The 112,494-nt window shown below is 61.9% G+C and carries 116 protein-coding genes, 3 tRNA genes and 1 riboswitch (2 of these 120 cut by a window edge); of the genes, 37 read left to right on the top strand and 82 right to left on the bottom strand.

The features are described 5' to 3' along the window. From urtC to J2W49_RS15555, 5 genes are all read right to left on the bottom strand, one after another. Window positions 1–508 carry the 5' end (the start) of an urea ABC transporter permease subunit UrtC gene (gene urtC, locus J2W49_RS15575; RefSeq protein WP_310317983.1) on the bottom strand. It extends 746 nt beyond the left edge of the window, so 508 of the gene's 1,254 nt are visible here — the first part of the coding sequence; it begins with the start codon at window positions 506–508; its stop codon lies off the left edge, out of view. After that, window positions 505–2,097 carry an urea ABC transporter permease subunit UrtB gene (urtB, locus tag J2W49_RS15570; protein ID WP_310317979.1) on the bottom strand — a complete coding sequence of 531 codons (1,593 nt, stop codon included), beginning with the start codon at window positions 2,095–2,097 and terminating at the stop codon, window positions 505–507. Before urtB ends, urtC begins: the two co-directional genes overlap by 4 nt. Window positions 2,098–2,329: 232 nt before the next feature. Beyond that, window positions 2,330–3,622 (bottom strand): urea ABC transporter substrate-binding protein, encoded by a 1,293-nt coding sequence (urtA, locus tag J2W49_RS15565; RefSeq protein ID WP_310317976.1) that lies wholly within the window; start codon window positions 3,620–3,622, stop codon window positions 2,330–2,332. A gap of 155 nt (window positions 3,623–3,777) precedes the next feature. After that, the gene (locus J2W49_RS15560; protein ID WP_310317971.1) at window positions 3,778–4,797 is read right to left on the bottom strand and encodes a response regulator; all 1,020 of its coding nucleotides are present in this window, start codon (window positions 4,795–4,797) and stop codon (window positions 3,778–3,780) included. Window positions 4,798–4,808: 11 nt separating this feature from the next. Next, a complete protein-coding gene (locus J2W49_RS15555) occupies window positions 4,809–8,414 on the bottom strand; it encodes a hybrid sensor histidine kinase/response regulator (protein WP_310317967.1) in 3,606 nt (1,201 codons plus the stop codon). A 108-nt stretch (window positions 8,415–8,522) separates the two neighbouring features. On the opposite strand from J2W49_RS15555, the gene ureA reads away from it, so the two are divergent. The 3 genes from ureA to J2W49_RS15540 all read left to right on the top strand — a co-directional run bounded on the left by ureA (window position 8,523) and on the right by J2W49_RS15540 (window position 9,855). Continuing rightward, complete coding sequence (gene ureA / locus J2W49_RS15550) at window positions 8,523–8,825, top strand: urease subunit gamma (RefSeq protein WP_310317964.1); 303 nt, start codon at window positions 8,523–8,525, stop codon at window positions 8,823–8,825. Between the two features lie 120 nt (window positions 8,826–8,945). Next, the gene (locus J2W49_RS15545; RefSeq protein ID WP_310317962.1) at window positions 8,946–9,533 is read left to right on the top strand and encodes a HupE/UreJ family protein; all 588 of its coding nucleotides are present in this window, start codon (window positions 8,946–8,948) and stop codon (window positions 9,531–9,533) included. 13 nt (window positions 9,534–9,546) lie between these two features. Further along, window positions 9,547–9,855 carry an urease subunit beta gene (locus tag J2W49_RS15540; protein WP_310317960.1) on the top strand — a complete coding sequence of 103 codons (309 nt, stop codon included), beginning with the start codon at window positions 9,547–9,549 and terminating at the stop codon, window positions 9,853–9,855. 460 nt (window positions 9,856–10,315) lie between these two features. Here J2W49_RS15540 and J2W49_RS15535 read toward each other — a convergent pair whose 3' ends face one another. Then, a complete protein-coding gene (locus tag J2W49_RS15535; protein WP_310317958.1) occupies window positions 10,316–11,425 on the bottom strand; it encodes a hypothetical protein in 1,110 nt (369 codons plus the stop codon). Window positions 11,426–11,643: 218 nt separating this feature from the next. On the opposite strand from J2W49_RS15535, the gene ureC reads away from it, so the two are divergent. The 6 genes from ureC (at window position 11,644) to J2W49_RS15505 (ending at window position 16,272) form a co-directional block, all read left to right on the top strand. After that, window positions 11,644–13,362, top strand: a complete 1,719-nt coding sequence (gene ureC, locus J2W49_RS15530) for an urease subunit alpha (RefSeq protein ID WP_310317955.1) — start codon at window positions 11,644–11,646, stop codon at window positions 13,360–13,362. Window positions 13,363–13,383: 21 nt separating this feature from the next. Then, window positions 13,384–13,869 carry a GNAT family N-acetyltransferase gene (locus J2W49_RS15525; RefSeq protein ID WP_310317952.1) on the top strand — a complete coding sequence of 162 codons (486 nt, stop codon included), beginning with the start codon at window positions 13,384–13,386 and terminating at the stop codon, window positions 13,867–13,869. A 79-nt stretch (window positions 13,870–13,948) separates the two neighbouring features. After that, window positions 13,949–14,593, top strand: a complete 645-nt coding sequence (locus J2W49_RS15520) for an urease accessory protein UreE (protein WP_310317950.1) — start codon at window positions 13,949–13,951, stop codon at window positions 14,591–14,593. Continuing rightward, window positions 14,580–15,311 (top strand): urease accessory protein UreF, encoded by a 732-nt coding sequence (locus J2W49_RS15515; RefSeq protein ID WP_310318355.1) that lies wholly within the window; start codon window positions 14,580–14,582, stop codon window positions 15,309–15,311. Before J2W49_RS15520 ends, J2W49_RS15515 begins: the two co-directional genes overlap by 14 nt. Window positions 15,312–15,464: 153 nt before the next feature. Further along, window positions 15,465–16,154 (top strand): urease accessory protein UreG, encoded by a 690-nt coding sequence (gene ureG / locus J2W49_RS15510; RefSeq protein WP_310317947.1) that lies wholly within the window; start codon window positions 15,465–15,467, stop codon window positions 16,152–16,154. A gap of 30 nt (window positions 16,155–16,184) precedes the next feature. Then, a tRNA-Ser gene (locus tag J2W49_RS15505) sits at window positions 16,185–16,272 on the top strand. A gap of 123 nt (window positions 16,273–16,395) precedes the next feature. Here J2W49_RS15505 and J2W49_RS15500 read toward each other — a convergent pair. Both J2W49_RS15500 and J2W49_RS15495 read right to left on the bottom strand, forming a co-directional pair. Continuing rightward, window positions 16,396–17,484 (bottom strand): hypothetical protein, encoded by a 1,089-nt coding sequence (locus J2W49_RS15500; protein ID WP_310317944.1) that lies wholly within the window; start codon window positions 17,482–17,484, stop codon window positions 16,396–16,398. 192 nt (window positions 17,485–17,676) lie between these two features. Further along, window positions 17,677–18,564 (bottom strand): LysR substrate-binding domain-containing protein, encoded by an 888-nt coding sequence (locus J2W49_RS15495; RefSeq protein ID WP_310317941.1) that lies wholly within the window; start codon window positions 18,562–18,564, stop codon window positions 17,677–17,679. Between the two features lie 189 nt (window positions 18,565–18,753). Between J2W49_RS15495 and phnC the strand changes: the two genes are divergently transcribed. From phnC to J2W49_RS15470, 5 genes are all read left to right on the top strand, one after another. After that, window positions 18,754–19,602 (top strand): phosphonate ABC transporter ATP-binding protein, encoded by an 849-nt coding sequence (gene phnC, locus J2W49_RS15490; RefSeq protein ID WP_310317938.1) that lies wholly within the window; start codon window positions 18,754–18,756, stop codon window positions 19,600–19,602. After that, window positions 19,596–20,471 (top strand): phosphate/phosphite/phosphonate ABC transporter substrate-binding protein, encoded by an 876-nt coding sequence (gene phnD / locus J2W49_RS15485; protein WP_310317935.1) that lies wholly within the window; start codon window positions 19,596–19,598, stop codon window positions 20,469–20,471. Before phnC ends, phnD begins: the two co-directional genes overlap by 7 nt. Next, window positions 20,468–21,268: a phosphonate ABC transporter, permease protein PhnE gene (gene phnE, locus J2W49_RS15480; protein WP_310317931.1), complete on the top strand. Its 801-nt coding sequence runs from the start codon at window positions 20,468–20,470 to the stop codon at window positions 21,266–21,268. The genes phnD and phnE overlap by 4 nt, the downstream gene beginning before the upstream one ends. A 242-nt stretch (window positions 21,269–21,510) precedes the next feature. After that, window positions 21,511–22,524: a phosphonate dehydrogenase gene (locus J2W49_RS15475; protein WP_310317928.1), complete on the top strand. Its 1,014-nt coding sequence runs from the start codon at window positions 21,511–21,513 to the stop codon at window positions 22,522–22,524. Window positions 22,525–22,653: 129 nt separating this feature from the next. Then, entirely contained in the window at window positions 22,654–23,169 is a 516-nt protein-coding gene (locus J2W49_RS15470; protein WP_310317925.1) for a GFA family protein, read from the top strand. Window positions 23,170–23,177: 8 nt separating this feature from the next. Here the strand turns inward: J2W49_RS15470 and J2W49_RS15465 are convergent, their stop codons facing one another. The 23 genes from J2W49_RS15465 to J2W49_RS15355 all read right to left on the bottom strand — a co-directional run bounded on the left by J2W49_RS15465 (window position 23,178) and on the right by J2W49_RS15355 (window position 46,008). Next, window positions 23,178–23,819 carry a helix-turn-helix domain-containing protein gene (locus J2W49_RS15465; RefSeq protein WP_310317920.1) on the bottom strand — a complete coding sequence of 214 codons (642 nt, stop codon included), beginning with the start codon at window positions 23,817–23,819 and terminating at the stop codon, window positions 23,178–23,180. Window positions 23,820–24,241: 422 nt separating this feature from the next. Continuing rightward, the gene (locus J2W49_RS15460) at window positions 24,242–24,751 is read right to left on the bottom strand and encodes a 6,7-dimethyl-8-ribityllumazine synthase (protein WP_310317917.1); all 510 of its coding nucleotides are present in this window, start codon (window positions 24,749–24,751) and stop codon (window positions 24,242–24,244) included. Window positions 24,752–24,840: 89 nt separating this feature from the next. After that, a riboswitch (FMN riboswitch) is annotated at window positions 24,841–25,007 on the bottom strand. 134 nt (window positions 25,008–25,141) lie between these two features. Further along, complete coding sequence (locus tag J2W49_RS15455) at window positions 25,142–25,576, bottom strand: GNAT family N-acetyltransferase (RefSeq protein WP_310317915.1); 435 nt, start codon at window positions 25,574–25,576, stop codon at window positions 25,142–25,144. A gap of 93 nt (window positions 25,577–25,669) precedes the next feature. Further along, on the bottom strand, window positions 25,670–26,662 hold the full coding sequence (locus J2W49_RS15450) for an alpha/beta hydrolase family protein (RefSeq protein ID WP_310317912.1): 993 nt from the start codon (window positions 26,660–26,662) through the stop codon (window positions 25,670–25,672). 263 nt (window positions 26,663–26,925) lie between these two features. Continuing rightward, entirely contained in the window at window positions 26,926–27,783 is an 858-nt protein-coding gene (locus tag J2W49_RS15445) for a DUF429 domain-containing protein (protein WP_310317909.1), read from the bottom strand. A 4-nt stretch (window positions 27,784–27,787) separates the two neighbouring features. Further along, window positions 27,788–28,669 carry an EamA family transporter gene (locus J2W49_RS15440; RefSeq protein ID WP_310317905.1) on the bottom strand — a complete coding sequence of 294 codons (882 nt, stop codon included), beginning with the start codon at window positions 28,667–28,669 and terminating at the stop codon, window positions 27,788–27,790. Between the two features lie 246 nt (window positions 28,670–28,915). Then, window positions 28,916–29,341, bottom strand: coding sequence for a BLUF domain-containing protein (locus tag J2W49_RS15435; protein WP_310317902.1), 426 nt, complete (start codon window positions 29,339–29,341; stop codon window positions 28,916–28,918). Between the two features lie 29 nt (window positions 29,342–29,370). Next, entirely contained in the window at window positions 29,371–30,099 is a 729-nt protein-coding gene (folE, locus tag J2W49_RS15430; protein ID WP_310317900.1) for a GTP cyclohydrolase I, read from the bottom strand. Between the two features lie 114 nt (window positions 30,100–30,213). Next, window positions 30,214–31,569, bottom strand: coding sequence for a cardiolipin synthase ClsB (gene clsB, locus J2W49_RS15425; RefSeq protein ID WP_310317897.1), 1,356 nt, complete (start codon window positions 31,567–31,569; stop codon window positions 30,214–30,216). An 11-nt stretch (window positions 31,570–31,580) separates the two neighbouring features. Beyond that, entirely contained in the window at window positions 31,581–32,309 is a 729-nt protein-coding gene (locus J2W49_RS15420) for an endonuclease/exonuclease/phosphatase family protein (RefSeq protein ID WP_310317893.1), read from the bottom strand. A gap of 36 nt (window positions 32,310–32,345) precedes the next feature. Continuing rightward, window positions 32,346–32,837 carry a dihydroneopterin triphosphate diphosphatase gene (gene nudB / locus J2W49_RS15415; protein WP_310317891.1) on the bottom strand — a complete coding sequence of 164 codons (492 nt, stop codon included), beginning with the start codon at window positions 32,835–32,837 and terminating at the stop codon, window positions 32,346–32,348. 12 nt (window positions 32,838–32,849) lie between these two features. Beyond that, complete coding sequence (locus J2W49_RS15410; protein ID WP_310317888.1) at window positions 32,850–33,152, bottom strand: YqjK family protein; 303 nt, start codon at window positions 33,150–33,152, stop codon at window positions 32,850–32,852. Window positions 33,153–33,162: 10 nt separating this feature from the next. Beyond that, complete coding sequence (locus J2W49_RS15405) at window positions 33,163–33,537, bottom strand: phage holin family protein (protein ID WP_310317886.1); 375 nt, start codon at window positions 33,535–33,537, stop codon at window positions 33,163–33,165. Between the two features lie 27 nt (window positions 33,538–33,564). Beyond that, on the bottom strand, window positions 33,565–33,885 hold the full coding sequence (locus J2W49_RS15400; protein ID WP_310317883.1) for an ElaB/YgaM/YqjD family protein: 321 nt from the start codon (window positions 33,883–33,885) through the stop codon (window positions 33,565–33,567). A gap of 208 nt (window positions 33,886–34,093) precedes the next feature. Continuing rightward, on the bottom strand, window positions 34,094–35,896 hold the full coding sequence (gene aspS, locus J2W49_RS15395) for an aspartate--tRNA ligase (protein WP_310317880.1): 1,803 nt from the start codon (window positions 35,894–35,896) through the stop codon (window positions 34,094–34,096). 48 nt (window positions 35,897–35,944) lie between these two features. Further along, entirely contained in the window at window positions 35,945–36,625 is a 681-nt protein-coding gene (locus tag J2W49_RS15390) for a DUF502 domain-containing protein (RefSeq protein WP_310317879.1), read from the bottom strand. 8 nt (window positions 36,626–36,633) lie between these two features. Beyond that, window positions 36,634–36,996, bottom strand: a complete 363-nt coding sequence (locus J2W49_RS15385) for an FmdB family zinc ribbon protein (RefSeq protein ID WP_310317876.1) — start codon at window positions 36,994–36,996, stop codon at window positions 36,634–36,636. Window positions 36,997–37,168: 172 nt separating this feature from the next. Beyond that, window positions 37,169–38,734, bottom strand: coding sequence for a ubiquinone biosynthesis regulatory protein kinase UbiB (gene ubiB, locus J2W49_RS15380; RefSeq protein WP_310317873.1), 1,566 nt, complete (start codon window positions 38,732–38,734; stop codon window positions 37,169–37,171). Next, window positions 38,731–39,399 (bottom strand): ubiquinone biosynthesis accessory factor UbiJ, encoded by a 669-nt coding sequence (locus tag J2W49_RS15375; protein ID WP_310317869.1) that lies wholly within the window; start codon window positions 39,397–39,399, stop codon window positions 38,731–38,733. Before J2W49_RS15375 ends, ubiB begins: the two co-directional genes overlap by 4 nt. A gap of 191 nt (window positions 39,400–39,590) precedes the next feature. Continuing rightward, window positions 39,591–40,586 carry a Tim44 domain-containing protein gene (locus tag J2W49_RS15370; RefSeq protein WP_310317866.1) on the bottom strand — a complete coding sequence of 332 codons (996 nt, stop codon included), beginning with the start codon at window positions 40,584–40,586 and terminating at the stop codon, window positions 39,591–39,593. A gap of 66 nt (window positions 40,587–40,652) precedes the next feature. Then, complete coding sequence (gene ubiE, locus J2W49_RS15365; protein WP_310317864.1) at window positions 40,653–41,384, bottom strand: bifunctional demethylmenaquinone methyltransferase/2-methoxy-6-polyprenyl-1,4-benzoquinol methylase UbiE; 732 nt, start codon at window positions 41,382–41,384, stop codon at window positions 40,653–40,655. Between the two features lie 80 nt (window positions 41,385–41,464). After that, on the bottom strand, window positions 41,465–41,878 hold the full coding sequence (locus J2W49_RS15360; protein WP_310317860.1) for a gamma-butyrobetaine hydroxylase family protein: 414 nt from the start codon (window positions 41,876–41,878) through the stop codon (window positions 41,465–41,467). 236 nt (window positions 41,879–42,114) lie between these two features. Next, window positions 42,115–46,008 carry a DUF3683 domain-containing protein gene (locus J2W49_RS15355; RefSeq protein ID WP_310317856.1) on the bottom strand — a complete coding sequence of 1,298 codons (3,894 nt, stop codon included), beginning with the start codon at window positions 46,006–46,008 and terminating at the stop codon, window positions 42,115–42,117. A 174-nt stretch (window positions 46,009–46,182) separates the two neighbouring features. Here J2W49_RS15355 and ugpB point away from each other — a divergent pair, with 174 nt between their 5' ends. The 5 genes from ugpB to ugpQ all read left to right on the top strand — a co-directional run bounded on the left by ugpB (window position 46,183) and on the right by ugpQ (window position 51,258). Then, on the top strand, window positions 46,183–47,493 hold the full coding sequence (gene ugpB, locus J2W49_RS15350; protein WP_310317853.1) for a sn-glycerol-3-phosphate ABC transporter substrate-binding protein UgpB: 1,311 nt from the start codon (window positions 46,183–46,185) through the stop codon (window positions 47,491–47,493). Window positions 47,494–47,582: 89 nt separating this feature from the next. Next, window positions 47,583–48,470: a sn-glycerol-3-phosphate ABC transporter permease UgpA gene (gene ugpA, locus J2W49_RS15345; protein WP_310317851.1), complete on the top strand. Its 888-nt coding sequence runs from the start codon at window positions 47,583–47,585 to the stop codon at window positions 48,468–48,470. A gap of 58 nt (window positions 48,471–48,528) precedes the next feature. After that, window positions 48,529–49,380: a sn-glycerol-3-phosphate ABC transporter permease UgpE gene (ugpE, locus tag J2W49_RS15340; protein ID WP_310317848.1), complete on the top strand. Its 852-nt coding sequence runs from the start codon at window positions 48,529–48,531 to the stop codon at window positions 49,378–49,380. A 76-nt stretch (window positions 49,381–49,456) separates the two neighbouring features. After that, window positions 49,457–50,461, top strand: a complete 1,005-nt coding sequence (locus J2W49_RS15335; protein WP_310317845.1) for a sn-glycerol-3-phosphate import ATP-binding protein UgpC — start codon at window positions 49,457–49,459, stop codon at window positions 50,459–50,461. After that, window positions 50,458–51,258, top strand: coding sequence for a glycerophosphodiester phosphodiesterase (gene ugpQ / locus J2W49_RS15330; RefSeq protein ID WP_310317842.1), 801 nt, complete (start codon window positions 50,458–50,460; stop codon window positions 51,256–51,258). Before J2W49_RS15335 ends, ugpQ begins: the two co-directional genes overlap by 4 nt. Window positions 51,259–51,276: 18 nt before the next feature. On the opposite strand, the gene J2W49_RS15325 is transcribed toward ugpQ, so the two are convergent. Beyond that, window positions 51,277–51,534: a hypothetical protein gene (locus J2W49_RS15325; protein WP_310317839.1), complete on the bottom strand. Its 258-nt coding sequence runs from the start codon at window positions 51,532–51,534 to the stop codon at window positions 51,277–51,279. A 48-nt stretch (window positions 51,535–51,582) separates the two neighbouring features. Here J2W49_RS15325 and hemA point away from each other — a divergent pair, with 48 nt between their 5' ends. From hemA to J2W49_RS15300, 5 genes are all read left to right on the top strand, one after another. Continuing rightward, window positions 51,583–52,881 carry a glutamyl-tRNA reductase gene (hemA, locus tag J2W49_RS15320; RefSeq protein ID WP_310317836.1) on the top strand — a complete coding sequence of 433 codons (1,299 nt, stop codon included), beginning with the start codon at window positions 51,583–51,585 and terminating at the stop codon, window positions 52,879–52,881. Between the two features lie 75 nt (window positions 52,882–52,956). Next, window positions 52,957–54,039 carry a peptide chain release factor 1 gene (gene prfA, locus J2W49_RS15315; protein ID WP_310317833.1) on the top strand — a complete coding sequence of 361 codons (1,083 nt, stop codon included), beginning with the start codon at window positions 52,957–52,959 and terminating at the stop codon, window positions 54,037–54,039. A gap of 171 nt (window positions 54,040–54,210) precedes the next feature. Continuing rightward, entirely contained in the window at window positions 54,211–55,053 is an 843-nt protein-coding gene (prmC, locus tag J2W49_RS15310) for a peptide chain release factor N(5)-glutamine methyltransferase (protein ID WP_310317829.1), read from the top strand. A gap of 55 nt (window positions 55,054–55,108) precedes the next feature. Further along, window positions 55,109–55,432 carry a Grx4 family monothiol glutaredoxin gene (gene grxD / locus J2W49_RS15305; protein ID WP_310317827.1) on the top strand — a complete coding sequence of 108 codons (324 nt, stop codon included), beginning with the start codon at window positions 55,109–55,111 and terminating at the stop codon, window positions 55,430–55,432. A 189-nt stretch (window positions 55,433–55,621) separates the two neighbouring features. After that, window positions 55,622–56,626: an AAA family ATPase gene (locus J2W49_RS15300; RefSeq protein ID WP_310317824.1), complete on the top strand. Its 1,005-nt coding sequence runs from the start codon at window positions 55,622–55,624 to the stop codon at window positions 56,624–56,626. A gap of 53 nt (window positions 56,627–56,679) precedes the next feature. On the opposite strand, the gene J2W49_RS15295 is transcribed toward J2W49_RS15300, so the two are convergent. Both J2W49_RS15295 and J2W49_RS15290 read right to left on the bottom strand, forming a co-directional pair. Continuing rightward, the gene (locus J2W49_RS15295; protein ID WP_310317822.1) at window positions 56,680–57,360 is read right to left on the bottom strand and encodes a lytic transglycosylase domain-containing protein; all 681 of its coding nucleotides are present in this window, start codon (window positions 57,358–57,360) and stop codon (window positions 56,680–56,682) included. After that, window positions 57,357–59,102, bottom strand: a complete 1,746-nt coding sequence (locus tag J2W49_RS15290; protein WP_310317820.1) for a proline--tRNA ligase — start codon at window positions 59,100–59,102, stop codon at window positions 57,357–57,359. Before J2W49_RS15290 ends, J2W49_RS15295 begins: the two co-directional genes overlap by 4 nt. A 192-nt stretch (window positions 59,103–59,294) precedes the next feature. Here J2W49_RS15290 and J2W49_RS15285 point away from each other — a divergent pair, with 192 nt between their 5' ends. After that, on the top strand, window positions 59,295–59,933 hold the full coding sequence (locus tag J2W49_RS15285; RefSeq protein WP_310317818.1) for an RNA pyrophosphohydrolase: 639 nt from the start codon (window positions 59,295–59,297) through the stop codon (window positions 59,931–59,933). 64 nt (window positions 59,934–59,997) lie between these two features. Here J2W49_RS15285 and proB read toward each other — a convergent pair whose 3' ends face one another. The 4 genes from proB to rplU form a co-directional block, all read right to left on the bottom strand. After that, entirely contained in the window at window positions 59,998–61,143 is a 1,146-nt protein-coding gene (proB, locus tag J2W49_RS15280) for a glutamate 5-kinase (RefSeq protein WP_310317815.1), read from the bottom strand. 50 nt (window positions 61,144–61,193) lie between these two features. Then, window positions 61,194–62,267 (bottom strand): Obg family GTPase CgtA, encoded by a 1,074-nt coding sequence (gene cgtA, locus J2W49_RS15275; RefSeq protein ID WP_310317812.1) that lies wholly within the window; start codon window positions 62,265–62,267, stop codon window positions 61,194–61,196. 124 nt (window positions 62,268–62,391) lie between these two features. After that, on the bottom strand, window positions 62,392–62,652 hold the full coding sequence (rpmA, locus tag J2W49_RS15270; protein ID WP_310317810.1) for a 50S ribosomal protein L27: 261 nt from the start codon (window positions 62,650–62,652) through the stop codon (window positions 62,392–62,394). A gap of 11 nt (window positions 62,653–62,663) precedes the next feature. Next, a complete protein-coding gene (rplU, locus tag J2W49_RS15265) occupies window positions 62,664–62,975 on the bottom strand; it encodes a 50S ribosomal protein L21 (RefSeq protein ID WP_310318353.1) in 312 nt (103 codons plus the stop codon). Window positions 62,976–63,244: 269 nt separating this feature from the next. Between rplU and J2W49_RS15260 the strand changes: the two genes are divergently transcribed. The 8 genes from J2W49_RS15260 to J2W49_RS15225 all read left to right on the top strand — a co-directional run bounded on the left by J2W49_RS15260 (window position 63,245) and on the right by J2W49_RS15225 (window position 69,958). Further along, window positions 63,245–64,174: a polyprenyl synthetase family protein gene (locus J2W49_RS15260; RefSeq protein ID WP_310318350.1), complete on the top strand. Its 930-nt coding sequence runs from the start codon at window positions 63,245–63,247 to the stop codon at window positions 64,172–64,174. Between the two features lie 50 nt (window positions 64,175–64,224). After that, window positions 64,225–64,301, top strand: a tRNA-Pro gene (locus J2W49_RS15255). A 162-nt stretch (window positions 64,302–64,463) separates the two neighbouring features. Then, window positions 64,464–66,197 (top strand): type IV-A pilus assembly ATPase PilB, encoded by a 1,734-nt coding sequence (pilB, locus tag J2W49_RS15250; protein ID WP_310317806.1) that lies wholly within the window; start codon window positions 64,464–64,466, stop codon window positions 66,195–66,197. Window positions 66,198–66,229: 32 nt separating this feature from the next. Next, window positions 66,230–67,447: a type II secretion system F family protein gene (locus J2W49_RS15245; RefSeq protein ID WP_310317803.1), complete on the top strand. Its 1,218-nt coding sequence runs from the start codon at window positions 66,230–66,232 to the stop codon at window positions 67,445–67,447. Further along, entirely contained in the window at window positions 67,447–68,304 is an 858-nt protein-coding gene (locus tag J2W49_RS15240; protein WP_310317798.1) for a prepilin peptidase, read from the top strand. The genes J2W49_RS15245 and J2W49_RS15240 overlap by 1 nt, the downstream gene beginning before the upstream one ends. A gap of 16 nt (window positions 68,305–68,320) precedes the next feature. Next, a complete protein-coding gene (gene coaE, locus J2W49_RS15235; protein ID WP_310317795.1) occupies window positions 68,321–68,920 on the top strand; it encodes a dephospho-CoA kinase in 600 nt (199 codons plus the stop codon). Window positions 68,921–68,973: 53 nt separating this feature from the next. Beyond that, entirely contained in the window at window positions 68,974–69,729 is a 756-nt protein-coding gene (gene zapD, locus J2W49_RS15230; RefSeq protein WP_310317792.1) for a cell division protein ZapD, read from the top strand. A gap of 7 nt (window positions 69,730–69,736) precedes the next feature. Next, on the top strand, window positions 69,737–69,958 hold the full coding sequence (locus J2W49_RS15225) for a DNA gyrase inhibitor YacG (protein WP_310317789.1): 222 nt from the start codon (window positions 69,737–69,739) through the stop codon (window positions 69,956–69,958). 112 nt (window positions 69,959–70,070) lie between these two features. On the opposite strand, the gene J2W49_RS15220 is transcribed toward J2W49_RS15225, so the two are convergent. From J2W49_RS15220 to J2W49_RS15200, 5 genes are all read right to left on the bottom strand, one after another. Next, window positions 70,071–70,550: an NUDIX domain-containing protein gene (locus J2W49_RS15220; protein ID WP_310317787.1), complete on the bottom strand. Its 480-nt coding sequence runs from the start codon at window positions 70,548–70,550 to the stop codon at window positions 70,071–70,073. A gap of 15 nt (window positions 70,551–70,565) precedes the next feature. Continuing rightward, a complete protein-coding gene (locus J2W49_RS15215; RefSeq protein WP_310317784.1) occupies window positions 70,566–71,447 on the bottom strand; it encodes an ATP-binding protein in 882 nt (293 codons plus the stop codon). Window positions 71,448–71,528: 81 nt separating this feature from the next. Next, window positions 71,529–72,776, bottom strand: coding sequence for a bifunctional glutamate N-acetyltransferase/amino-acid acetyltransferase ArgJ (argJ, locus tag J2W49_RS15210; RefSeq protein ID WP_310317781.1), 1,248 nt, complete (start codon window positions 72,774–72,776; stop codon window positions 71,529–71,531). 70 nt (window positions 72,777–72,846) lie between these two features. After that, window positions 72,847–75,591, bottom strand: coding sequence for a preprotein translocase subunit SecA (secA, locus tag J2W49_RS15205; protein WP_310317780.1), 2,745 nt, complete (start codon window positions 75,589–75,591; stop codon window positions 72,847–72,849). A gap of 171 nt (window positions 75,592–75,762) precedes the next feature. After that, window positions 75,763–76,710 carry a M23 family metallopeptidase gene (locus tag J2W49_RS15200; RefSeq protein ID WP_310317777.1) on the bottom strand — a complete coding sequence of 316 codons (948 nt, stop codon included), beginning with the start codon at window positions 76,708–76,710 and terminating at the stop codon, window positions 75,763–75,765. Between J2W49_RS15200 and J2W49_RS25755 the strand changes: the two genes are divergently transcribed. Beyond that, complete coding sequence (locus J2W49_RS25755) at window positions 76,660–77,073, top strand: DciA family protein (protein WP_405001034.1); 414 nt, start codon at window positions 76,660–76,662, stop codon at window positions 77,071–77,073. The two genes, J2W49_RS15200 and J2W49_RS25755, sit on opposite strands and share 51 nt — an antisense overlap. Window positions 77,074–77,115: 42 nt before the next feature. Here J2W49_RS25755 and J2W49_RS15195 read toward each other — a convergent pair. The 6 genes from J2W49_RS15195 to petA form a co-directional block, all read right to left on the bottom strand. Next, a tRNA-Thr gene (locus J2W49_RS15195) sits at window positions 77,116–77,191 on the bottom strand. A 19-nt stretch (window positions 77,192–77,210) separates the two neighbouring features. Then, complete coding sequence (locus tag J2W49_RS15190; RefSeq protein ID WP_310317776.1) at window positions 77,211–77,744, bottom strand: ClpXP protease specificity-enhancing factor; 534 nt, start codon at window positions 77,742–77,744, stop codon at window positions 77,211–77,213. Window positions 77,745–77,767: 23 nt separating this feature from the next. Further along, window positions 77,768–78,379 carry a glutathione S-transferase N-terminal domain-containing protein gene (locus J2W49_RS15185; protein WP_310317773.1) on the bottom strand — a complete coding sequence of 204 codons (612 nt, stop codon included), beginning with the start codon at window positions 78,377–78,379 and terminating at the stop codon, window positions 77,768–77,770. A gap of 114 nt (window positions 78,380–78,493) precedes the next feature. After that, window positions 78,494–79,249, bottom strand: a complete 756-nt coding sequence (locus J2W49_RS15180) for a cytochrome c1 (protein ID WP_310317769.1) — start codon at window positions 79,247–79,249, stop codon at window positions 78,494–78,496. Window positions 79,250–79,280: 31 nt separating this feature from the next. After that, window positions 79,281–80,702: a cytochrome b gene (locus J2W49_RS15175; protein ID WP_310317766.1), complete on the bottom strand. Its 1,422-nt coding sequence runs from the start codon at window positions 80,700–80,702 to the stop codon at window positions 79,281–79,283. 49 nt (window positions 80,703–80,751) lie between these two features. Continuing rightward, window positions 80,752–81,360, bottom strand: a complete 609-nt coding sequence (gene petA, locus J2W49_RS15170; RefSeq protein ID WP_310317763.1) for a ubiquinol-cytochrome c reductase iron-sulfur subunit — start codon at window positions 81,358–81,360, stop codon at window positions 80,752–80,754. Between the two features lie 261 nt (window positions 81,361–81,621). On the opposite strand from petA, the gene mscL reads away from it, so the two are divergent. After that, window positions 81,622–82,044, top strand: coding sequence for a large conductance mechanosensitive channel protein MscL (gene mscL / locus J2W49_RS15165; protein ID WP_310317759.1), 423 nt, complete (start codon window positions 81,622–81,624; stop codon window positions 82,042–82,044). A gap of 34 nt (window positions 82,045–82,078) precedes the next feature. Here the strand turns inward: mscL and pdxA are convergent, their stop codons facing one another. The 3 genes from pdxA to J2W49_RS15150 form a co-directional block, all read right to left on the bottom strand. Next, the gene (gene pdxA / locus J2W49_RS15160) at window positions 82,079–83,134 is read right to left on the bottom strand and encodes a 4-hydroxythreonine-4-phosphate dehydrogenase PdxA (RefSeq protein WP_310317756.1); all 1,056 of its coding nucleotides are present in this window, start codon (window positions 83,132–83,134) and stop codon (window positions 82,079–82,081) included. A gap of 14 nt (window positions 83,135–83,148) precedes the next feature. Further along, window positions 83,149–83,925, bottom strand: a complete 777-nt coding sequence (locus tag J2W49_RS15155) for a Nif3-like dinuclear metal center hexameric protein (RefSeq protein WP_310317753.1) — start codon at window positions 83,923–83,925, stop codon at window positions 83,149–83,151. Between the two features lie 129 nt (window positions 83,926–84,054). Continuing rightward, the gene (locus tag J2W49_RS15150; protein WP_310317750.1) at window positions 84,055–84,204 is read right to left on the bottom strand and encodes a DUF3149 domain-containing protein; all 150 of its coding nucleotides are present in this window, start codon (window positions 84,202–84,204) and stop codon (window positions 84,055–84,057) included. Between the two features lie 181 nt (window positions 84,205–84,385). Here J2W49_RS15150 and J2W49_RS15145 point away from each other — a divergent pair, with 181 nt between their 5' ends. Continuing rightward, window positions 84,386–85,540, top strand: coding sequence for a S1C family serine protease (locus J2W49_RS15145; protein ID WP_310317747.1), 1,155 nt, complete (start codon window positions 84,386–84,388; stop codon window positions 85,538–85,540). A gap of 51 nt (window positions 85,541–85,591) precedes the next feature. Here the strand turns inward: J2W49_RS15145 and tatC are convergent, their stop codons facing one another. From tatC to hisI, 7 genes are all read right to left on the bottom strand, one after another. Beyond that, window positions 85,592–86,395, bottom strand: coding sequence for a twin-arginine translocase subunit TatC (tatC, locus tag J2W49_RS15140; protein WP_310317745.1), 804 nt, complete (start codon window positions 86,393–86,395; stop codon window positions 85,592–85,594). Next, entirely contained in the window at window positions 86,395–86,904 is a 510-nt protein-coding gene (gene tatB, locus J2W49_RS15135) for a Sec-independent protein translocase protein TatB (protein WP_310317742.1), read from the bottom strand. Before tatB ends, tatC begins: the two co-directional genes overlap by 1 nt. Before the next feature lie 90 nt (window positions 86,905–86,994). Then, a complete protein-coding gene (gene tatA, locus J2W49_RS15130) occupies window positions 86,995–87,237 on the bottom strand; it encodes a Sec-independent protein translocase subunit TatA (protein ID WP_310317739.1) in 243 nt (80 codons plus the stop codon). 129 nt (window positions 87,238–87,366) lie between these two features. After that, window positions 87,367–87,723 (bottom strand): histidine triad nucleotide-binding protein, encoded by a 357-nt coding sequence (locus J2W49_RS15125; RefSeq protein ID WP_310317736.1) that lies wholly within the window; start codon window positions 87,721–87,723, stop codon window positions 87,367–87,369. 46 nt (window positions 87,724–87,769) lie between these two features. Then, window positions 87,770–88,168 carry a DUF4870 family protein gene (locus J2W49_RS15120; protein WP_310317733.1) on the bottom strand — a complete coding sequence of 133 codons (399 nt, stop codon included), beginning with the start codon at window positions 88,166–88,168 and terminating at the stop codon, window positions 87,770–87,772. A 38-nt stretch (window positions 88,169–88,206) separates the two neighbouring features. After that, window positions 88,207–88,572: a phosphoribosyl-ATP diphosphatase gene (locus J2W49_RS15115; RefSeq protein WP_310317730.1), complete on the bottom strand. Its 366-nt coding sequence runs from the start codon at window positions 88,570–88,572 to the stop codon at window positions 88,207–88,209. Window positions 88,573–88,574: 2 nt separating this feature from the next. Next, window positions 88,575–88,964, bottom strand: a complete 390-nt coding sequence (gene hisI / locus J2W49_RS15110; protein WP_310317727.1) for a phosphoribosyl-AMP cyclohydrolase — start codon at window positions 88,962–88,964, stop codon at window positions 88,575–88,577. A gap of 117 nt (window positions 88,965–89,081) precedes the next feature. Between hisI and J2W49_RS15105 the strand changes: the two genes are divergently transcribed. Further along, window positions 89,082–89,573, top strand: a complete 492-nt coding sequence (locus tag J2W49_RS15105) for a LapA family protein (RefSeq protein ID WP_310317723.1) — start codon at window positions 89,082–89,084, stop codon at window positions 89,571–89,573. A 64-nt stretch (window positions 89,574–89,637) separates the two neighbouring features. On the opposite strand, the gene hisF is transcribed toward J2W49_RS15105, so the two are convergent. The 23 genes from hisF to J2W49_RS14990 all read right to left on the bottom strand — a co-directional run. Beyond that, window positions 89,638–90,417, bottom strand: coding sequence for an imidazole glycerol phosphate synthase subunit HisF (gene hisF, locus J2W49_RS15100; protein WP_310317721.1), 780 nt, complete (start codon window positions 90,415–90,417; stop codon window positions 89,638–89,640). Window positions 90,418–90,422: 5 nt separating this feature from the next. After that, window positions 90,423–90,806 (bottom strand): carboxymuconolactone decarboxylase family protein, encoded by a 384-nt coding sequence (locus J2W49_RS15095; RefSeq protein ID WP_310317718.1) that lies wholly within the window; start codon window positions 90,804–90,806, stop codon window positions 90,423–90,425. Continuing rightward, a complete protein-coding gene (hisA, locus tag J2W49_RS15090; protein WP_310317715.1) occupies window positions 90,803–91,543 on the bottom strand; it encodes a 1-(5-phosphoribosyl)-5-[(5-phosphoribosylamino)methylideneamino]imidazole-4-carboxamide isomerase in 741 nt (246 codons plus the stop codon). Before hisA ends, J2W49_RS15095 begins: the two co-directional genes overlap by 4 nt. 23 nt (window positions 91,544–91,566) lie before the next feature. Further along, on the bottom strand, window positions 91,567–92,229 hold the full coding sequence (hisH, locus tag J2W49_RS15085; protein WP_310317712.1) for an imidazole glycerol phosphate synthase subunit HisH: 663 nt from the start codon (window positions 92,227–92,229) through the stop codon (window positions 91,567–91,569). 7 nt (window positions 92,230–92,236) lie between these two features. Next, the gene (gene hisB, locus J2W49_RS15080; protein WP_310317709.1) at window positions 92,237–92,857 is read right to left on the bottom strand and encodes an imidazoleglycerol-phosphate dehydratase HisB; all 621 of its coding nucleotides are present in this window, start codon (window positions 92,855–92,857) and stop codon (window positions 92,237–92,239) included. Continuing rightward, window positions 92,854–93,954, bottom strand: a complete 1,101-nt coding sequence (hisC, locus tag J2W49_RS15075) for a histidinol-phosphate transaminase (protein WP_405001033.1) — start codon at window positions 93,952–93,954, stop codon at window positions 92,854–92,856. Before hisC ends, hisB begins: the two co-directional genes overlap by 4 nt. Further along, window positions 93,951–95,342, bottom strand: a complete 1,392-nt coding sequence (gene hisD / locus J2W49_RS15070) for a histidinol dehydrogenase (RefSeq protein WP_310317705.1) — start codon at window positions 95,340–95,342, stop codon at window positions 93,951–93,953. Before hisD ends, hisC begins: the two co-directional genes overlap by 4 nt. Next, the gene (gene hisG, locus J2W49_RS15065; protein WP_310317702.1) at window positions 95,339–95,992 is read right to left on the bottom strand and encodes an ATP phosphoribosyltransferase; all 654 of its coding nucleotides are present in this window, start codon (window positions 95,990–95,992) and stop codon (window positions 95,339–95,341) included. Before hisG ends, hisD begins: the two co-directional genes overlap by 4 nt. A 112-nt stretch (window positions 95,993–96,104) precedes the next feature. Continuing rightward, window positions 96,105–97,385, bottom strand: coding sequence for a UDP-N-acetylglucosamine 1-carboxyvinyltransferase (murA, locus tag J2W49_RS15060; RefSeq protein ID WP_310317699.1), 1,281 nt, complete (start codon window positions 97,383–97,385; stop codon window positions 96,105–96,107). Between the two features lie 25 nt (window positions 97,386–97,410). Next, on the bottom strand, window positions 97,411–97,653 hold the full coding sequence (locus J2W49_RS15055; protein ID WP_310317696.1) for a BolA family protein: 243 nt from the start codon (window positions 97,651–97,653) through the stop codon (window positions 97,411–97,413). Between the two features lie 7 nt (window positions 97,654–97,660). Next, complete coding sequence (locus tag J2W49_RS15050; RefSeq protein ID WP_310317694.1) at window positions 97,661–98,416, bottom strand: ABC transporter permease; 756 nt, start codon at window positions 98,414–98,416, stop codon at window positions 97,661–97,663. Further along, window positions 98,413–99,357, bottom strand: coding sequence for an ABC transporter ATP-binding protein (locus J2W49_RS15045; RefSeq protein WP_310318344.1), 945 nt, complete (start codon window positions 99,355–99,357; stop codon window positions 98,413–98,415). Before J2W49_RS15045 ends, J2W49_RS15050 begins: the two co-directional genes overlap by 4 nt. Window positions 99,358–99,424: 67 nt before the next feature. Then, window positions 99,425–99,706, bottom strand: a complete 282-nt coding sequence (locus J2W49_RS15040; RefSeq protein ID WP_310317691.1) for an STAS domain-containing protein — start codon at window positions 99,704–99,706, stop codon at window positions 99,425–99,427. Between the two features lie 10 nt (window positions 99,707–99,716). Next, complete coding sequence (locus tag J2W49_RS15035; protein ID WP_310317690.1) at window positions 99,717–100,343, bottom strand: MlaC/ttg2D family ABC transporter substrate-binding protein; 627 nt, start codon at window positions 100,341–100,343, stop codon at window positions 99,717–99,719. A gap of 86 nt (window positions 100,344–100,429) precedes the next feature. Further along, a complete protein-coding gene (locus J2W49_RS15030; RefSeq protein WP_405001032.1) occupies window positions 100,430–101,200 on the bottom strand; it encodes an MlaA family lipoprotein in 771 nt (256 codons plus the stop codon). An 89-nt stretch (window positions 101,201–101,289) separates the two neighbouring features. Beyond that, a complete protein-coding gene (gene mlaD, locus J2W49_RS15025; RefSeq protein WP_310317687.1) occupies window positions 101,290–101,766 on the bottom strand; it encodes an outer membrane lipid asymmetry maintenance protein MlaD in 477 nt (158 codons plus the stop codon). A gap of 18 nt (window positions 101,767–101,784) precedes the next feature. Further along, entirely contained in the window at window positions 101,785–102,564 is a 780-nt protein-coding gene (mlaE, locus tag J2W49_RS15020; RefSeq protein WP_310317684.1) for a lipid asymmetry maintenance ABC transporter permease subunit MlaE, read from the bottom strand. Continuing rightward, the gene (locus J2W49_RS15015; protein ID WP_310317680.1) at window positions 102,561–103,376 is read right to left on the bottom strand and encodes an ABC transporter ATP-binding protein; all 816 of its coding nucleotides are present in this window, start codon (window positions 103,374–103,376) and stop codon (window positions 102,561–102,563) included. Before J2W49_RS15015 ends, mlaE begins: the two co-directional genes overlap by 4 nt. Before the next feature lie 149 nt (window positions 103,377–103,525). Further along, window positions 103,526–104,992, bottom strand: a complete 1,467-nt coding sequence (locus J2W49_RS15010; protein ID WP_310317678.1) for a glutamate synthase subunit beta — start codon at window positions 104,990–104,992, stop codon at window positions 103,526–103,528. Between the two features lie 30 nt (window positions 104,993–105,022). Further along, window positions 105,023–109,801: a glutamate synthase-related protein gene (locus tag J2W49_RS15005; protein ID WP_310317675.1), complete on the bottom strand. Its 4,779-nt coding sequence runs from the start codon at window positions 109,799–109,801 to the stop codon at window positions 105,023–105,025. A 198-nt stretch (window positions 109,802–109,999) separates the two neighbouring features. Beyond that, window positions 110,000–110,686, bottom strand: a complete 687-nt coding sequence (locus tag J2W49_RS15000; RefSeq protein WP_310317672.1) for a transposase — start codon at window positions 110,684–110,686, stop codon at window positions 110,000–110,002. A 125-nt stretch (window positions 110,687–110,811) separates the two neighbouring features. Continuing rightward, a complete protein-coding gene (locus J2W49_RS14995) occupies window positions 110,812–112,041 on the bottom strand; it encodes an MFS transporter (protein WP_310317669.1) in 1,230 nt (409 codons plus the stop codon). Beyond that, window positions 112,041–112,494 carry the final stretch of a deoxyguanosinetriphosphate triphosphohydrolase gene (locus J2W49_RS14990; protein ID WP_310317666.1) on the bottom strand. 776 nt of this gene lie beyond the right edge of the window, so the window shows 454 of its 1,230 coding nt (coding positions 777–1,230); its start codon lies beyond the right edge, outside the window; the stop codon is at window positions 112,041–112,043. The genes J2W49_RS14995 and J2W49_RS14990 overlap by 1 nt, the downstream gene beginning before the upstream one ends.

Here is a 112,494-nt window from a genome sequence, read left to right as displayed (position 1 = left end):
AGGCGAAGTAGCCGAACACGAAGGCCACCAGCCCCGGCACCAGCACGATCAGGATCAGTGTGGCGATGAAGCTGTCACTCAACGCCCAGTGCCAGGGCAGTTCCTTCCAGTCCAGGAACACCATGAAGTCGGGCAGCTCGCTCTTGTAGTTGCCGTCGAGCCCGATCTGGCGCATGAGGTACATGCCCATCACGTAGCCACCCAGCGCAAAGAACAGGCCGTGCCCCAGGCTGAGGATGCCGGTGTAACCCCAGATCAGGTCCATGGCCAGCGCACAGATGGCGTAGCACATGATCTTGCCCAGTAGGCCCACCATGTAGTCGCTCAGGTGGAAGGCGCTGTCTGCCGGCACCAGCAGGTTGAGCGCAGGGGCCAGGGCGCACACCACCAGCAGTGCGACGATGAAAGTGCTCCAGCCGGTGCGGGTGAGCAGCGGGCCGGGACTGGGGAGCGAGACCGATCCCGTTGGCACAGCACCCACGGGCGTGTTGGCGTTCGTGCCGCTCATGCTTCCCTTCCCTTCATGGCGAAAATCCCCTGCGGACGCTTCTGAATAAAGATGATGATGAAGACCAGCACCGCGATCTTGGCCAGCACCGCGCCGGCCCAGCCTTCGATGAACTTGTTGAGCACGCCCAGGCCCAGTGCGGCGTACACGGTGCCGGCAATCTGCCCCACGCCACCCAGCACCACCACCATGAACGAATCCACGATGTAGCTCTGTCCCAGGTCGGGGCCCACGTTGCCGATCTGGCTCAGCGCACAGCCGGCCAGGCCCGCAATACCCGAACCCAGCGCGAACGCGTAGGTGTCGATGCGCGCCGTGTTCACACCCATGCACGATGCAATGGGGCGGTTCTGAGTGACGCCGCGCACGAACAGGCCCAGCCGGGTCTTGCCGATCATCAGCGTCACGCCCACCAGCACCACCACCGCGAAGCCGATGATGATGATGCGGTTCCAGGGCAGCGTAAGGTTGCCCATGAGAGTGATGCTGCCGCTCATCCAGCTCGGGTTTTCCACGCCCACGTTCTGCGCGCCGAACAGGCTGCGCACGCCCTGCATCAGCACCAGCGAAATACCCCAGGTGGCCAGTAGCGTTTCCAGCGGGCGGCCGTACAGGAAGCGGATCACGGAGCGTTCCATGGCCGCGCCCACCAGCGCAGAGGTGATGAACGCAATCGGCATGGCCACCAGCAGGTACCAGTCGAACATCTCGGGGAACATCTGCTTGAACGCCACTTGCACCAGCCAGGTGGCGTAGGCACCAATCATGATCAGCTCGCCGTGCGCCATGTTGATGACACCCATGAGGCCATAGGTGATGGCCAGCCCCAGTGCGGCCAGCAACAGGATGCTGCCCAGGCTGATGCCGGTGAAACCTTCGGCCAGCACGTTGCTGAACATCAGCGAGCGCTCCAGCGACTTCAGCGACTGGCCCAGCGCGGTCTTCACGCTCTCGCTCTGTTCCCGTTCAATCTGAGCCATCAACAAGGGCCGCACGATGGCCTGCCGTGCTTCACCCAGCTTTTCAGCGGCGGCCAGGCGCTGCGTCTCGTCGTCGCTGTCGAGCAGCACAGCGGCCTGCGCCAGTTCCAGTATCTGCCGCGCCTGTGGGTCCAGCTCGCCGGCCAGTGCCTTGTCGATCAGGGGCAGCTGTTCAATGTCGGGTTCGTCGAAGGCGCTGCGCTGCAAAGTGCGCGCGGCCTCACGCTGGCGCTGCGGCCCAGCATCCAGCAAGTCCAGCCCGGCCAGCGCGGTTTCCAGCGCGCCACGCAGGCGGTTGTTCAGGCCTACTTCCTGCGCTTCGGCAGGCAGCGTGGCAGGCTCTCCCGTGACCGCATCGGTGACGACATCGCCATCGACCAGGTACACACGTTCCTCATGCAGCCGCGCATTCTGCGCAGCCATGGCGCGAATCAGCGCAGCAGCCCGCGCATCCGGCGCCACCGTCAGGCGCTGCAAGGTCTCCACCCGGTCACTCGCACTGCCCTCCACCAGAGCCAGCGCATCGGCAGGCGTGAGCGCCTGCGCCAGGTTCGCGCCCATGCACAGCGCAAAACACAGCCCAAGCGCCCGCAGCCAATACATCTTCATGTCAGTCCTTCACCAGTCAGCAAGCCGCGCACAGAGATCACAAGAAGCAAGACAAAACCGAGCGCCCTACACGCCTGGCTGAAGGTGGTTCAACTCACCAACAGGCACGCAGGGAGCGCAGGGTCTCCCGTCAAGGGACACCAAGGGTCCGGCTCTGCCGGCCCAAGGTGTCGCCACCCTCCAAGCCGAAGGCGCAAGAGAGGGGGGTCGCGCGAAGCGCGGCGGGGGGTGCTTACATCTTGCTCGCTGGCTCGTCCTTCTTCCCCTTGTTCTCAGGAATGAAGGGGCTCCATGGCTGTGCCTTGACCGGACCAGGCGTCTTCCACACCACATCGAACTGGCCATCTGCACGCACTTCGCCGATGAACACGCTCTTGTGCAGGTGGTGGTTCTTTTCGTCCATCTTGCTCACGATGCCGCTGGGTGCGGTGAAGGTCTGGCCGGCCATGGCGGCAATGACCTTGTCGGTGTCGGTGCTCTTGGCTTTTTCCACGGCCTGCTTCCACATGTTGATGCCGATGTAGGTGGCTTCCATCGGGTCGTTGGTCAGCGGCTTGTCCTTGTGGCCGGCAATGCCCTTGGTCTTGGCGTAGTCGGCCCACTTCTTGGAGAACTCGGTGTTGGTCGGGTTCTTGATCGACATGAAGTAGTTCCATGCGGCCAGGTGGCCCACCAGCGGCTTGGTGTCCACGCCACGCAGTTCCTCTTCACCCACGGAGAACGCCACCACGGGCACGTCGGTCGCCTTCAGGCCGGCGTTGCCCAGTTCCTTGTAGAAGGGCACGTTGGAGTCGCCGTTGATGGTGGAGACCACGGCCGTTTTCTTGCCGGCGCTGGCGAATTTCTTCACGTTGGCGATGATGGTCTGGTAGTCAGAGTGACCGAAGGGGGTGTACTCCTCCATGATGTCGGCATCGACCACGCCCTTGCTCTTGAGGAAAGCGCGCAGGATCTTGTTGGTGGTGCGGGGGTACACGTAGTCGGTGCCCAGCAGCACGAAGCGCTTGGCCGAACCGCCATCCTTGCTCATCAGGTATTCCACGGCGGGAATGGCCTGCTGGTTGGGTGCGGCACCGGTGTAGAACACGTTCTTGCTCAGCTCTTCACCTTCGTATTGCACGGGGTAGAACAACAGGCTGTTGAGTTCTTCAAACACCGGCAGCACCGACTTGCGCGACACGCTGGTCCAGCAGCCGAACACCACGGCCACCTTGTCCTGCGTGATCAGCTGGCGGGCGCGTTCGGCAAACAGCGGCCAGTTGGAAGCGGGGTCGACCACCACGGGTTCCAGCTTCTTGCCCATCACGCCACCCTTGGCGTTGATCTCTTCAATCGCCATCAGCACCGTGTCCTTGAGCACGGTTTCCGAAATGGCCATGGTGCCCGAGAGGCTGTGCAGCACACCGACCTTGATGGTCTCCTGTGCGTGAGCCGGCAGGGCCGTGAGGCCACCGAGCGTGACGGCCACGGCGGCGGCCGAAAGGGTCTTGAGGGTAAAACGGCGAGCGTTTTGGGTTGTCGACATGGCGCTTCTCCAGTGTTCCAGGGGGTCCCGTGAGGGGTTGGTATTGGCGCCGCCGGCTGCCCTCTTCGGACGTGGCACAGCGGACAACTGGATGCTAGGGAAGCGCCTTCGAAATGTATGTACGCCGGGTGGCGTACGCCGTTGCAAGCTGGGCGTCAGCCGCCGTGCTGCGGCTGAAGCAACGGCACCCGGTTGATCGCCATGGTGGCTGCTGCGGTGCGGGTTTCCACGCCCAGCTTGGCGTAGATGCGTTCCAGGTGTTTCTTCACCGTGGCTGGGCTGGCGCCCAGGATGTCGCCAATGTCGCGGTTGGTCTTGCCTTTGACCACCCAGTACAGCACCTCGGCTTCACGCGCCGTCAGCGCGAATGCCTGGGCCATGGCTTCGAGCACGCTGGCGTCCGAGGTTTCCTGCATCACGATGAGCCAGTCGCCGCCTTCGCCATTGACCTCGCCCTGGTCCTGATCACCCACACGCTGGTGCAGGCGGAAGGTGAGGCGGCGCGGGCCGTTTTCCAGGGTGAGGCGCGGCGGCTCGTGCTGGGCTTGTGCGTCTTGCAGGTGGCGGCGCAGCCATTGCAGAACCGCGGGCGGTGTGGCCGGTGCTTCGGTTCCGCAGTAGCGCAGCAGCAGGTCGCGCGCCAGTGGGGTCTGCCACATCAGGCGGCCGTCGTGTTCGCGCACGGTGATGGTGGCGTAGCCAAAGGCGTCGAGTGCGTTGCGTGCCTGACTGCGTTCCACCGCGCCCTGGCGCACATGGCGCGCCGTGCGCAGGTGCACACCCATGCGCGCCATCACCTCGCGCGGCTTGATGGGCTTGGTCACGTAGTCGGCACCGCCCGCGTCCAGCGCGGCCACCAGGTGCTCGGTCTCGGTGAGGCCGGTCATGAAGATGATGGGGATCTGCGCGGTGAGCGGATCGGCCTTGAGCCTGCGAGCGACCTCGAAGCCGTCGATGCCGGGCATCACCGCATCGAGCAGGATCACATCAGGCAGGGCCTGTGAAGCGCGGCGGATGGCAGATTCGCCGTCGAGTGCCACCAGCACGGTGTAGCCGGCTTCGTCCAGCGCGTCGTGCAGCGGGGCGACGTTGTCGGGCACGTCGTCGACGATGAGCACGACCATGGCGCTGCCCAGGGGTGCGCCGGTTCGATCAGGCGTGGTGTGGGGAGTCATGTGGTTTGCTGTCATGAAACACCCGAAGACTGAGCCGCAGGCCCCTGCCCCAGCAGACGCTGCTCAATCGCCTCGAACCGGAACTCGCGCGCCAGCGTGCGCAACCCACGCGCAAACTCCGCCTGTTCGGGCCGCAGGCGCACCCAGTCGTCCAGCCACTGCACAATCCCCTTGTAATAGCCCAGTCGCACCAGCTCCAGCAAGGGCGCGATCTCTCCCTGCGACAACTCAGGAACATCGCCAGGACCCACAACGGCTTGATCCGCAGGCGCAGACAACGACGTCGCGGTTTCCCATGTCAACCCCAGCCGCTGACCCAGCCACACCAACAGGTCATCACGCCGCACCGGCTTCACAAAAAAGTCCTGCGGGCGGTGGCCCCGATCGCCGTCCAGCTCGGACTGCAGGCCCTTGTCAAACGCATTGGCGGACACAATGGCCAGTGGCACATCGCCCCAGCCACGCGCACGCAAGCGGCGCAGCGTTTCCCATCCATCGATGCCGGGCATGGCCAAGTCCATGAAGATCGCGTCCGGCAGCGGGTCCAGCGTGGCCATGAGGGCCAGCGCATCGTGGCCGCTGGTGGCCAGCAGCACCTCGAAGCCCAGCGGTTGAAGCCAGCGCGCCAGCAGTTCGCGGTCGGCCTCTTCGTTGTCCACCACCAGCACGCGCCGACGCTCGCCCTCATACCCTGTGAACGCCGGCATGGGCACCGCTGGCCGCACCACCGCACCGTGCAGCTCCGGCAGGAACAGGCGTACGCTGAACACCGTGCCGTCGCCGGGGGTGCTGCGCACGGTCATCTCGCCGCCCATCAGATCGGTCAGCATCTTGGAGATGGTCAGCCCCAACCCGGTGCCAGACGCGTTGTGCCCAGGCAGGGCCGGCACCCCACCAGCCCCTGCCGACTGCGCGCCACGCACAAACGGCTCGAACACCCGTTCCAGTTCCTGCTCCGTCATGCCTGGGCCGGTATCGTGCACTTCAAAGTGCGCCATCTCGCGCGCATGCGTCACGCGCAGGCGCACCTCACCTTCGCGGGTGAACTTCACTGCGTTGCCCAGCAGGTTGAACAAGATCTGGCGCAGGCGTTTTTCGTCGGCCCGCACCGTGTCGGGCAGGCGGCTGCCGGTGTCGAACACGAAGCGCAGGCCCTTGGCCGCAGCCTGCAGCTCGAACATGCTGGCCACTTCAGCCATGGCGTCGGCAAAGGCCATGGGACGCACGTCCAGCGCCAGCTTGCCGGACTCGATGCGCGCGATGTCCAGCGTGCCTTCGATGAGCGAGAGCAGGTGCTCGCCACCCCGGTGGATCACGCGGATCGCCTGCGCGCGGTGGGGCGCCACTTCGCTGTCTTCCTGCAGCAGCTGCGCATAGCCCAGGATGCTGTTGAGCGGCGTGCGCAGTTCGTGGCTGATGGTGCTGATGTAGCGCGTCTTGGCCTGATTGGCCTGGTCGGCGGCCTCGCGGGCGCGCTGCAGTTGTTCGTCGGTGCGCCGGTGCGATTCGATCTCCTGCATCAGCAAATGCGTCTGCCGGTTCGATTCTTCCTGCGCCACTTCGCGGCTCTTGTGCGCCAGCACCAGCCACCAGGCCACGGTGGCCGTGATCAGCATCAGCACCGCGTACACACGCAGGAAGCCTGAACGCAGCGCCGCATCCAGCATAGAGGCATCACCCAGCAAACCCAGGCTCTGTGCCAGCCCCTGCACTTCCTGGCGGTACAGCAGCCCCAGCACACCGGCCAGCACCGGCGCCATCACCAGCATCAGCAACAGGTAGTGGGCCAGACCCGCTTCCAGGTAAGGCCAGATGGAACGCGGCAACACGCGGCGCAACGCAGCCATCCATTGTTCGGACAGGCGCGCGTGCGGCTTGCAGAGGTCGCCGCAGCGCGCGTCCAACGTGCAGCACAGGGAGCAGATGTGGCCCTGGTAGGCGGGGCAATGGGCCATGTCGGGCGCTTCGTATTCGCGCTCGCAAATGACGCATTTCAATGCCCCCCCCGCGCTGGATTTGGGAGCACCCCCCGCGCCGCCGTTGGCGTCACCCCCCTGAAGCGGGGCCGCACTGGCGGCCTGGCGAAGCCAGATCCGCGGTGCGTCTGGAAGCTGGCCGCTGCTTCTGGCGATGTAGTAGCGTCCCTTCGTGACCCATGCGATCAGTGGTGCAGATATCAGCGCGGTCACCATCGCGATCACCGCAGAAAACGCCTGCGCCATCGGCCCCATCAGCCCCATGTGGGCTGCGATGGACAGCGCCGAGGCCAGCACCATCGCGCCCACGCCCACGGGGTTGATGTCGTACAGATAGGCGCGTTTGAACTCGATGCCTTTGGGCGACAGGCCCAGCGGCTTGTTGATCACCAGGTCGGCCACCACGGCCATGATCCAGGCGATGGCGATGTTGGAGTACAGCCCCAGCACCTCGCCCAGCGCCTGAAACACGTTCATCTCCATCAGCATGAAGGCAATCAGCGTGTTGAACACCACCCACACCACCCTGCCCGGGTGGCTGTGTGTGAGGCGCGAGAAAAAATTGCTCCAGGCCAGCGAGCCGGCGTAGGCGTTGGTCACGTTGATCTTCAGCTGCGAGACCACCACGAACAGCGCCGTGGCCGCCACCGCCCAGCCGTAGTGCGGGAACACGTATTCGTAGGCCGCGAGGTACATCTGGTTCGGGTCCACCGCGCGTTCGGGCGGCACCATGTGGCTGATGGCCAGGTAGGCCAGCAAGGCGCCACCCAGCATCTTGAGCACGCCAATCACCACCCATCCCGGCCCGCCGGCCAGCACGCCGGCCCACCAGCGCAGCGGCTTGCCCGGTTCCTTGGCGGGCATGAAGCGCAGGTAGTCGGCCTGCTCGCCCATCTGGGTGATCAGCGCAATGCCCACCGTCAACGCCGCACCAAAAAGAGGCCACTGGAACGCGACGCCCGCACCATTTTGGCCACCGTAGTGCACCACATTGGAGAATGCACCGGGATCCAGCAGCCAGACCGTCACAAAAGGCACCAACATCATCACCAGCCACAGCGGCTGGGTCCAGACCTGGAAGCGGCTGATCATTGAAACGCCGTGCGTGACCAGGGGGATCACCACCACCGCACAGATCAAATAGCCCCAGGCCGGCGGAATGTCCAGCGCCAGTTCCAGCGCGTAGGCCATCACCGCGGCTTCCAGTGCAAAGAAGATGAAGGTGAAGGATGCGTAGATCAGCGAGGTGATGGTGGAGCCGATGTAGCCAAAGCCCGCACCACGCGTGAGCAGGTCCATGTCCACCCCGTAGCGGGCGGCGTACACGCTGATGGGCAGGCCCGCCAGGAAAATGATCAGGCCGGTGGCCAGGATGGCCCAGAAAGCGTTGATGAAGCCGTACTGCACCAGCAGCGTGGCACCCACCGCTTCCAGAATCAGGAACGAAGCCGCGCCAAACGCCGTGTTGGCCACACGCCATTCGCTCCACTTGCGAAAGCGCTGCGGGGTGAAGCGCAGCGCGTAGTCCTCCATGGTTTCGCTGCCCACCCAGCTGTTGTAATCCCGGCGCACGCGGGTGATGCGCTGCGGCGCGTCGGCCAGTGGGTCTGCAATGGGAGGGGCGGCGGGCGAGGGATTCACCTCCTCTAAAGTGCAGCTTTCATGCCACGCCGGGTGCAGGGGCACGGTATTTGCTGAACCCCACCCATCCAGGCTATTCAGCCCTTCCACTTTCGAACGCTCACCGCCATGGAACTGACTCCTCGCGAAAAAGACAAGCTCCTGCTCTTCACCGCCGCTCTGCTGGCCGAGCGGCGCAAGGCACGCGGCCTGAAGCTCAACTACCCCGAGGCCGTGGCACTGATCAGCGCAGCGGTGATGGAAGGCGCCCGCGACGGCAAGACCGTGGCCGAACTCATGAGTGAAGGCCGCACTGTGCTGAGCCGGGCCGACGTGATGGAAGGTATTGCCGAGATGATTCCCGACATCCAGGTGGAGGCGACGTTTCCGGATGGCACCAAGCTGGTGACGGTGCATCAACCGATCACTTAGCCCACCCCTGCCGCGCTGCGCGCGACCCCCTCAAGGGGGCGGCGCTGGCGGCCCGGCGAAGCCGGTTCCGCGGCGCCCTTGACCAAGGCACTTCCCTCACATTTTTGCTGGAGCTTCTCGATGAAATTTCAAACGATCTTCAAAACGGCTGCTTTGGCTGGGCTCGCTTTGGCGGGTACTTCTGCGCTGGCTCATGTAGGTCCAGACGGTTCGGCGCACCATGGCTTCCTGACCGGGTTTCTGCACCCCATCACCGGGCTGGATCACCTGGCGGCCATGCTGGCTGTGGGCGTGTGGAGTGCCATGACGACGCGTCGGCTGTGGCTGGCGCCGGTGTCGTTTGCCCTGTTGCTGCTGGCGGGCGCCTTGCTGGCGCAGGCGGGTGTGGCTTTCCCGGCCATTGAGCCGATGATTGCTGCCTCCTTGCTGGTGGTGGGTTTGCTGCTGGCGGCGCAGGTGAAGCTGCCCGATGCTGTGGGAGCGGTGCTCGTGGGGATGTTTGCGCTGTTTCATGGCGCGGCTCACGGCCAGGAACTGGGCGCTGGCGTGACGCTGGCCGGCATGGTGCTCAGCACGGCCGTGCTGCACGCGGCTGGCATCGGCCTGGGTCTGGGCCTGAAGCGCACCAGCGCCTGGCTGCCGCGCCTGGTGGGCGCCATGGTGGCGCTCATGGGTGTGAACATGGGCCTGGGCCTGCTGGCTGGTTGAGGAGCACAGCATCATGATCCCCGGCGAATACCTCATTGATGGCAGCGATCACGAACTCAACCCGGGCCGGCGCACGCTGAGCCTGGTGGTGAAGAACGGCGCCAACCGGCCCATCCAGGTCGGCTCGCACTACCACTTTGCAGAGACCAATGGTGCGCTGGATTTCGACCGCGCTGCGGCGCGCGGCATGCGGCTGAACATCGCGTCTGGCACTGCGGTGCGGTTTGAGCCTGGGCAGCAGCGCACTGTGGAGCTGGTGGACTATGCGGGTGACCGCATCGTGCAAGGCTTTCGCGGACTCACTCAGGGCGCCTTGGATTAGAGCCTTCGACGCGTCGAAACCGAACTGTTTCCTCTCCCGCCGCAGGCCCCCACCCCTGCCCTCCCCCAGCGGGGGAGGGAGTCAAGACACGCTCGCCTGAGAGGAAGTCCGCTCCCGATCCCGCATGTGCCGTGTGGCCGGGCTGAGCAGCGCAGCGGCGTGGGGATCAGAAATTCGCATGTCCGAAGGCCGCGCAGCGGACAAGTTTGCGAATTTCCCCACGACGCGAGCAGCGCAAGGAAGCCCGAAGGGCCCCGGACTTCGGCTCGCCTTTCTTTGGTGACTTTCTTTGGCGAGATGTATGGACCGGAGACAAAGAAAGACACTCGCCCGCCGGGGCGAGACCCGGCCAAACCAAGCTTCGGGAGAACGAGGTAAGTGCGCGCAGAAGCCCCTCTCCCCAAAGGGGCGAGGGAGCAAGAAAGAGCTCCCTCTGCACGTGAGGCGCGAATCAAATGCCTCAATGCGAAATGGTCGTCCGCGTCACCACCGGCTGCCCTGGCGCAGCCAGCACAAAAAAGCCAGGCAGCCCATCGGTGCCAAACCGCGTGGGCGGGTTGCGCACAAAGGTCGAGTCGCTCAGCGTCATGCGCCCCGTGCGGTTGTTGCTCACGAAGAACACCGCGCTGCCGCCTTCAGATGCCGTGTTGTCACTCACCTGGCTGCCAAAGATCGACAGTGTGAAGGCATTGCCGTCGTTGTAGATCGCCCCACCGCTGCCCCCACCGGGGGTACCGGGCCGTTGCGGGTTGGCCCCGTTGCCCAGTGCGGCGTTGTGCGACAGCAGGCTGTTGTAGATGCTGTAAGACACGCCAATGCTGCTCAGCGCGCCGCCGTTGGAGCAGCTGTTGCCCAGGCCCGGGCCGCCGCCAAAAGTGCTTTGCACCACGTACACCGGGCGGCCCTGGTAAATGCTGAGCACGCGCACCGCCCCACCCCCCATGTCGGGGCCGGTGGACTCACAACGGTTGTTGGTGAACACGCTGTTGACGATCTTGAATTGGCCCCCGCGCACGAAGATCGCGCCCCCGCCACCGCCGTCGGTCAACTGGCCGGTCGAGTTGCCGTTGGCGAAACGCATGTTCTGCACCGTGAGGCGCGGGGTTTCCTGGTTGTCGCAGCGCGAGGTGGTCCAAACCTGGGCCGGGTCGCAGGTGTTTTGGTACAGGATGCGCACGCGGCCACCGCCGTTGAGCGTGATCAGTCCCTGCCCGTCGAGCGTCACGTCAGGCCGGTTATTGAACACCTTGGCTGTGCTGGTCATCTGGATGGTCACGGGATTGGGGCCGCAGTTGAAACGGATCTTGCCACCCAGCGCCACCGCGTTCACCACGGCCTGGCCGGTACAGCTCGCTGGCGTGCCGGTGCCCACCACCTGATCGGGCTGGCTGGTGTCCACCGCCTGACCAGCCGCCGGCACAGGCACCTGGCCACCGGGCGTGCCCACACTGGGCGGCCCTTCGGGCTCATCAGACGAATCGCCTCCGCCACAGGCCGCCAGACCGGCCAAGGCAAAGACCAGTGCGCCGGCGCGCAAGACAAGGGGCAGGCGAATCGAGCGTACAGGCATGGTTTTCTCGGTCATGAAAGAGAATGAAATCGGGCGTGCGGCGCGTGACGAAGGCAGCCTGTGGGCTGGCACGATCCGTGCTGAACGTCACGCGCCAGACCGGCTGCCAATGTAAGCACCGGCGCCCCCATCAGGCAATGCAGCAATGTGCAACGGAGTGTGTGCTTGTTACACCTTGCTTCCCGCTGCGCCGCCATCCATAGAGGACAGACACTGCCATGACATCCATCTCCCGCAACGCCTATGCAGACATGTTCGGCCCCACCGTGGGCGACCGCGTGCGCCTGGCCGACACCGAGCTGATCGTCGAAGTGGAAAAAGACTTCACGCTGGGTGCGGGCGGCTACGGCGAGGAGGTGAAGTTCGGCGGTGGCAAGACCATCCGAGACGGCATGGCGCAGAGCCAGCGCACGCGCGCTGAAGGTGCCATGGACACCGTGCTCACCAACGCCCTCATCATCGACCACTGGGGCATCGTCAAGGCAGACATTGGCCTCAAAGACGGCCGCGTCAAAGCCATCGGCAAGGCCGGCAACCCGGACACCATGCCCGGTGTGGACATCATCATCGGCCCCGGCACCGAAATCATCAGCTGCGAAGGCAGCATCGTCACCCCCGGCGGTATCGACAGCCACATCCATTTCATCTGCCCACAGCAGGTGGACGAAGCCCTGGCCTCCGGCGTCACCACCATGCTGGGCGGCGGCACCGGCCCGGCCACCGGCACCCTGGCCACCACTTGCACGCCCGGCCCCTGGCACATCGAACGCATGCTGCAGGCGGCCGACGGCCTGTCCATGAACCTGGGTTTTCTGGGCAAGGGCAACACCAGCAAGCCAGAGCCTGCGCGTGAACAGATTGAAGCCGGCGTGATCGGCCTGAAGCTGCACGAAGACTGGGGCACCACGCCCAGCGCCATCAGCAACTGCCTGGACGTGGCCGAAGAAATGGACGTGCAGGTCGCCATCCACTCCGACACGCTCAACGAATCCGGCTTCGTGGAAGACACCATCGCCGCCACCAAGGGCCGCACCCTGTGCGCCTTCCACACAGAAGGCGCCGGCGGCGGCCACGCGCCCGACATCATCCGGGTGGTGGGCGAGCCCAACTTCCTGCCCTCTTCCACCAATCCCACCATGCCCTACACGGTGAACACGCTGGACGAGCATGTGGACATGCTCATGGTCTGCCACCACCTGGATGCCGCCATCCCCGAAGACCTGGCCTTTGCCGAAAGCCGCATCCGCCGCGAAACCATTGCCGCCGAAGACATCCTGCACGACATGGGCGCCATCAGCATCATGAGCAGCGACAGCCAGGCCATGGGCCGTGTGGGCGAAGTGATCATCCGTACCTGGCAGACCGCGAGCAAGATGAAGGCACAGCGCGGCGCCCTGCCCGAAGACTCGGCACGCAACGACAACTTCCGCGTCAAGCGCTACATCGCTAAGGTGGGCATCAACCCCGCCATTGCCCACGGCATCTCGCACGTCGTGGGCTCCATCGAGCCCGGCAAGTGGGCCGATCTGGTGGTGTGGAAGCCGGCGTTCTTCGGCGTGAAGCCCTCGCTGGTGCTGCAGGGCGGCAGCGTTTCGCTGGCCGCCATGGGAGACCCCAATGCCTCCATTCCCACGCCACAGCCGGTGCACTACCGGCCCATGTTCGGCGCGTTTGGCCGCTCGCTGGCGCGCGGCAGCCTCACCTTTCTGTCGCAGGCCGCGCAGGCGGCGGGGGTGGCCGAGCGCTACGGCCTGAGCAAGGCCACCGTGGCGGTACAAAACTGCCGCAGCGTGACCAAGGCCGACATGATCCACAACAGCTACCTGCCGAAGATGGACATCGACCCCCAGCGCTACACCGTGCGTGCCGACGGCGTATTGCTCACCTGCGAACCCGCCACCAGGCTACCGATGGCACAACGCTACTTCCTGTTCTGAGCCCCTTACTCGCCCACACCCATGCCACTGGTTTCCGACTTCGTCATTCAGCTCGACGACCTGAGCGACCCGCAGGTGGCCGACTTTCTGGCCGCGCACCTGGAGGACATGCGCCGCGTCTCCCCACCCGAGAGCGTGCACGCGCTCGACATTGACGGCCTGCGCCAACCCGAGGTCACCTTCTGGACCCTGTGGCACGTGACCGACACACAACAGTCGCTGGTGGGCACCGCCGCGCTCAAGGCGCTCACCCGTGAGCATGCCGAAATCAAATCCATGCGGGTGCACGGCGGCTGGCGCGGACGCGGGCTGGCCAGCCAGCTGGTGCAGCACGTCATCGCGCACGCGCGCCAGAACGGCGTGCGCCGCCTGAGCCTGGAGACCGGCACCCAGCCTTTCTTTGAACCGGCCCGCACGCTGTACGTTCGTCATGGCTTCACGCCTTGCCCGCCGTTTGGCAGCTATCGAGAAGACCCGTATAGCGCCTTCTTTACACGTTCCATCTGAAGCCAACGCCTGAAAACGTCGAAACAACATACAAGCTTGCTATCCTTTTTCACTTCTCTGTTTTCATAAATCGTTCTTCATGCTTCAGGTTTCCAAGTTGATCCCCCAGGGCCAAGGCCTTGCCCAGGTGCTGGTGCGCCGCGCCGCGCAGCTCGAACTGGACTGGGACGTGCGCCAGAAAAGCCGCTTTGACGCCACCGCGTCCGACGGCCGCCACGTGGGCGTGTTCCTGCCGCGCGGCACCGTGGTGCGCGGCGGCGACGTGCTGCTCACGCAAGACGGCTCCTTATTGCGCGTGGTCGCCGCGCCGCAGGCGGTGCTGCGCATCACCGCCTGCACCGATCACACCCATGACCACGGCCACGACCATGGTCATGACCACCATCACGACCATGATCACGATCACAACGGCGCCTTTGATCTCATGCGCGCCGCCTACCATCTGGGCAACCGCCATGTGCCCATCGAGCTCAAGCCCGACCACCTCAAGATCGAACCCGACCACGTGCTGGCCGACATGCTGCGCGCCATGCACCTGAACGTGGTCGAAGTGCGTGAACCCTTCGAGCCCGAAGGCGGCGCCTATGGCGGCCACGGTGGCGGCGCAGGGCACCACCATGGTCACGGTCATGCTCACGACCATGGCCACAGCCATGATCACAACCACCACCCAGCCCCACACGCCCACGGACACGATCACGCCGCCGGTCATGACCCCCACTGACCGGGCTGCTGCCACGGCGGCACGCCCGGCCGCCGGCCTGCTCCAGATCCTCTGGCTGGCCTCGCCCACCCTGCCCGTGGGCGGGTTCTCTTATTCAGAGGGGCTGGAAGCGGCAGTCGATGTGGGAGCGGTCATCGATGAATCCACCGCCGCCAACTGGTTGGCCGACCAGCTGCACCTGGGCCTGGCACGCAGCGACCTCGCTGTGGTGGCCCAGGCCATTCCCGCCTGGCAGGCCAGCGATCTGACGCGCATCCGACAGCTGAACACCTGGGTGCTGAACACCCGCGAATCACAAGAATTCCGCCTGCAGACCGAACAGATGGGCCGCTCGCTGCTGGAATGGGCGCGCAGCCTGAGCGCGCTTGACGCATCGGTGGGCGGAGTGTTTGAACAGCTTCAGTCTGCACAACTGGCGCCCCCCACCTACCCCGTGGCCATGGCCTGCGCCGCCGCCTGTGCCCACACAACCGTGCGCGACAGCCTCATCGGGTACGCCTTTGGCTGGGCAGAAAACATGGTGCAAGCCGCCATCAAGTCGGTACCCCTGGGCCAGAGCGCAGGGCAGCGCATACTGGCCCGGCTGGTGCAGGAAATTCCTGTAGCAGTCGACCATGCCATCACGCTCACAGACGACACCCGCCAGGCTTTCACGCCCATGCTGGCCATCCTCTCCGCCCGCCACGAAACCCAGTATTCACGCCTGTTCAGGTCATGAGCACACCCCCTGCGCCGCTTCGCGTCTTCCCCCTGAAGGGGGACCACACCAGTGGCCCGGCAAAGCCGGTTCCACGGTGTGCGCTTGATTGAAGGCGCCCCCTGAGCGCCCACATTCTGTTGTATCCCCGTCGCGTCCCAAATATCATCAAGCATGACCGCCCTGCACCACATCCTCCACCGCACCAAAACCCTCCCCCCGTTGCGCGTGGGCATCGGCGGCCCGGTGGGCTCCGGCAAAACCACGCTGCTGGAAATGCTGTGCAAGGCCATGCGCGACCAGTACGACCTGGTCGCCATCACCAACGACATCTACACCAAGGAAGACCAGCGCCTGCTCACCGTCAGCGGAGCCCTGCCCGCCGACCGCATCATGGGCGTGGAAACCGGCGGCTGCCCGCACACCGCCATCCGTGAAGACTGCTCCATCAACCTCGAAGCCATTGACCGCATGCTGGGCGTCCACCCCAACGCCGACATCGTGTTCGTGGAAAGCGGCGGCGACAACCTGGCCGCCACCTTCAGCCCTGAGCTGAGCGACCTCACCATCTACGTGATCGACGTGGCCGCTGGTGAAAAAATTCCGCGCAAAGGCGGCCCCGGCATCACCAAGAGCGACCTCTTCGTCATCAACAAGACCGACCTCGCCCCCCACGTGGGCGCCGACCTGGAAGTGATGAAAGCCGACACCGCCCGCATGCGCCCAGACACCGCCCGCCGCCCCTGGGTCATGACCAACCTCAAGACACAAGACGGCGTGGCCGAGGTAGTGCGCTTCATTGAAACGCGGGGCATGCTGCGCCAGGAACCGGCGCCCCAAGCCGAAACTGCCGCCTCTGCCTGACGGTCCGAGCGGCTACAATGCAGGCCTCCCGGAGACGTGGGAGAGTGGTTTAATCCAGCGGTCTTGAAAACCGCCGACCCGAAAGGGTCCGTGAGTTCGAATCTCACCGTCTCCGCCAGGATGTTAAGAAAGACGGGCCCTCTCGGCCCGTTTTCTGTTTCTGACCGACGCTCGATGGGACGTGCGGCGACACTTTTTTTGCGCACCATCAACTCGTAGAGACGGAATCCGCTGCTCGGTCTCAAAACGCGAGATCGGCCATCACAGTCACCCACGTGCGTCGGGAGTCGGCCGGCGTGGGCATCCTGACAGCCTCAGACAGGCTCGACAGCGTGGTCGACACCCATTCCGCCCTGAGCAACACCCCGCCTTCAAGGCCCCACTGCCCGCCCAGCGCCAGCGTGCGCCCGGGCGCGCTGGCAGCGGCCACCACGGCCTCTTGCGGAGACTGCCGACTGATCTTCATGTAGGGGGACATCGGGCCCATCAGACGGCCGCCCGTCAAGTGAAGCACTGTGCGCTCGCCCACCACACTGCCTTGCTGGCGCATTGCGTGCTCGGTCGCCATCACCATATAGCCGTTGTCGTACTGAAGCCCGACCCCGGTCAACACATCGCGCCCGACGACGTTTGGAAGACCCACCTCGGAGGCCACACTGGCATTTTCCGTGCGACCGAGCCGGGCGCTCCAGTCCCCACGCTCGAACACCAGATTGAGCGAATGCATGCCGTCGAAGCGACGGTGATGACCTGGCAAATCCGACACCTTGGCCTTTGCCTTGCCGGCGGACCAGCGCAACGCACTGCGGGCACCGAGCCATTGCGCACTCGCCTCCGCTTGAAGTCCATCAAATGCGGCCACCGGCAACACACCGTAGAACGCCTCGGGCGCGGACTGCCAGTGCCTTTGCGAGGCACCTTGGCGCCCGAGGAACAAGGGAAGAACCATGCGTCCTGCGCGCAACTCCACTCCACCCAAGGGCTTGACCTGCCCGTACAAACCCTCCAGCGATGCGCTTTGGTGGGCATCAAATGGGCTGATGAGCACATGCGCCACGGCCGAAAAATGCTCATCTGGAGCGACCTGGTGTCGCCATTCAATTCGTTTGCCTGCATCCCAGTCCGTAGGCCGCAGCAACCCCTGACGGCGCGTGCCAGCATCGGCATCACGGATGGACCAGGATGGCGTGTCCCTATCGGAAACAACATCTTCTGCCGCCCGGGTTGTGGCGTTCAACCCCAAACCATCGGCCTGGGCAGCAAACCCCAGGCTGGTGGCCATGGCAAGTGCCAACGCGTGGCGAAAAGGCATTTTCCAGGCAGCAGGCATGGCGGCGGGTAGTGGAATCCGTACAAACCAGAGGAAACGGGATACGGCCAACCCGATCCCGAGATTCAGCAGGTTCAACTGTTCGTTCCCGCCAGTGCGCAACCATAAAACATCGGGTGCACAGCCTGCCCCGCTGTCACGACTGAAGGCAGCGGTACCGTGATCGACGGAAGCCCGCGCCAGAAGATGCCACTACGCCAGTCGCTGACTGACCGCATCCGCCAACCCAAGAAATGTCGATATCAACGGCGCATGGCGCCGATCCTGTCGGCAGATGAAGTGCACCTGGGTTGCCATGCGGGTGTCAGCGATATTCAACTTGGCCAGTCGCGGATCGGGCACGTAGGCCGTCTCGGCCACCACGCCCAGGCCAAGTCCTTGTGCCACGGCCTCTCGAACGGACTCGCGGCTGCCCATCTCCAGCGCCACCTGCACCTCAACGCCTCGCTCCTTGAGCTCGTTCTCGAACACGCGCCGGGTGGTTGAGCCTTCCTCGCGAATCACGAAGCGCTGGCCGTGAAGCTCGCTCAAGCTGAGCGATGGTCGCTGCGCGAGTGGGTGGTGAACATTGGCGAACACCACCAGTCTCTGGGTTCTGAAGGCTGCCCCATACAGCTCCGGGTGGGTAGCGTGGTTGAGCACCACGCCCACGTCTCCCTGGTAGTCGAGGATTTTTTCCGTGATGGTTCGTGAGTCACCCACGCCCACGGCCACGTTGACCTGAGGGAACTGCTCCGTGAACAGCTTCAGCACGGGCGTCACGTTGTGCGGCCCGATCGCATGGACGACCAGCCGACCGACGTAATGGTTTTTTGCGGCGGCCAGCAGTGCGTGCGCATCTTCCTCACCACTGAAGGTGCGTCGGGTGTAGTCCAGCAGGGTGCGGCCGAATGAAGTGAGTTCCAGCCGCCTGCCACGGCGGTGAAACAGCTCCACACCATATTCGCTCTCCAGCCGCTGTATGTGCGCGGATACGGTGGGTTGTTGCAGGGCGAGCACCTTCGCAGCGGCCGTCATGCTGCCGGCGCGGGCGGTTGCGTCAAAGGCCTTCAAGGCGGCCAGAAGGCTGAGTCCAGACATTGGTGCGATCTATGGATGCCCTCATTTTTCCGGGTGGAAGTTTCATCTTCATGACACCTTGCCCGCGCAGACTTCAGCTGTGCTTCCCCCGAAGCTGTTCTTTCCAGGGCGTTCTCTACCCATAGAGCGGCCTCTGGTCACCGAAGTCCAGGTGTGCCTTGAGCGCATCACCACAACCGAAAGCGAGCCATGACATCTGCAATGGGCGAGAGCCATCTGAGCTTGCGGGGTATCACGGTGACCTATGCCGACGGTCACACCGCACTGGCACCCACCTCGCTGGAGGTACAGCAAGGTGGCTTTCTTGTGCTGCTGGGGGCGTCGGGCGCTGGCAAGTCCACGCTGCTGCGCAGCATCAATGGTCTGGTCCAGCCCACGCGCGGCGAGGTGTCGGTGGCTGGTCTGCCGGGCGGCGTTGTCTCCAGGCGAAACCTTCTCGAGCATCGGCGCCACTGCGGCATGGTGTTCCAGCAGCACCACCTCATCGGGCGGCAAAGTGTGCTGGCCAATGTGTTGATGGGCAAGCTCTCCAGCCGCGGGTCTTTGGCTTCGTTGTGGCCATGGAGCAAGTCAGACAAGCTGGAGGCACTGGCCGCCATTGACCGCGTGGGCCTGCTTGAAAAAGCCCTGGCACGGGCAGACACCTTGTCTGGCGGGCAACAGCAACGCATCGGCATCGCGCGTGCCCTGGTGCAGAAGCCTCGCCTGCTGCTGGCCGATGAACCGGTGGCCAGCCTCGACCCAGCCACCGCGCAGAGTGTGCTGACCCTGCTCCACGACATCTGCAAGAAGGACCGGCTCACCGCCATCGTGAGCCTGCACCAGGTCAACCTCGCGCGCATGTTCGCCGACCGCATTGTGGGCCTGCGCCAGGGCCAGGTGGTGTTCGATGGGACGGCGGCGCAGTTGACTGAAGAAGTGCAGGCAACCCTGTATGCGAAGTCGCCATCCATCGAACCAACTCGTTCTTCCTCTGCTGCCATCGCTGGCAGCCCGTTTGATTCCCCCGCTCAACCCAAGGAGTTTCTGCCATGCTGAATCGTCGCCGTTTCCACCTCATCGCCGCAGCCACCTTGGCCACTCTGTTGCCACTGGGCGCCCATGCCGAGGGAAAAAACCCGTCCAAGCTTCGCGTTGCACTGTTGCCGGACGAAAACGCCGCCACCATCATTCAGAACGCTCAGCCTCTGAAGCGGTACCTGGAACAGACCCTGAAGAAGGACATTGAGATCACGGTGACCACGGACTACTCCTCGATGATTGAAGCAATGCGCTTCGGCCGCATCGAGGTGGCCTACTTCGGGCCGTTCTCTTACGTGCTGGCCAAGTCCAAGGCGCCCAATATTGAGCCGTTTGCCGTGGGCGTGGAGCGCGGCTCACCCACCTACCAGTCCGTGCTCATCGCCACCGCAGGCGGCCCGGTGAAGACGCTGGCTGACGTTCGCGGAAAGCCGTTTGGCTTTGGCGACCAGGCTTCAACCTCCAGCCACCTGGCGCCACGTGCGCACCTGCTCAAGAACCACCAACTCAACGGTGAGACCGACTACCGCCCGGTGCACCTGGGCACACATGATGCCGTGGCCCGCGCCGTGCAGGCCGGGCAGGTCCCGGCCGGTGCGTTGTCAAAACCCATTCTGGACAACCTCATCGCCAAGGGCATGGTGGACGCCAACAAGATCGTGCAACTTGAACTGAGCGCCCCCATTCCCAACTACCCCATCGCGATGCAGGGCAACCTCACACCAGAGCTGAAGGAAGCCATCCGTGCCGCCTTTCTTCAATTGAAGGACGCCGAGATTCTCAAGTCATTCCGCGTGCAGGCCTTTGCCGCGACCGACGACAAAGCCTATGACGTTTTGCGTGAGACGGCACAGATTCTCAAGCTCGATCTGGGGCGCATGCAGTGACTTCCCTTGCTCTGGAATCCATCGTTGCCATCGACGGACAGCAGCGACTCAAGCGGCTGGGCGCGGCCTGTATCGTTCTCCTCGTCTGTGCCGTGGCTTTGTATGTCACTGGCTTTTTTGACGCGCAGCGTTTCATCGAAGGCGGCCCGGCGATTCAGCAGTTGGCCTCTGAGATGGTGCCGCCGAATTTCGCGCGCTGGGAGCACTGGATCATTCCCTTGCGCGACACCTTGGCCATGTCGATCGCGGGCACGGCCTTGACCGTTCTGGCGTCCCTGCCACTGGCCTTGGTGGCGGCGCCCAACACCGCGCCGAATGCAGTGGTGGGCCGAATCGCCCGCACTGTCCTGGCAGCATTTCGGTCTGTGCCTGAAATCATCCTGGGCATTCTGTTCGTCGCGGCTGTGGGCTTTGGGGCACTCCCTGGCGTGCTGGCGCTGGCCTTGCATTCCACCGGCATGGTCGCCAAGTTCTATGCCGAAGCCATAGAGCACGTGGATCCCAAACCGCTGGAGGCTGCAAGGGCCGCCGGCGCAAGCCGGTTTCAGGTCATCACCCATGCGGTGCTTCCGCAGGTGCTGCCCCAGCTGGCAGACATCACCATCTACCGATGGGAATACCACTTCCGGGCATCGGCTGTGATGGGCATCGTGGGTGCGGGTGGCATTGGCTTTGAGCTCATGGCGGCTCTGCGCCTGATCAAGTACGACGAAGTCTCTGCCATCCTGCTGTCCATCCTGGCATGCGTGCTGGTGGTCGACGGCATTGGGTCGGCGCTTCGCAAACGTCTGAAGTGAAGCACCCCCCGCGCCGCTTCGCGTGCCTTGCAGGCCGCAGCATCGCCAGAGTCGATGCTTCTTCGGGCTGTCCAAGCCTGCGCAGGCTGGCTTGGAGCCGCGGCCCTCAGCCCCCTCTCAAGGGGGCGGCACTGGCCGTCTGGCAAAGCCAGCCCGGCGGTGCCTCTGGGTTGGACCGTTTCGTGCGGCGCGGGTGACGCTCCGGCACCATGAAAAACTGAAATGAAAAAGAGAGGAAGGCAATGAAGCACAAAATTGTGGTGACGCAGCCCATCCATGAAGCGGTGCTGGCTCGTCTTCAATCGGCCGGCAAGGTGGTGATGAATCCCGGCCCTGAGCCCTGGAGCGAGGAGGTGCTCTACCAGCACCTCAAGGATGCCGACGCCATGATGGCCTTCATGCCGGACCGAGTGGACCAGCGCACCCTGCTGAACGCCCCCCGGCTCAAGACCATCGCTTGTGCATTGAAAGGGTATGACAACTTTGATCTCAAGGCCTGTGCGCAGGCAGGGGTCAGTGTGAGTTTTGTGCCCGACCTTCTCACGGAACCCACGGCGGAACTGGCGATCGGCCTGGCCATCGCGGCTGCACGCCATGTGCTGGCCGGCGACGCGAATGTCCGCAGGGGCTATGCCGGATGGCGTCCGCAGTTGTACGGAACCGGTTTGCACGGCTCGGTGGTGTCGGTCGTGGGCCTGGGCGCCGTGGGGCGGGCCATCGTTGACCGCCTCATCGGCTTCGGCTGTGCACAGCTGCTGGGCGTGGACCCGCATGGCGAGGACGAGCGCCTGACCATGGTGAGCCTGGGCGAAGCGCTGTCGAAATCCGACTATGTGATTCTGGCCGTGCCGCTGCTGGACATGACGCGTCACCTGATCAATGAAGCCATGCTGGAAGGTGTTCGGCCGGGTCAGGTCCTGGTCAACATTGGGCGGGGTTCGGTGGTGGACGAGGCTGCCGTGGCACAGGCGCTCCAGGACGGGCGTCTGGGCGCCTACGCCGCGGATGTTTACGAGATGGAAGACTGGCTGCTGGCAGACCGACCACGCGAGATTCATCCGGAGCTTCTGGAGCACCCCGCCACGGTTTTAACACCCCACATTGGTTCGGCTGTGAAGAAGGTCCGACAAGCCATCGAGATGCGGGCCGCCGAGAATTTGCTGCAGGCGTTGGAGGGCTGCGACCCGCAGGATCTCTGCCAGACCATGCATGATGCGGTTCGCCTGCCCGCCTCACACTGCCCGGTACAACCGTGAGCCCAAGGAAGGACCGCGTGGCCCGGCATTTGGCGCAGAAGCGCGAGCAGGCGCCCGCACATCACGGTTGAGCCCCCGCACATCCTGCGCAACAATGGGGCTCCGCAACCACCACCTTGGAGGAACGTTGTGCACCTGGAAGGCTCATGCCATTGCCGCAAAGTGAGGTTTACCGTCGATGCGGCGGAGCCCGTCCCTTTCATGCGGTGCTACTGTTCAATCTGCCGCAAAACCGCGGGCGCTGGGGGCTACGCCATCAACCTGGGCGCCGCCACGCACAGCATGAAGGTGACTGGCAAGCGCTACTTGAGCATCTACAGGGCGCGCCTGCAAGACGGCGCCGGAACAAAGACGCATGAGAGCGAAGCGAGACGCTATTTCTGCTCACGCTGTGGCAGCGCGCTGTGGGTCTGGGATCCGAGGTGGCCGGATCTGGTGCACCCGCACGCGAGCGTGATCGACACGCCGCTCCCGGCTGCGCCAGAGAGCATGCACATCATGCTTGGCTCGAAGGCGCCGTGGGTGAAGAGTGAAGGCGGCCGCGATGACCCGCGTTTCGACGAATACCCCAATGTGACACTGGCGGAATGGCACACGAAGAGAGGTTTGCGTTCTCCAGCCAGCGACGAGACAGGGCAGCGTTGAGGCCGCACCTACAACCAGGTGCCATAGCGCTTCGAGAAGCTTTCGAGGTTGGTGATCTGAACGCGACGGTTGGTGACTTCGATGACCCCTTGCGCATGCATGCCCGCCAGGCTGCGGCTCACCGTCTCCAGCGCCATGCCAAGGAAGCTGCCGATGTCGGAGCGGGTCATGCGGAGCGTGAAATCCCGGCCTGAATAGCCCTGAGCCCGATGGCGGCGCGAGAGATCCATGAGAAAGGCACCCAGGCGATCCTGGGCACTTGAAGTTGCCATCAGCACCAGCACCCGTTGGGCTCGCAGGATCTCGTCGCTCATGAGCCGCGCCAGGTGCCCACTCAACTCGAAAGCCGGCCCTGTGGCTGGCCCTCCTGGCGCGCGCTCGATGGCGCAGACCTGGGCGTCATCGAGAGCCGTCATGGTGGTGGCGTGGGTTGCGCTGCCCAGGCCATCGAGGGCCATCACATCGCCTGCCATGGGAAACGCACAGATGCGTGCGCTGCCCTCAGCCAGCGTCAGCGTCGATTTGAAGCTACCGCTGCGCACAGCGAACACGGAGCGCTGCGCCTCGCCCTGCCGGTACAGATTCTGGCCAGCACGCACCCTGCGCGAGATGCAGCCAGCAGATTCCTGCAGGTGCAAAGCGGTACACATGAGCCGGCATGCTGGCACCAACGGACGGCAGATGGGTACTGCCTCTGTTCTGCAGGAAGCGGTGAACGCATGGCCCACCCCCCGGGGGATGGACTCTGTGGCAAAGGCATTTTGCACGGATGAGCCCTCTTGAATCCGATGACCTGCCCATCGGCTGAACAGCTCGGCAGCGACACATGGCAATGCAGCGAATCAACAACCGGGATCTGCGGGCTCCAGCAAGCAGTCAAATGGGGCGCAGCTGAACCTCGTGCCTGCTTGAAGCGTGAAGGGCGAACTGTGTTCGTCCTGACGATGGCAGAAGAAGGCAAAGTCGTCTGTGCGGCACCGAACCTGACGCACCCTGCCCTTTCAGCTGCGCGCCTTGCTGAAGCGAAGCTCCCCATTGGCCATGCATGGCCGTGGGTCGTGCAATTCGACTCTCAACCAGCCAGCAGCGCTTCCAACTTTCGCAACCCCGCCACCGTCAGCAAACAGGCCTCTGCCGCCTCGGTCCCCTTCACAGCAAAGTGCCGCATGAAGTACTTGCGGTGTTCGGCGTGTTCGTGGAAATGGTGTGGCGTGAGCACGGCAGAGATCATGGGCACGCCGGTGTCGAGCTGCACGTCCATCAAGGCCTTCACCACCGTCTGCGACACGAAGTCGTGGCGGTAGATGCCGCCGTCGACGACGAGTGCGCTGCCCACCACGGCCGCATAGCGGCCTGAGCGGGCCAGACGCTGGGCGTGGAGGGGAATTTCAAAGGCACCGGGCACGTCGAACACGTCGATGGACTCGGCCGGGAAGCCGCCTTCGGCCATGGTGGCGAAGAAGGCGTCGCGTGCCTGGTGAACGATGTCGGCATGCCATGAGGCTTCGACGAACGCGAAGCGCAGATCGCTCGGCAGAGCGGGCACGGGAAGATTGACGACGGGAGACTCGGTCTGATTCATGGTGTCCTCAAAGAAGGAGGGGCCAACAAATCAGGGCGCACAAGCGCAAGCGCCGCCCATGGCGCAGGCGCACCGGGCAGGCACAAGGCTCGCGCTCTCTTTCATCCGGACTGTGACCGTCGGTCCCGGGATCTCACCGGGTCTGCTGACCCTTCACATCAATGAAGCTGCGAAGGCGCTCGCGGCACTCATGCGGCCGTGTTGCCACGCCGCCATCACCGCCGGTGGGGAGTTTCACCCCGCCCTGAGAACGCTTGTGTCCGGCACGGGGCCGAACGGGATGATTGTAGGCATGTGCACTGCAGGTGCGCTGTCACTCTTGCAATGCCCTGCGACCCGTGGGCAAAGCGAAGGGCCTCCTGCGAGTGTGCGGCCGTATCGAGCGATCAATCAAACCGAACGCATGTGGTACGTGGCATCGTTTTCCTCCACCACGGCAAACCCGAGACGGTCATACAACCGTTTTGCGGGATTGATCTTGATGACTTTCAGGTCCAAGGACTTTCCCTCCTTCCTGGCGCGAATGATTTCGCGGCGCAGTAACGCTGAGCCGAAACCTTGGCGTTGATATGCTGGCAACAGGAAGATCATTCGAACAAAGTTCCAAGACTCTCCCACTTCGACATGCATTGCGCCGGCATTCATTTCGCCCGCCGAAATCACCTGAAAATCGGCGAGTGGATGATGACGCCAAAACCCATCACGCTGAAAAGTCTCATTCCAGCCCCACGCCCACTCCACGTGCTCCCGAAGCGTCGCCTTGTAGCTTTCGAAGATGAATTGCCGGTCGTTTTCGCAGGCCGGGCGGAGTTTAGGCAAGACCATGGTTTAGCTTAAAGCGCGCTGTGGGCCCGGAAGAGTCGTTGGTCGGTTCAAGCCAGTCGTTCAGCCACAAAGCAACCGTCGCTGGACACGAAATCAAGACCCCTTCAATGTCTTGCTAAAAAAATCCACAACCGCTGCATTGAAGTGGGTATGAAACGCGACCCGGTCGAAGCCCGGCGCACTGGCGCAAATTGAGGGAACGATGGATGCCAGCGCGCTGCTGCACGGCGCCAGGAAGTCGAAATGTCCTGCGTTGGAAACAACGTGATATTCCGGCGCTTGTGGTAACACAACCCGCACCGCTTCGGCGTAGCGTGGGTGCGGAAGGATTGCATCTTCCTCGGCGCGCCAGAGCTGCACGGGCACCTTGACGTTCTTGAGCCCATCAGGTGCGAAGGTATAACCGAGCGCGGGCGCGGCCACTACAGCGGCCTTGATCCGTACGTCCGCTGCGCTGGCTATCGTGGACGTGGCAGGCACTGCGACGGCGTTGCCGCTCTTCGCCAGCAATTGGCATCCAAAGTCGCCGGGGTAATCGCGGCACATTGGCCTGACTTTTGAAAAATCGGGCAGCCCACCGATGCTCGCGAGCGCAGTGAAGCCGCCTGCAGAAAAACCAAACATGCCGACGCGCTCGGGGTTGACCGCCGCACGACCATCCCAGCTCTCCAGCATGTGCGTGATCACCCGGCTGATCTGTCGGGGCCTGTCCATGATGTCGATGCTTCGACTTTGGTCTGCGTAGTTGTCACCGGTATGCGTGACCGATGCCACCACGAAGCCTGCATCGGCCAGCGCGATCGCCGTATCAAAATGCCCGAGAAATGAACCTCCAGTTCCATGCGATATCAAGATCAGCGGTAAATCTTTGCCTAGCACCGGTCCATTGATCGCAACGCTCATCGTCGTCGGACCCATCGCCTCGGGCTGGGTTGCGTCCGAACTGGGATACCAAATGCCGATTTCAAGCGGCTTACCGTCTGGATCCGCAGCAACATCGTGCTGGAAACCGGCAGCGTGAGCGCAGGTGCCTGCGAGCAGCAGCGTGGCGACCATGCCGTACGGCTTTGCATTGAAAATCTTCATAAGGCGCGAGCTTGGTTGGAATGAAGCTGCCAACGATCTGCATTGGCCATGCACCGGACTCGTGCTTTGCAACGAAGCGCGATTATCTCCGCCAAAGTCCAGGGGCAGATGCAAAACTCCGCGCCTGATTGAGAAGCCGGTCTTGGCCGATATGGAAAGTCTAGCCTCAGTGCCAACGAGCCGCCATTCGTCAAGACCGCTCGGTTGCGGGCGACTGGTATCGCCCTATCGAAGGGGTAGCGCGGAGCGCTGCGAGGCGTGCGTCAAGCGCTAACGATCCAGCCTTCGAGCGGGTCGAAATCGGGCAAGCCCCAGCGTGGATGCCCTGCCTGATGCTGGCACAGCGCCCATGCGGCCTGCGCCATGCAGAGCACGGCATCGAGGCTGTCGCCGCTGGCGTCGTCCGCCAGGGCGTCGCGCTGGCCGTGCGTGAGCTTGAGGCGCAGGCCTGCGTTTTGGAGCAGCGGTGCCTGGCCGTTTTCCAGGGCGTTAATGAGGGTGCGGCGGGCGATCAGCCGCTCTGCCGTGTGGCGGGCCTTGTCGTCGCTCTTGTAGGAAGCGGTGCCCAGCACGCTGCGCGCGAGCAGCCCAGGGTAGGCTTCCAGCGCGGTGCGCGCCGGGTCGCCTTCGCACAGCCCCGGCAGGCTCACGCCGGCCGCGATGAGCCTGGGCACGCCCGCGTGCAGCATGAAGGCCACCGGTGGGTTGACCCATTTCATGCTGGGGCTGGAGCCGGCTGGGCCGTCGGTGGCGCGGTGGGCGAATTTGCCGCCCACTGGGCGCGCGTTGCAAAAGGCGGCGAAGGCTTCCCTGATCTCTGCGCGGCTCAGGCAGGCGTAGTGCGCCATGCAGGCGCGCCAGTCGGTGGGCCAGCCGAGGGTGGTCACCAGTTCGCGCGACAGACCAAACGGCAGGTCGAAGCCGCCCACCCAGCCTCCTGGTGCGGCCAGACGCTCGCTCCAGGCATCGAGTGTTTCAAACCGCTCCAGCGTCTGCAGCAGCAGGCGGCCGCGGTCCACGCGACCCACCGCCAGGGTGATGGGTTTACGGCGCGACGGGGCACTGGTGAAGTCACAGCCCAGCAGCAGGGTGCTGGCCGATTCAGGCGCGGTGGGGTTCATGCGCTCAGCCTAGTGCAAGTGCGGTCACACCGGCGGCGATGCACAACGCGCCCAGCAGTCGGGCCACGCGATCACCCTCGCCCAGCAGATGGCCGCCGATGATGGCGGCAAACAGCATGGACACTTCGCGCGCCGGCGCCACGTGCGACAACGGCGCTTCTTTCATGGCGTACAGCACCAGCACATAGGCCACCGGGCTGACCACCGCCACCAGCAGGGCGTAGCGCCACTGCTGGCGCCACAACTGTCCGGCGGTGGGCAGGTCGCGCAGCACGGAAGGGGCGAGCAGCGCCACGCGCACGAAGTTGCCCATGTAGTCCACCAGGATGGGCGACATCAGCAGAAACTTGACCGCATAGCCATCAACCACCGTGTACGAGGCAATGAAGGCGCCGGTGAGCAGGCCGTAGCGCATGCCTTTGAGCACCCGCAGGCGCGCCTGGGGGTCTTGCGCGGCGCGCAGCAGGCCGGGGCCACCGGCGATCAGGAACACGCCGCCCACCACACCCGCAATGCCCGCCACGCCCAGCAGCGACACGCGTTCACCCAGCACCGTGATGGCCACCAGCGACGACAGCAGCGGCCCGGAGCCACGCGCCACCGGGTACACCACCGTGAGATCGGACTTGCGGTAGCCGCGCAGCAGGATGACGTAATAGAAGACATGCAGCACACCGCTGGCCACCACAAAACCCCATTCGGTGGCGCCCCAGAGCGGCACTTCGGTGCGCCCCAGCCACCAGCCCAGCGGCGCCCAGAACAGCATCATCAAAAAGGCGCTGAAGAAAGCAAACCGCGCATCGCCTGCGGCCTTTTTTGCAGCGATGTTCCAGCCGGCATGGATGAGGCCGGCGAGCACGATGAGGGCGAAGGCGGTCAGCGACATGGGGAACACACAAAGGCTGCAAACCCTGCCGGGCAATGGCAAGGTTCAAGCAACGCTGTTATCGCCTCATTGGCCAATCAGAATTCAGGGGTGAGATGAGCGGAAGCCGCGTTAAACGAGGGCCAAACCACTCTCCGGAGCACGGTGCCTCACTCCAGAGATACCGTGGAACCGGCTCCGCCGGGCCACTGGTATCGCCCCCTTGAAGGGGGTCGCGCGCAGCGCGGCGGGGGTGGGCAACAGTGCTCAGGCTCTTCCGATGATGCTGGCGGTCGCCATCAGTTCTTCAAGCAAGGCCAGCGACACCCTGCCCGACACCGCATAGGGATCGAACTCTGGCTTTTCGGAGTACTTGAGCACGATGGAGATGTTGAGCTTGCTCAGGTTGACCTGCCCCATCGTCCAGCCACCGAACCGGCGTTCGGTGATTTCTTCGTAGTCGAGCAGCACCACATCGGTGTGGCGTTCGTCGACGACGATGTGGTTGTAAAGCTCGTTCACCGCCTGGCGCCCGCCTTCAATCGCCTGCAGGAACACGCCCCCGCCGTAGCAGAGCACGCCAGTGATGCCGTTGCCCATGTTGTGGGCGCGGGAAGATTCGAGGATCGACTCGATGGCTTTCGAGCAGTCTTTGTTGACAGCGCGGCTGACGTAGAGCAAGCGGACCAGCATGGTGGGTATTTCCGGGTTTCAGCGCAGAATCATCGCGGGATGAGCGACAGGAATTCGCGGCGCAGGTTGGGGTCTTTGAGGAACACGCCTCGCATGACCGAGTTGATCATCTTGCTGTCCATGTCTTTCACGCCGCGCCAGCCCATGCAGTAGTGGCTGGCCTCCATGACGATGGCCATGCCGTCGGGCTGGGTCTTTTCCTGGATCAGATCGGCCAGTTGCACCACTGCCTCTTCCTGGATCTGGGGGCGGCCCATGATCCATTCGGCCATGCGCGCGTACTTGGACAGACCGATCACGTTGGTGTGTTCGTTGGGCATCACACCAATCCAGATACGACCGATCACCGGGCAGAGGTGGTGACTGCAGGCGCTACGCACGGTGATGGGCCCGACGATCATCAGCTCGTTGAGGTGCTCGGCATTGGGAAATTCGGTGACGCCAGGGCCTTCCACATAGCGGCCCTTGAACACCTCCTTGAGGTACATCTTGGCCACGCGGCGCGCCGTGTCGTTGGTGTTGTGGTCGTTCTCGGTGTCGATCACCATGCTGTCGAGCACGCCCTGCATCTTCTCCGTAACCTCTTCAAGCAACAAATCGAGCTCGCCCGGGCGAATGAACTCGGCAATGTTGTCGTTGGAGTGGAAACGCGCGCGGGCAGCCTTCACGCGTTCGCGAATCTTGACGGACAAGGGCACGCCCTGAGCGTCGTCCTGTGGGGCATCAGAAGCCATGGGTGAATCGGTTTTCATGAGCATGCGGCATGCTAACACCGGCCTTCAGGCGCTTGAATGGCCGGCAAATACCACGAGCCGGCCAGGGGTCTTGGCCCATGGCGCTCGCGCGGGCGCCTTTCAATTGTGCTCCCGGTGTCAATAGCGATGTCCCGTGAGAAACAGCGTCGCGCGCATGAAGCCAAAGGCCAGGCGGTCCAGCACCCGCTGGTACCGCGGTCTGCGGCCCACTGCCTGGGCGTCGATGCGCTGCCCGGCCTGCCGCATGATCTGGTCCAGACGCCCGTGCAACTGGCGGGCAAACCGCCGGTCGCTGCTCATGACATTGGCCTCTCTGGCCAGCAACAGCGACAGCGGGTCCAGGTTGGTGGAACCCACCGTGGCCCATCGCTGGTCGACCACGGCCACTTTGGCGTGCAGGGAACTGGGCGTGTACTCATGAATTTCAATGCCGGCCTTCAGCAGCGCCTGGTACACCGGACGCGCGGCGTGGTACTGCAGGAAGTTTTCGTACTTGCCTTGAAGCAACAGACGCACCACCACGCCACGGCTGGCGGCCATGATCAGCGCCTTGCGCAGCCGGCGCCCCGGAATGAAGTAGGCGTTCACAATCACGACCTCGCGCCGGGACTCGCCAATGGCCTTGAGGTAAGCCCGCTCGATGTCGTGACGATGCGTCACGTTGTCGCGCAACAGCAAGGTGGCCCGAGCGCCGTCCACGCCCAGCGGCGGCGCCTGGGCTGCCCCGGTGCTTTCTGCATCGTCCGGGTGCTCTGCATGCTTCGCGTGGTCGGCGTGGTCGATGTGGCCCGAGCTCCCATCCAGCACCTGCAACAGGCGCGAAAAATCTCCTTTGGGGCTGGCTTCACGCAGCGCGTCCCAGGCCGCCTTGAACTCGCGCTGCCGGGCCTTGCGCACCGCCTGCAGGCGCCACCACAGCTGCTCCATGGTGTCGGTCATGTCAGTCACCAGGGGGCCCGCCACGCGCAATGAAAAATCGAGGCGTGGCGCCTTGAGCCGGCCCAGCGCCACGTCGTCCTGGTCGTCGATGAGGTTGATGCCACCACAAAAACCGATGATGCCGTCGACCACACAGAGCTTGCGGTGCAGGCGGCGCCAGGTGCTGGGCAGAAGCAGCCCCAGGCGACCCATGGGGGCATACACCCGCCAGCGCACACCGGCCGCCGCAAAGCGCTTCGCCCATTCGGCCGGAATTCGCGGTGTGCCCACGCCGTCGACCACCAGACGCACGTTCACGCCCCGCTGGGCCGCACGCTCCATTGCCTGGGCCACCAGCAGTGCGGATCCGGCAAATTCAAAGATGTAGGTCTCGAGATGGATCACACTGCGCGCCGCGTCCATCGCGTCCACCAGCGCCGGGAAAAGCTCAGCGCCGCCTTGCAACAGCAGCAACTGGTGACCGGCATCTCCCGTGGAACGTTTGCCTGAGGCAGAAGATCCGGGCGTGGAGCTGCGGGTGGCGGCAACGAACATGGCTGCGCTGGCTACAACGCCAGTTCGGCGATCAGCGGCAGGTGGTCGGACATGCGTGCCCAGGCCCGGCCATGCGGCACCTGGGCCGACATCAGCTTGAGCCCGCGCACATAGATGCGATCAAGGTGCAGCAGCGGCAGGCGCGACGGATAAGTGGGCAGGCGGATGCCGTCAAACGTGTGCAGATCCAGCGCGGCCATGGGCTTGTGCAACTGTGCACCCCAATCGTTGAAATCTCCCGCCACGATCAACGGGGCGCTGCTGGGCACTTCGGTGGCGATGAACTGCCCCAGGCGCTGCACCTGTCGCTCGCGGCTGGCGTGGATCAGGCCCAGGTGCACCACCACCACGTGCACGTCCACCCCTTCAATGAACAGCTGGGCATGCAGCAGCCCGCGTTGTTCAAACCGGTGGTCGGAGACATCGGAATGCCGGGTGTCGAGCACCGGCCAGCGCGACAACAGGGCGTTGCCATGTTCCCCGTGGCGGGTGATGGCATTGGTTCGGTAGACCGCCTCGTAGCCCTCTGGCGACAGATACCCCGCCTGATCGAGTTCCGGCCAGCGGGTGAAGTGTTTTTCCAGCTTGCGGTTGTGCCGCCGCACTTCCTGCAGGCAGACGATGTCGGCATCGAACTGCTCGACCGCGTGCGCGAGGTTGTGGATTTCCAGCCGGCGCGCCGGCCCCAGGCCCTGCACGCCTTTGTGGATGTTGTACGTGGCCACTCGCAAGATGCTCATGACTTGAATGATCGCACGATGCCCGCCAAGTTTCGATCAGTCAACAACCAAGTGCGAAAGCAGCAAAATGGCTTCGGCGTTGGAGGGAGAAAAACACCGATCGGCCGCGGCCCGCCATGGCAACCATGTCTGGGCCCGGTGCTCGCGCGGGCTGAGGGTCACCGGCCTGCACGCCGGTATGCACAAACCAAACACGCGCTCGGTGTTTCGGGTGGTGCCGGGCGCATACCGGTGCAGCCACTGCGGGTAGATTTCGTAGACGTTTTCAATCCCCCAATCGGTCAACACGTGACCCGGGGCCAGCGCGTCCAGGCCGGTTTCTTCGGCCACTTCGCGCGCAGCGGTCAGTTCATAGGGCTCGTCTGCCGCATCCTTGGAGCCGGTGACCGATTGCCAGAAGCCAGGGGCATCTGCCCGCTCAATCAGCAGGACGTCCCGTTGCGGCGTGTACACCACCACCAGCACAGACTGGGGAATCTTGAATCCGGAGGGGGTGGGCAGATACGAAGGCGCGCCATGGGGGACCATCGTGAGCCAGTGTCAAAGGAAGCGGCCCAATGACAGGCCGGTCGCACGCCAGCGCTGGTACAGCTTCCACATCGACCAGCCTCGCCAACCGAGGGACCAAGCCTTGCGTGGCCGCCACACCACCAGAGCCAGCGCGCCAGCGGCCAGAGCTTCCGGGTGCGCCCGAATCCACCACCAAGCATCCTGCAGCCGGTCGGCGGTGGTGAAAACCGGGTTCAAAGCGGCCGACTGCTCAACCACTTGGCGTCGCAGCAGAGCCGAACGCGCCAGCAGGTTTTCACGCCGATGGGCCAGCGAGGCACTGCGCTGAGTCATGGCAACACCATCATGACCGGAGGCTTTCGCGATCCCGCTTGAGCTCTTCGGCGCTAGACGAAAAAAAACGCGTGCCGGCCAGTGCACGTTCCCGCGCCATCCAGGCAAACACACCACCCAGTGTCAGAAACAGGGTGGCAAATACCGAGAGGGCCAGCAGGCGGTGCGACTCCCAAAGGGCCACGGTGATCAGGATGGACAGGAACCCGAGCCCCAGGCTGACGAAGGTCACGGCCACAGCCCCATAAACCAGCAGCCCACCCAAGCGCTGGACTTCTTCCTGCGCTTCCACGCTGAGCAACTCCAGCCGCAGCTGCAGCAGCTCCAGCACAGTTCCGGCGAGAGTCTTGAGTGACGCGGACAACCGTTGCGGTGATTCAGACATGTGTTGGCGAGGTGGTCAACTGGCGGCTCAACGCCGGCCGATCAAGAGTCCGATGATCAGACCGGCACCTGCTGCCGTGCCGATCGCACGCCAGGGATGCTCATGCACGTAGTCGTCGGTGGCGCGCGCCACTTCGCGGGTCTTGAATCTGATGGTGTCCTCCACGTCGGCCAGTTTGTGGCGGGCGTTGCGCAGGTTCTCGTTGATCTTTTCACGGAGCTCAACCACCTTGCCTTCGGTTTGATGGGCCGTCGCCTGCATCAACTCTTCGGCGTCAGAGATCACGCGCTGCAAGTCGGCAACCAGTTTTTCCTTGTCTGCGAGAGATTCCAGCTTGGCTTTGCTCATCAGGTACTCCTTGTTAAAAAAACATGGTACCAAACCCTGTCAGCAGTGTGGCCATGTACTTCTTTTGACACAGCAAAGCAGTCGGAACAAGCCTTTCAGGCAACAAAAAAGGACGCTGAAACAGCGCCCTTTTTGGGAACAAGCAAGAGCGACGCTGAACCAGCCCTCCGTGGCCCCACGCGCCTCTCGGTGACTGTTCGGCTCTGCCTCAGGCCGACTTGGCCAGATCGGCGTTGCGCAGGCGGATATGCAGTTCGCGCAACTGCTTCTCGTCGACCAGGCTGGGTGCCTGTGTCAGCAGGCATTGTGCACGTTGCGTCTTGGGGAAAGCAATCACGTCGCGAATCGACTCGGCGCCGGTCATCAGCGTCACCACACGGTCAAGACCGAAGGCGAGACCGCCATGCGGTGGGGCACCGTACTGCAGCGCGTCGAGCAGGAAACCGAACTTGAGTTGCGCTTCTTCAGGCGTGATCTTCAAGGCATCGAACACCTTCTGCTGCACCGCCGCCGTGTGGATACGCACCGAGCCGCCACCGATTTCCCACCCGTTGAGCACCATGTCGTACCCCTTGGCGATGCACTTTTCAGGCGCAGTCACCATCCAGTCCTCGTGGCCATCCTTCGGAGCGGTGAACGGGTGGTGCACCGCGGTCCAGCGGTCGGCTTCCTCGTCGTGTTCGAACATGGGGAAGTCCACCACCCACAGGGGCGCCCAGCGGTCCTCGAACAACCCATTCTTCTTGCCCAGCTCGCTGTGGCCGATCTTGATGCGCAGCGCACCAATGGCGTCGTTGACCACCTTGGCCTTGTCGGCGCCGAAGAAGATGATGTCGCCGTCCTGCGCACCCGTGCGCTTCAGGATCTCGGTCACGGCCGCGTCGTGCAGGTTCTTCACGATCGGGCTCTGCAGTCCGTCGCGCCCCTTGGCCACTTCGTTGACCTTGATCCACGCCAGGCCCTTGGCGCCGTAGATCTTGACGAACTCGGTGTATGCGTCGATCTCGCTGCGGGTGATTTCTGCACCGCCGCGCACGCACAGGGCGACCACGCGGCCGTTCTTCATGGTGGCGGGTGCGCTGAAGACCTTGAAGTCCACATCGGCCATCACGTCGGTGAGTTCGGTGAACTCGAGCTTGACGCGCAAATCGGGCTTGTCGGAGCCGAAGCGGTGCATGGCCTCGCTGTAGGTCATCACCGGGAAATCACCCAGGTCCACGCCCAGGGTATTCTGGAACACGGTCTTGATCATGCCCTGGAACATGTCGCGAATGTCTTCCTCGGTCAGGAACGAGGTTTCGATATCGATCTGCGTGAACTCGGGCTGGCGGTCGGCGCGCAGGTCTTCGTCGCGGAAGCACTTGGTGATCTGGTAGTAGCGGTCAAAGCCCGACACCATCAGCAGCTGCTTGAACAGCTGAGGGCTTTGCGGCAACGCGAAGAAATGACCGTCGTGCACGCGGCTGGGCACGAGGTAGTCGCGTGCGCCTTCGGGCGTGCTCTTGGTGAGCATGGGGGTTTCGATGTCGATGAAACCGTTGGCGTCCAGAAACTTGCGCACTTCCATGGCCACGCGGTAGCGCAGCATCAGGTTGTTCTGCATGTAGGGGCGGCGCAGGTCGAGCACCCGGTGGGTCAGGCGCGTGGTTTCGCTGAGGTTATCGTCATCCAGCTGGAAAGGGGGCGTGATCGAGGCGTTGAGCACTTTGAGCTCGTGGCAAAGCACTTCGATCTTGCCGCTCTTGAGGTTGTCGTTGGTGGTGCCTTCCGGGCGTGCACGCACCAGGCCCGTGACCTGAACGCAATATTCATTGCGCACGTCTTCGGCCGTTTTGAACATCTCGGCGCGATCGGGGTCGCACACCACCTGCACGTAGCCTTCGCGGTCGCGCAAATCAATGAAGATGACACCACCATGGTCGCGGCGGCGGTTCACCCAGCCACACAACTGAACGGTTTCACCCATCTGGGCTTCGGTCACCAGACCGCAATAGTGGGAGCGCATGGCCATTTCAGGTCTTCTTTCAACAGATAAGCAGGGCATGCCCGCGGACAAAATTCAGGAAACGGACGGCGGCAGGGCGGCCGTCTTCAAAAGGGTGTTTCGCGGGCCACCCGGCACGATCACGCCCATGGACACGATGTAGGTCAAGGCCTCGTCCACCGTCATCTGCAGCTCGACGCAATCGCTCTTGCGCACCAGCACAAAGTACCCACCCGTCGGGTTGGGCGTGGTGGGCACAAACACGCTGCAGAAGTCGTCGGCGTCATTGACCGGTCGAGCACCGGGCCGGGCACGCAGTTGGGCAAGCAGGTCGCCCGTGGGCGAGCCAGTGAGAAAAGCAATGGTCCACATGCCCTCGTGCGGCCATTGGACCAGCAGCGCCTTTCGAAAAGCGTTGCCCTTCTCCGAAAACAGCGTGTCCGACACCTGTTTGACACCGGAGTAGATCGAACGAACGACCGGAATGCGGTGCAACAGCGCGTGCCACCAGTGCACGAGCTTGTTTCCGATGATGTTGGACGCCATGGCGCCAATGGACAGCACCACCGCCAGCGCAAACACGACACCCAGGCCGGGGATGTGCATGCCCAGGACCTGATCGGGATGCCAGCTGGCCGGCAGGATGCCCAAGGTCTGATCCAGCGTGGTGACGACCCAGTCCAGCACCCAGAGGGTGATGATCAGGGGCACCAGAACCAGCAGGCCCGAAAGCAGCCATTTGCGCAAGGAGGGCATGGCCAGTGTCAGGCTGACGATGTGCCAGGCGATGCACTGGCAGGCGCCTTGGCGGCCGCCGGAGGCGTCGCTGCAGCCACCGGGGAAGGCGAAGATGCGGTGTTCGATTCACCCACCCCCTTGGCAGCGGGCTCGGCAACCGCAGGGCTGGCGCCCTCCGTCGCCGCAGGCGTGGCAGCAGGTTTGCTGCCTTCGCGAAAATCGGTGACGTACCAGCCGGAGCCCTTGAGTTGAAATCCCGCTGCCGTCAGCTGCTTGCGGAAACTGGGTTGACCGCAAGCGGGGCAAACGGTCAAAGGATCGTCTGACATTTTTTGAAGAACGTCCTTGGCATGACCGCAGGACTCGCACTTGTACGCATAGATGGGCATGGCTGGAACCTGATGAAAAGCGGTAGGACCCGGAAGGATCAAGGCGGAAGATGACCGGCTGGACCCACTTCCGTCTGGCGGCAAACACCTGCCGACGGAAGTCGGAACAAAACCGGGCATTATAAATTGCGGCCCCGCTCAATGGGGCGCCTGTTCATCGCCCAGCAAGGCTTCACCAGATTCGCACCCGCAGCAGCACCTGCATGAGGATCAGGCCCAGCAGGAATCCCAGACCACCCCAGATGACTCCCTGCAGCAGACGATTGGTGCGCCGCTGCTCCGACAGCAGGGCATCCAGCTCTCGCCGCATCTCGTGTGGTTTGTGGTGCAGGTAATCGTGCAACAGGCGCGGCAAGGCCGGCAACAATTTGGCGTATTGGGGTGCTTCTTCCTTGAGCTGCTGCAACAGCTTTTGCGGGCCGAGCTGCTCCATCATCCACTTCTCTAGAAACGGCTTGGCCGTGTTCCAGAGATCCAGCTCCGGGTCGAGGTCGCGCCCCAGGCCCTCGATGTTGAGCAAGGTTTTTTGCAACAGCACCAGTTGCGGCTGTATTTCCACGTGGAAGCGGCGTGAGGTCTGGAACAGGCGCATCAACACCATGCCGAGGGAAATTTCCTTCAACGGCCGGTCAAAGTAAGGTTCACAGACCGCCCGAATGGCCGACTCCAGTTCGTCGATGCGCGTGTCGGCCGGCACCCAGCCCGACTCCACATGGAGTTCGGCCACGCGCTTGTAGTCGCGGCGAAAAAAAGCGGTGAAGTTCTGCGCCAGGTATTCCTTGTCGAATTCGGTAAGGGTGCCGACGATGCCGAAATCGAGCGAGATGTAGCGACCGAAGGTCGCGGGGTTGACGCTGACCTGGATGTTTCCCGGGTGCATGTCGGCATGGAAGAAACCGTCACGAAACACCTGGGTAAAAAAGATGGTGACGCCGTCCCGCGCCAGCTTGGGGATGTCCACCCCCATCCGCCGGAGTTCGTCCACCCGGTTGATGGGCAGGCCGTGCATGCGCTCCATCACCATCACTTCCGTGTGGCAGTAGTCCCACAGCATCTCCGGGATGAGGACCAGATCCAGCCCCTGCATGTTGCGGCGCAACTGGGCGGCATTGGAGGCCTCACGGACCAGATCGAGTTCATCGTGCAGGTACTTGTCGAACTCACCCACCACTTCGCGCGGCTTCAGACGCTTGCCATCGGACGAGAGTTTTTCGACCCAGCCCGCCATCATCCGCATCAGGCTGAGATCCTTCTCGATCACCGGAAGCATGTGGGGCCGCAACACCTTCACGGCCACCTCGCGTCCCCCATGCCGGCCGCTTCGCAGGGTGGCAAAGTGCACCTGTGCAATCGAGGCACTGGCCACCGGGACCTGCTCAAAATGGCTGAACACCGTGTCCAGCGGCTTGCCAAAAGCCCGCTCGATGGTGGCCACCGCCACCGCGCTGGGAAACGGGGGCACCCGGTCCTGCAAACGGGCCAGTTCGTCGGCGATGTCGGCCGGCAACAGGTCGCGCCGCGTGGACAGCACCTGCCCGAACTTGACAAAAATGGGGCCCAGGCGCTCCAGCGCCAGGCGCAGGCGCTCACCGCGAGGGCTGCTGAGATCCCGGCCGATCGAGACAATGCGTGTCAGCAGGCGCAGGCCAGGCCGCTGGAAACTGGAGAGCACCAGCTCATCCAGGCCATACCGCAACACCACCCAGACGATGAAGATGCCGCGAAAAAGCCGCGTCATGCTGCCGTTCCGCCTTCGCCCTTGGCTTCAGGCCCGGCGGGAGCGGAAGACGGGGTCACCGGCGCCGCCGGTGAGGCCGGTGAGGCCGGCGAGAAGGGTCGACGCACAGCGAACCCTTCTGGAAGTCGGGCCAAAAAAGACTGCAGTGCCTGTGCGGCAGAACGAGCGAATCGACCCAACGTGTGGGCCGTCGCGTCGCCCACGAAGCGGGAAAGATCTTCTTCCACATCCCAGCGCACGTTGTCCACCAGCCAGGCCACCTCGGCCGCCAGCTGGACATCGCCCTGGATGTCCACGCCAGGCTTCTGCCCGGTCAACACACTCTGCGCCAGGGACAAAGGTGAAGTCTGGGTCAGTGTCATGCTCAGCTCGGGCTTCGCGTCGGGCGGACAGCGCTCCAGCAGGCCCGCGGCGGTGGGGGCCAGCGTGAGGTGAAAGTCGCCCCACTGAATGCGCACCGGTTTGCCCTTCTGGCGCCGCAAGCGGTCCTGGGCAGCCTTTTCCTGCATCAGCACATGGTTGAGAAACAGCACCACGCGGTTCTGAAGCTCGTCCACCACCCATTCGGGTGGCCGAATGGCTCCCAGCAAAGACTGGAGAAAGTTCACGGGCATGCCGCCAGCGGAGTCAGAAGCAGCTGAAGAGGATTGGGATTCGTTTTTCATGGCGTACCGATTTTGACGGATAACCGCTGGTTCAAAACAATCCGGATGCCAGGCCAGGGACTCCAGCGCCGGCAGGTTGACCGAAACCGACTTTGAGACGCTTTCTGCCCGGAACCGTATCGGGCAGCCGCCAGCCCCAAAAAAAAGGGGCACTCTGCTTGCCCCTTTTGATGTGGATTGTCAGCGCTGAGCTATTGCAATGCCTGCACACCCGCCACCAGCCAGCCGCCGGGACCTGATTTGGGACGGGTGATGTTCCAGACTTCGCGGAATGGACTCGGCCCGGCCGATTCGTCTTCCCGGATCAGTCCGGAAAACTCCACGCTGGCCATGTATTCGGAGGCCTGCTCTTCGATGCCAAGCAACTGCGCATCCAGCACCACGACCTCGGTCTTGTTCACAGCACCGCCAGCGGCCTGTTCCCGATCGGCCAGCTGTTGCTTGATCTGCTCCAGCATGTCGTCGGTCATCATGGCGCGCAGACTGACCATGTCGGAACGGTCCCAGGCGTCCTGCAACCGGATGAAATTGCCCTTGGACGCGTTCAGGAAACCTTCCTGGTCAAAGTCCTGTGGCACACCCCAGGATTGAGAGCCTGCAAGCGCCGATCCGATCATGGAGCCACCCAGCGCCCCGGGGGCACTGTCAGATGTTGCACCACCACGCTCCCAGGGCCGGGCGGACGCATCATTGCCGACGTTCTGAGGGCTGTACCCCCGTGGGGTGATGGCGTTGCCGGCACCACCTGCCGGCGCCGGGGAAGCACCCTGGTAGGCCAGGCCCGCATTGCGGGTGGCGGGCTGGCGGCTGCGCATGATCATGCCCACGACGGCCATCACGACCACGGCAATCAAGGCAAACAGCAGGATCTGGGCAAAGGCTTCACCCAGACCAAGCGCTGAAGCCAGCCAGGCCAGCCCCAGGCCCGCAGCCAGTCCGCCGAGCATGGCGCCCCAGGGCCGCTTGGGAGCAGCCGCCGCCGGTGCGGCCGAAGCCGGGCGAGTGGCTGCGCTCTGTGCAGGAGCCTGTTGGGGCGCAGCCTGCTGCGACGGCGGCGCCGTGTTGCGCTGTGTCACGTTGCCGGATTGTTTACCGAAGGAAAACCCGCCACCCAGGCGCTTCGCAAAGGCGTCCTGCGTACCCACCACCAGCGCGCACACCAAAACCAGCGACCACAACTTGTTCATTGCCATTTGTCCCTTTACCCTTTAATAAGAATTCTTCAACTCACACCTTGTTTTCGGCAAGGTCTGTCAACACTTGATTCCCACGTGCAAAGCCACGACACCAGCCGTCAGGTTGTGCACATCCACATGGCCAAAGCCAGCCTGCTTGATCATCTGCCGCAAGGTCTCCTGGTCCGGATGCATGCGAATGGACTCGGCCAGGTACCGGTAGCTTTCTTCGTCCTTCGCGACCCATTTGCCCAGCTTGGGCAGGATGTTGAAGGAGTACCAGTCATAGGCCTTTTCCAGCGGCTGCGCCACTTTTGAAAACTCCAGCACCAGCAGCTTGCCGCCCGGCTTGAGGGTCCGACACATCTCGGCCAGTGCAAGTTCCTTTTTGGTCATGTTGCGCAGACCGAATGCCACGGACACGAAATCAAAGGATTCGCTGGCAAACGGCAACTGCTCGGCATCGCAGACCAGCGTGGGCAACACCACGCCCAGGTCGAGCAGCCGGTTGCGCCCTTCGCGCAGCATGCTTTCGTTGATGTCGGTGTGCACCACGCGCCCGGTGGGCCCGACCTTCTTCGAGAAAGCCAGAGAAAGATCGCCCGTGCCACCCGCGATGTCGAGCACCTGATCACCAGGCTGCGGATTGGCCACCGTCAGCGTGTAGCGCTTCCATAAGCGATGAAGTCCCCCGGACATGAGGTCGTTCATCAGGTCGTATTTGGGGGCCACCGAATCGAACACGCTTCGAACGCGTTGCGCCTTCTCTCGCTCGTCGACCGTCTTGAAACCGAAGTGAGTGCTAGCCATGGGGAGAATATTAATGGTTTAGGCCCTGTTCACACGGCATTTCTGGGTGTAAATGGGGAGAAGCGGTGCGATTCCTGGCACTAATGACTACCGCAGCCCTGCCCCGCCTTCTCCGGCATTGGCGAATCGCGGTCCGCTCCTGCGGCCTGCAGCCTCGCGTTGTAATCCGTCCACAACTCGTCCTGCTTCGAGCCGAGGAAGTACAGGTAGTCCCAGGAAAAAATGCCCGAGTCGTGCCCGTCGCTGAACGTGGGCTGCACCGCATAGTTGCCCACCGGCTCCAAGCCCAGAATGCCCACTTCCCGCTTGCCGGTCTGCAGCACTTCCTGACCCGGGCCATGCCCCTGCACCTCAGCCGAAGGCGAGTACACCCGCATCAGTTCGAAGGGGATGCGGAAGGTCTGCCCGTCAGAAAAGCTCACTTCCAGCACACGCGAAGCGCCGTGCAAGGTGATGTCCTGCGGTGTCGGGGTGTTCTTGTCCAGTCCAGCCATGTTGGTCTCCAACGGATATCGGTATCAGGCGTCGTCAGAATACCCTGCGACGAATGGGATGCCTTTGTCCAGAAACACCGTCGGGCCGGCTTTGCCGGACGACTGGTGTTGCCCCCTTGAGGGGGCTGAGGGCTGCGGCTCCAAGCCTGCCTGCGCAGGCTTGGACAGTCCGAAGAAGCATCGACTCTGGCGATGCTGCGGCCTGCAAGGCACGCCGAAGGCGGCGCGGGGGTGTTTCAAACGAGCACCCGCTCAATACCGCCCTGATTGGCAGCCGCCACGTACTCCGGCAGCCAGTCCTTGCCCAGGATCTGGTTGGCCATTTCGACCACGATGTAGTCGGCTTCGAGCAGACCGTTCTTCAGATCATCGCCGTAGCGGCTCAGCCCCTGCAGGCAACTGGGGCAAGACGTCAGCATCTTGATGTTGCCGGTCTCGCTCACTGTACCGGCAGCGCGCAGGGTCGCTTCGCCTTTCTTGATCTCTTCCTCCTTGCGGAAGCGGATCTGGGTCGAAATATCGGGCCGGGTCACGCCCAGGGTGCCGCTCTCGCCACAGCAGCGCTTGCTCTCCACCACGTTGTCGCCCACCAATGCCTTGACCGTTTTCATCGGATCCTGCAGTTTCATGGGGGTGTGGCAGGGGTCGTGATAGAGGTAGCCCCCCTGCCCGGCTGGCAGCGTGATGCCTTTTTCCAGCAGGTACTCGTGGATGTCGATGATGCGGCAGCCCGGGAAGATCTGGTCAAACTCATAGCCCTGCAACTGGTCATAGCAGGTGCCGCAGCTCACCACCACGGTCTTGATGTCCAGGTAGTTCAGCGTGTTGGCCACACGGTGGAACAGCACCCGGTTGTCGGTGATCATCTTCTCGGCCTTGTCGAACTGGCCACTGCCGCGCTGAGGGTAGCCGCAGCACAAATAACCCGGCGGCAACACCGTCTGAACACCCGCGTGCCAGAGCATGGCCTGGGTCGCCAGCCCCACTTGGCTGAACAGACGTTCGGAGCCACAGCCTGGAAAGTAGAAGACCGCTTCCGTTTCGGCCGTGGTGGCTTGTGGGTTGCGGATGATCGGAACGTAATCCTTGTCCTCAATATCCAGCAGCGCACGCGCCGTCTTCTTGGGCAATCCACCCGGCATCTTCTTGTTGATGAAGTGGATCACCTGTTCCTTGATGGGCGCAGCACCCAGCGTGGCCGGCGGCGCCTTGGTCTGCTTGCGCGCCACGCGCTTGAGCAGGTCGTTGGCCAGGCGTTGGGCCTTGAATCCCACGCCAACCATGGCTGTGCGCATCAGCTTGATGGTTTCGGGGTTCGACGCGTTGAGGAAGAACATGGCCGCCGCGTTGCCCGGGCGGAAGCTCTTCTGGCCCATCTTGCGCAACAGGTTGCGCATGTTCATGGTCACATCGCCGAAGTCGATGTTGACCGGGCAAGGGCTCAGGCATTTGTGACACACCGTGCAATGGTCGGCCACGTCTTCGAACTCTTCCCAATGCTTGATGCTGATGCCGCGTCGCGTCTGTTCTTCATACAGGAAGGCCTCGACCAGCAGCGACGTGGCCAGAATCTTGTTGCGCGGGCTGTACAGCAGGTTGGCGCGCGGCACGTGCGTGGCACACACCGGTTTGCACTTGCCGCAGCGCAGGCAGTCTTTCACGCTGTCGGCGATGGCGCCGATGTCGCTGCGCTGCATGATCAGCGACTCGTGCCCCATCAGGCCAAAGCTGGGGGTGTAGGCGTTGCTGAGGTCGGCGCTGCGCAGGCTCGCGTCGTGTGCCAGTGCGGGTGTGCCTGCAAATTCGCGCAGCAGTTTGCCCTTGTTGAAGCGGCCTTCGGGGTCGACCCTGGCCTTGTATTCGGCGAAAGGTCGCAGTTCGTCGTCGGTCAGGAATTCCAGCTTGGTGATGCCGATGCCGTGTTCACCTGAGATCACGCCGTCCAGGCTGCGCGCTAGCACCATGATGCGGCCCACGGCTTCGTGGGCGGTCTGCAACATTTCGTAGTCGTCGCTGTTGACCGGGATGTTGGTGTGCACGTTGCCGTCGCCCGCGTGCATGTGCAACGCCACCCACACCCGGCCCTTGAGCACACGCTGGTGAATCGCCTGGCATTCGGCCAGGATCGGCCCAAACGCCGCGCCCGCGAAGATGCCTTGCAGCGGCGCACGGATCTGTGTCTTCCAGCTCGCACGCAGGCGATGGTCCTGCAACTGCGGGAACAGCGTATCCACGTCGCGCAGCCAGCCGGCCCACAGGGCGCGCACTTCGCGCACCAGGGCAAGCGCCTGTTGCACGCGGTCTTCCAGCAACTCGGCGCTGGGAATGTCGTTGGCATCGTCGCTCTTGCCCAGCGGCAGGTGGCCGCGAGTGAAAAACGCCTCCAGCGATTCGCAGAGTCTGAGCTTGTTGCGCAGCGACAGCTCAATGTTGATGCGTTCGATGCCTTCCGTGTACTCGCCCATGCGAGGCAGCGGAATCACCACGTCTTCATTGATCTTGAAGGCGTTGGTGTGTTTGCTGATGGCTGCCGTGCGCTTGCGATCCAGCCAGAATTTCTTGCGCGCTTCCGGGCTGATGGCCACGAAGCCTTCGCCACTGCGCGAATTGGCCAGCCGGATCACCTCGCTGGTGGCGCGGGCCACCGCGTCGGCGTCGTCACCCACGATGTCGCCCACCAGCACCATCTTGGGCAAGGTGCCGCGCTTGCTCTTGGTCGCGTAGCCCACGGCCTTCAGGTAGCGATCGTCCAGATGCTCCAGGCCGGCCAGAATGGCGCCGCCCGGGCGCTTCATCTCGCCGAACATGAAGTCCTTGATGTCGACGATCGACGGCACGCAATCCTTGGGATTGCCGAAGAATTCGAGACACACGGTGCGCACATGGTCCGGCATGCGATGCACCACCCAGCGCGCGCTGGTGATCAGGCCGTCACAACCTTCTTTCTGGATGCCCGGCAGACCGCTGAGAAATTTATCGGTCACATCCTTGCCAAGGCCTTCCTTGCGGAAGGTCTTGCCGGGAATGGCCAGCCGCTCGGTGCGCAGGAGGGTCTTGCCATCGGCCTGGAAATACTTCAGTTCGAACGTGGCCACCTCAGCGTCGTGGATCTTGCCGAGGTTGTGGTCGAGCCGGGTCACTTCCAGCCACTCGGCCTGCGGCGTGACCATGCGCCAGCTCACCAGGTTGTCGAGTGCCGTGCCCCAGAGCACCGCCTTCTTGCCGCCGGCATTCATGGCGACGTTGCCGCCCACGCACGAGGCTTCGGCCGAGGTCGGGTCGACCGCGAACACATGCCCTGCCCGCTCGGCGGCGTCGGCCACGCGTTGGGTCACCACCCCGGCTTCGGTCCACACCGTGGGCAAGGCTTTGTCGTGGCCCGGCACCGTCACCCACTCGAGCTCGGTCATGGCTTCGAGCTTTTCGGTGTTGATCACCGCGCTCTTCCAGGTCAGCGGAATGGCGCCGCCGGTGTAGCCGGTACCGCCCCCGCGTGGGATGATGGTCAGCCCCAGTTCAACACAACCCTTGACCAGCGCCGCCATTTCGGCTTCGGTGTCGGGCGTGAGCACCACGAAGGGGTATTCCACCCGCCAGTCGGTGGCATCGGTCACATGCGAGACACGGGACAACCCGTCGAACTTGATGTTGTCGCGGGCGGTCAGCTTGCGCAGTGCTTTGGTGGCACGCTGGCGCAGCGCCGCCATTTCTTCAAACGAGCCGGCGAACCTGTCCACGGCTGCCTTGGCTGCTTTGAGCAACTCGGCCACCAAAGCGTCGCGGTCGGCATCGTCCTGAGGGGTGCGTCGCTTCTGCACCTCGCCCAGGCGGTGATGCAAGGCATCCACCAGTTGCTTGCGGCGCTTGGGGGTATCGAGCAGGTCGTCCTGTAGATAGGGATTGCGCTGCACCACCCAGATGTCGCCCAGCACTTCGTAGAGCATGCGGGCCGAACGGCCGGTGCGCCGCTCACCGCGCAAGCCGTCCAGCAAGGCCCAGGCGCGCTCACCCAGCAACCTCAACACAATTTCACGATCCGAGAAGGAGGTGTAGTTGTACGGGATTTCGCGCAAACGTGGCGCGTCGTCGGTCGGCGTGGCGAGAAGCGAGAGCGGTGTCGGAGCGTTCATTGTGTGGCAGTCGCCAGCATGACTGTGGGGAACCCAAGATGGTACCGCAGCGCTACTTACACCCACCCCCCTTATGGAAACCCCTGTTGTCATGTCCACGAAAACTGTATGCAATCAATTTGTCACAAAAGACCGATAGGCTTCGGCCTTCCCAACCAATCAACAGGAGCAACCATGCACAAGAGATTCATGCCCTTGACGGGCGCGCTGGCGCTCGCCGCGCTGATCAGCACCCCCGTCCATGCCCAGACTGAAATTCAGTGGTGGCATTCGATGACGGGCGGCCTGAACGACTGGGTGCTGGACCTGGCCAACGGTTTCAACAGCAGCCAGACCGAATACAAGATCGTGCCGACCTACAAAGGCACCTACGACGAAACCATGCCAGCCGCCGTGGCCGCCTTCCGCGCCGGCAACGCGCCGCACATCCTGCAGGTTTTTGAAGTGGGTACCGCCACGATGATGGCCGCCAAGGGCGCCGTGGTGCCGGTGGGCAAGGTGCTCGCGGACGCGGGCTACAAGTTCGATCCCAAGGCTTACATCCCAGCCGTGGTGGGCTATTACACGGCGCCCAACGGCCAGATGCTGAGCTTCCCGTTCAACAGTTCAACCACCGTCTTCAACTACAACAAGGACCTGTTCACCAAGGCCGGTCTCGACCCCAACCAGCCACCCAAGACCTGGCCTGAAGTGGTGCTCGCGGCGGCCAAGCTCAAGGCCTCCGGCGTGGCCTGTCCCTTCACCACCAGCTGGCAGGGCTGGACCCAGCTGGAAAGCTTCTCCACCTGGCACAACACCGAGTTCGCCAGCCAGGGCAACGGCTTTGGTGGCACCAGTGCACGCCTGACCGTCAACAGCCCGCTGCACGTGCGCCACATAGAGAACCTCTCCAACATGGCCAAACAAGGCCTCTTCGTCTACCGCGGCCGCGGCAACAAGGCCGACGCCTCCTTCTATTCCGGCGAATGCGCCATGGCCACGGCCTCCTCGTCGACGTACGCAAGCATCAAGAAGAATGCCAAGTTCGAGTTCGGCATTTCGACCCTGCCCTACTACCCGGACGTGGCAGGCGCGCCGCAGAACACCGTGATCGGTGGCGCGTCGCTCTGGGTCATGGGCGGCAAAAAACCCGCAGAGTACAAAGGCGTGGCCGCCTTTTTCAACTACCTGACAAACGCCGAGATCCAGGCAAAGAGTCACCAGCGCACGGGCTACCTGCCGATCACGCTGGCCTCGTTCGAGTTGACCGAGAAAACCGGCTTCTACAAAGAGAACCCGGGCACCGACGTGGCGGTGAACCAGATGATCCGCAAGACCACCGACAAATCGCGTGGTATCCGTCTGGGCAACTTCATTCAGGTCCGCGCCATCGAGGACGAAGAGCTGGAGCAGGTCTGGGCAGGCAAGAAATCGGCCAAGGAGGCACTGGACGCCATCGTCAGCCGCGGCAACGAGCAACTCGAGCGCTTCCAGAAAGCCAACTAAGTGCGATCGGGGCGGGTCCCAAGGCCTGCCGTTATGCTCTCGCCTCCCCCGTCCGGTGATCCCGGCGGGGGATTTCTGATTGAAACACCGTGGCTTCTGAAAAACGCGTCGTCTTCCGCTCTACCTGGCTACCCTGGGTGCTGCTCGCGCCGCAGGTGGCGGTGATCACCATCTTCTTCTTCTGGCCCGCAGCGCAAGCGCTGCTGCAGTCGTTCCAGCAGTCCGACGCGTTCGGCCTGTCCACCGAATGGGTGGGCTTGCAGAACTTCGAAAATCTGTTGAATGATCCCTCCTACCTGGCCTCGTTCAAGATCACAGCCATCTTCTCCGTGCTGGTGGCGAGCCTGGGCATCGGCATTTCGCTGCTGCTTGCCGTGTTTGCCGACCGCGTCGTCAAGGCCACGCTGGTCTACCGCACCCTGCTGATCTGGCCCTATGCCGTTGCTCCAGCTGTGGCGGGTGTGCTCTGGCTGTTCATGTTCGCCCCTTCCATCGGCATCGTCTCCTACGCCTTGCGCGGCCTGGGTTTCGAGTGGAACCACCTGCTCGACAGCGACCACGCCATGACACTGATCGTGATCGCGGCCGTCTGGAAGCAGATTTCGTACAACTTCCTGTTCTTCCTGGCCGGCCTGCAAAGCATCCCGAAATCGCTGATCGAGGCCGCAGCCATCGATGGGGCGAAGCCCTGGCGCCGTTTCTGGTCGATCCAGTTCCCGCTGCTGTCCCCCACCACCTTTTTCCTGTTCGTGATCAATGTGGTGTACGCCTTCTTCGACACCTTCGCCATTGTGGACGCCGCCACCGAAGGCGGCCCGGGGCGGGACACTGCGATTCTGGTTTACAAGGTCTATTACGACGGCTTCAAGGCCCTCGACCTGGGTGGCTCGGCGGCGCAGTCCGTGGTCTTGATGGTGATCGTCATTGCCTTGACCATCATCCAGTTCCGTTTCGTCGAGAAGAAGGTGCAGTACTGATGCCGACCCCTTTTCACACCAGCCTTACCGGGCACCGCAGACTGATGGAGCACTGCTGATGGTCGAGCGCAATCGCTGGCTGCGCGTGCTCTCGCACGCCGTCCTCATCCTGGGCGTGTTTGTCGTCGCCTTTCCCTTGTACGTGACCTTCGTCGCCTCTACGCAGACCGCCACCGAGATCCTGCAGGCACCGATGTCGTTATGGCCCGGCAGCCATCTGATCGAAAACTACACCGCTGCCCTGCAGGGCACCGGCATGGGCGCTGCATCGAATGCGCCGGTCGGTCGCATGATGATGATCAGCATGATCACGGCGCTGGTCATTGCCATCGGCAAGATTGCGATCTCGTTGCTGTCGGCCTTCGCGATCGTGTACTTTCGCTTTCCGTTCCGCATGTTCTTTTTCTGGGCAATCTTCGTCACATTGATGCTGCCGGTTGAAGTGCGCATCGGCCCCACCTATTCGGTGGTGGCCAGCCTGGGCATGCTCAATACCTATGCGGGTCTCACCATTCCGCTGATCGCTTCCGCGACCGCGACCTTTCTGTTCCGGCAGTTCTTCCTGACCGTGCCGGACGAACTCGTAGAAGCCGCGCGCATGGACGGCGCCGGGCCGATGCGGTTCTTCAAGGACGTGCTGGTGCCCTTGTCCACCACCAGCATCGCAGCCCTGTTCGTGATCCAGTTCATCTACGGCTGGAACCAGTACCTGTGGCCTTTGCTGGTCACCACCGAAGAAACCATGTACCCGGTGGTGATCGGCATCAAACGCATGATCAGTGGCGGCGACGCGGCCACCGACTGGAACATCGTGATGGCCACCGCCGTGCTGGCCATGATCCCGCCCGCGCTGGTTGTGATCCTGATGCAGCGCTGGTTCGTCAAGGGTCTGGTGGATACCGAGAAGTAATGAACGCGCGACAGGGGCCATGAGGTGCGATCCACCCCTTGACCCTGTCCCCAACTGAACAGAGACTGAAAACAACATGGCCTCCATCTCCCTTCGCGATGTCGTCAAGCGTTACCGCACCGGCAAAACCGAACTGCAAGTCATCCACAGCGTCAACGCCGAGATTGCCCACGGCGAATTCATCGTGATCGTCGGTCCCTCGGGCTGCGGCAAATCCACCCTGCTGCGCATGGTGGCAGGTCTGGAGGAAATCAGCAGCGGCGAGATCAGCATCGGTGAGCGGGTGGTCAACGAGTTGGAACCGGCTGAGCGTGACATCGCGATGGTGTTCCAGAACTACGCGCTCTACCCGCACATGACCGTGTTCGACAACATGGCCTACGGCCTGAAAATCAAGAAAGTGCCGATCGACGAGATCAAGCAGCGGGTCGACAAGGCCGCAGGCATCCTGGAACTGGGCCACCTCCTCGCGCGCAAACCACGCGAACTCTCGGGCGGCCAGCGCCAGCGCGTGGCCATGGGGCGTGCCATCGTGCGCCAGCCCCAGGTATTCCTGTTCGACGAACCGCTCTCCAACCTCGACGCCAAGCTGCGCGCCCAGACACGCCTGGAGATCCAGAAGCTGCACCGCGAGCTAGGCATCACCTCGCTGTTCGTCACCCACGACCAGGTGGAGGCCATGACGCTGGCCCAGCGCATGATCGTGATGAACGCGGGCAACATGGAGCAGTTCGGCACACCGGAAGAGGTGTATTCCCGCCCGGCCACCACCTTCGTGGCCAGCTTCATCGGCTCCCCTCCCATGAACCTGTTGAAGCATGCACCGGGTGGTCGCCCTGGCAGCCTCCTCGGCATCCGGCCTGAGCATCTGGACATGGGTACCAGTGGCTGGGCCCTGCAGGTGGAAACCGTGGAACTGCTCGGTGCCGAGCGCCTGGTGCATGCCCGCCTGGGTGACGAACAACTGATCATCCGCACCCACGAGGACCAGGGAGCTCCGGAGATCGGCAGCACCATCCACGTCCTGCCACGGGAAGACCGCCTGCACTGGTTCGACGCCGAGACGGGCAAACGGCAATGAAGCCTGTCAGTCCATCCCGCCACACAAAAGCCTCCGAAACAGTTTCCGCGGCGGCCTGGCCCTACCCCCTCTGGATCGCGCACCGGGGCGCCGGGCGCCTGGCACCAGAAAACACGCTCGCCGCCTTTCGTGTGGGCGCCTCGCACGGCTACCGCATGTTCGAATGCGACGCGAAGCTGAGCGCCGACGGTGTGGTGTTCCTGATGCACGACGACACGCTGCAACGCACCACCAATGGCGAAGGCATTGGCGGACACCACGACTGGCGCCACCTCAGCCAGCTCGACGCTGGCGCCTGGCACTCGCGTGGTTTTGCCGGCGAACCGCTGGCGACGCTGGGTGCCGTGGCGGCCTATTGCCTGGCCAATGCCTGCTGGCTGAACATCGAGATCAAACCCACGCCCGGACTGGAGCGGGTCACCGGAGAGGTGGTTGCTAAAGAGGCTGTCGCGCTGTGGGCGGCTTCATCTTCGGATTCCCCGCTTCTGACCTCATTTCAACCTGAGGCCCTGCAAGGCGCCCGGGAGGCCGCGCCCGATCTGCCGCGCGGTCTGTTGCTTGACACACTGTGGGACGGTTGGCTGGACGTTGCAAAGGAACTGGGCTGCGTGGCCATCGTGTGCAACCACGCGCTGTGGGACAAGACCACGATGGCGCAGGCCACTCAGGCCGGCATGCGCACTTTGGCCTACACGGTCAACGACGAGTGGGCCGCCGACCGCTTGCTGGCCTTGGGCATTGACGGTGTGATCACCGACCGCGTCGAACGCTTTGCCCCGGCCCGGGCGGCAGTGTAAGGTTCCGGCGGGTGGCGCTCAACGCCTGCGCAACCACCACACCAAGGTGCCTTGCACCGCCACAAGGGCAGCGTAGGTCGCGACCTTGCCATCGCGCCCGAAGTACGCCAGCCCCGCGAAGAGCACCGCAGCACCTGCCAGCATCAGAAACCCCAGCGTCAGGCCGGGGTGACGTCCGCCGCGCCAGAAGCCTGCGAAAAGCCACAGCAACAAGGCCGTCACCAAGGCTGGGGCAAGAAATCCGGCCAAGTGCAGCGCCAGGGCTATCACTGTCATTTGAGCGTCAACGTGTGCGGCATAAGCGATCAATTTTATAATCCGGGAATGTCTGTCTGGGCGCTCGGCATCAACCACCACACGGCTCCGCTCGATTTGCGGGGCCGATTTGCCTTCGCCCTCGATCAAATTCAGCCCACGCTGCACGGCTACAGGCAAAGCCTCGCTCGCCAGCCAGAGGCCACTCTGCTTTCCACCTGCAACCGCACCGAGCTCTATGGTGCGGGGGATCAGGCGGCGGTCGAACCCACCCTTGATTGGTTGGCCCAGACGGGTGGCGTGAGCGCGCACGTGCTCAGGGACCATGCTTACATTCTTCGCGAGGACCAAGCGGCGCGCCATGCGTTCCGGGTGGCCAGCGGCCTGGACAGCATGGTGCTGGGCGAACCCCAGATCCTGGGCCAGATGAAAGACGCCGTGCGCGCCGCAGACGACGCCGGCGCCCTCGGCACCACCTTGCACCAGCTGTTCCAGCGCTCGTTTGCCGTGGCCAAGCAGGTTCGCAGCTCCACCGAAATTGGCGCGCATTCCATCAGCATGACGGCCGCCGCCGTCCGGCTCGCCGGGCAATTGTTCGAAGACCTGCGCGACATCAAAGTGCTTTTCGTCGGCGCTGGCGAAATGATCGAACTCGCCGCCACCCATTTCGCTGCCAAGTCGCCCAAGGGCATGGCCATTGCGAACCGCACGCTGGAACGCGGCGAAAAGCTGGCGCTTCGCTTTGGCGGCGAGGTGATGCGCCTGGCCGACGTGCCCGATCGCCTGCACGAGTTCGACGCCGTCATCAGCTGCACCGCCAGCACCTTGCCCATCATTGGTCTGGGTGCGGTGGAGCGGGCATTGAAGAAGCGGCGCCACCGTCCGCTGTTCATGGTCGACCTGGCCGTGCCCCGCGACATCGAATTCGAAGTGAAGGCATTGGCCGACGTCTACCTCTACACCGTGGACGACCTCGCGTCTGTTGTGCAAACCGGCAAGGACAACCGCCAGGCGGCCGTTGCCCAGGCAGAAGCCATCATCGACGCTGGCGTGCTGAGCTTCATGCACTGGCTGGAGCAGCGCGACCCAGCCCATGGTGTCGTGCCGCTGATCCAACAGATACATGCACAGGCCGACGAATGGCGGGCCGCTGAACTGGTGCGTGCGCGAAAGCTGCTGGCCAAGGGCGAGCCGGTGGAGGCCGTGCTCGAAGCTCTTTCCCGTGGTCTGACCCAGAAAATGCTGCACGGTACGCTGGCCGAACTGCATGCCGGCGACGGCGCCACCCGCGCCGCCACCGCACAGACCGTCTCCCGCCTGTTCCTGCGCGACGAACCGCGCAAGACCGGCCGCGGCACCCTTTCCTAGCGAACCCTCCGGCAGCGCGGAGCCCACCCGGGACCGGCGCGCTGCTGCACACCGGCTGGCCATTTTCCCCACCTCATGAAACCCTTTGTTCGCGATACCTTGCAGCGCCAAAGTGCACGCCTGCACGAACTCGACGCCTTGCTGTCTGCGCCTGACGTGGTCAACGACATGGAGCGGTTTCGTGCCCTGAGCCGTGAGCATGCCGATGCATCCAGCTTGGTCGACACCTTCAACCGCTACTTGCAGCGCGAGGCTGACCGGGCATCCGCTGAGGCGATGTTGAGCGACCCCGACATGGCCGAACTGGCAGAAGAAGAAATGACCGCCGCCAGCGCCGACATGATCGCGCTGGACGCCGAGTTGCAGCAGCAACTGTTGCCCAAGGACCCTGATGACGAACGAAACGCCTTCATGGAAATTCGGGCCGGCACGGGCGGCGACGAGTCTGCCTTGTTCGCCGGGGACCTGGCGCGGCTGTACACACGGTACGCCGAAGCCCAGGGCTGGCAAGTGGAGATCGTGAGCGAGTCTCCCAGCGAACTCGGTGGCTACAAGGAAGTGGTGTTGCGCATAGCGGGCCATGGTGCCTACGGGCGCCTGCGCTTCGAATCCGGCGGCCATCGCGTGCAACGGGTGCCGGTTACCGAAACCCAGGGCCGCATCCACACCAGCGCGGCCACGGTGGCCGTGATGCCAGAGCCTGATGAAACCCAGGCCATCGCCTTGAACCCCAGCGAACTGCGCATCGACACCTACCGGGCCAGCGGCGCCGGTGGGCAGCACATCAACAAGACCGATTCCGCTGTCCGCGTCACCCACCTGCCCACGGGCATCACCGCCGAATGCCAGGACGGTCGTTCCCAGCACAGCAACAAGGCCAAGGCGCTGCAGGTGCTGACCGCGCGGCTGCAGGAAAAAGACCGCTCAGAGCGGGCAGCCAAGGAAGCCGCCACCCGCAAGGGCCTGATCGGAAGCGGCGACCGCAGCGACCGCATCCGCACCTACAACTTTCCCCAGGGGCGCCTCACCGATCACCGCATCAACCTCACCGTCTACAAGCTGCTGCAGGTGATGGAAGGCGACCTGGGCGATGTGATCCACGCATTGCAGGTGGCTCGAGGGGCCGAACTGCTGGCCGAGCTGGAAGGGAAGGCATGACCCCCTGCGACGCATTTCGGCGATGACTGAAATGAAACACCCCCGCGCCGCTTCGCGTCACCCCCCTCAAGGGGGCGGCACTGGCCGTCCGGCAAAGCCGGCCCCGCGGCGCCCCTGGACTGGACCGTTTCATGCGTCGCGGGTCGCGCGCTGCGCGGTGGAGCAACTGAAATGATGTTGGCCGATGCGCTTCGGCAAGCTGCGGTCGCCGATCTGGACCGGCTCGACGCCCAGATGCTGCTGCTGTTCAGCCTCGGGCGTGATCCCAATGCCCGCGCCTGGCTCGCGGCCCATGACGATCAGCCCCTGAGTGAGGAACAGCAAGTGCGCTTCGAGCAGTTGTGCCAGCGGCGGCTTCAAGGCGAGCCCCTGCCTTACCTCACGGGCACCAAAGAGTTCTTCGGTCTGCCCCTGAAAGTTGACCGACGCGTGCTGGTGCCGCGGCCCGATACCGAGACCCTGGTGCAGTGGGCGATGGATCTCGTCGACACCATCGCTCCATCCAGAAGTGCCCCCGTGCGCACGCTGGACCTGGGCACAGGCAGTGGCGCGATCGCCCTGGCCCTCAAATCCAGCAGGCCCCTTACACAATCCTGGGCCACCGACGCCAGCCCAGACGCACTGGCAGTGGCTCAGGCCAACGCCGAGGCGCTCGGTTTGACCGTGTCTTTCCGCCATGGCCACTGGCTGGCGGCGGTGACGGGCGAGCACTTCGACCTGATCTTCAGCAATCCGCCCTACATCGAGACGAACGACCCGCACCTGGCCCAGTTGCAACATGAACCCCTGTCAGCGCTCGTCTCTGGCCCTGATGGGCTGGATGACCTGCGTCATCTGGCCGACGAAGCGCCCCGTTTCCTGGTGCCGGGCGGCTGGCTGCTGCTGGAGCATGGCCACGACCAGGCACAACGGGTGCGAGCGTTGCTTGAGCGAGCGGGGTTTGATGCGGTCGCCAGCCGCACCGACCTCGCGGGCATTGAGCGCTGCAGTGGAGGCCGCTGGTTGGAACGGTGATAATTGTGACTGTTCCCGGGTTCTCGACAACCCATCTGATCAAGGACTTTCTGCCATGAGCGACGCCCAGACCCAAATCGACCAGTTGGTCAAATCGAACGACATCGTGCTCTTCATGAAGGGCAACGCGAGCTTCCCCATGTGCGGTTTCTCGGGCCGCGCCATCCAGATTCTCAAGGCCTGCGGTGTTGAACCTCGCACCCTGAAGACCGTGAACGTGCTGGAAGACGAAGGCATCCGCCAGGGCATCAAGGAATACAGCAACTGGCCCACGATTCCTCAGCTCTATGTCAAGGGCGAGTTCATCGGCGGCTCGGACATCATGATGGAAATGTACGAATCCGGCGAACTGCAACAAGTCATCAACGGCGGAGCCTGACCCACAGTCACTGGCGCTGCACATCGGAAAGCCACCTTCGGGTGGCTTTTGTCGTTATCGATCGCGGTATTTTTCACGGTCCGGCACTTCCAAAGGAAAGACGGTGCTTTCAGGGTCTTATCCGGCTTTGAGATCAGGCATGTCTTGTGCTTGAATGAAGCCATCGTCGAACCCCACAAGGAGAACCGCATGAGCTCACGCAGCCTGGTCGCTTCACCCCCCCTGGGTCTGCCCATCGCCCAGATGCGCAGCGTGTTCCGCGCCGACGATGTCGAACGCAAGCTGGCGCACCTGCAAGCCAGCGGCAACGAGCGCGATTTCGATCCCTTGCGCAACACCTGGCAGCGCATGCTGGAGCGCGGTCCCGAACGCTTTGCGGTCAAGCCATCCGGTGTGCCTGACATGGCGCCGCTGTACGACTTGCTGCCCAATTTTGGTGAAGTGCTCGACGATGTGAAGCGCCATGTGGCACTGACGCAGGACAGTCGCGACGGCCTGGAGGTCACGCCCATCCTCTTGCTGGGTCCGCCCGGTGTCGGCAAAACGCACTTCGCGCGCCAGATCGCCGATCTGCTGGGCACCAGCATGAGCCTGATCCCCATGAGTTCCATGACGGCAGGATGGCTTTTGTCAGGATCGTCGTCTCAATGGAAGGGAGCCAAACCCGGCAAGGTGTTTGAAGCACTGGTGGACGGGCAGTACGCCAATCCGGTGATCGTGGTCGACGAGATCGACAAAGCCAGTGCCGATGCCCAGTATGACCCCATGGGTGCCCTCTACGGCCTGCTTGAACACGACACGGCGCAGAGCTTTGTCGACGAATTTGCCGAAGTACCGATCGATGCCAGTCAGGTGATCTGGATCACCACCGCCAACGACGAGCGCAGCATCCCAGAACCCATTCTCAATCGCATGAATGTGTTTGAAATCGCTGCGCCCTCGCCTGAGGCAGCACGCAAGATCGCGGCCCATCTGTACCGGGGCATTCGCGGCGAACACGACTGGGGTCAGCGATTCGACCCCGAGCCTGTGGACGACGTGCTTGACCAGCTCGCCACGCTCGCCCCTCGAGAAATGCGCAGGGCGCTGGTCACAGCCTTCGGCAACGCCCGCCTGGACAATCGCTACAGCATCGAACCCGGCGATCTGCCCAGGATGGGCGCCGGGAAGGCCCGCATCGGCTTCCTCCAGTAAAAAGAAAACGGCAACGCGCCTTGTAGATGTCCGATGGCGCCGGGCACCCGGTGTCAGGCGTCGGGATGGATCCAGTTTCGTGCCGCCGCATACACCGCATTCGGGTATTCGGCGCGGCCTCGGCTGCCGTTGTAGCGACCCAGCGCCATGAAAGTGTCGCCCCGCTCCCGGTCCAGATAGTGACGCAGGATCACGCAGCCAAAGCGCAAATTCACGCGCATATCAAACAGCTTGCCCACCTCGCCATCGCCAATCACCCGCGACCAGAAAGGCATGATCTGCATGTAACCCCTGGCGCCCACACGCGAAATGGCGAACTTGCGAAACGCGCTTTCCACCTGGATCAAACCCATCACCATGGTGGTGTCCAGACCGGCACGCCGGGTTTCGTACCACACCGTCTGCAGAAACTCGATGCGCGTCTGGAAGTCCGGCTTGCGCCGCTGCAGCCGGTCGCTCATCGCACCCAGCCAACGCAAGTAAGCCAGCCGACGCTCGGTGTTTGAAAACACCGGCTCTGGAGGTGCGCTGTTGGCGATGGCAGAGGCCAGGGCGCTGCGCACCGAATCGGCCAATGGCTCCTCCAGCTGCCCGCCCGCCCGCACCGGGGTCAGCAGGGAGGAGGCTGACCAAGTCAAACCGGACAAGCCCGCCAGCAGGCACAAGCGCCGGTTCATGGCCCGTGTCTCGTCCAGAGCCGGTTCCGATGGCAAAGGCGATTCGGGACGCTTCATCCGGCCAGCTTCTCCTTGAGAAACCCCAACACATCGCCCACTGCCACCTGGGTGGCGGCGGCGTCTCGTCGGTGTTGGTACTCCAGTTGCCCCGATTTCAGGCCCCGGTCTCCGATGGTGATCCGATGAGGCACACCAATGAGTTCCCAATCCGCAAACATGGCGCCTGGACGCTCGCCGCGATCGTCCAGGATCACGTCGATACCGGCTGCCAGCAGGTCTGAATACAGTTGCTCTGCCGCCTGACGAACCACTTCGCTTCGATCCATGCCGATCGGGCAAATCACCGCCGTGAAGGGCGCGATCGCATCGGGCCAGATGATGCCCCGTTCATCGTGGTTCTGCTCGACGGCCGCCGCTGGCAAACGCGTGATGCCGATGCCGTAGCAACCCATCTCAAAAAACGCCGGCTTGCCGTCCTCACCGAGAAACGTGGCGTCCATGGCCTTGCTGTATTTGGTACCGAGGTAGAAAACATGCCCCACCTCGATGCCGCGCTCAATGGCCAGAACACCCTTGCCATCGGGCGATGCATCGCCTTCGACCACGTTGCGCAGATCGGCCACCAGGTCGGGCTCGGGCAGATCACGAGCCCAGTTCACCCCTGTCATGTGGAAATCCGCCTCGTTGGCTCCGCAAACCCAGTCGGCCATCACGGCCACTTCACGGTCGACGACCAGCTTCACGGGAAGCAAGGTACCCACGGGCCCCAGGTAGCCGGGTTTACAACCGAAGTGGCTCTCGATTTCGGCAACGGTGGCAAAGCGAAAACCTGCATCCAGGCCGGGCACCTTGGAAACCTTGACCTCGTTCATATCGCGGTCTCCCCGGAGGAGCAACAGCCAGACTTGTGAACGCAGCACCTGTCCGTCTTCACCGACCTCGTCGGTGGCCAGCACCAGCGACTTCACGGTATTGGCCAAAGGCATGCCCAGGAACTCGGCCACATCGGCACAGGTGCTCTTTCCCGGTGTCGGGGTCTTGGTCAAGGGGTTCGATGCTGCGGGTCTTGGCTCCTGCGGCGCAAGCGCTTCAGCCTTTTCCATGTTGGCCGCGTAATCGCTGCTCGGGCAATAAACAATCGCGTCTTCACCCGTGGCCGCAATCACCTGGAACTCTTCCGACAGGTCGCCGCCAATGGCGCCACTATCGGCTGCCACGGCACGGTAGCGCAGACCAAAGCGATCGAAGATGCGTCGATAAGCGGCCGCCATGACTTGGTAGCTGGCCTTGGCGGCCGCCTCATCGCGATCAAAACTGTAGGCATCCTTCATGATGAATTCGCGCCCGCGCATCAGTCCGAATCTCGGACGCCGCTCGTCCCGGAACTTGGTCTGTATCTGGTAAAAATTTTTGGGCAACTGCTTGTAGCTTCGCAGTTCCTGCCGGGCGATGTCCGTAACCACTTCTTCACTGGTGGGCTGCACCACAAAGTCGCGATCGTGGCGGTCCTTGATGCGAAGCAGCTCAGGCCCCATTTTTTCGAAACGGCCTGTCTCTTGCCAGAGTTCGGCTGGCTGGACCACGGGCATGGTGAGCTCGACGGCACCGGCACGGTTCATTTCTTCGCGAACGATCTTCTCCACCTTCTGGATCACCCGCAGCCCCATCGGCATGTACGTGTAGATACCGGCGCCCAGCTTCTTGATCATGCCGGCTCGGGTCATCAACTGATGGCTCACCACCTCGGCATCGGCAGGGGCTTCCTTGAGCGTGGAGATAAAGAACTGGGAGGCTTTCATGAAGGGCACACGAACCGTAAAGGTCTCACGAAAAGAGGTGGATGAAAGATCAGGGGCGACGCCCGCTCCTGGATCTACGCGGGTCCGTCAGTCGGTGTTTACCCGGCGCTGATCCCCTTCGAGGGGCAGAACAGTACGGAATTTGTCATGCGCGATGCATAATCCATACAGTTCAAAAATTTGGGGTTGATTATGCTTGACAGAGAAGGCTTCAGGCCCAATGTCGGCATCATTCTGCTCAACCAGCGAAACCAGGTGTTCTGGGGCAAGCGCATCCGCTCGCACTCCTGGCAGTTTCCGCAGGGTGGCATCGACAGGGGTGAAACCCCCGAGCAAGCGATGTACCGGGAATTGCACGAAGAAGTGGGCTTGATGCCCGAGCACGTGAGCATCGTGGCCCGTACCAGGGACTGGTTGCGCTACGAAGTGCCGGACCGCTTCATCCGCCGCGATGCGCGCGGCCACTACAAGGGGCAGAAACAGATCTGGTACCTGTTGCGACTGATCGCTCACGACTGGAATCTCAATCTGCGTGCCACCAGTCATCCCGAGTTCGACGCCTGGCGCTGGCACGACTACTGGGTCCCTCTGGACGTGGTCGTCGAGTTCAAGCGAGGCGTGTATGAAATGGCCTTGACCGAGCTCGCGCGTTACCTGCCAAGGAACGACCCGCGCAATCGCTATCTTCGCAGTGGTACAAGGCAACGAGGCTCTGGCGAAGGCTCGCAAGAGGACGCTATGGGCGGGGCGCCCCAGGGTTTGGAGCTGCCTCCCGGCGCCAGCTTCGATCCTGACCCACAGAGTCATCGTAACGTCGAACCCTCTAGCTAAACCAAGCCGGCTGCCAGCGGATCGCCGTGACTTGGCGGCTGTTCACACGAAGACAGGATCTGGTTCAGCGCCCAGACAGCACCAGATTGTCCCGGTGAATCATCTCGTGTTCGCCCACGTATCCCAGCAAACGCTCAAAGTCTGCGGACGATCTTCTGCATATCAGTCGCGCCTCCGAGCTGGCGTAGTTGGCCAGACCCCGGGCGATTTCCAGGCCGCTGGCGCTTCGGACCGCGATCACATCACCGCGTGAGAAATCACCCTCCACAGCGACCATCCCGATCGGCAGCAGGCTTTTGCCTTCGCGCTGCAACTTCGCCATCGCACCGTCGTCAACGACCACGGCACCACGAAGCTGAAGGTGGTCGGCGATCCAGCGCTTGCGCGCCTGGTTTTTTGGTGTCTGCGCCTGCAGACACGTACCGATCGACTCGCCTTCACACAAACGCAGCAGCACCCGCGGCTCACGGCCCCAGGCAATGACGGTGGAGGCCCCTGAAGCCGCCGCACGCTTCGCGGCCAGTATTTTCGTGAGCATACCGCCCTTGCCAATGCCAGACCCGGCACCACCGGCCATGGTCTCCAGCCGGGGGTCGCCCGCTCTGGCGAGATGGACGAATTCGGCTGACGGATTGCGCCTGGGATCGGCTGTGTACAGCCCCTTCTGGTCGGTCAGAATCACCAACACATCCGCCTCAACCAGGTTCGCGACCAGTGCACCCAGCGTGTCGTTGTCACCAAATTTGATCTCGTCGTTGACCACGGTGTCGTTTTCATTGATCACCGGGACCACGCCAAGGCCCAGCAGCGTCACCAAGGTGGATCTGGCATTCAGGTACCGTTCACGGTCCGCCAGATCGGCATGGGTCAACAGCACCTGTGCACTGCCCACTCCACAGGCACGCAACTTGGACTCGTACATTTGCACCAGGCCCATTTGCCCCACGGCCGCAGCCGCCTGCAGTTCGTGGATCTCCTTGGGACGCTCGGTCCAGCCGAGTCTTTTCATGCCTTCGGCGACGGCGCCACTGCTCACCATGATCAGCTCGCGACCCTGCTGCGCCAGTTCCGCGAGCTGCAGGCTCCACTCCCCGATGGCCTGCTCATCCAGTCCCCGACCTTCATTGGTCACCAGACTCGAGCCGACCTTGACCACGATGCGGCGGGCATGTTTGAGCAAAGACACCGGAAGCGAATCGATGGCATTCATGGACTCATCCAACATGGATCTGAAAAAACGGATCGTTTACCTAGGTAACTTCACTCACCGCTCGGTGCATCCGAGAATCGGGGATCGACATCGGTAGGTGGTTGCAACGATTGATGCACCTGTGCAATGTGCTGGTAGATCTTCTGGATCAACAACTCGCACCCTTCCCGAGTCAGCGCCGAGATTTCAAAGACAGGCCCTTTGTATTTGAGCCGCTTGACGACGTCGTTCACGCGGGCTTCCCGCTCCTCTGCGGGCACCATGTCGAGTTTGTTCAACACCAGCCACCTCGGTTTGGCGTACAGCGCAGGGTCGAATTTTTTCAACTCGGCTGCAATGGCCTTCACCTGCTGCACCGGGTCCACGTCTTCGGCAAACGGTGCCATGTCCACAAGATGCAGCAGGAGACGCGTGCGCTGCAAGTGCCGCAGGAACTGATGCCCCAGCCCCGCCCCTTCCGAGGCACCTTCAATCAGCCCTGGCACATCAGCCACCACGAAGCTTTTTTCAGGGCCTACCCGCACCACACCGAGGTTGGGATACAGCGTGGTGAAAGGGTAGTCGGCAATTTTGGGGCGGGCGTTGGAAATCGCCGCAATCAGCGTGGACTTGCCCGCATTGGGCATGCCAAGAAGACCCACATCCGCCAGCACCTTGAGCTCCAGCTTCAATGTGCGGCGCTCGCCAGGCCAACCAGGTGTTTTCTGACGAGGCGCACGGTTCGTCGAGCTTTTGTAATGCATGTTGCCGAAGCCGCCGTCGCCTCCCTTGGCGATGGTGATTTGCTCCCCGGGTTCAAGCAGTTCGTGGAGAACTTCACCCGTTTCGGCATCGGCAATGATGGTGCCCACAGGCATCTTGAGCACGATGTCATCGCCCTTGATGCCAAACATGTCCGAGCCTTTTCCGTGCTCACCCCGCCGGGCTTCAAAGCGCCTGGTAAAGCGGAAATCGACCAGCGTGTTCAGGCTCGCATCTGCAATGGCGTACACGTGGCCTCCACGACCACCGTCTCCACCATCGGGGCCACCGAATTCCTTGTATTTTTCATGCCGGAAAGATGCGCAGCCGTTGCCGCCGTCGCCTGCCGCAACATCGATCGTGGCTTCGTCCACAAATTTCATGACATGTTTCTCCTGTAGAGACCAACACAAAAGGCCCGCGCTGGCGGGCCTTTTGCAATCAGAGTGTTACCGCTCTGGAAGGATCATTGCCGGGCGAACCCGGAAATCCTGAATGCCGCCGTGATCAGGCAGCTGGCGTGATGCTGACAACCTGGCGGTTCAGCGCGCCTTTGACAGCAAAGGTAACGTGTCCATCGACCGTGGCAAACAGGGTGTGATCCTTGCCCAGTCCGACGTTCACGCCCGGGTGGAAGCGCGTACCACGCTGGCGAACAATGATCGAACCGGCGCTCACCAGTTCACCACCGAAAGCCTTCACACCGAGCATCTTGGGCTTGGAATCGCGCCCGTTTCGCGTAGAGCCGCCGCCTTTTTTCTGTGCCATTTATCGACTCCTCAGGCTGCGATCGAGGCGATCTGCAGCTCGGTGAAATTCTGACGGTGGCCCTGACGCTTCTGGTAGTGCTTGCGACGGCGCATCTTGAAGATGCGAACCTTGTCGTGCCTGCCATGCGCCACCACCGTGACCGTGACCGTTGCGCCGGAAACCAAGGGAGTGCCAACCTTGATCTCGCTGCCGTTACCGACAGCCAGAACCTGATCAATCACGATCTCTTGGCCCACATCCGCAGCAATCTGTTCTACTTTAATTTTTTCGCCAGCAGCAACACGATACTGTTTGCCACCGGTTTTTATGACCGCGTACATATGAACCTCTTCAAAAATACCCCACGAATGGAGCAACCAGCAAAACCCTTTTCGCTGAACCGGCGATTCTAGCATGGCACATCGATTCTTCCAAACAGGCGCGGCACGCAGCGCCCGGGCGCCATGCCGGGGCGCAGTGAAGCGCGGAGGCGGAACTGCCTGGTTTCTATAATCCGACCTGCGATCCCTGCCCGTAGCTCTTCAGCCGATACCGCATCTTGACCACCTCTGCACCCGCCGCTCACGCCCTCGACCTGATTCAGCCTGACATGCTCCGGGTAGACGAGGTCATCGAAGAGAGGCTCTCCACCGATGTGCCGCTGGTCCGGGAAGTGGCCCAGTACATCATTTCTTCTGGTGGCAAGCGCCTTCGCCCCGCCTTGTTACTGCTCGTTTCCGGCGCATTGGGCAGCCTGCACCCTCACAGGCACACGCTGGCTGCAGTCGTCGAGTTCATCCACACAGCCACACTACTTCATGACGACGTGGTCGACGAGTCGACCCTGCGCAGAGGGCGTGAGACGGCAAATGAGCGTTTCGGCAATGCTGCCAGCGTGCTCGTCGGCGACTTCCTCTATTCGCGCGCGTTCCAGATGATGGTCAGCGTGGACAACATGCGTGTCATGCAGGTGCTCTCGGAGGCCACCAACATCATCGCAGAAGGCGAGGTCATGCAGTTGATGAACATGCACGACGCCTCTCTGGACGAGACCGCCTACTTGCGCGTCATTCGCTCAAAGACGGCGAAACTGTTCGAGGCCAGCGCAAGGCTGGCACCCATTCTGGCCGGCGCCGACGCAGAGACCGAAGCACTGTGTGCCACGTATGGACAAGCACTCGGCACGGCCTTTCAAGTGGTCGATGACGTTCTCGATTACGAAGGGGACCGGGAAGTCCTCGGTAAAAACCTGGGAGACGATTTGCGCGAAGGCAAGGTCACACTCCCCATCATCTGCGCGCTGCGAACCGCAAGTGAAGGGCAGAAAACCCTGATCCGCAACGCCATTGTCCAGGGCGATCAAACCCATCTGGAAGAAATCCAGTCGATCATTCAGACTTCGGGTGCACTGGAATTGGCAAGAGCCAGTGCCTCGGCCGAAGCACAGCGTGCAATCGAAGCCGCGCGAGCACTTCCGGCCAATGAGTACAGTGACGCTTTGCTAGAATTGGCGACAGGTCTTCTGGGGCGTCGCTCCTGAAAATCAGCTTGAGGCGTTGGATGCCTGCGCATCAAAGCCGAACGCGCATTCGGGGTGTAGCTTAGCCTGGTAGAGCGCTACGTTCGGGACGTAGAGGCCGGAGGTTCGAATCCTCTCACCCCGACCATCCGTTGGTCGCTCCAAAGATACCGCCCGGCATTGGCACCAGCGGCGTGGCGACTGCTTCACGACACGTAAACAACGGCACTTCGCCAAGAATGGGCAAATTCGGCACAATTCGCCTCAATTGTGCGAGGCAAGTCGTTGATTTGCGATAGATTACGGCTCTATGGCGTCTGTCGATACGGTAACCCAGGATAGCTCTTCCATGGCCCTTCCCGGCTTGGGACGGGCGCTCGTGTCTGCGGGCAAGCTCAAGCAGAAGACCGCAGAGGATCTGTACAAGAAGGCCCAGAGTGGGCGCACCAGCTTCATTGCGGAGTTGACGAACTCTGGCGCCGTTTCTGCCGCAGACATGGCGCACACAATCGCAAGCGCCTTTGCAGCGCCGCTGCTCGATCTCGATGCGATTGACGCCGAGCGCCTCCCCAAAGGATTGCTCGATCCCAAGATCTGCTCCGACTACCGCATCGTGGTGTTGAGCAAGCGCAGCAACCGGCTCATCGTCGCCACCGCAGATCCGGCCGATCAGCAAGCCGTCGAAAAGATCAAGTTCGCTACTCAATTGGGCGTGGACTGGGTCATTGCCGAATACGACAAGCTCAGCAAACTGGTTGAATCGCAGAGCACCACCGCCAACGAGGCGATGGACAACATCATCGGTGGCGACATCGAATTTGACGACCTTGCCACCGAAAACGTGGTGAGCGATGCTGCGGACAAGGCCTCCGAGGTAGACGACGCCCCGGTGGTGAAGTTTCTCCACAAGATGCTGATCGATGCGTTCAACATGCGTGCATCCGACTTGCATTTTGAACCTTATGAGCATGCCTACCGTGTGCGGTTCCGGATCGACGGCGAACTCAGGGAAATTGCCTCACCGCCCATTGCCATCAAGGACAAGCTGGCTTCACGCATCAAGGTGATTTCCCGCATGGACATCTCCGAGAAGCGGGTGCCCCAGGATGGCCGCATGAAGCTGAAGATCGGCCCGGACCGGGTGATCGATTTCCGCGTCAGTACGCTGCCCACCTTGTTCGGCGAGAAGATCGTGATCCGGATTCTGGATCCGAGCAGTGCAAAAGTGGGCATTGACGCGCTGGGCTATGAACCGGAAGAGAAGGAGCGGTTGATGTCCGCGATCTCTCGTCCGTATGGAATGGTCTTGGTCACAGGTCCGACCGGATCGGGCAAGACGGTGTCGCTCTACACCTGCCTGAACATCCTGAACAAGCCAGGAATCAACATTTCCACAGCAGAAGATCCTTCTGAAATCAACTTGCCTGGCGTCAATCAGGTCAACGTGAACGAGAAGGCGGGACTGACTTTTGCAGCGGCCCTCAAGGCGTTTCTTCGTCAGGATCCCGATGTGATCATGGTCGGTGAGATTCGCGACCTCGAAACCGCGGACATTTCCATCAAGGCTGCCCAGACCGGCCACATGGTGCTGTCCACGCTTCACACGAATGACGCACCCACCACACTGACGCGGATGATGAACATGGGGATTCCCACGTTCAACATCGCATCCAGCGTCATTCTGATCACGGCCCAGCGTCTGGGACGCAGGCTGTGTCCGAATTGCAAGGCGCCACTGGATGTGCCGCGCAAAGCGCTCATTGACGCCGGCTTCAAGAGTGAGGACCTGGACGGCACCTGGACGCCCTTTAAGCCTGTGGGCTGCTCAGCCTGCAACAACGGGTACAAAGGCCGCGTCGGTATCTACCAGGTGATGCCCATTTCTGAAGAAATCCAGCGAATCATCCTGCGGGGTGGAAGTGCGCTGGACATTGCCCAACAGGCCAGCAAAGAGGGTGTGCGCACGCTTCGCGAGTCCGGATTGCTCAAGGTCAGACAAGGCCTGACGTCGCTGGAAGAAGTGCTCAGCGTCACCAACGAATGATCGCGCACTAGGCGCCCGAACCCGAGGACATCATGGCAACCGCTGCATCCAAGAGCATCAAGGACTTCGTATTCGAGTGGGAAGGCAAGGACCGCAACGGCAAAACGGTCCGTGGCGAGACGCGCGCGGTGGGTGAAAACCAAGTCCTGGCCGCGCTCCGCCGCCAGGGGATCATTCCAGGAAAGGTGAAGAAGCGCCGCACGTCCTCGGGCAAGCGCATCAAGCCCAAAGACATTGCCATCTTCACACGTCAGCTGGCGACCATGATGAAGGCGGGTGTGCCGCTTCTTCAGTCGTTTGACATCGTGGGTCGAGGCAACCCCAACCCGAGCGTGACCAAGCTGCTCAATGACATCCGCTCGGATGTGGAAACCGGTACCTCGCTCAGCGCAGCTTTCCGAAAGCACCCGCTGTACTTTGACAACCTGTACTGCAACCTGGTTGAAGCAGGCGAGGCAGCCGGTATCCTCGAAGAACTGCTGGACCGCTTGGCGGTCTACATGGAAAAGACCGAGGCGATCAAGTCCAAAATCAAATCGGCCCTGATGTATCCGGTATCGGTGATCATCGTCGCGTTCGTGGTCGTCGCGGTGATCATGATTTTCGTGATCCCCTCGTTCAAGGAAGTGTTCACTTCCTTCGGAGCCGACCTGCCGGGCCCCACGCTGTTTGTGATCGCAATGAGCGAATTCTTCATTGAGTACTGGTGGTTGATATTTGGTGGAATTGGCGGCGGTGGTTATTTCCTCATGCAGGCATGGCGACGCAATGAGAAGGTCCAGCGCTTCATGGACCGTGTCCTGCTCAAGATGCCCATCTTCGGGACACTTGTCGAAAAATCCGTGATTGCGCGGTGGACTCGTACCCTTTCCACCATGTTCGCTGCGGGCGTGCCCCTCGTCGAAGCACTGGATTCCGTGGGCGGGGCGTCAGGCAACTCGGTCTACGCCATCGCCACGGAGCGAATCCAGCAAGAGGTCTCCACTGGCACCAGCCTGACCAATGCGATGACCAATGCCAACATCTTTCCATCCATGGTGCTTCAGATGTGCGCCATCGGGGAGGAGTCCGGCTCCATTGACCACATGCTCGGCAAAGCCGCTGACTTCTATGAAGCGGAGGTTGACGACATGGTGGCCGGCTTGTCGAGCCTCATGGAGCCCATCATCATCGTGATCCTGGGCACCATCATCGGTGGCATCGTCGTTTCCATGTACCTCCCGATCTTCAAGCTGGGACAGGTGGTTTGATGCTGTCACTGGGTGCCGCTGATGCGGTGCTGCTGGGCGTTTTGGGGTTGCTGATCGGCAGCTTTCTCAACGTGGTGATTCACCGATTGCCCAAGATGATGGAGCTGGCATGGGCGCAGGAGTGTGCCTCTCTCAACCAGCCCGACGGCGTCGCGCCTGCGATTGAAAACGCGCCACGGTTCAACCTGATGACGCCCAGATCTAGGTGCCCTCATTGTGGGCACCAGATCCAGTGGTTTGAAAACATTCCCGTCCTCAGTTATCTGGCCTTGCGCGGGCGTTGTCGATCCTGCGCCGCGCCCATCAGCCTGCGTTACCCTTTGGTGGAGCTCGCCTGCGGCATGCTCTTCGCGTGGTGTGGCTGGCGATGGGGTCTGACATGGCAAGCCATCGCATGGGCGGGTTTTGCAGCGGCTCTGCTGGCCCTGACCTTTATCGATTGGGACACCACGCTGTTGCCAGACGACATCACGCTGCCCTTGATGTGGGCCGGTCTTTGCGGGGCCGCCTTGCAACTCACGGACGCCAGTTTGAGTGATGCGGTCTGGGGTGCCGTGGGCGGCTATATGTCGCTTTGGCTGGTGTACTGGGGCTTCAAACTGATCACAGGCAAGGAGGGCATGGGACACGGCGACTTCAAGCTGTTCGCCGCCTTGGGTGCCTGGTTTGGTTGGCAGGCCTTGATTCCCATGATTCTCATGGCATCGGTCATCGGCGCTGTCGTGGGTCTGGCGATCAAGTTCAAAGGAACGCTGCGGGAAGGCGGCTACGTGCCTTTTGGTCCTTTTCTCGCATTGGCCGGTTTGACGGCCATGGTCTTCGGTCATGCAGCGATCCTTGACCTCATCGGTCTTTAGCGTGGTGCCAGGGCGCATGCCAGTTGTCCATAGACTGGGCCTCACCGGTGGCATTGGCAGCGGCAAGAGTTCGGTGGCCAGGCTCCTGGAAGCCCGCGGCGCTGAAGTGATTGACGCCGATGCCATTTCGCGCGCTTGCACCGCAGCAGGTGGTAGCGCCATGCGCGCCATTGCCGAGACATTCGGGCCGGACTTTGTGGATGCCGATGGTGCGCTCCATCGGGGAAACATGCGCCAACACGTGTTCACCCATCCAGACGCCAAGGCACAGCTGGAAGGCATCCTGCACCCGCTGATCGCTGCTCAAATCCGTCTCCAGGCCGGCAACAGCAATGCGCCGTGCCTGGTGTTCGACGTGCCTCTTCTGGTGGAATCGCCTCGCTGGCGGCCACAACTGGATCATGTGGTGGTCGTGGATTGCACGCAGGAGACCCAGGTGCGCAGAGTCCAGAACCGCAATGGCTGGGACCTGGCCACTATCACCCGTGTGATGCAGCAACAGAGCACAAGAAGCCAGCGACTCGCGGCCGCCGACATCGTCCTCTTCAACGACGGAAATGAGATGGAACATCTGCGAAGCCTTGTGAGTGATCTCGCAGGCCAGTTCGGGCTATGATGAATCATTGCGCGAAACCCCGCTCTGGCCCCGCTCCGTGAAGCCCTGCAGCCGTGATCCTGTACGAATACCCCTTTAACGAACGCATCCGCACCTATTTGCGCCTTGAGCAACTCTTCCGTCGGTTGGCGGAACTGGTGCCGCGCAACCACCCCCTGGATCACCACTTCGCCATCCAGACCATTTTCGAAATCATGGATGTTGCTTCGCGCGCGGACATGAAGTCGGACGTCCTCAAGGATCTGGACAGACAAAAGCTTCAACTCAACGGTTACCGGGGCAACCCCGCGATTTCGGAGGATCTGCTTGAAGGCGTGATCGCTCAGCTCGAAGGATGCTTCGTGGCGTTGAATCAGCTTCACGGCAAGACCGGCCATGCGTTGACTGAGAACGACTGGCTCATGAGCATTCGAAGCCGCATCGGTATCCCGGGTGGCACCTGTGAATTTGATTTGCCTGCCTACTTTCATTGGCAACACACAAGCACCGAAAACAGGCAGAAAGATCTGCATCGCTGGGCGCTCAGCCTTGCCCCGCTGGCCGACGCCATTGTTCTCTTGCTCAAAATGCTGAGGGACTCCGGTTCGGCCCAGAAGATGCTTGCGGTCAATGGGCAGCTGCAACAGAATCTGCCACAGGGACGCACATTTCAGCTTTTGCGCCTGAGCATCGACCCTGCCTCTGGTTTGATCCCCGAAATCAGCGGCAACCGCCTCATGTTCTCGGTGAGACTCATGCGGCAAGGCGACGATGATCGACTTCACCTGGCTCAAGAGGATGCGGCATTCGAACTGACGCTTTGCGCTTGAACCAACCATGGTTGCGAAACTCAAGAACACCGAGCAGACAGGCTTTCAAGAGCGGACCGTGCGCTGCCCTGCGTGTGGCGGTCCCAGCGTGTATGCGCCTACCAACGCTCATCGGCCATTTTGCAGCGAACGGTGCAAGAACCACGATCTGGGTGCCTGGGCCAGCGAAAGCTTCAAGGTGGAGGATCAAGACGCTGCCAACCCATCGGAATTTTCAGGTCAGCATTGAGCATCCGACGGTGTCGTGGGCCCCGCCGCGTGATCCCCCTCCCCGACCTGATCCAACGGCCGACCATTGCACGGCAGCGCTTTGAACGAAAAAGCGCCCCTCGCTTTGAGGCTCAGAAACGTCGGCCTGCGATGCCCTGCAGTTTCTGCTCCTGAGCCAGCCACTCCAGGACGGGGCGTGTGCCAGCAAGCACTGGCCCACATTGCACAGGCAGCTTCTCCCAACTGAAGCGCTGGCCTTCTTTCATGTGCAGATCGCCCGCCCACTCGAACACCTTGCAGAAGTGCAATCTCACCAGTGCGTGTGGGTAGTCCACCACCTGCTCACGCCACAACAGGGCGGGGCCGATGGTGATGCCGATTTCTTCCTGAAGCTCCCGGCGCAGCGCCTCCTCCACCGTCTCCCCCGCTTCCAGCTTTCCCCCCGGAAACTCCCAGTGCCCCGCGTAGACCTTGCCGGGAGGGCGTGTGGTCAACAGCAAGTCCCCATTGGGGGCCACAAGTAATCCCACTGCCACGTCCACCACGGAACCATCCAGGGACCGGTTTCGGTCCTCGGCACCGTCGACGACCAAGATGCTTTCACTACTCATGCGAGGTTCACCGGGTCAACGCTCGGGCATGGCGTGTGAGCCAGCGTAGTCACGCGCAAACTGGTAGGCCACCCGGCCGCTGCGCGACCCCCGCTCCAACGCCCAGACCAGTGCCTGGGGGCGAGCCGCTTCAATGTGGGACTCGGACACACCGAAGGAGCTCAACCATTGGGCAACGATCGAAAGGTATTCGTCCTGGCTGAAGGGATAGAAACTGACCCACAGCCCAAAACGCTCCGACAGAGAAATTTTCTCTTCGACGACTTCGCCTGGGTGCACTTCGCCATCGGCCGTGTGCGTGTAGGAAAGGTTTTCTTTCATGTATTCCGGCAACAGGTGGCGCCTGTTGCTAGTGGCATAGATCAGGACGTTTTGCCCGACCGCAGAGACCGACCCGTCCAGAATGGACTTGAGGGCCTTGTAGCCGGGATCGCCATCCTCAAAGCTGAGATCGTCACAAAACACCACGAACCGCTCGGGCCGATCCGCCACCACATCGACGATATCGGGCAGATCCACCAGATCGGATTTGTCCACTTCGATCAAGCGCAGGCCATCAGCGGCGAACTCCTGCAAACAGGCTTTCACCAGCGAGGACTTGCCAGTGCCGCGCGCGCCCGTGAGCAGCACGTTGTTGGCCGGCAGGCCTTTGACGAACTGAAGGGTGTTGCGTTGAATCTTCAGTTTCTGGTCATCAATTTCCTGCAAGTCGGTCAGCCGTATGGCACCCACCTGCCTCACCGGTTCCAGCACACCGTGTCCGTTTCCACGCTTGCGGTACCGGAAGGCGATGGAGGCAGTCCAATCGGGGCCGGCCAGCCTGGAGGGCAGCACCGACTCGATTCTTGCCATCAGGCGCTCGGCACGCTCGAGCACTCGTTCAAGACCATCACGCATGCACCGATCTCCCATTCTGGCAGCGCCGCTTCGCTGAGGCCGCTTCAGCCACAGGCCCGCACTTCACCACCAGTGCGCCATTCATGAGCGGTAATCTGCATTGATGGTCACATAGTCGTGACTGAAGTCGCAGGTCCACACTGTCTCCGTGGCTTCTCCGCGCCCCAGATCGATCTGCACCAGAATTTCGGCCTCCTTCATGACGCGCTGGCCGTCCTCCTCCCGGTAGTCCGGGTGCCGCCCCCCCTTCGTCACCACGTGCACATCGCCCAGACGGAGCTCTATCCTGGAGACGTCAAGGTCCTCAATGCCAGCGTATCCCACGGCAGCGAGAATGCGGCCCAGATTGGGGTCGCTCGCAAAGAAGGCGGTCTTGACCAGCGGCGAGTGCGCCACCGCATAGGCCACCTGCAGGCATTCGGCCGGGGTGGCTCCCCCAGCCACCTGGACGGCGATGAATTTGGTGGCGCCCTCCCCATCGCGCACGATCGCATGCGCCAGCGTCTGTGCAACCGGTCTCAGCGAAGCCAGCAGCGCGCGGCCATCTTCGCTGTCGAGATCCGTGATCATCGAATGGCCGGCTTGCCCGGTGGCCACCACCACAAACGAATCGTTCGTGCTGGTATCGCCATCAATCGTGATCCGGTTGAAAGAAGCGTTGGCCAAGCGACGCGCCAGGGCGTTCATCAATGCCGGCGCCACGGACGCATCGGTTGCCAGGAACCCGAGCATGGTGGCCATATTCGGGCGGATCATGCCCGCACCTTTGGCAATGCCTGTGGCGCGGCACCGAGCGCCTCCCACCACGAACGTTGCGCTGACCGCCTTGGGTACGGTATCGGTGGTCATGATGCCTTCAGCGGCCGACAGCCACTGGGCGCCTGAGGTGGCAGCGGATTGCGCGGCGTCCTCCAGTGCCCTGGGCAAACCCGCCAACAGCCGATCCATCGGAAGGGGCTCCATGATGACGCCAGTCGAAAAAGGAAGAATCTGCTCGTGCTCGAGTCCGAGCGCTCTGGCAAGGGCCAGACAGGTCTGGCAAGCGTCATTCAGACCGGCTTCACCCGTGCCGGCATTGGCGTTTCCGGTGTTGACCACCAAGGCGCGAATGGCCGCGCCGGAACTGAGATGAGCCCGGCCCACCTGAACCGGTGCGGCCGCATAGCGGTTCTGGGTGAAGGCTGCGCCCACTGCCGACCCTTCATCCAGCAGGAACACAGTGATATCTTTCCGGTTGGCCTTGCGTATGCCAGCCTGCGCCACACCAATGCGAACGCCCGCGATGCCATGCAATGCGCTGGCGACTGGAGGAGGAAGATTGACTGGCATGAAAACTCCGTGTGGGGCCTGGTGGGATGACCTGCGTATGTGGTGAGTGATGTCCCTGCGCGTCGCAGGCTCAATCCAGCTTTCCGTGACACTGCTTGTATTTTTTCCCGCTACCGCAAGGACATGGGTCGTTCCTGCCCACGCGCGGGACGGATGATGGAGCCGTTCCAGGGGCGGTGATGGACTCTGCTTCGCCTGTTTCGGTGGGTGCGGTGTAGGTCACATTGGCCATCTGCTCTGCACGGGCTTCCATCTGCTGCGCCGCCTCGGTCACTTGCTCGGGCGACTGAACGCGCACGTTCATCAGGATCCGGGTCACGTCGTTCTTCACGCTGTCGAGCAACTGGCCAAACAGCACAAAGGCCTCCCGCTTGTACTCCTGCTTGGGTTGCTTCTGCGCGTATCCGCGCAGGTGAATGCCCTGGCGAAGGTAATCCAGCGCGGAAAGATGCTCCCGCCACTGGCCATCAATCGTCTGCAGCAGCACCATGCGTTCGAACTGGGTGAAGTTGTTTTCGCCCACCAGCGCGACTTTGTCGTCAAACACCTGTTTCGCAGCCGCGAGCACCCGCTCGACGATCTCCTCGACATCGATGGCCTCGGCATCCGATACCCAGGACGCCACAGGGGCATCGACCGACCAGTCTTCACGAAGGGTTTTCTCAAGACCCGGGAGGTCCCATTGCTCTTCCACACTGCCTTCGGGCACGTACTGATGGACCAGGTCGGTGAAGGTTCCATCCCGCAGAGCATCGATCTGGGCACGCAGGCTCTGCGCGTCCAGGATATCGTTTCGCTGCTGATAGATCACCTTGCGCTGGTCATTCGACACATCATCGTATTCAAGCAGTTGTTTGCGAATATCGAAGTTGCGCGCTTCAACCTTTCGTTGGGCGCTTTCGATGCTCCTCGTGACGATGCCCGCTTCAATGGCTTCGCCTTCGGGCATGTTCAGGCGATCCATGATCGCCCGGACACGGTCGCCTGCAAAGATTCGCATCAGCGAGTCATCAAGGCTGAGATAGAAGCGAGATGATCCTGGGTCGCCCTGGCGGCCGGAACGACCACGCAACTGGTTGTCGATGCGACGGGATTCATGGCGCTCGGTCGCGATGATGCGGAGCCCGCCGAGCGACTTGACCTTCTCATGGTCTTGCTGCCACTGCTGCTTCACGGCTTCCACGCGGCGCGCCTTGCTGGCCTCATCAAGGGAAGCGTCGGCTTCCACCGCGTCGACCATCTTTTCCAGGTTGCCGCCCAGCACGATGTCGGTGCCACGACCCGCCATGTTGGTGGCGATGGTGATGGCGCCCGGACGCCCCGCCTGAATGATGATGTCCGCCTCGCGGGCGTGCTGTTTGGCGTTCAACACCTCATGCGGCAGCTTCTCCGCCGCCAACAACTCGGCGATGAGCTCGGAATTCTCGATGGAGGATGTGCCCACCAGAACCGGCTGACCGCGCTCGTGACATTCGCGGATGTCGGCAATTGCTGCAGCGTACTTTTCCTTGGTGGTTTTGTAGACGCGGTCGAGCTGATCCGTGCGTTTGCTGGGCCGGTTCGGAGGAATGACCACCGTCTCAAGACCGTAGATCTCCTGGAATTCGTAGGCCTCGGTATCGGCCGTTCCGGTCATGCCCGCGAGCTTGCCGTAGAGCCGGAAATAGTTCTGGAACGTGATCGAGGCCAGCGTCTGGTTCTCAGGCTGGATGGCCACCCCCTCCTTGGCCTCGACGGCCTGATGCAAACCATCGCTCCAGCGACGACCGGCCATCAGGCGTCCGGTGAACTCGTCGACGATCACGATCTCACCCGCCTGATTCACGTAATGCTGATCGCGGTGGTAGAGATGGTGGGCCTTGAGCGCTGTCACCAAGTGATGGAGCAGGGAGATGTTGGCGGGGTCATACAACGAGACACCCTCAGGCAGCAAGCCTGCGCCGCTCAGCAGGCGCTCGGCATTTTCGTGTCCGGCTTCCGTCAGATGGATCGAGTGCGACTTTTCGTCCAGCGTGAAATCGCCTGGCTTGATCACGCCCTCGCCCGTACGCGGATCTGCCTCGCCCTCCTGGCGGTTCAGGTGTGGGATCAGCTTGTTGATGGCGATGTAGAGCGGCGTCTGGTCTTCGGCCTGGCCGCTGATGATCAGCGGGGTGCGGGCTTCGTCGATCAGGATCGAGTCGACCTCGTCCACGATGGCGTAGTTCAGGCCGCGCTGGACGCGGTCAGCCGCCTCGTAGACCATGTTGTCGCGGAGGTAATCGAACCCGTATTCGTTGTTGGTGCCATAGGTGATGTCTGCACGGTAGGCCGCCTGCTTTTCTTCTCGGGGCGCCTGCGGCAGGTTGATGCCCACCGTCAAACCCAGGAATCCGTAAAGCCGACCCATCCACTGGGCATCGCGGCTGGCCAGGTAATCGTTGACCGTGACCACATGCACCCCTTTGCCTGTGAGTGCATTGAGGTACACCGGGAGCGTGGACGTCAGGGTCTTGCCCTCACCTGTGCGCATTTCCGCGACCTTGCCATGGTGCAGCGCCAGTCCGCCGACCAGCTGCACGTCGAAGTGGCGCATCTTCATGATCCGCTTGCTGCCCTCGCGCACCACGGCAAACGCTTCGGGCAACAGACTGTCCAGGCTTTCGCCATCGGCAACCCGACGCTTGAAGATGTCCGTCTGACCTCTCAGCTCCTCATCGCTCAGCTTTTCAAACCGCGCCTCCAGACCGTTGATTTGCTCCACCGTCTTCCGGTAGGTTTTGAGCAGACGATCATTGCGGCTACCAAATATTTTTGTGAGGAAGTTTGTGGCCATACGTGCATGCCTGCACCGACCGCCTTGGAGGCACCGGACAGGCTGAATTGGATTCAGAGAACGCTTGCGAGCCCAGAGGACAAGAAACGGACAGGGTGTTCGACAGATACTGCCGAACGGTTGGGCTTCAAGAGCAAACCGGAGATTTTACCCGCCGCGACGTCGGAAAATTCAGCGCGGCGCGGCGCCGCCACTGGCGAGCTGGCGCTCCCTGATCCCCTCACCAGCAGCGAGAAATCGCTGTGGATCTTGCGGAACGCCTGAAACCCACACCTCGAAGTGGAGGTGAGGACCGGTGGAGCGTCCGGTGGAACCGACTTCCGCAATCTTCTGGCCGCGCTTCACGATGTCGCCCTTCTTGACATGCACAGAAGACGCGTGGGCGTACCGGGTAATCAATTCGTTGCCATGGTCGACCTCAACCATGTTGCCGTAAGCGGGGTGGTATTCCTGCACCACCACCATGCCCCCGGCCGCCGCAAGTATCGGTGTCCCGGTGTCCGCCGGGAAATCCAGTCCGGTGTGCAAGGCCGAACGGCCTGTGATGGGGTCGATTCGAAACCCGAACTTCGAGCCCACCCGCACACCCGGTACGGGTTCTTCCGTGGGCACGAGGGTGCGCTGAATTTTCTGGTCGAACAGGCGCGACTCGATCACGGTGAGCCAATCGACACGCGAACCCGTCACCTGCTCCAGATCATCCATGGCGGTCAGCAATTCATCCAGCGAAAGCTCCCGCCCGCTGACCAGCGCCCCACCGGCTCCTGCCGCCTTGAACTCCTCCGGATTCAGGCCCGCCAAACCTGCCACGCGTTCACCCAATGAATCAATCTGCATCATGCGCGCCTGCATCTCGCCCAGTTTGCGCGCCATGGCGTCCAGATTGGCGCGAACATACGCGTCTTTTGAATCAGGTTGGTTCTGATGGACGATACGGGCGACGGAAGCAAAACCAGGCCAGCCTTGTCTCACACCTTCCAGAAAAAACCAGTGGTAGGTCGCGATCGATCCCAACATCAGCAGGACGGAGGCCAGCGCTCCGGCGGCAACCAACTTGAGTCCATTGAGATGCATGGCTCGGCTTTTGGCCAGCCACGCATCCGTGATAATGATGTGCACCGTTCGCCCTTTCCAGACATTCACGCACAAACCAGCCCAGACCGCATGAGTTCCGCCCCGCGTTCACACACCATGCTCAGCCTGGATGAAGCCGTGGGAGCAGCCCCTACCCTTGCGGCACTGCGAGATCGGGTCCGGAAGTCCCAAAGCCTCATTGAACAAGTCAGGCACCTGATTCCAACCGCATTGCGGCCCCACATCCACGCAGGTCCAGTCGACGACACGGAATGGTGTCTGCTCGTGGACAGCGCCTCGGCATCGACGAAAGTTCGCCAGATGCTGCCTGCTCTGTTGCAGGCCCTGAACCAAAATGGGGCGAAGATTAACGCAATTCGCGTCAAAGTCCAACAGGCCAAACGCTGACCGAGCGCGTGGGGTGGACAGAAGGCAAGAGGTTTCGAAAGATGGTGCCGCTTGTCTGACTCGAACAGACGACCTATCGCTTACAAGGCGATTGCTCTACCAACTGAGCTAAAGCGGCTCTCGAAAGAGCGACGATTCTACTTGACCCGCTTGAGCTTGGGGCGGCCCCCGGGGCGTGGTGGACCATCGGTGGGTGGCTCGGGAACGTCACCTGCGGTTCCAGCGCTTTCATCACTGGGCACGGCTCGCAAGGGCGCACGCGTGCTGTCCGGCGCGGCTGGGGCAGTGTTGTCGTCTGACCGGTCAGCGTCGACCCGCTGGGTGTGGCCAGTGGCGGCTGCCGACACAGGTGCGGGAAAGGCCATGCCCTGACCGTTCTCGCGCGCATAAATCGCCACCACATGGCTGATCGGCACGACGATCTCCCTCGCCACGCCACCGAAACGGGCCTTGAACTCAATGCAGTCATTACCCAGGCGCAACGAGCTGGTCGCATCAAAGCTCACATTCAGGACGATCTCTCCGTTCTGCACGAACTCGCTCGGTACCTGCACCGAACCATCCACCTGCACGGCAATGTAAGGCGAATACCCGTTGTCCGTGCACCATTCGTGAAGGGCACGAATCAGGTAGGGTCGTGTGGATGAAGTGGAGGTATCGAGTGCACTCATGACAGCGGAGGAAAGTGCAGCACTTACTTGCGCATCACTTTCTCTGAAGGCGTCAGCGCCTCAATGTAGGCCGGGCGGGAGAAGATGCGTTCGGCGTATTTGAGCAGCGGCGCCGCATTCTTGCTGAGTTCGATGCCGTAGAAATCGAGACGCCACAACAGCGGGGCGATCGCCACGTCGAGCATCGAGAAATTGTCACCCAGCATGAACTTGTTTTTCAGAAACACCGGCGCCAGCTGGGTCAGACGGTCGCGGATGTGGGCCCTGGCTTTTTCCAAGGCCTTTTCATTGCCCTTGGCACTGCGCGATTCCAGCATCGACACGTGGGTGAACAGCTCCTTTTCGAAGTTCAGCAAAAAGAGCCTGACACGGGCGCGGTCCACAGGATCACCGGGCATGAGCTGAGGGTGGGGAAACCGCTCGTCAATGTACTCATTGATGATGTTCGACTCGTAGAGGATCAGATCGCGCTCGACCAGGATCGGAACCTGGCCGTAGGGGTTCATGACACCGATGTCTTCTGGCTTGTTGTACAGATCGACGTCACGGATTTCGAAGTCCATGCCCTTCTCGAAAAGAACAAAGCGGCAGCGGTGGGAATACGGGCAGGTGGTGCCTGAATACAAGACCATCATAGGGAGCTCCTTAATGCAAAAAACAGTGGTTTGCAGAATCACCGCGGCGGTGATGCAAACCACTGTGGAACGGGTGGCATGAGCGCTCGATCGCGCTCTGCCATCCGGGTCGGATTATTTGATGTCTTTCCAGAACGCGGCATTGAGGCGCCAGGCGACCACGGTAAACGCCGCCAGGAACAGCATCACCCAGACACCGATACGGACGCGGCTGTTTTGGGCGGGCTCGGCCATCCATTGGAGGTAGGCCACCAGATCCCCGACATTGCGATCGTATTCTGCGGCGCTCAAGCTGCCCGGCTTCACCGGTGCCCAACCCTTGTGCACTTCCACATCATGCCCATGGCTGCTCACCTTGTCGAACACAGGGCGGCGTTCGCCCTGGAGTTCCCACAGTGGGTTGGGCATGCCGATGTTGGGGAACACCAGGTTGTTCCAGCCGGTGGGCTTGGTCTCATCGCGGTAGTAGGTGCGCAGGAGCGTGTAGATGTAGTCGGCGCCCGACCCTGCTCCACTGGACCGCGAACGGGCCACCAGCGTCAGGTCGGGTGGGTTGGCACCGAACCAGGCTTTGGCCTGTACTGGGTCGATGGCCGCCTTCATCGTGTCGCCGATCTTGTCGGTGGTAAAGGTCAGGTTTTCAGCAATCTGCTTGTCGGTCAGGCCAATGTCACGCAGTCGATTGAACCGCATGAACGATGCCGAGTGGCAACTCAGGCAATAGTTGACGAAAATTTTTGCGCCATTCTGCAGCGCTTCCATGTCGTTCGTGCGCGGGGGTGCTTTGTCCAATGGAAACCCGGCTCCAGCGGCCATGGCCGCGCCGGACATGCCGATGGCCAGCATGAAGCCCACAAGAATCTTTTTCATTTGCTCGACGCTCCGGTGTAACTGGTTGGGTTCAGTGAGGCTTGAACGTGACGCGGCTGGGCACCGTCTTGAACTCACCCAGTCGACTCCACCAAGGCATGAGGAGGAAGAACCCGAAATAGAACAAGGTACCCACCTGAGACACGCGCTCGCCAATGGGAGATGGTGGCAAAACGCCCAGGTAACCCAGAATCAGGAAGTTGATCACGAAGATGCCGTACAGCCACTTGTTCCAGCTGGGGCGGTAGCGAATGGACTTCACCGGGCTGTGATCCAGCCAGGGCAGGAAGAACAGGATGATCACGGCGCCACCCATGGCAACCACGCCCCAGAATTTCGCGTCAATTGCCATCATCAAGGCGACGAGCACCACGCCAGCCGCCACGATGGCAAGCTTGATGCCAGCGCTCACCTTGGCCTTCAACGCACCCAGGATGGCGGCCGCCAGCACGATCACGATGAGCGCATACATCATCTCGGTGGTGATGGCCCGCAACATGGAGTAGAACGGGGTGAAGTACCAAACAGGTGCGATGTGCAACGGCGTGACCAGCGGGTCGGCCGGAATGAAGTTGTTGAACTCCAGGAAGTAGCCGCCAAACTCGGGCGCAAAGAACACGATGGCGGAAAACACCATCAGGAAGACCGACACACCCAGCACGTCGTGCACGGTGTAGTAGGGGTGGAAGGGAATGCCGTCCAGCGGAATGCCCTTGTCGTCTTTTTGTGCCTTGATCTCGACGCCGTCTGGGTTGTTGGAACCCACTTCGTGCAGCGCGATGATGTGCGCCACCACCAGGCCCAGCAGCACCAGAGGCACAGCGATGACGTGAAAGCTGAAGAAGCGGTTGAGCGTGGCATCACCCACCACAAAATCGCCGCGAATCAGCAACGCCAAGTCAGGGCCGATGAAAGGAATCGCAGAGAACAGGTTGACGATCACCTGCGCGCCCCAGTACGACATCTGACCCCACGGCAGCAGATAGCCCATGAAGGCCTCGGCCATCAGGACAAGGAAAATGGCGCAGCCAAAGACCCACACCAGTTCACGCGGCTTGCGGTAGGAGCCGTAGATGAGGCCACGGTACATGTGCAGGTAAACGACCACAAAAAACGCCGAAGCCCCTGTGGAGTGCATGTACCGGATCAGCCAGCCCCATGGCACATCGCGCATGATGTATTCCACCGAAGCGAACGCCACCGGAACGCCCGCCGCATTGAGGGTGGCGTCTGGCTTGTAGTGCATGACCAGAAAAATGCCGGTCACGATCTGGATCACCAGCACCAGCAGGGCCAACGAGCCAAAGAAATACCAGAAGTTGAAATTCTTTGGCGCGTAGTACTCGGCCAGATGCTCGTTGTACAGCTTGGTCAGGGGGAACCGGTTGTCGATCCAGTTCAGCGCCTTCTGACCGATCGGCGCGTCCGGAGAGATGTCTTTGAATTCAGCCATGTGATGCCTCGGATATCAGGTGTCTGTTTGCGCGACGGGAAGCGCCCGTTCAGGCTTGTTTCTCTTCGCCGATCAGCACGGTGGTGTCCGACGTGTAGTAGTGAGGCGGGACTTCCAGGTTGTCGGGCGCGGGCTTGTTCTTGAACACGCGGCCAGCGACGTCAAAGGTCGATCCATGGCATGCGCAGAGGAACCCACCCTGCCAGTCGTCTGGCAGCGATGGCTGGGGGCCGGGCGCGAACTTGTCGCTGGGCGAGCAACCCAGATGGGTGCAGATACCCACCGCCACCAGGATCTCGGGCTTGATGGAGCGATGACGGTTCCGCGCATATTCAGGTGTGGGGTATGCGGTGCGAACCGACTCCGGATCGGCCAGCTGGTCTTCCTGCTTTTCAAGCGCGGCCAATTGATCGGGCGTGCGGCGCATGATCCAGACGGGCTTTCCGCGCCACTCCACCACCTTCTTCTCGCCTGGTGCAATCGTGGACACATCAACTTCAACAGCCGCACCCGCCGCCTTGGCGCGCTCGGAAGGTTGAAAACTGCTCACGAAAGGAACGGCGACTGCGGCTGCTCCAACGCCACCCATGGCGCAGGAAGTGATCAGCCAGGTACGGCGGCTGCTGTCGACGGGCGCAGCGACGGTTGCTTCACTCATGGGGATCTTTCAATCAGAGTCGAGAAGACGTTAGGGACAACCCGGCATTGTACTGGAGCGTTTCCGGCCTTCCCCAGGGTGCCGGGGTGAAGCGCTTGGCTATTGCATGAATCCGTGGCAATCACTTCTGCTGGCATTGCCTCACCCGGCGAAAAGCCCCAACCCCCATGCATTGGCGTGTGAGAATCACGGCGATCTCAGGGCCTTGAACCCCACAAGGCGCCAGCATTCCTATCCACACACGATTTCAGGAGAGTCAGCATGGGCATGATGCAAGAGTTCAGGGAATTCGCCGTCAAGGGCAACGTGATCGATCTCGCGGTTGGCGTGATCATTGGCGGGGCATTTGGCAAGATCGTCGGTTCGCTGGTGGACGACGTGATCATGCCCCTGGTCGGTTCCGTCCTGGGAAACCTCGACTTCAGCAATCTGTATCTGCCACTGGGCGCTGTACCAGAAGGCACAGCGCGGACCTTGGCGGCCATGAAGGAAGCTGGCGTTCCAGTGTTGGCGTACGGCAGCTTCATCACGGTGACTATCAACTTCATCATCCTTGCCTTCATCATCTTCATGATGGTCAAGCAGGTGAACCGCCTGAAAAGAGCGGAGCCACCAGCCGCGCCACCGGCCACACCAGAGGACGTGCTGCTGCTGCGCGAGATCCGGGATAGCCTGCAGAAATGAGCCATTGGGGTGTGATGCAAGGAACGAAACGCGTTCAGTGCGTCGAAGCGCCCATGGCTGCATCAATGGCTGCCAGCAGACTCAATGGACTGGCCGTGCCCGTCCCGGCCAGGTCCATCGCCGTGCCGTGATCCGGACTGGTGCGAACAAACGGCAGACCGATCGTGGTGTTGACACCATCGTCCAAGCCCAGCAACTTGACCGGAATCAAGCCCTGATCGTGGTACATGGCGATCACGACATCAAAATCGCCTTGCCGCGCCCGCATGAAGACGGTATCGGGAGCGTGCGGCCCCGTGGCATCGATCCCCTCCCCCTGAGCTTGACCAATGACTGGTGCGATGACGTCAATTTCCTCTCGCCCAAACAGCCCCCCCTCCCCGGCATGCGGATTCAGTCCGGCGACCGCAATCCTGGGCTTTGCGAACCCGCAGCGCTGAAAGTGGGCATGGGTCAGACGAATCGTTTCCGCCACTTGCTCAAAACTCACGGCCGCCAGTGCCTCGCGCAAGGCCACGTGGATGCTGACCAGCACAGTTCGCAAACCGGGACAACTCAGCATCATTCGAACCGGCAACTGGTCCGGCGATGTCCCCTGATGCTCAGCCGCGATTGACTGGAGCATTTCGGTATGACCCGGGTGCTGCACGCCAGCAGAGGCCAGTGCCTTCTTGTGCACAGGTGCCGTCACCAGCGCCACCACTTCCTTTCGAAGCGCAGCTTCAGCGCCAAAACGGATGCACTCTGCCGCTGCCCGTCCTGCGACGGCACTCACCTGACCCCAGGCAACATCGACAGGCGCATGGCACGCCTGCACGACTGCGAGGCACCCCGGAGGCGTTTGGCGCCACTGCGAAAGCTGTGTCAATTCAGCGATCGGCGTGGGCAAGGTCGGCTTGACCTGCTGGGCCGCAATGTGGGTGGCTCGGCGCATCGTCTCCACATCACCCGCCACCACCAGATGTTCCAACAGCGTGGGGCGTTCGCGCACAGCCAGCGCGATGATCTCGGGGCCAATTCCCGCCGGGTCGCCCATGGTCACCAGCACGGGGCTGCCTGGTGTGGGCACGAGCGTTTCTGATGGCTTCATGCTGAAAACCTCGCTCAGGCTGGATTGGGAATGTCGATGAAAACATGCTCCAACCCCAGCATGGCGGCGGCATGGCCCGCCACTGCCGGTGCGCCGTACCGCTCGGAAGCATGGTGTCCGCAGGCGATATAGGCCACGCCGCATTCGCGGGCATAGTGGGCCTGCGGCTCCGAAATCTCGCCAGTGATGAACACGTCCGCGCCAGCCGCGATGGCGCCTTCAAAATACCTCTGAGCGCCACCTGTGCAAAGGGCGACGCGTTCAATCGGGCGTTCTGGCTCGGCCACCAGGGTCACCGGCCGACCCAGCGCCTGGGCAACATGCTCAGCCAGCGCGGAGGCTGAGGGCATGGGGCGCCGGCCCAAAAAGCCCAGAGACTGATCACCGAACCGACCGTCGGCGCCCTTCTGCAACTCAATCCCCAGGTGGCGAGCCAACTGCGCATTGTTGCCCAGGGTGGCGTGGGCATCGAGCGGCAAATGGTAGGCAAACAGGTTGATGTCGTGCGCGAGCAGCCGCGACAGGCGCTGCTTCATCCATCCGGTCACCCGTCCATCCTGCCCGCGCCAGAAAAGACCATGGTGAACCAGGATCGCATCGGCCTTCTGCGCGATGGCCGCATCGATCAAGGCCAGGCTCGCGGTCACGCCAGAAACCAGCTTGCGGATCTCGACCCTCCCTTCCACCTGCAGACCATTGGGCCCGTAGTCGTGAAACGATGCGGGCTGGAGAAGTTCGTCAAAAAACGCCAGCAGTGCCGGGCGCTCAACGTGGTGTTCCGAGGAGGTCATGGACAGGTGATCTTCAGGAGTTACAGAACAGGCCAGCGCGAGATGATGCATCTGCCAAGTGCCAGCCCTATTCTGACAGCCCCGTGCCAAGCAGCGACCTGTCCTTGGATCGCGCTCTGGGCTTGAATTTCAGCGCTGGGCGTTTTGGGCGCGCTCGGCTTCGGCCATTTTTCGCAGGAAGAAGCGGAAAAACCAGATCGCCATGCCGATCATGAAAATGAAACCCGCAACGCTGAACAGGCCGTAATCGGTCGAGAAAAGATCCACCATGGCTTTCATTGGGAACTCCATTGCTTGCTTGTTGGACCACCATTGCAACCGGTGTCTGCGGCCTCAGCCTTGACTTGCGTCAAGCAGCTTGAACTCTGAACACAAGAGGCCATATGCAGCACAATGAGGCCATGCGGGATGAACCTCACGCGGGTGCCTGCGCCCCAAGACTTGCAATTCCTTATCTGACATGAAACGACTCTGGCTGGTTTTTGCCCAATCCGTGACCGTGCTGCTGGCGGCCTTTTTTGTGATCGCCACACTCAAACCCGAATGGCTGGACCGGCGGCCCACGATGACCTCCATCGTGCCCGTGTTTGAAGCTTCGCCCACAGCTGGCAGTCCGTCCGCCGATGGCTCGACCAGTTTTCGAGCGGCCGCCCGCAGTGCCTCGCCGGCCGTGGTGAGCATTAACACCAGCAAGGCACCCATCAATGCGCCGCAAACGGCCGACCCCTGGTTTCGCTTCTTCTTTGGTGAACAGGACCGTTCACAGGCACAGACAGGCCTGGGTTCCGGCGTGATCGTGAGCCCCGCAGGCTACATCCTCACCAACAATCACGTGATCGAAGAAGCAGACGAAATTGAGGTCGTTCTCAACGATGGCAGAAAGGGCGTGGCTCAGGTCATCGGCACCGACCCCGAAACCGACCTCGCCATTCTCAAGGTGGAGCTGAAGGATCTTCCAGTGATCACGCTGGGCAACTCCGATGCGCTGGAAATCGGCGATCAGGTGCTGGCCATTGGCAACCCGTTTGGCGTTGGGCAAACCGTCACCAGCGGCATCGTGAGCGCGCTGGGGCGTACCCAACTGGGCATCAACACCTTTGAGAATTTCATACAAACCGACGCGGCCATCAACCCTGGCAATTCTGGGGGTGCGCTGGTTGACATCAATGGGCATCTGATGGGTATCAATACGGCGATCTATTCCCGCTCAGGGGGGTCCATGGGCATCGGATTTGCCATTCCCACCTCCACCGCACGCAGTGTGCTGGACTCCATCGTGAAGGACGGGCAAGTCACGCGGGGATGGATTGGGGTCGAGCCGCAAGATCTCAGTCCGGAATTGGCCGAGAGTTTTGGCATTCAGCTGAGCGCCGGCGTGATCATCACCGGGGTTCTGCAAGATGGGCCGGCCGCCCAGGCTGGCCTCAAACCGGGCGACGTGATCACACGGGTCGCGGATAAGAACGTCAAAAACGTGACGGAGCTGCTTTCGGCAGTGGCAGCCTTGCCACCGGGCACGCCCGCCGACCTTGAGATCATGCGCAGAGAAGGCAAGAGCGTGCTGCGGGTCACACCGGGTCGACGCAATCTGCCGCCCCGCCAGCTCCCTCGCTAAGAACTTGTCCGTCAATAGGCGGACAGGTTCTGAGGCCCGGCAATCAAGTCGTCACTTGCTCGTCGAAGAGCCTTCTTCGACGGCGTCGTCTTCCGGCTTCGCCGTGGACTTCACGAACCAGTGCGCACCCCAGATCCCAAGCTGATAAAGAAGGATCATGGGAATGGCCAGCGCCAGCTGTGAAATCACGTCAGGTGGCGTGACGACGGCCGCAATGATGAAGGCCACCACGATGAAGTAGCCTCGAAAGTCCTTCAATTGCTGAATGGACACCATGTTCAGCCGCACCAGCAGCACCACCACGATCGGCACCTGAAAAGCGAGCCCGAACGCCAGGTAGAGGGAAAGAATGGCCTCCACGTACGATGCAATATCGGGCGTGGCGGCCACGCTCGCCGGCGTGAATCCCTGAATGAATCCGAACATCTTGTCCAGCACGAAGAACTGGACGAATCCGATGCCGACATACGCCAGCAAGCTGCCCAGAATGATCAGGGGCACCGCGAACTTTTTTTCGTGGCTGTACAGACCCGGGGCGACAAACGCCCACACCTGGTACATCCACCAGGGCAGCGACAGCAACAACGCAGCCATCGCCAGAACCTTGAGCGGCACGAAGAACGGCGAGAAAACGCCCACGGCAATCAGCTTGGCATCCGGCGGCATGTGCGCCCGAATGGGCACTGCGATCAGATCGATGAGGCCACTGGGGCCAGGCCAGAAGGCCAGCAGCGCCATGCAAATACCCAGGCCGGCAATGCCATAGAGCAGGCGATCACGCAGCTCCATCAAGTGCTGGACAAACGGCTGCTCTGTACCGGCGAGCTCGTCGGTGTTTTCTTTGGAATCTGACATCAGCGGGGGGCGGAGGAGGAGCGTGGCCTGAATCGAGCCACGCGGGCCGCACCGGACTGGGTGCGCGTTCGCACTCCGGCGCGGGCCTTGTACCACTGGGGCATGGCTTTCTGTTTCACGCGCCAGTTTTTCTTCGGATGCTTGTAGACCGGATGCACGGGCGATCCGATCGAACCCAAGGCATCGTGATGGCTGCCCTGGTCGTACCCAGCGTTTGCACCCTCCATGCCTGCGGTGGCATCAGACCAGGACTTTTCAAAGTCACTTGCGCCACTCTGAACCGAGGACTCCACATCGCGAGCGGCACTCTCGACGGAGTCCTTCATCTTCTTGAGCTCTTCCAGCTCCATCGACCGACTGACTTCGGATTTCACGTCGGCCACGTAACGCTGGGCTTTGCCCAGCAAGGCCCCCACGGTCCGCGCCACGCGTGGCAGCTTCTCTGGGCCAATGACGATGAGCGCCACCACACCAATGAGGGCGAGTTTGGAAATGCCCAGATCAATCATGTATCAGCCAATTTGCGGGCAAGGTCGGGAAGGTCGGCGCGGCAGCGCAACGGGCGGGCAGCGCCCGCCACCGCTGGCCGCACGAGGGGCTCAGCTCTTTTGCTTGGCTTCGACGTCGATGGTGCTCTTGTCGATGCGGGCGTCCTGGGCCACCTGGCCAGGTTTTGCAGCGGCAGCTTCCTCGGTGGACTGTCCCCCGTCTTTGATACCGTCCTTGAATCCCTTGACAGCGCCGCCCAAGTCAGAACCGATGTTCTTGAGCTTCTTGGTACCAAAAACCATCACCACGATCAACAAGACAATCAGCCAGTGCCAGATAGAAAATGCACCCATGAGACTCTCCAAATGTAGAAATGAGGCGCGATGCGCCATTCATGGGATTCTAAGCCCGGGGATGAGTTCAGGCGATGTTCGATCGGAATACCTGCCCCCATGAGCAGCCGCGGCAGCAGGAGGCGAGGGTTATCCCTTTGCCCATGGCCGGGGCCCGCCCATCACGTGAATATGCAGGTGATGGACCTCCTGACCGCCCTGGGCGCCGGTATTGCACACCATGCGGAAGCCGCCTTCGGGATACGGGCCACACCCCTGTTCAACGGCGAGCTTCGGTGCCAGCACCATCATGCGGCCCAGCAACGCTTCATGCGAAGGTAAAAGCTGCGCCATGGAAGGGATGTGCAGCTTCGGAACCATGAGAAAGTGCACGGGTGCCCACGGGTGGATGTCATGAAACACGAAGATTTCTTCGTCCTCATAAACCCGTTTGGAGGGAATTTGCCCAGCAATGATCTTGCAGAAAATGCAGTTGGGGTCGTGCATGAACCAGAGATCCTTCAAAAATTCCGGAGAAAAGGCTGTCTGCGCCTCATGAACCAACAGGCTTGCTGTCGTTCATGCGCACCATGCCTTTGACGATGCGATAGAGAAACCAGACCGAAACCACCAGCCAGGCCAACATGCCGGGCAACAGGAAAAACAGAAACAGCGGCAACGTGATCAGGTACCAGAATGCCGCCCACAACACTGTGCGGATGCGCCAGGAAAAATGGCTGGCTTGCCAGGTACCCACTGCGTCACCGCGCTTGACCAGATCAATCACCAGCGCGACCAGAAGCAGGGCGATGCTGGGCTGGGCGCTCGGCACGACGGCGGCCACCGCAACGATCAGGTGCAGGATGTAGCTCAACCAACCGACACTCTTGAGTGACTGGGCGGTCTCGCTGTCTGCACTTTCAACCAAGACAGACTCAGAATCGGGTTTCATGCAGGCTCCAGTTTCGATCCAGCCAGGCACACGCCCAGCTACTCACTCGCCTCGCGGGCCTGCGCTTTGCGAAGCGCCTTCTCCTCAAGCCCGCTCTGCCCCTCTCTTCGCAGCAGCTCCTCCACCACATCGGCCGGCGTCCTTCCATAGTGAGCCAAGGCAATCATGGAATGGAACCAGAGATCGGCCACCTCATTGACCAGCTTGCCGGTATCGCCACCGTGGTCACAATCCTTGGCCGCCATCACCACCTCGGTCGCCTCCTCGCCAATTTTCTTCAAAAAGGCGTCTGGGCCTTTGTGAAGCAGCCGTGCGACGTAACTCTTGTCAGGATCGCCACCGGCATGCGGCTTTCTGCTCTCAATCACGGCCGCAAGCCGGGCCAATGCGTCTGTGGGATTCATGGTTAACGATAAATTGATTCGGGATCCTTAAGCACCGGCTCCACGGCCTGCCATCGGCCGTCCTGATAGCGCTGAAAGAAGCAACTGTGGCGACCGGTGTGGCAGGCGATGCCCGGTTCATGACCCAACTGGGTGACCTTGAGCAGGACCACATCGTTGTCGCAATCCAGGCGGATGTCGTGCACGGTCTGAACGTGCCCCGATGTCTCACCCTTGAACCAAAGCTTGCCTCGAGAACGGCTGAAGTAAACCGCCTGACCCAGCTCGGCGGTCTTCTGAAGGGCCTCGCGGTTCATCCAGGCAAACATCAGCACATCGCCCGAGCCCAGTTCCTGCGCTATCACAGGGACCAGTCCTTGGGCATCCCATTTCACTTCGTCCAGCCAATTCATGCACGGAATCTAACATGTGCAGGAAACAGACGCGGCCCGCGTTGCCGGGAGAGGATAGGATGCAGCATCCATCGATCTGCGGCCCCGCAGACAGACGAGGCCAGCCAAGGAGCCTGCATGAAATTCCGCACCCTGATTCTTGTTGTGTTCATCTTGCTGGTCGCCGCCCTCGCGGCGCTCAACTTTGAGGAAATCCTGCGACCGACACCCCTCAATCTGGGTGTGACAAGCGTCCAGGCACCGATCGGTCTGGTTCTGGTCGGCCTATTGACGCTGATGATCGTGGTGTTTCTGGTGGTACTGGTATTCAATCAGACCACGCATCTCATGGAAGTGAGGCAGATCACCCGTGAGGCCAACGAGCAGCGTCACTTGGCCGACAAGGCGGAGGCCTCCCGGTTCATTGAGTTGAGGGATTTCCTGCAGGCCCAACTCCAGGTCGCTGCCGCCAGGGAGCAGGAGATTTCAGAAAAACTTCACCACAGGATGGACAACCTGCAGGAGCGACTCACCGTGGTGATCGAACAGACCGGCAACGGCCTGGCTGCCAGTCTGGGCGAGTTGGAAGATCGGCTGGAACAGCAGTTCAGGCGCAACCCTGATAGCTGAAGCTCAGCGATTGTCGCGAGGGCACGGCTGCTGCCAGACGCGCAGAGCCTCTCTCGGCAGGCACTCAGAGACGAACGGGTATGCCCCGCTCAGCCATGCGCGCTTTGGCCTGCGCCACGGTGTATTCGCCGTAGTGGAAGATGCTGGCTGCCAACACCGCGTCGGCGCCGCCTTGCTGCACGCCATCGGCCAAATGATCCAGCGTGCCCACGCCACCGGAAGCGATCACGGGCACGTCGACAGCGTCGGCCACAGAACGGGTCAAGGCCAGATCGAAGCCGGCTTTGGTGCCATCACGGTCCATGCTCGTGAGCAGGATTTCGCCCGCCCCGAACTGCGCCATCTGCCTGGCCCAGGCCACGGCATCCAGCCCGGTGTTCTGCCGACCGCCATGGCTGTAGACATCCCAACCTTCTCCTCGGGTGGCCGCGTCTTGCGCAAGCCTTCTTTTGGCATCGATGGCCACCACAATGCACTGCGACCCGTATTTCTCAGACGCCTCCCGAATCACTTCAGGGCGGGCAATAGCAGCAGAATTGAAGCTGGTTTTGTCGGCGCCCGCATTGAGCAGACGGCGCACGTCATCCACCGTGCGCACGCCACCCCCCACGGTGAGCGGTATGAAAACCTGCGAAGCCACCGCCTCGATGATGTGAAGAATCAGGTCGCGACCGTCGCTGGTCGCGGTGATGTCCAGAAACGTGAGTTCGTCTGCGCCCTGATCGTTGTAGCGGGCCGCAATCTCGACAGGATCCCCCGCGTCTCGCAGTTCCACGAAATTGACACCCTTGACAACCCGACCACCGGTGACGTCAAGACAGGGAATGATGCGTTTGGCGAGCATGTACTTCAGTCTTCGCTTTTTACGCCATACACCTTTTGGGCTATGGTGAGCGCTGTAGCCGCGCACGGCCACCCAGCGTAGAAAGCCAGATGGGTGATAGCCTCAATGACCTCCGCTTCCGTCAGACCGTTTTCTATCGCGCGTTTGAAATGAAAAGGCAATTCATTCTGACGGTACAAGGCCACCAAAGCAGAAACTGTGACCAAACTCCTGTCGCGTCGAGAGAGTTCAGGGCGCTCCCATATGTCTCCGAACAAGACCTCTGAAGTGATTTCGCCAAACTTGACAGCATATTCCGTGACGGGCACGGTAATACCCAAGCCCTGGGGGGGATTCGGCTTTTCTGTAGACATTGAATTGCACCCGGCAATAGGCTCGTCGGCAATCATCCGTTGAGGTCGTCCGCGAGTTGTTGGGCGGCCTCAAAATCCAGGTCACCGCTGTAGATGGAGCGACCACAGATGACTCCTTCCACGCCTTCATCTTCCACCTCGCAAAGTGCGCGGATGTCTTCAAGGTTGGACAGGCCACCCGACGCAATGACAGGCACCGACAAGGCCTGCGCCAGTTTCACCGTGGCTTCAATGTTGATGCCGGACAGCATGCCGTCGCGGCCAATGTCGGTGTAGATAATGCCTTCGACACCGTAGTCTTCGAACTTTTTTCCCAGATCGACCACTTCGTGCCCAGTGAGCTTGCTCCACCCGTCGGTGGCCACCTTGCCATCCTTGGCGTCCAGTCCCACGATGATGTGGCCGCCGAAGGCCGTGCAGGCGTCCTGGAGAAAGCCGGGGTTCTTTACTGCCGCGGTGCCGATGATCACATAGCGCAGACCGGCATCCAGATAGCGCTCGATGGTGTCCAGATCACGGATGCCTCCACCCAACTGAACGTCCACCTCCGAGCCCACCTCCTTGAGGATGGCTCGTATGGCCTGCTCGTTCTTCGGTTTGCCGGCGAAGGCACCGTTGAGGTCCACCAAGTGAACGCGCCTGGCCCCTTTGTCGACCCAGCTCCGGGCCATGGCCGCCGGATCCTCGCCGAACACGGTGGATTGGTCCATGTCCCCTTGCTTGAGGCGTACACAATGGCCGTCTTTCAAATCAATGGCGGGAATCAGCAGCATGGTGGTCTGGTGAGAAAAGGCGGTTAAGGGTTCCAGGACAGAAAGTTTCGGTAGAGCGCCAGTCCCTGGTCAGCGCTCTTCTCGGGGTGAAACTGTGTGGCGAAGATATTGTCGCGCGCAATGGCTGCAGCAAAGCGCCCACCATAATCGACCTCGCCGACGTTGTGCCGGGGCTGGCTCGGCTTCGCAAAATAGCTGTGCACAAAATAAAAGTAGGCACCGTCCGCGATGTCCTGCCACAACGCGTGCGATGGCGCGCCATGCAGTTGGTGAAACACCTGGTTCCAGCCCATCTGAGGCACTTTGAAGCGGCTGCCGTCAGCCTGCAGCTGGCCCTCGAGGCGAAACCGCACCACTTCACCCGGGATCAGCCCCAGGCCTTGCGTCGGCCCCTCTTCGCTCCGGTCCAGCAGCATCTGCATACCCACGCAGACGCCGAACAATGGCTTGTTGGCCGCAGCATGCAACACGGCGTCGAGCAACCCGGAACGCGCCAGTTCCAGCATGCAATCGGCCATGTGGCCCTGTCCAGGCAACACGACACGCCCGGCAGCCAATACTTCGCTGGCGTCTGAGGTGACCAGCACCTCCACGCCGCTGCCCTGGGCCACATGCTTCACCGCCTGAGACACCGATCGCAAATTGCCGCTGCCGTAGTCCACCACGGCCACTGTCTTGGATTTCATCGAACGCTCAGAGGGAACCTTTGGTCGAAGGGATGACATCGCCCAGGCGCAGATCGCGCTCCAGCGCCATGCGCACGGCACGGGCGAAGGCCTTGAACACCGTCTCGGCCTGGTGATGCGCATTTTCACCGTGCAGGTTGTCGATGTGCAGCGTGACACCCGCATGATTGACAAAACCCTGGAAGAATTCGAATGCCAACTGCGTATCGAAGCCCCCCACCATGCCGCTCTTGAAGGGCACGCGCATGTGCAGGCCCGGGCGACCTGAAAAATCGACAACCACCCGCGACAAGGCTTCATCCAGCGGCACATAAGCATGGCCATAACGCCGGATGCCCTTCTTGTCGCCGACGGCCTGGGCAAAGGCCTGCCCCAACGTGATGCCCACATCTTCCACCGTGTGGTGCCCGTCGATGTGCAGATCGCCGACTGCCTGGATGTCGAGGTCGATCAGGCCGTGCCGCGCGATCTGGTCCAGCATGTGGTCAAAAAAACCAATGCCTGTCGACAGCTTGGCAGTCCCACGACCATCGATGTTGATCTGGACGGTGATCTGGGTTTCTGCCGTGTTGCGCTGCACGACTGCGATGCGGTCGCCGGTGGAAACGTCGGAGGGGGTGGAGGTCATAGGGTGATTTTCAGGGCTTGAAGCAATTGCGCGTTTTCTTCAGGCGTCCCCACGGTGAGGCGCAAGCAGTTGCCCAGCAATGAATGCATTTTAGAAACATTCTTCACCAGAATGCCCTGTGACTTCAGTGCGTCGAACGTCCGCTGGGCGTCCGACACGCGCACCAGCACCATGTTGGCCTCACTGGGATAGACCTTCACGCCCTGCATGGCGCTCAGGGCTTCCATCAAAAGCCCCCTCTGCCGCCTGATTTCTGCGGCCTGCGCAGCGAACACGTCGGCGTGCTCCAGCGCAAACAGGGCACATTCGGCGTTGAGCACGCTCACGTTGTAAGGCGGCCGCAGCTTGTCGATCTCTTGAAGGAGAACCTGCGGCCCCACCATGTAGCCAATGCGCACACCCGCCAGACCGAACTTCGACATCGTGCGCATCAACAGCACGTGCGCGTGGGCTTCGGGCTGCGCGCGGATCTCATCGAGCCAGGTGTGACTGGAAAACGGCTGGTAGGCCTCGTCCATTACCACCAGCCCCCCCAGGTTGGCGGCCTCGGCAATCAGGCGGCGGATGACCGCCTGGTCCCACAGGTTGGCCGTGGGATTGTTCGGGTAGGCGATGTAGGTGATGGCCGGGCGATGCTCGCGCATCGCCGCCAGCATGGCGGCTTCGTCGAGTTCGAAATCGGCAGTCAGTGGCACACCATGGAACGCAAGCCCCTGCAGCTGCGCGCTCATGGCGTACATGACGAAGCCGGGCAGCGGCGCCACGATGCTGGCACCAGGCAGGTCGCAGCCCATGGCCAGCAGCGAAATAAGCTCATCTGACCCATTGCCCAGCATCAGCGCGTGGCCAGCGGGCAGGGCTATGCTGCGGGCCAGCGCCTGCTTGAGCTCGTCAATCCTGGCGCCCGGATAGCGGTTGATGGCCACGGCGCCCAGGCGAGCGCCGAGCTCGGTCTGCAGCACTGGCGACAGCACGAACGGGTTCTCCATAGCGTCGAGTTTGACCATGCCCGCGCTGTCCTGAATGGCATAGGCGTGCATGGACTGCACGTCCTGGCGAATCACGGCCAGGGGCGTGAGCACCTCGATAGGGTTCACGCGCCACCTCGCATCGGAGGCACGGTATCGAGGCGCAGCTCAGCGGCGCGGGCGTGTGCCTGCAAGCCTTCGCCATACGCCATCTCGGCAGCGATCACCCCCAGGCTCTGCGCGCCTGCCTGGCTGACTTCGATCAGGCTGCTGCGCTTCTGAAAGTCGTACACGCCCAGGGGGGAGGAGAATCGCGCCGTCCCGCTGGTGGGCAGCACGTGATTGGGGCCGGCGCAATAGTCGCCCAGGCTTTCACTGGTGTACGCGCCCAGAAAAATGGCCCCGGCGTGCTTGAGCAACGGTTCCCATCGGTGGGGGTCATCGCTGGAGATTTCAAGGTGTTCGGGTGCAATGCGGTTGCTGATGGCGCACGCCTCTTCCATGCTGCGGGTGTGGATCAGGGCTCCCCGGTCGTTCAGGCTCTTGGCGATGATGGCCGCACGCGGCATGGTGGGCAAGAGGCGGTCAATGGCCCGTTGCACTTCCTCAATGTAGGCTGCGTCGGGGCAAAGGAGGATGCTTTGGGCCAGCTCGTCGTGCTCGGCCTGGCTGAACAGGTCCATCGCCACCCATTCGGCAGGCGTGCTGCCGTCGGCCAGGACCAGGATCTCGCTAGGGCCGGCGATCATGTCGATGCCGACGGTGCCGAATACCCGCTTCTTGGCGCTGGCCACATAGGCGTTGCCAGGCCCGGTGATCTTGTCCACCTTGGGCACGGTTTCGGTGCCATAGGCCAGGGCGGCCACGGCTTGTGCGCCGCCGATGGTGAATGCTCTGGTGACGCCCGCCACGTAGGCTGCGGCCAGTACCAGCTCATTGCGCTCGCCGCGCGTGGCAGTGGTGGCACCGCTGCCACCGGTGGCCACGCTGCCCCGCACCGGCGTGGGCACGACCATGATGATTTCCTGAACACCCGCCACATGTGCCGGCACCGCATTCATGATCAAGCTGGAAGGGTAAGCCGCCTTGCCGCCCGGCACGTAGATCCCTACGCGATCCAGCGGCGTGACCTTCTGGCCCAGCAGCGTGCCATCTTCATCGCGGTAGCTCCAGCTCTCACCGCCAGCCTTCTTCTGCGCCTCATGGTAACTGCGCACGCGGCGTGCGGCCGCCTCCAGAGCGGCCTTCTGGGCCACAGGCAAGGCGTCGAAAGCTGTCTTGAAATCAGACTGCGTCAATTCAAGTTCGCTCACCTGGCCGGCCGCCAGGCCATCAAATCGCTCGGTGTAGGCCAACACCGCTGCATCACCCCGTTTTTGCACGTCGGCCAGAATGTCCGCCACACGGTGTTCGATGGCCGCGTCGGTGTCTGCCGCCCAGTGCAACCTCGCCGCGAACTGCGATTCAAAGTTCGGGTCCAGCGTGGAGAGACGAACAGGAACGGCGGTGAAGCTCATGTCGGTACCGGGGGATTGATGATGGCTTTCGAAAAGGCGTCGAGAAGGGGCTGGATGGCCCGTTGCTTCAGTTTGAGCGCGGCCTGATTGACCACCAGCCGCGAGCTGATGTCCATGATCCGCTCCACTTCGATCAACTGGTTGGCCTTGAGCGTGCTGCCAGTGGACACCAGATCGACGATGGCATCGGCCAGCCCCGTCAACGGGGCCAGCTCCATGCTACCGTAGAGTTTGATCAAATCCACATGCACGCCTTTGCTGGCAAAAAATTCCCGGGCAATGGCCGTGTACTTGGTGGCCACCTTCAGGCGCGACCCTTGGCGCACGGCACGCGCGTAGTCAAAATCGGCGCGAACGGCCACGCTCATCCTGCACTGGGCAATCTGCAAATCCAGTGGCTGGTACAGGCCTTGGCCGCCATGTTCAATGAGTGTGTCTTTGCCGGTCACACCCAGATCGGCGCCCCCGTATTCCACATAGGTGGGCACGTCGGTGGCCCGCACCAGCACCACACGCACGCCGGGCTGGTTGGTCGACAGGATCAGCTTGCGCGATTTTTCAGGGTCTTCCAGCACCTCGATACCTGCGGCCCTGAGCAACGGCAAGGTTTCGTCGTAAATGCGGCCTTTGGACAATGCGAGCGTGATCAAACGAGGGCTCCTTGCGAAGTGACCAATTTCAGAAGCACCGCGGGGCTGGCTTTGCCAGACCGTTGGAGTTGTCCCCAAGAGGGATTCGCGCGAAGCGCGGCGGGCGTGTTCTTCACCTCACCCTTTCAATATCTGCCCCGATGGTGCGAAGCTTGGCCTCCATCTGGTCGTAACCACGGTCCAGGTGGTAGATGCGGTCCACGATGGTTTCGCCCTCTGCCACCAGGCCAGCAATCACCAGGCTGGCTGACGCGCGCAAGTCGGTTGCCATCACGGTGGCCCCCTGGAGTTTGTCAACGCCTTCCACCACCGCCACCTTGCCATCGGTCTGCACATGCGCACCAAGTCGCACCAGCTCGTTGACATGCATGAACCGGTTCTCGAAGATCGTTTCGGTCACCTTGCTGGTGCCTTGCGAGATGCTGTTCAGGGCCATGAACTGCGCCTGCATGTCGGTCGGGAACCCTGGGTATTCGGTGGTCCGGAAGCTCTGGGCCTTCAACCGACCCGAGGATCGGACGTGAATGAAGTCGCCTTCGGCGTCCTTGCCGGCTTCGACCGTGGCACCTGCCTCTCGCAGCTTGTCGATCACCGCTTCAAGGTGATCCGCCCGGCCATGGCGCAGACGCACATCGCCTCCAGTGGCGGCAACGGCACAAAGGAAGGTGCCGGTCTCGATGCGGTCGGCCACCACCTGATGCGTGCATCCCTTCAAACGATCCACGCCCTGAATGTGGATGCGGCTGGTGCCATGCCCCTCGATCCTGGCGCCCATGGCAATCAGCATCTCTGCGAGATCGCTTATTTCAGGCTCCTGGGCCGCGTTCTCCAGCAGGGTTTCGCCGTCGGCCAGCGCCGCCGCCATCAGGAAGTTCTCTGTACCGGTGACCGTCACCATGTCGGTCGCAATGCGCGCACCATGCAGCCGTGAGCGGCCGGGCGCCAGCCGGGCCACCATGTAACCGTGTTCCACATCGATCTCGGCACCCATGGCCTGCATGCCCTTGATGTGCTGATCCACCGGCCGTGAACCGATCGCACAGCCGCCGGGCAAGGACACCCGGGCCTGCCCGAATCTGGCGAGCAAGGGGCCCAGCACCAGCACCGATGCCCGCATGGTCTTCACCAGGTCGTACGAGGCTTCTGGCCGGATGGGATCGCCCGCCCGAAAGCTCATTCCGACACCATCACCCGAGGTTTCGGTGTGCACGCCCATGCTGTCGAGCAACTGCCGCATGGTCGCCACATCGCGCAGGCGCGGCACGTTGTTCAACGTGACCGCGTCTGCTGTCAGCAGTGCCGCACACATCTCGGGCAAGGCAGCGTTCTTGGCGCCTGAAATCTGAACCGTGCCATGCAGCGGACGCCCGCCAGTGATTCGCAATTTGTCCATACGGGGTTGTGTCCGGGTTCTGGGCTCAGGATTGAGCAGCGGCCCATTCGGCGGGCGTGTATGTTTTCATGGACAAGGCGTGGACCTCGTCGCTCTGGATGCGCGAACCCAGCGTGGCGTACACACGCTGATGACGGGCAATGGAGCGCATGCCCTCAAAAGCGGGCGAGACGATGACCGCAGACCAATGCCGGCCATCGCCTGATACAACGATGTGGTCGCACGGCAGGCCGGCGGAGATGAGAGAGCGCAGGTCGTCAGAAGTCATAAGGGGTTCAGTAGCGAATCTTGTATCCAATGCGCAGCAAATGAAGCGCAACAGCGCTCACCGCCATGAGGGCTGTACCAACGACGAGCAGGCTCACCCAGGGCGAGACATCACTGACCCCGAAGAAGCCGTATCGAAAGCCGTCGATCATGTAGAAAAACGGGTTGAGGTGGCTCACGCTCTGCCAGAAGTCCGGCAGGGAATGAATGGAGTAAAACACGCCTGACAAAAAAGTCATGGGCACGATGATGAAATTCTGGAATGCCGCCATCTGATCGAATTTGTCGGCCCAAAGACCGGCAATCAGCCCCAGTGCGCCCAGCAGGGCGGCCCCGGCCACGGCAAAGATTGCTATCCACAAAGGCGATTCAAACGGCGGACGGGCAAACCACCAGGTCACCAGCATCACTCCTGCACCCACCGCCAGGCCTCTGACCACTGACGAGCCCACGTATGCAACAAACCATGCCCGGTGAGACAGCGGGGTGAGCAACAAAAAAACCAGGTTGCCCATGATCTTGCTCTGCACCAGAGACGACGAACTGTTCGCAAAGGCATTTTGCAGCACGCTCATCATCACAAGGCCGGGCAGCAGAAATGCGGTGTATCCGATGGAATCGTAAACCTGCACACGTCCCTCGAGCACATGACCAAAGATCATCAGGTACAGGATGGCGGTGATCACAGGCGCGCCGACGGTCTGGAATCCGACCTTCCAGAATCGCAGTACTTCCTTGTAGAAGAGCGTCTGCCACCCCGTCACGCTGACGCTCCTTCGCCCCGAACCTGGGGCACCCCTCTGGCCCCCTGCATCAGATCCAGAAAAACGTCTTCGAGATCGGCCTTGCGAATTTCAACATCTTGCACTGTGAGCCCCGACTCGCGCATGCGGGCGAGGAGACGCTCCACTTCCAGTGCGTCATGCGCCGGCAGCTGGACAACCCTGCCCGTCACCCGGGCAAGCTGATTGAGATCAAGCGGCAAAGCCTGATCGGTCTTGAAACGCAGCACATTTGACGATGCCCGACTCAGCAGTTCAGACGTGGCCTCCAAAGCGACCACCCGACCATTCTTGAGCATGGCGATACGTCCGCAAAGCGCCTCGGCCTCTTCCAGGTAGTGGGTTGTCAGCAGAACCGTGCTTCCCATGCGTTTGTTGAGATCAGAAATGAACTTCCAGAGTGTCTGCCGCAACTCGACGTCCACACCAGCAGTGGGTTCGTCCAGCACGATCACGGGGGGCTTATGTACCAGCGCCTGCGCAATCAGCACACGGCGCTTCATGCCGCCGGAGAGTTGACGCATGTTGGCACCGGCCTTGTCCGCAAGCCCGAGACCCTCCAGCAATTCGTCAATCCACGCTGCATTGCCACGAATGCCGAAATAGCCCGACTGGATCTTCAGCGATTCACGCACACTGAAAAAAGGATCAAACACCAACTCTTGGGGCACCACACCCAACTGTCGACGTGCAGCCTGATAGTCCGATTGAACATCTTTTCCGTGCACCAGAACGTGCCCCCTGCTGGCGCGCGTCAGTCCGGCGAGAATGCTGATGAGGGTGGTCTTGCCCGCCCCGTTGGGGCCCAACAGACCAAAAAACTCCCCCTGCTCGATGTCAAACGACACATCGCTGAGCGCATGGATATCGCCCCGCGAAGCGGGAAAGGTTTTGGAGACGTTTTGAAAGGAAACTGCTGGCATGGCGGGCGTGACCACGAGGGTCACCGGCCGCGCACAGGGTGCTGGTACGGCAGGTGAAACCGGTATTTTATGCCGGCAGCAGTTCGCTCACACCGTACAGAGCCACGAGCTCCAGCAGCTTGGGCGGCTGATTGATGACCTGCAGCTGCCGGCCCTTTTGTGCGAGACCGCGCTTGAGTTCCAGCAGCACGGCGACCGCAGAAGAGTCAAAGATCTGCAATCCTTGTGCGTCCACCGTGGCCGTGGTTTCGGTCTGTGATTCAAGCGACTTTGACATCGCTTGAAGAACACCCGATGCCACATGCAGTGTCACAAGATCGGGCAGTGCGACGGTCGATTGGTTGGACATCGAATTGACTTCAGCCGGTTTTGCCAGTGTTGCTCTTGTTGCGCTGCGCCAACGCCGCAATCAGGCCGTCAATGCCGCGCGCGTTGATTTCCTGGGAGAACTGGGTTCGATAGGTCTCGACCAGCCAGATGCCCAGGACATTCAGATCGTAGATTTTCCAGCCATCGGCCATCTTCTCCATCCTGTAATCCAGCTGGATGGGTTCGCCACGCCCGCGCACTTCGGATCTGACCACCACTTCCGTGTCTTCAGGCCTTGCCCGCAGGGGGCGGAAGGTCACCGTCTGATCCTTGACCTCGCCCAAGGCGCCTGAATAGGTGCGCACGAGCAAGGTCTTGAACTCTTCCTGCAACTGCTTTTGCTGCTCTGGCGTGGCTTGGCGCCAATGACGGCCCACGGCTGATGCGGTCATGCGTGAGAAGTTGACGCTCGGCATGATCTTCTCGTCGACCAATTGAATGATGCGATTCACGTCCCCCGCCTGGATGGCGGGGTCGGCCTTCACTGCGGCCATGACCTCGCCAGTGATGCGCTTGACGAGCGCCTCCGGTGCCTCGTCTGCTGCCCATGAAGGCAAGGAAACCAAGGCGCTGGTGGCCACAGCAACAACGCCCAGCAGGCTTCTACGGTTGAGCATGAAATACCTTTCCGGGCCAGACGCCCTTGAAACTGCAGCTTGGCTGCGGAACACGTTCGAGATGACATTCAAAAATGGGTTCCAACTCATTCGTTGCCATTCGTATCATCGCCCGCATCACCCCCGTCACGATTTCCGACGCCTTTATCGATCAACGATTCGATCTGGCTCTCGCGCCGCTGAAGGTAAAAGTCTCTTGAGAAACTGTATTTGTCGAGTGCAGCGCCTTCCAGCATCGAGCTGGCACGAAGCAGATTGGCCCGCGCTTCAATCAGGCGCAAGGTGTAGAGAGAATTGCGCGCCGGGATGTGATTGATGCCCATGACAAGATCACCCCGAGATTCCACGCTGAAGCCCGCCGCGTCCCTGACGGACGAAGGGCCCAGGAGTGGAAGCACAAGATAAGGTCCGGAAGGCACGCCCCACCGGCCCATGGTCTGGCCAAAATCGAGCTTCGTTCGGTCAATACCCATCTCCGACGCAATATCCAGCAGCCCACCCAGACCCAGAATGGTGTTGACGTTGAATCGAGCCAGATTTTCAACCGCTTCCTGCGGCCTAGCCTGAAGCGTGGCGTTGATGAACGACCAGAAGTCGCTCAGGTTGCCAAAGAAATTGCTCACACCCGTGCGCACGAGATCAGGTGTGACCTCCCGATACACCTCTGCAACGGGCTTGACGACGGCGCCATCCACCGCATCGTTGAATTTCCAAACGCCCCGATTAAACGGCTCAAGGGGATCGCGAGGATTGGCGTCCGGACCCGTTGCACAGGCGCCAAGCATGGTCATCAGGCAAGCAATGCCCAACAGTTTCAGACGCCTGAGTTTTTTCACATCCCTGAACAGCATATGCATTTTTTGGAGTCAATCAAACAATCCCGCTCACACCCAAGGGCGCGAGCAAAAGGCTGAGATTCTAGCGATTCCCAGGCGATGCTGTTGGGCTACTTGTCTTGCCCCTCGCCATCCGCCGCCCGATTGAAAAGGAACTGGCCGATCAGGTTTTCAAGCACCATGGCCGATTGCGTTTGCGTGATCACGTCGCCTGCGGCCAGATTTCTTTCATCGCCACCAGGAACAATGCCAATGTATTGATCCCCCAGCAAGCCAGCAGTGAGAATCTTGGCCGACGAATCTTTGGGGAACAGGAACCTTTCGTTGATTTCCATTGTGACCAATCCCAGGTAGGTCTGGGTGTCCAGGGTGACGCTGGTGACCCGTCCCACACTGACGCCCGCGGAACGCACGGGTGCCCGGGCCTTCAGGCCGCCGATATTGTCAAAACGGGCCTGCACGGTGTAGGTGCCGCCGCCATTGGTGAAGCTGGCCAGATTGGCCGCCTTCAACGCCAGGAAGAGAAGCCCCGCCGCGCCCAGGACGACAAACAGACCAACGAAAATTTCAATGCTTCTTTTGTTCATACGTAAGCTGCTCAATGATCAGGGGGTCGAGAACATCAGGGCGGTGAGGATGAAGTCCATCGTCAGCACCCCCAGGGACGCGGTCACCACCGTACGGGTGGTTGCATAGGCCACGCCTTCTGGGGTGGCCTCGGTCTCGTAGCCTTGGTACAAAGCCACCGCCGTGCAGATGACACCGAACACGGCACTCTTGACAACACCGTTGCCGACATCTCGCCACACATCCACACCGTTTTGCTGGATCGACCAGAAGTTGCCAGCATCAATACCGATCAGTCCAACGGCCACCACCCAGGCGCCCAATATGCCAATGGCCGAAAACAATGCCGCCAGCAGTGGCATGGCAATGACGCCCGCAATGAAACGCGGCGCCAGCACCCGCTTGCGGGGATCGATCGCCATCAATTCCATGGCAGCGATCTGTTCGCCCGCTTTCATGAGGCCAATTTCGGCGGTCAATGATGTGCCAGCACGGCCGGCAAACAGCAACGCCGTGACGACAGGCCCGAGTTCACGCACCAGCGACAAGTTGACCACCAGACCCAGCGACTCGGCCGCACCAAAGTTGGTGAGGGTGTTGTACAGCTGCAAGGCCAGCACAAAGCCCACCGCAAGGCCTGAGGCCAGGATGATGACCAGCGATCGGTTGCCGATGGCATGAATCTGCGTCACCACCAAGCCAAAACGGGCCAGCCCGGCCGGCACGGCCCTGAGCAAGTCCAAGAAAAACATCGCCCCATGCCCCCACGCGGCGAACACGTCCAGAGCCCGGCGACCCAGTTGCTGCAGCGCGTTCATCGCAAGGCCTCCAGCCCAAAGTCGACCGCCACCGGTGGCGCCGGGTAGTGGAACTTGATGGGTCCATCAGGTTCGCCCCGCACGAACTGTCGCACCTCGGGCTCGTCACTGTCCATCAACTCGGCCGGCGTACCCTGGGCCACAACGCGCCCGCCGGTGGCCATGAGCACCACCCAATCACTGATGGCCATGCATTGAGGCACATCGTGTGAAATCAGCAGCGTGGTGGCACCCGTCACGTCGGTCAGCGTGCGGATCAGTTTGGCCGCCACACCCATGGACACCAGATCCAGACCGGCAAAGGGTTCGTCGTACATGATGAGTTCGGGGTCAAGTGCAATGGCTCTTGCCAGTGCAATTCGCCGGGCCATCCCGCCAGACACCTCACTGATGCGAAGCCCCGCCGCACCGCGCAGGCCCACGGCGTGGAGCTTCATGAGCACAATGTCCCTGATCAGCGACTCGGGCAGATCCGTCATCTCGCGCAAGGGAAAGGCGACGTTGTCGAAAACCGAAAGGTCGGTGAAGAGCGCACCAAACTGGAACAGCATGCCCAGGCGGCGCCGCAGCGTGAACAACTGCGCCTTGTTGCGGGTGTCGATGACCTCGCCGTCAAACACGACGCGCCCGGCGTTCGGGGCGTGCACACCGCCAATCAGGCGCAACAGGGTCGTCTTGCCGCACCCCGAGCCTCCCAGCACGGCTGTGACTTTGCCTCGCGCAAATCTCAGCGAAAGGTCGTTGAGAATGGTGCGCCGGCTGTCATAGCCGAATGTGACGTGATCAATTTCGATGAAAGAAGATTCGTTCATGTGGCCTGCGGCCTGGGAAAACCCTCATTGTCGCACGCGATGAATGGCTTGCCCGGGCAGCGACCGATACCCCGGTAATAGTCCCAGCAAGCCGCCTGAATTTCTGCACCGCTCCCCTGCCGAGGAGCCGGGTGTCCGGCCCCACGCATTCAGCGTGGCAAGTCGGAAAAGCCCATCAGGAACTCGTCCACCGCACGAGCGGCCTGGCGCCCTTCGCGAATCGCCCACACGACCAGCGACTGACCGCGGCGCATGTCGCCAGCAGCGAACACTTTCTCCACATTGGTCGCGTAACCGCCTGTGAACTCCGTCGTGGCGCGCGCGTTGCCACGGGCGTCCTTGTCCACGTTGAACGCCTCCAGCACCGAGGCCACCGGATTGACAAAGCCCATCGCCAACAGCACGAGGTCGGCCTTGTACTCCTTTTCGGTGCCAGCGATTTCCACCAGCTTGCCATCCTTCATTTCAACGTGCACGGTCTGAAGGCCCGTGACCTTTCCTTTTTCACCGATGAAGGCTTTGGTGGAAATGGCAAATTCACGGGAGCAGCCTTCTTCGTGGCTGGAACTGGTGCGCAGCTTCAGGGGCCAGTAGGGCCACACCAGCGGCTTGTTCTCCTGCTCCGGCGGCTGCGGCATCACCTCGAACTGGGTCACGGAGAGTGCGCCGTGTCGGTTGCTGGTGCCCACGCAGTCACTGCCGGTGTCACCGCCACCGATCACGATCACGTGCTTGCCGTCGGCGCGCAGTTGCTTCTTCAGCTTGTCGCCCGCGTTGACCTTGTTCTGCTGGGGCAGGAATTCCATGGCGAAATGAATTCCTTCCAGCTCGCGGCCCGGCACCGGGAGATCGCGCGACTGCTCCGATCCGCCTGTGAGCAAGACGGCATCAAACTGGGCTTTCAGCTCATCAGCGCTGATGGTTTCCTTGGCGTCATTGGTCACTTTGCTGCCCGCGGGCATGGCGCCCACCAGGACACCGGTGCGGAACACGACGCCTTCGGCTTCCATTTGCGCCACACGGCGGTCAATGTGGGTCTTTTCCATCTTGAAGTCGGGGATGCCGTAGCGGAGCAACCCACCCACCCGATCGTTCTTCTCGAAAACCGTGACATCGTGCCCTGCCCTGGCCAGTTGCTGGGCTGCAGCCAGACCCGCAGGGCCGGAACCCACCACAGCGACCGACTTGCCAGTTTTGTGACGCGCGGGCTGTGGCGCGACCCAGCCTTCCGCCCAGGCACGATCAATGATGGCGTGTTCAATAGATTTGATGCCCACGGGGTCATCGTTGACGTTCAACGTGCAGGCCGCCTCGCAAGGTGCGGGGCAGATGCGGCCAGTGAACTCGGGGAAGTTGTTGGTGCTGTGCAGCACGGTGATGGCGTTCTTCCAGTCGCCTTGGTACACCAGATCGTTGAAGTCCGGAATGATGTTGTTGACGGGGCAACCGCTGTTGCAGAACGGCGTGCCGCAGTCCATGCAGCGTGCCGCTTGAACCTTGGATTGGCCGTCATCAAGCCCGATCACAAATTCTTTGTAGTGCTTCAGGCGCTCCGGAACCGGCTTGTAGCCCTCTTCCTGTCGCTCAAACTCCATGAAGCCCGTCACTTTTCCCATGATGCGTGTCCTTTTTGCTTGACCGGTTCTTTACTTGGCAGCGGCTGTGTCTTTTTTTGCCGAACCCTGTGCTTTGACCGTGGCGGCAGCGGCCACCTTTCGGGCATTGATTTCACCCAAGGCGCGCTTGTATTCGTTCGGAAACACCTTCACAAACTTGCCTCTGGCTTCGGACCAGTTGTCCAGCAACTCGCGCGCGCGCTTGCTGCCGGTCCAGCGGTTGTGATCGTCCAGCAGTTTCTTCAGTTGCGCTTCGTCTGTCTGGTCGCGGTGCCAGATGGCTTTGTCGATCGTGGCCGTCTGTTCTGCCGCACTGAGCACCTTTTCCAGACTCACCATGGCGGTGTTGCAGCGTTTGGCGAACTGGCCGTCTTCGTCGTACACATAGGCCACCCCACCGCTCATGCCCGCCGCGAAGTTCCGGCCGGTCTTGCCCAACACGGCCACCGTCCCACCGGTCATGTACTCGCAGCCATGGTCGCCCGTGCCTTCCACCACGGTGGTGGCGCCCGACAAGCGCACGGCAAACCGCTCGCCAGCCACCCCGCTGAAGTAGGCTTCACCGGTGGTGGCGCCGTACATCACGGTGTTGCCCACAATGATATTCCGCGTGGCTTCCCCCCGGAAGTCAATGCTGGGCCGAACCACCACCCGCCCACCTGACAAACCCTTGCCGGTGTAGTCGTTGGCGTCGCCGATCAGGTAGAGCGTGATGCCCCGGGTGAGGAACGCGCCGAAGGATTGGCCACCCGTGCCCTCCAGCTGGATGCGGATGGTGTCGTCTGGCAGACCTTCAGGATGCACCTTGGTCACCGCACCAGAGAGCATCGCACCCACCGAGCGGTTGACGTTGCGCGCCACTTCGATGAACTGCACGCGCTCACCCTTCTCGATGGCTGGGCGGCATTTTTCGATCAGCACGTTGTCCAGTGCTTTTTCCAGACCGTGCTCCTGCTCCTGGGTGTGCAGGCGCGGCACGTCGGCCGGCACGGCGGGCATGGCCAGCAGGCGGCTGAAATCCAGGCCGCGTGCCTTCCAGTGCTCAATGCCCTGCTTCATGTCGAGCAGATCAGCACGGCCGATGAGGTCGTCGAACTTGCGGATACCCAGCTGGGCCATGATCTGACGCACTTCTTCTGCGATGAAGAAGAAGTAGTTCACCACGTGCTCGGGCTTGCCGGTGAACTTCTTGCGCAGCGCCGGGTCTTGCGTGGCCACGCCCACCGGGCAGGTGTTGAGGTGGCATTTGCGCATCATGATGCAGCCCTCGACCACCAGCGGCGCAGTCGCAAAGCCAAACTCATCGGCCCCCAGCAGCGCACCAATCACCACGTCGCGGCCGGTCTTCATCTGGCCGTCGGCCTGCACGCGGATGCGGCTGCGCAGGCGGTTGAGCACCAGGGTCTGCTGCGTTTCTGCCAAGCCGATTTCCCACGGGCTGCCCGCGTGCTTGATGGACGACCAGGGTGAAGCACCCGTGCCGCCGTCGTGGCCGGCAATCACCACGTGGTCGGCCTTGCACTTGGCCACGCCGGCAGCGATGGTGCCCACGCCGATCTCTGACACCAGCTTGACGCTGATGCTCGAATGCGGTGCGACGTTCTTGAGGTCGTGGATGAGCTGCGCCAGATCTTCGATGGAGTAGATGTCGTGGTGCGGCGGCGGACTGATGAGACCCACACCGGGCACGCTATGGCGCAGCTTGCCGATGTAGTCACTCACCTTGCCACCGGGCAGCTGACCGCCCTCGCCTGGCTTGGCGCCCTGGGCCATCTTGATCTGGATCTGGTCGGCGCTGTTGAGGTATTCGGCAGTGACACCGAAGCGGCCCGAGGCCACCTGCTTGATGCGTGAGCGCATGGAGTCGCCCGCCTGGAGTTCGTAGTCCACCTCGAACACGTCTTTGCCCAGCAGGTCGGACATTGTCTCGCCCTGCTTGATCGGAATGCCCTTGAGCTCGTTGCGATAGCGCAGCGCATCTTCACCGCCTTCTCCGGTGTTGCTCTTGCCGCCGATGCGGTTCATGGCCACGGCCAGGGTGGCGTGCGCTTCGGTCGAGATGGAACCCAGCGACATGGCGCCGGTGGCAAAGCGTTTGACGATCTCCTTGGCGGGCTCCACCTCTTCCACCGGAATGGCGGTGGCGGGGTCCACCTTGAATTCAAACAGACCACGCAACGTCATGTGGCGCTTGCTCTGATCGTTGATGATCTGGGCGTATTCCTTGTAGGTGTTCCAGTTGTTGGCCCGTGTGCTGTGCTGCAGCTTGGCAATCGCGTCCGGTGTCCACATGTGCTCTTCGCCACGGACCCGCCAGGCGTATTCACCCCCCGCGTCCAGCATGGATGCCAGCACCGGGTCGTCGCCAAAGGCGGCCTTGTGCATGCGAATGCTTTCTTCGGCAATCTCGAACACGCCAATACCACCCACACGGCTCGCCGTGCCAGTGAAATACTTGTCGATGGTGGCACTGTTGAGCCCGATGGCTTCGAACAGCTGCGCGCCGCAGTACGACATGTAGGTCGACACGCCCATCTTGGACATGATCTTCGACAGACCTTTGCCGATCGCCTTGACGTACTGGTAGATCGCCTTATCGGCACTCAGGTCGCCCGGCAATCCCTTGTGGATGGCCTGGAGCGTTTCCATCGCCAGATAGGGATGCACGGCCTCGGCGCCGTAACCTGCCAGCACGGCGAAGTGGTGCACTTCGCGGGCTGTACCGGTTTCCACCACCAGGCCCGCCGTGGTGCGCAAACCCTCGCGCACCAAATGCTGGTGGATGGCCGACAGCGCCAGCAGCGCGGGAATGGCGATCTGCGTGGCGCTGATGGCGCGGTCGCTGATGATCAGGATGTTCTTTCCGCCCTTGATGGCGTCCACGGCGCCCGCACACAGTGAGGCCAGTTTGGCTTCCACACCGGCGCGGCCCCACTCGGCCGGGTATGTGATGTCCAGGGTGTGGCTGCGGAACTTGCCCTGCGTCACGGCGTCGATGTCGCGCAGCTTGGCCATGTCGGCGAAGTCAAGCACCGGCTGGCTCACCTCCAAGCGCATCGGCGGGTTGACCTGGTTGATGTCGAGCAGGTTGGGCTTGGGGCCGATGAACGACACCAGCGACATCACGATCGCTTCGCGGATCGGGTCGATCGGCGGGTTGGTCACCTGGGCAAACAGCTGCTTGAAGTAGTTGTACAGCGGCTTGTTCTTGTCGGAGAGCACCGCCAGTGGGCTGTCGTTGCCCATGGAACCGATGCCCTCTTCGCCGTTTGCTGCCATCGGGCTCATCAGGAACTTGATGTCTTCCTGGGTGTAGCCGAATGCCTGCTGGCTGTCCAGCAGTTCGGGCGCGATGTTTTCCACGCCAGCGGTCTGCGGCTCGGTGGCACTGATACGCAGTTCCTGTGCCGACTCGCCCGCCACCGGCGATTCCACGTCATCGAGGCGGATGCGCAGGTTGTCGATCCATTGCTTGTAAGGCTTGCTGTTGGCGAGGTTGGCCTTGAGCTCCTCGTCGTCGATCATGCGGCCCTGCTCCAGATCGATCAGAAACATCTTGCCGGGCTGCAAGCGCCACTTGCGCACGATCTTGTTTTCAGGCACGGGCAGCACGCCCGACTCCGACCCCATGATCACGAAGTCGTCGTCGGTGATGCAATAGCGCGAAGGACGCAGACCATTGCGATCCAGTGTGGCGCCGATCTGGCGGCCGTCGGTGAAGACGATGGAGGCCGGGCCGTCCCATGGCTCCATCATGGCCGCGTGGTATTCGTAGAAGGCCTTGCGGCGCTCGTCCATGGTGGTGTGCTGCTCCCAGGGTTCGGGAATCATCATCATTACCGCCTGGGCCAGGGGATAGCCCGCCATGGTGAGCAGCTCCAGACAGTTGTCAAACGTGGCGGTGTCGGACTGACTGGCAAAGCTGATGGGGTAGAGCTTTTTCAGGTCTTCGCCCAGCACGGGAGAGGACATCACGCCCTCGCGGGCCTTCATCCAGTTGTAGTTGCCCTTGACCGTGTTGATCTCGCCGTTGTGTGCAACATAGCGATAGGGGTGGGCCAGCGGCCACTCAGGGAAGGTGTTGGTGGAGAAACGCTGGTGCACCAGCCCCAGGGCGGAGACGCAGCGCTCGTCTTCCAGATCCTTGAAATAGGTGCCCACCTGGCTGGCGAGCAGCAGGCCTTTGTAGACCACCGTGCGGCTGCTCATGCTGACCACGTAATACTCTTTGCTGTGCGTGAGCTTCAAGCGCTGGATGGCGGCGCTGGCCGTTTTGCGAATCACATAGAGCTTGCGCTCCAGTGCGTCCTGAACGATCACATCATTGCCCCGCCCGATGAACACCTGGCGGATCACCGGCTCCTTGGCACGCACGGTGGGCGACATGGGCATGTCGCGGTTGACCGGCACATCGCGCCAGCCCAGCAGCACCTGGCCTTCGGCCTGAATGGCCCGCTCCATTTCCTGTTCGCAGGCGAGCCGGCTTGCGTGCTCCTTGGGCATGAAGATCATGCCCACGCCGTATTCGCCCGCCGATGGCAGGGTGACGCCTTGCGCGGCCATCTCCTCCCGGTACAACGCGTCAGGCAGCTGAATCAGCAGGCCTGCACCGTCCCCCATGAGTTTGTCAGCGCCCACTGCGCCCCGGTGGTCCAGATTTTCAAGGATCTTCAAGCCTTGTTGCACGATGGCGTGGCTTTTTTCCCCTTTGATGTGCGCCACAAATCCGACGCCACAGGCGTCGTGCTCATGGGAAGGGTCGTACAGACCGTGTTGCTGGAGATGCTGCTGCTCGGCTGCCGTGGTCATGGCTTTTCCTTCTTCGATCGTGGGGGCACTGCGAAATGTTGCGGAGGGAGAGCATAGTGCAATGCAACAAGAATGCCAAGCCCTTTAAATAAGGGTCAGAACCCAATTAATACGCACAGATAAATCGGATCAAATAAATTAGGGACATATCAAAGCAGGAGAAATGAGGACCGCGGATGTGGCTGATCCGGTGAGCGACTACCGAAGCGCGGGCCGCCCTGGGCGCGCCTTGCTCACACGCCGACTGGTCTGCTGCTGGATGCCGGCGATGAAATCCTCATCTCCCATGGCCCAGCCATGCAACACCGCCGCCTGGATCGACTGGACCTGCGCTTCAGACAAGCCTTCGCTCACCTTCTCTGCATAAGCAGCCTCTCGGGCGAAAGGCGTGTTACCGAGGGACCAGTACATCGGATGCGGCGTGAGGCGCTTGTCCTGCACCTGCCCCACGTAACTGCAATGGCTGGACCAGGGATACAGATGGGGCTGATCAACAACACCCGTCCGCACCGGCATGAGATCCAGAAAGCACATGTTTGAAATCAGATGGCGCTCGGCCTGCACCACGGTCGACCGGTACCGACCATCCCAGAGCGTGCCGCTTCGGTGGTGAAGGTCATTGAAGTAGCGCACATAACGGCGCCCCACCGCCTGCATCATCAAGGAAATGCCATCGTGGTTCGCGGGCGTAAGCAGCATATGGAGATGGGTGTCCATCAACACGTATGCGTGAAGTGCCACGCGAAACTGAAGCGCCTGCTCTGTCAACAATGTCAGCAAGGCTTGGCGATCGGCGTCCGATCTCACGATGACTTCGTGATTGTTGCCTCGCTGCATGACATGATGAAGGTTGCCGGGAATCGATAGTCGGGGCAATCGTGCCATGGGTTTCTGAGGGGGCAGCCGAACGGTAGGTCGTCCAGATTATGCAATCCAGCGCAGATTGCGAAGCAGGCGGGCCCGACCTGTCGCCACGGGCCACACCGCTTTTCCCCCGTGGCCTTTGCAGATCAGACTGCAGGCGGTCGCTGGTTCTGTGCTGCCCTCCTCCAGGCCGACTGAAGGCGCCAGGCCAGCAGCAAACCAGCCAGGGAGCATGTCATCGTCACAAGCCAGGTGGATTGCCACCCCCCCATCACCACCGCCACCCAGGCCACCAGCGGCGGCCCCAGAAACTGCCCGAGCGATGAAAACTGCTGCATCCAACCGACCGTCGTGGAGACGGTGCTGTTGTCTGGCGCCAAGCTCACGGCCATTCCAAACAAGGTACCCGGAATCAAGCCGCCCAGACAAGAGAAGAGCAGCACGGCTCCATACTGCAGCAGCGGATGCCCCACCGCTGCAAAGGTCAGCCAAGCGCCCACGGCCATGGCAACATAGCCCGTCGCGAGCAAAGCCCCTGGCCGCACGCCGAGGGACATACAGCGTCCTGCAGCAATATTGCCCACCATATTGATGCCAGCGGCCATGGCACTCATGGCGCCCGCTGCACCGGGTGTAAAGCCGGATTGGCCATAAATGGTAGGAAGAAAGCCGATCACCGCCATCCATTGACCGGAATACACGAAAAAAGCCAGCGCCACCAGCCAAGGTCCGGTGCTCGACAAGGTACGCATCAGCCTGGGCAGCAACACCGGCGTGTCGCCCGACCGACCACGCGCAGAACCGTCGGCCGCCACGCCACGTGCCAAACCGAGGGCTGCCGCCAGCGACAACAATGCCAGGCCCGCCCAGGCCCAGCGCCACCCCATCCAGGTCAACAGGGGCACGCCGAGCAACAGGGCCAGCGCCGTGCCCAGCGGCATGTACGCGCCCCACCAGCCCAGCGCCCTGGACAACACGGCCGAATCATGGACCTGCTGGCGCAACAAGGCAGGCGCGGGCAGCACCGCCAGCAAGAATCCCAGGCCTTCCAGCACGCGAGTCGCCAGCAGAAACTCGACATTGGGAGACGCGGCACCCAGCGCACTGCCCACAGAGAGAAAGATCAGACCCAGCAGCATCAGTTGCCGTGCACCGAAGCGATCGGCCATCAACCCGACAGGCAAGCCCAGCAGCATGCCAGCCAGCTGGACCAGGGACAACAGGAATCCGGCCTGCACCAGGGTCAGCCCCAAGGACGCCTGCAGCACAGGTATCGCGACCGGCATCTTTCCGACATGCAAGGCGCAGGTCACACCAACAACCACCACCAACGCAGCCGTGCCACGCGGACCCAGCATCTGGCGACGGCTCGACATCAGCGCACGACCACAGACTGTGCCGGCTTGTGCGCGGGTTCGATACCTGGCGGAAAGACCGAGGTCCCCATCAACCGCTCGTGCTCGCGAATGGCAAAGCGATCCGTCATGCCCGCAATGTGATCAGCCACGGCGCGGGCCAGTGACTGCTCGGGCAATGCCCCGTCTGTCATCTCCGCTGGCAGCTGCAGATACAGGGTGAACAGGTCGGTCACGACTTGCCGGGCCCTGTTCGTGTTGTCCATGACCTGGGGGTGACGGTACAGGTTTTTGTGCAGGAATGACTTCAAGGTATTGGACGCGGACTTCATCGCATCCGAGAAACCCACCATGGTCGGGAGCGTGCGCACCTCTTCTGCATCCGCGGCGCCCGCAGCCTCCAGACGCTGGCGCGTGGTGTCGATGACGTCGTAGACCTGTTCGCTCAACATCAAGCGGATCGATTCAAAGAGA

Origin of the sequence: Hydrogenophaga palleronii, assembly GCF_031457455.1 — a bacterium.
In the GTDB taxonomy this organism is placed as follows: Bacteria; Pseudomonadota; Gammaproteobacteria; order Burkholderiales; family Burkholderiaceae_C; genus Hydrogenophaga; species Hydrogenophaga palleronii_A.
Note: the sequence above shows the minus strand (reverse complement) of the source record. Positions and strands in the feature narration are given on the sequence as shown.

Coding starts and splice junctions, on each gene's coding strand:
- urtB (WP_310317979.1), bottom strand. CDS start 2,097: ATGAAGATGTATTGGCTGCGGGCGCTTGGGCTGTGTTTTGCGCTGTGC.
- urtA (WP_310317976.1), bottom strand. CDS start 3,622: ATGTCGACAACCCAAAACGCTCGCCGTTTTACCCTCAAGACCCTTTCG.
- J2W49_RS15560 (WP_310317971.1), bottom strand. CDS start 4,797: ATGACTCCCCACACCACGCCTGATCGAACCGGCGCACCCCTGGGCAGC.
- ureA (WP_310317964.1), top strand. CDS start 8,523: ATGGAACTGACTCCTCGCGAAAAAGACAAGCTCCTGCTCTTCACCGCC.
- J2W49_RS15545 (WP_310317962.1), top strand. CDS start 8,946: ATGAAATTTCAAACGATCTTCAAAACGGCTGCTTTGGCTGGGCTCGCT.
- J2W49_RS15540 (WP_310317960.1), top strand. CDS start 9,547: ATGATCCCCGGCGAATACCTCATTGATGGCAGCGATCACGAACTCAAC.
- J2W49_RS15535 (WP_310317958.1), bottom strand. CDS start 11,425: ATGCCTGTACGCTCGATTCGCCTGCCCCTTGTCTTGCGCGCCGGCGCA.
- ureC (WP_310317955.1), top strand. CDS start 11,644: ATGACATCCATCTCCCGCAACGCCTATGCAGACATGTTCGGCCCCACC.
- J2W49_RS15525 (WP_310317952.1), top strand. CDS start 13,384: ATGCCACTGGTTTCCGACTTCGTCATTCAGCTCGACGACCTGAGCGAC.
- J2W49_RS15520 (WP_310317950.1), top strand. CDS start 13,949: ATGCTTCAGGTTTCCAAGTTGATCCCCCAGGGCCAAGGCCTTGCCCAG.
- J2W49_RS15515 (WP_310318355.1), top strand. CDS start 14,580: ATGACCCCCACTGACCGGGCTGCTGCCACGGCGGCACGCCCGGCCGCC.
- ureG (WP_310317947.1), top strand. CDS start 15,465: ATGACCGCCCTGCACCACATCCTCCACCGCACCAAAACCCTCCCCCCG.
- J2W49_RS15500 (WP_310317944.1), bottom strand. CDS start 17,484: ATGCCTGCTGCCTGGAAAATGCCTTTTCGCCACGCGTTGGCACTTGCC.
- J2W49_RS15495 (WP_310317941.1), bottom strand. CDS start 18,564: ATGTCTGGACTCAGCCTTCTGGCCGCCTTGAAGGCCTTTGACGCAACC.
- phnC (WP_310317938.1), top strand. CDS start 18,754: ATGACATCTGCAATGGGCGAGAGCCATCTGAGCTTGCGGGGTATCACG.
- phnD (WP_310317935.1), top strand. CDS start 19,596: ATGCTGAATCGTCGCCGTTTCCACCTCATCGCCGCAGCCACCTTGGCC.
- J2W49_RS15475 (WP_310317928.1), top strand. CDS start 21,511: ATGAAGCACAAAATTGTGGTGACGCAGCCCATCCATGAAGCGGTGCTG.
- J2W49_RS15465 (WP_310317920.1), bottom strand. CDS start 23,819: ATGTGTACCGCTTTGCACCTGCAGGAATCTGCTGGCTGCATCTCGCGC.
- J2W49_RS15460 (WP_310317917.1), bottom strand. CDS start 24,751: ATGAATCAGACCGAGTCTCCCGTCGTCAATCTTCCCGTGCCCGCTCTG.
- J2W49_RS15455 (WP_310317915.1), bottom strand. CDS start 25,576: ATGGTCTTGCCTAAACTCCGCCCGGCCTGCGAAAACGACCGGCAATTC.
- J2W49_RS15450 (WP_310317912.1), bottom strand. CDS start 26,662: ATGAAGATTTTCAATGCAAAGCCGTACGGCATGGTCGCCACGCTGCTG.
- J2W49_RS15445 (WP_310317909.1), bottom strand. CDS start 27,783: ATGAACCCCACCGCGCCTGAATCGGCCAGCACCCTGCTGCTGGGCTGT.
- J2W49_RS15440 (WP_310317905.1), bottom strand. CDS start 28,669: ATGTCGCTGACCGCCTTCGCCCTCATCGTGCTCGCCGGCCTCATCCAT.
- J2W49_RS15435 (WP_310317902.1), bottom strand. CDS start 29,341: ATGCTGGTCCGCTTGCTCTACGTCAGCCGCGCTGTCAACAAAGACTGC.
- folE (WP_310317900.1), bottom strand. CDS start 30,099: ATGCTCATGAAAACCGATTCACCCATGGCTTCTGATGCCCCACAGGAC.
- clsB (WP_310317897.1), bottom strand. CDS start 31,569: ATGTTCGTTGCCGCCACCCGCAGCTCCACGCCCGGATCTTCTGCCTCA.
- J2W49_RS15420 (WP_310317893.1), bottom strand. CDS start 32,309: ATGAGCATCTTGCGAGTGGCCACGTACAACATCCACAAAGGCGTGCAG.
- nudB (WP_310317891.1), bottom strand. CDS start 32,837: ATGGTCCCCCATGGCGCGCCTTCGTATCTGCCCACCCCCTCCGGATTC.
- J2W49_RS15410 (WP_310317888.1), bottom strand. CDS start 33,152: ATGACTCAGCGCAGTGCCTCGCTGGCCCATCGGCGTGAAAACCTGCTG.
- J2W49_RS15405 (WP_310317886.1), bottom strand. CDS start 33,537: ATGTCTGAATCACCGCAACGGTTGTCCGCGTCACTCAAGACTCTCGCC.
- J2W49_RS15400 (WP_310317883.1), bottom strand. CDS start 33,885: ATGAGCAAAGCCAAGCTGGAATCTCTCGCAGACAAGGAAAAACTGGTT.
- aspS (WP_310317880.1), bottom strand. CDS start 35,896: ATGGCCATGCGCTCCCACTATTGCGGTCTGGTGACCGAAGCCCAGATG.
- J2W49_RS15390 (WP_310317879.1), bottom strand. CDS start 36,625: ATGCCCTCCTTGCGCAAATGGCTGCTTTCGGGCCTGCTGGTTCTGGTG.
- J2W49_RS15385 (WP_310317876.1), bottom strand. CDS start 36,996: ATGCCCATCTATGCGTACAAGTGCGAGTCCTGCGGTCATGCCAAGGAC.
- ubiB (WP_310317873.1), bottom strand. CDS start 38,734: ATGACGCGGCTTTTTCGCGGCATCTTCATCGTCTGGGTGGTGTTGCGG.
- J2W49_RS15375 (WP_310317869.1), bottom strand. CDS start 39,399: ATGAAAAACGAATCCCAATCCTCTTCAGCTGCTTCTGACTCCGCTGGC.
- J2W49_RS15370 (WP_310317866.1), bottom strand. CDS start 40,586: ATGAACAAGTTGTGGTCGCTGGTTTTGGTGTGCGCGCTGGTGGTGGGT.
- ubiE (WP_310317864.1), bottom strand. CDS start 41,384: ATGGCTAGCACTCACTTCGGTTTCAAGACGGTCGACGAGCGAGAGAAG.
- J2W49_RS15360 (WP_310317860.1), bottom strand. CDS start 41,878: ATGGCTGGACTGGACAAGAACACCCCGACACCGCAGGACATCACCTTG.
- J2W49_RS15355 (WP_310317856.1), bottom strand. CDS start 46,008: ATGAACGCTCCGACACCGCTCTCGCTTCTCGCCACGCCGACCGACGAC.
- ugpB (WP_310317853.1), top strand. CDS start 46,183: ATGCACAAGAGATTCATGCCCTTGACGGGCGCGCTGGCGCTCGCCGCG.
- ugpE (WP_310317848.1), top strand. CDS start 48,529: ATGGTCGAGCGCAATCGCTGGCTGCGCGTGCTCTCGCACGCCGTCCTC.
- J2W49_RS15335 (WP_310317845.1), top strand. CDS start 49,457: ATGGCCTCCATCTCCCTTCGCGATGTCGTCAAGCGTTACCGCACCGGC.
- ugpQ (WP_310317842.1), top strand. CDS start 50,458: ATGAAGCCTGTCAGTCCATCCCGCCACACAAAAGCCTCCGAAACAGTT.
- J2W49_RS15325 (WP_310317839.1), bottom strand. CDS start 51,534: ATGACAGTGATAGCCCTGGCGCTGCACTTGGCCGGATTTCTTGCCCCA.
- hemA (WP_310317836.1), top strand. CDS start 51,583: ATGTCTGTCTGGGCGCTCGGCATCAACCACCACACGGCTCCGCTCGAT.
- prfA (WP_310317833.1), top strand. CDS start 52,957: ATGAAACCCTTTGTTCGCGATACCTTGCAGCGCCAAAGTGCACGCCTG.
- prmC (WP_310317829.1), top strand. CDS start 54,211: ATGATGTTGGCCGATGCGCTTCGGCAAGCTGCGGTCGCCGATCTGGAC.
- grxD (WP_310317827.1), top strand. CDS start 55,109: ATGAGCGACGCCCAGACCCAAATCGACCAGTTGGTCAAATCGAACGAC.
- J2W49_RS15300 (WP_310317824.1), top strand. CDS start 55,622: ATGAGCTCACGCAGCCTGGTCGCTTCACCCCCCCTGGGTCTGCCCATC.
- J2W49_RS15295 (WP_310317822.1), bottom strand. CDS start 57,360: ATGAAGCGTCCCGAATCGCCTTTGCCATCGGAACCGGCTCTGGACGAG.
- J2W49_RS15290 (WP_310317820.1), bottom strand. CDS start 59,102: ATGAAAGCCTCCCAGTTCTTTATCTCCACGCTCAAGGAAGCCCCTGCC.
- J2W49_RS15285 (WP_310317818.1), top strand. CDS start 59,295: ATGCTTGACAGAGAAGGCTTCAGGCCCAATGTCGGCATCATTCTGCTC.
- proB (WP_310317815.1), bottom strand. CDS start 61,143: ATGAATGCCATCGATTCGCTTCCGGTGTCTTTGCTCAAACATGCCCGC.
- cgtA (WP_310317812.1), bottom strand. CDS start 62,267: ATGAAATTTGTGGACGAAGCCACGATCGATGTTGCGGCAGGCGACGGC.
- rpmA (WP_310317810.1), bottom strand. CDS start 62,652: ATGGCACAGAAAAAAGGCGGCGGCTCTACGCGAAACGGGCGCGATTCC.
- rplU (WP_310318353.1), bottom strand. CDS start 62,975: ATGTACGCGGTCATAAAAACCGGTGGCAAACAGTATCGTGTTGCTGCT.
- J2W49_RS15260 (WP_310318350.1), top strand. CDS start 63,245: ATGCTCCGGGTAGACGAGGTCATCGAAGAGAGGCTCTCCACCGATGTG.
- pilB (WP_310317806.1), top strand. CDS start 64,464: ATGGCGTCTGTCGATACGGTAACCCAGGATAGCTCTTCCATGGCCCTT.
- J2W49_RS15245 (WP_310317803.1), top strand. CDS start 66,230: ATGGCAACCGCTGCATCCAAGAGCATCAAGGACTTCGTATTCGAGTGG.
- J2W49_RS15240 (WP_310317798.1), top strand. CDS start 67,447: ATGCTGTCACTGGGTGCCGCTGATGCGGTGCTGCTGGGCGTTTTGGGG.
- coaE (WP_310317795.1), top strand. CDS start 68,321: ATGCCAGTTGTCCATAGACTGGGCCTCACCGGTGGCATTGGCAGCGGC.
- J2W49_RS15225 (WP_310317789.1), top strand. CDS start 69,737: ATGGTTGCGAAACTCAAGAACACCGAGCAGACAGGCTTTCAAGAGCGG.
- J2W49_RS15220 (WP_310317787.1), bottom strand. CDS start 70,550: ATGAGTAGTGAAAGCATCTTGGTCGTCGACGGTGCCGAGGACCGAAAC.
- J2W49_RS15215 (WP_310317784.1), bottom strand. CDS start 71,447: ATGCGTGATGGTCTTGAACGAGTGCTCGAGCGTGCCGAGCGCCTGATG.
- argJ (WP_310317781.1), bottom strand. CDS start 72,776: ATGCCAGTCAATCTTCCTCCTCCAGTCGCCAGCGCATTGCATGGCATC.
- secA (WP_310317780.1), bottom strand. CDS start 75,591: ATGGCCACAAACTTCCTCACAAAAATATTTGGTAGCCGCAATGATCGT.
- J2W49_RS25755 (WP_405001034.1), top strand. CDS start 76,660: ATGCATGGCTCGGCTTTTGGCCAGCCACGCATCCGTGATAATGATGTG.
- J2W49_RS15190 (WP_310317776.1), bottom strand. CDS start 77,744: ATGAGTGCACTCGATACCTCCACTTCATCCACACGACCCTACCTGATT.
- J2W49_RS15185 (WP_310317773.1), bottom strand. CDS start 78,379: ATGATGGTCTTGTATTCAGGCACCACCTGCCCGTATTCCCACCGCTGC.
- J2W49_RS15180 (WP_310317769.1), bottom strand. CDS start 79,249: ATGAAAAAGATTCTTGTGGGCTTCATGCTGGCCATCGGCATGTCCGGC.
- J2W49_RS15175 (WP_310317766.1), bottom strand. CDS start 80,702: ATGGCTGAATTCAAAGACATCTCTCCGGACGCGCCGATCGGTCAGAAG.
- petA (WP_310317763.1), bottom strand. CDS start 81,360: ATGAGTGAAGCAACCGTCGCTGCGCCCGTCGACAGCAGCCGCCGTACC.
- mscL (WP_310317759.1), top strand. CDS start 81,622: ATGGGCATGATGCAAGAGTTCAGGGAATTCGCCGTCAAGGGCAACGTG.
- pdxA (WP_310317756.1), bottom strand. CDS start 83,134: ATGAAGCCATCAGAAACGCTCGTGCCCACACCAGGCAGCCCCGTGCTG.
- J2W49_RS15155 (WP_310317753.1), bottom strand. CDS start 83,925: ATGACCTCCTCGGAACACCACGTTGAGCGCCCGGCACTGCTGGCGTTT.
- J2W49_RS15150 (WP_310317750.1), bottom strand. CDS start 84,204: ATGAAAGCCATGGTGGATCTTTTCTCGACCGATTACGGCCTGTTCAGC.
- J2W49_RS15145 (WP_310317747.1), top strand. CDS start 84,386: ATGAAACGACTCTGGCTGGTTTTTGCCCAATCCGTGACCGTGCTGCTG.
- tatC (WP_310317745.1), bottom strand. CDS start 86,395: ATGTCAGATTCCAAAGAAAACACCGACGAGCTCGCCGGTACAGAGCAG.
- tatB (WP_310317742.1), bottom strand. CDS start 86,904: ATGATTGATCTGGGCATTTCCAAACTCGCCCTCATTGGTGTGGTGGCG.
- tatA (WP_310317739.1), bottom strand. CDS start 87,237: ATGGGTGCATTTTCTATCTGGCACTGGCTGATTGTCTTGTTGATCGTG.
- J2W49_RS15125 (WP_310317736.1), bottom strand. CDS start 87,723: ATGCACGACCCCAACTGCATTTTCTGCAAGATCATTGCTGGGCAAATT.
- J2W49_RS15120 (WP_310317733.1), bottom strand. CDS start 88,168: ATGAAACCCGATTCTGAGTCTGTCTTGGTTGAAAGTGCAGACAGCGAG.
- J2W49_RS15115 (WP_310317730.1), bottom strand. CDS start 88,572: ATGAATCCCACAGACGCATTGGCCCGGCTTGCGGCCGTGATTGAGAGC.
- hisI (WP_310317727.1), bottom strand. CDS start 88,964: ATGAATTGGCTGGACGAAGTGAAATGGGATGCCCAAGGACTGGTCCCT.
- J2W49_RS15105 (WP_310317723.1), top strand. CDS start 89,082: ATGAAATTCCGCACCCTGATTCTTGTTGTGTTCATCTTGCTGGTCGCC.
- hisF (WP_310317721.1), bottom strand. CDS start 90,417: ATGCTCGCCAAACGCATCATTCCCTGTCTTGACGTCACCGGTGGTCGG.
- J2W49_RS15095 (WP_310317718.1), bottom strand. CDS start 90,806: ATGATTGCCGACGAGCCTATTGCCGGGTGCAATTCAATGTCTACAGAA.
- hisA (WP_310317715.1), bottom strand. CDS start 91,543: ATGCTGCTGATTCCCGCCATTGATTTGAAAGACGGCCATTGTGTACGC.
- hisH (WP_310317712.1), bottom strand. CDS start 92,229: ATGAAATCCAAGACAGTGGCCGTGGTGGACTACGGCAGCGGCAATTTG.
- hisB (WP_310317709.1), bottom strand. CDS start 92,857: ATGACCTCCACCCCCTCCGACGTTTCCACCGGCGACCGCATCGCAGTC.
- hisD (WP_310317705.1), bottom strand. CDS start 95,342: ATGAGCTTCACCGCCGTTCCTGTTCGTCTCTCCACGCTGGACCCGAAC.
- murA (WP_310317699.1), bottom strand. CDS start 97,385: ATGGACAAATTGCGAATCACTGGCGGGCGTCCGCTGCATGGCACGGTT.
- J2W49_RS15055 (WP_310317696.1), bottom strand. CDS start 97,653: ATGACTTCTGACGACCTGCGCTCTCTCATCTCCGCCGGCCTGCCGTGC.
- J2W49_RS15045 (WP_310318344.1), bottom strand. CDS start 99,357: ATGCCAGCAGTTTCCTTTCAAAACGTCTCCAAAACCTTTCCCGCTTCG.
- J2W49_RS15040 (WP_310317691.1), bottom strand. CDS start 99,706: ATGTCCAACCAATCGACCGTCGCACTGCCCGATCTTGTGACACTGCAT.
- J2W49_RS15035 (WP_310317690.1), bottom strand. CDS start 100,343: ATGCTCAACCGTAGAAGCCTGCTGGGCGTTGTTGCTGTGGCCACCAGC.
- J2W49_RS15030 (WP_405001032.1), bottom strand. CDS start 101,200: ATGCATATGCTGTTCAGGGATGTGAAAAAACTCAGGCGTCTGAAACTG.
- mlaD (WP_310317687.1), bottom strand. CDS start 101,766: ATGAACAAAAGAAGCATTGAAATTTTCGTTGGTCTGTTTGTCGTCCTG.
- mlaE (WP_310317684.1), bottom strand. CDS start 102,564: ATGAACGCGCTGCAGCAACTGGGTCGCCGGGCTCTGGACGTGTTCGCC.
- J2W49_RS15015 (WP_310317680.1), bottom strand. CDS start 103,376: ATGAACGAATCTTCTTTCATCGAAATTGATCACGTCACATTCGGCTAT.
- J2W49_RS15010 (WP_310317678.1), bottom strand. CDS start 104,992: ATGGGAAAAGTGACGGGCTTCATGGAGTTTGAGCGACAGGAAGAGGGC.
- J2W49_RS15005 (WP_310317675.1), bottom strand. CDS start 109,801: ATGACCACGGCAGCCGAGCAGCAGCATCTCCAGCAACACGGTCTGTAC.
- J2W49_RS15000 (WP_310317672.1), bottom strand. CDS start 110,686: ATGGCACGATTGCCCCGACTATCGATTCCCGGCAACCTTCATCATGTC.
- J2W49_RS14995 (WP_310317669.1), bottom strand. CDS start 112,041: ATGTCGAGCCGTCGCCAGATGCTGGGTCCGCGTGGCACGGCTGCGTTG.